Below are 112,075 nucleotides of genomic sequence, written 5' to 3' on the forward strand. Positions count from 1 at the left end.
GGGCGGTACGATCGGCGCGTTTGTCGTCCTCTCATATTATTCGGTCATCGGCGGCTGGGCGCTGAAATACACGACGCTTGCCGTCTCCAATGCTTTTGCCGGCGTCGACGGGGAAGGCTCGGGCGCGCTCTTTGCCGATTTCACCGCCTCGCCCCTGACGCTCTTCTTCTGGCATACGCTTTTCATGGGCATCAATATCGTCATCGTCATTGGCGGCCTGCATAAAGGCATCGAGCGGGCGGTGACGACGCTCATGCCGCTACTCTTCCTCCTGTTGCTCGGCATGGTGGTTTATGCCGCCCAGACGCCCGGCTTCGATCAGGCGCTCGGCTTTCTCTTTAAGGCCGATTTTTCCAAAGTCACGGCCATGACGTTCCTCACCGCCGTGGGGCAGGGCTTCTTCTCCGTTTCCGTCGCTCTTGGCGCGATGATGACTTATGGGGCCTATCTCGATCAGTCGATTTCCATCCCTCGCTCCGCCTTCATTATCGCGCTCGCCGATACGGGCGTTGCGCTCTTGGCGGGGCTTGCGATCTTTCCGCTGGTCTTTACCTATGCGCTCGCGCCAGGCGCCGGGCCCGGCCTTGTCTTCGTGACGGTGCCCATCGCTTTCGGGCAGATGGACAACGGCGTCCTGGTGGGCACCGCTTTCTTCGTGCTTCTCTCGGTTGCCGCCATCACCTCGGCCATTTCGCTTTTGGAGCCGGCGGTTTCCTGGGCGGAGGAGAAATTTTCCGGCGGCCGGCGCACGGCAACGCTGGTGGTCGGCGGAGCCTGCTGGTTGCTCGGGCTTGCCTCGGTCCTCTCCTTCAACGATTGGTCGGAATTCTATCCGTTGGCGAGCCTTGGTTTTCTGGATGGCAAGACCGTTTTCGATATATTCGATTTCACGGTCACGAGCTGGGTGCAGCCGACGGTCGGCATTCTGATGGCGCTTTTTGCCGGCTGGGCGCTCTCGCGCGAGGAGGTAATGGCGGCGCTGGGCGTCACCCGCGCAGGCGCACTTTGGTTCCGCCTCTGGCTCTTCGCCATCCGCATCCTTTGCCCGCTTGCAATCCTGCTGGTTTTCGCCTCTGCCGTCTGGCCGGATTTCGTGGCCTCCATGGTCCAGCCTGCGGGCTAACCCGGGCGCCCCGGTCCGGGCGATAAAGCGCGATATTTGGCGCGGGAAAGCGCAATCAGCCCCTTGCTTTGGCGGGGGAGGCGAATTATGGTCCGCCCGACCGGCGCAAGGGGGCCTGCCCCTCTGCCGTTTGGCGGATTTTGCCGGTTTTCCTATGGTGTGCAGCCGTAGCTCAGTAGGTTAGAGCGCCTGATTGTGGATCAGGAGGTCCCCCGTTCGAGCCGGGGCGGCTGTACCATTTTTCCCGCTTGCATTTAAGTCTGACGCGCCGGCGCGTCCTGCGGCGCTATGGCGCGGCATAGACATTGAATTAACCATCTCTTTTCCCGGCTTTTTAACCGGCAGAGCCCCAGCATAAAGAAGCGCCGCAAGAGGCTTCGGCCGAGGCGCTGCGTATATTTGCCGGGAGTAAGTTCAAGTGAACGAGTTTGCAAAGGTCGAGCGTCAGGAAGGCACGAACAGTGCGCCGGAAAGCCTGCATCCTTTTTCCGGCACGGCGCCCCGCTTTTTCGTTTTCGGGCCGGCACCCCACGGCTTTGACAGGGAGCAATTACAAGCCTCCCTCCATGCGCCATACGACGCTATTATTCTGAACCGGCCTGTCGGTGCTGCGGAGTTCGAGGATGCTGTGGCTGCCGCCGCCGACCCCGCGCTGCCTGTGGCGGACCTGGCAGGCAACACCCACCTGCGCCGGGATTTTACCGGCGATGCGCTTGATCCGGGCTGCCCTGACGCTGTCCTCAAGCATTTCTCGCCGATCTGGAAGCGTCTTGCGGCCTTTCCCTACCGCTCGCCGGATATGGGGGCGGAGGAAATGCTCATCCTGCGCCTTGCTTATTCGCGCGCGGCGCCCATTTCCGCGGTGCTCGATCCGGCCGCACGCGGTCTTGTGCGCTATCCTCTCCTGGGCGCGCGGGCGGACTTGCGCGGTGAGCTGGAAAACCTTGCCGAATACGGCCTGCTCCGCCGCAGTCATTTCATGCGCACCCATGGCTGCCGTAAATGCGACAGCGCCCGCCTTCATGCTTATGAAGCTTGTCCTTCCTGCGGGAGCAGTGATTTGCAGGATGAGGCAATCGTGCACCATTACCGCTGCGGTGGGCAGGAAGCTGAATCCCATTTCACGAGCGGGCACCGGCTAATCTGCCCGAAGTGCCATGAAGAGCTGCGTCATTACGGCGTGGATTATGACAAGCCCGGTCATGTCGTTTCCTGCCGGGCGTGCGGCGCGGCCAATAGCGAGCCGGACCCCGCCTTTATCTGTCTCGACTGCGCGGCGGTTACCGCCAGCGGCGATCTCAGCCAGAAGGACTGGTATCACTACGATCTGACGGAAGAGGGGCTGCAGGCGCTGCAAACTAACCATTTGCCGCTGCTCGACATTGCCGCTTATGTGAACGGGCGTTCCCGCGTCTTCTCGCTGCGCGACTTTCTGCTGCTGGTGAGCGAAGGCATGCGCATCATGCGCCGCTTCGAGCGCCCCTTTGCGCTCGGCCGCATCGCCATTTCCAATCTGGAGGAGCTGCGCGAGACCCGTTCGGTGACCGAAATCAGTCTCGCCTTCCGCCAGGCGGTCGATACGATCTTGGACGGCATGCATGATTGCGATTTCGTCGGAGCGGATGGCGCTGCCGCGATCCTGATCGGTTTTCCGGAAACCACCGCCGCCCAGGCCGAGATCGCGCTGGCCCGCTTGCGCGCCAAGGTGGCCGAGGCGGTGCCGCTGTCATTCGCCATCGAAACGAGCGCCGATGAAGGCGAGAATATTCTGGATTTCCTCGTCCGGAAGGAAAATGAGCTTGCCGATGAGTAACGCGTTTTCCTTCATAAGCTCGCTCGATGCGCTCAGCCTGATCGAGCTCTTCTGGTTCGCGGTGCTTTTCGAAGTGCCGCGTTACGGGCTCGGCGCGCTGGTCATCATTCTTGCGGGCACAGGCGCGCGGCGGCAAACCTGCGCGCGGCGCGACGTCTCGCTCAGCATTCTGCTTGCCGGGCATAACGAGGCTGCGAGCCTGCGCCGCTGCATCGAGGCGCTGGGCGAGCAAACACTGGCGCAAGGCAGGAATCCCGATTGGCAGATCGTGGTTGTGGATGACGGCTCGACGGACAATATGAGCGATATCGCCCGCACGTTGCAGAAGGAAGGCCGTGTCGATGAGGTCTTGAAGCTTTCTCAGCGCGGCGGCAAAAGCGCGGCGATCAATCTTGCCTTTTCCGTCTGCACCGGTGACATCATCGTCATTTCCGATATCGATACGACGCTCGACCGGGACGCGTTCGAAAAGCTGATTCCCTATTTTGACGATCCGCGTGTCGGCGCGGTGGGCGGCACGCTGGAAGTGCGCAATGCCGAGGCAAGCCTCGTCACCCGGCATCAGGCCATCGAATACGCGCTCTCGATCGGCCTTGGCCGCCGGCTATCCGATCTTTTCGGCACGCTCTCCATTGTCTCGGGCGCCTTCGGCGCTTTCCGCCGCAGCGCGGTTGAGGCGGTGGGCGGCCAGGATGTGGAGGTGGGCGAGGATGCGGATCTCACCATGAAGCTCCGGCGCGCGGGCTGGCGGGTGAAGTTCGCGCCCGAAGCGCGTGCGCTCACCAATGTGCCTGAAACGATCATCGACCTGATCGCGCAGCGCCTGCGCTGGGACCGGGGACTGATTACCATCTGGTCGCGCAAGTTCCGCGGCGAGCTCAATCCATCTTCGTCCTCCTTCAGATTGTCGAACGTGGTGGCGCTTACCGACATTCTTTTCTTCCAGATTGTGCTGACGCTGGTATTCCCTGCTTATCTTGTTTGGCTTTGGCTCAACCTCGGGACGATGGCGCTGCCTGTCTTCGCGGCGACGCTGATCGGCTATGCGCTGATGGATGGGCTGCTTTTCATGGGCGCGGCCTTTGCCGGCATTGGCGGGGCGGGCCGGCTCATCGCCTATCTGCCTTTCTATTCGCTGATGCAGGTCACGGTGATGCGGGCTGTCCGGCTGTTCTCGATTATCCAGGAACTGGTGTTCCGGTCTTCCTACCGCGACCCTTATGTGCCCGGCCGCGTCATGGACCAGGTGGAGAGAATATGATGAGGCGTTTGAAGCGGCGTAAAGAAGCCGCCCCTTTGGAAAACCAGCCGCGCGCGCGGCGCCAGACGGTCATCAAATGGGTCTATCTGACCAGCATTGCCTTGCTCTTCGTCTGGCTGGCAGACACATTCGTCGGCGATCTCTTCTTCCTGCGCAGCGGCGGCATCGTGATCGGCGAACAGGCGGCGGTGGCAACGGAGTTTCCCGTCACTGTGCGCGATGTGCATGTGCGCACGGGCGATGAGGTGAAAGCGGGCAGTGTGGTCGTTGTTGCTTCTTCGCAGGCCGTGACCGAAAGCATCGCGCGCCTCACCGCTCAGCTTGGTAATTTGGAAGCCCAGCGCGCCGAGCTCTCTGTACGCGGCCAGAGCGTGGAAGCGCTGATCGCCATGGCAAGCGAGCGCAGCGACATTGCCGCCGGCGCGCGCAAGGAAATCGAAAAGCTCTGGAAGCAAGGCTATCTGCCGCTCGATAAACGCACGGCCGCCGCCGAGAGCGAGTTCCGCGGGCGTCAGGATCTCGAAAGTCTTCTCGCCGAACGGCAGATCGTTTCTTCGGAAATGGCAAGTCTCACCGCAGCGCTGTCGGATGCTGAGGCTGCCATCGAGGAACTGAAAGCGCTTTACGATGGCGGCAGATTCCGTGCGCCCATAGACGGGGTCGTCTCCGCCATTGCCCTCCATAAAGGTGCGGTGGCAAATGTCGGCGAGCCGATGGCGCAGATTTACAGCCAGAACCGTTATGTACTGGCCTATGTGCCGACCGGCGCGCTTTATTCCGTTGCCGCCGGTGACAGCGTGCATCTTCTGACCGGTCTTGATAGCTATGAGGGCGTGATCAGCAGCATCGAGCCTTATGCCGCCGCGCTGCCAAGCGAGTTCCAGCGCGCCTTCGCTCCCGTGGAGCGTCAACAGGTCATCCGCATCAGCTTCAGGGAAGGCGAGGCGCCGCCGCCGCTCTTCACCAAGGTCGAAGTGCATGGTGAAACCTGCATCAGGATGATGCTGGGCAATGCCTGGCGGCAGGTCTGGTCGCTTTTCTAGGCGCTCTGAAGCAAGAGCTGCCCGGCCATTCCCTCTCCTTGACGCAGCGTTCCCCTGCGGCGCTTGCGCGCTTGTCCGAAGTGCTTTGGAAAGCTGCCTTTCTCATGCCAAAATCCGCGCCAGGAGTGGAGGAGAGAGCATCATGGACAAACTGAAAACTTATCTTGGCTGGACGGTGGACTTCACGGTACCGGCAGGCGCGCCCGCTTATTGCGAGCCGGATTCGGTGCGCTGGAAAGTTTTCAAAAACCCGGTGACGAGTGTCATTGCAGGTGTCTGTGCCGTGCTTCTGGAATTTGCCGATGACCGTATCCGGTCCGGCGTCTGGGATCATTCGGTTTTTCCGACCGACCCTATCGGGCGCGGCCAGCGCACGGGCACGGCGGCCATGGTCGGCATCTATGGGCCTCAGGCCGCCGCCCAGCGCGTTATCCGCGGTATCACCAACATGCATGCCAAGGTGGAAGGGACGACGCCGAACGGGCGCGCCTATAAGGCCCTCGATACGGAGCTTTTGAACTGGGTCAGTGCCACGGCGACCTATGGCTGGTTCACCGCTTATGACCGTTTCGCCAAGAAACTGAGCAAGGAAGACGAGCGGCGCTTTTTCTCCGAAGGCGAGGAAGTCTCAAAGCTCTATGGCGTCACGTATTCGCCCAAGAGCCTCGATGATTTTTACGCGATGATGGCGCATCTGGAAGGCGACTTCGAAGCCCATCCCATCAATGGCGAGTTTCTGGACATCATGCGCTCGGGCCGGGCGGCGCGCGGCTTGCCGGTCTGGATTCAGCGGGCGCTTGCCCATGCCGCCATCGACATTCTGCCGCCCTCGGTGCGCCGGGTGCTCGGGCTCGGCAAGGAATACGATCTCACCTTCTTCGAGCGTGCGGCGGTGAAAGCGGCGGCTTGGGCGGCGGAAACCGTTCCAGCAAAAAACAGCCCGCCGGCGGAAGCTTGCGAGCGGCTCGGCCTGCCGCGCGATTTTCTCTGGAAATCCGAGGCGGCGCAGGCCCGGCTCTTAAAGGACTGGCGCGCGGCCCAGGCACCGACCGGTGAAACGGCGGCGGCGGTGAGCTGAAGACTAGCGCCCGCCAGCCGCGGCAATGGCGATTTCCGTATCGCGCACCAGCTCGTCCGCTAGTTCTTTGACGGAAATCTTGTGGATTTTAGGCGGGAGAATGCCTTCTTCCGCCAGCATGACGATGCCGTGCAGCGAGGTCCAGAATTTCAGGGCAAAGCGGCGGCGCGCCATTTCATCGAGCGCCGGATCGATGGCGGCGAGAATGAGATCGAAGCCTTCATCCGCCGCCCGGTAAAGCTCGCTCGTCGCCGGTGAGCGCCCCAGAATATGCGAGGCATACATTAGCCGGTAAAGCGCTTTGCGCGTCAGTCCGAGCTCGAGATATGTATGGGCGATGAGCGCAAGCGGACTCTTTTTCGTGCGCCGGCGCAGTTTCTGGCGCAGCTCTTCTCCCGTCTCACGGAAGGCCTTGGTGGCAACCGCCGCCAGCAATTCTTCCCGGTCTTTGAAATGCCGGTAGGGCGCGGCTTGCGAAACACCGAGCCTTTTGGCAAGCGCGCTGAAGGTGACGGCGTCCACCCCCTCGCGCTCCGTCATCGCAAATCCCGCCTCGACCAGTGCCTCCCGTAAGTCGCCATGGTGATAGCGATGAGGTTTTTTCCGGGCTGGGGTGCTGCTTTGGGGCATGGTGCGGTTCGCTGTGACGGGCGGGATCAGTTTTCAATGTAAAGGCTTACAACATTCGCCTTGACCTGGAAACGCTCTCGTGAAATGTAATAGATTATAACATGAGGAGGAGCGTTATGAGCCGGTTCTTCGGGCCCGTTCGCCAGAACGGATATGTAGTGCGCGACATCCGCGCGGCCATGGACCATTGGATCAATGTCATGGGTGTCGGTCCCTGGTTCTATGTGGACCGGGTGAAGACGGACTATTTCCGCTACAAGGGACAGGATTCGGCGGTGGAAATGAGCATCGCGCTTGCCAATGCAGGCGACCTGCAGATCGAGCTTATTCAGCAGCGCAATGATGCGCCCTCCATGTACAAGGATTTTTTGGATGCGGGCCTGGAAGGTCTGCAGCATGTCGCTTTCTGGAGCACGTCTTATCAGGCGCTTTATGAGGACTGCCGCGCGCGCGGCCTGAAAGTCGGCCATGAAGGGCAGATCGGCGGGCCGCAGGGGCGCTTTTGTTATTTTGAAAACACCGGCCATCCCGGCGCAGTAATTGAGATTTCCGACATTAGCGGTGCCAAGGGCGCTTTCTTTGAACATATCCGCAAAGCGGCAGTGGATTGGGACGGCACGGATCCCATCCGCACGGTTGGGTGACAAATGGGGAATAAACGATGAGCGATCTTGCCGAGCGGCGCCTTCAAACGGTGCGCGATCATATGGCGCTGGAATGCGTGGCCGACTGGGACGGCGTCATCGCCACCTTCGCGCATCCGCGCTATGAAATGTATGGCTCCGGCGTGGTCTTCGATGGCGAGGAAGAAGTGCGCCATTACTTCGCCGCCTCGCGCACGCCCTTTCCCGATCAGTCGAATGAGATCATCGCGCTTGCCCATGGGGGCGATACGGTGCTTGTCGAGTTCTGGCTGATGGGCACGCATCTCGGCCCGCTCAAACTGCCGGGAGGAACCGCCCAGCCGACGGGCAAGACCTTCCGTGTGCGCATGGCCGCGTCGTTCGAGTTTGCGCCGGGCAGCGACAAGATCATCTGCGAGCGGCCCTATTTCGATCAGCTCGCCGTGCCGCGCGCGCTCGGCCTCATGTAGTGCACCCTCAAGGACCGTGCGGCGGGGCGAAATAAGCATCGAGCCAATGGACAAGGTCCCAGAGCGGCTCCTGCAAGAAAAACGCGATCATCAATCCGATGAGGACCCAGAGCGCCACGCCGCCGGCAATCCCTGCAAAGCCCGAAGGCCGGCTCTCCGCGAGCCGGTAGAGCAGAAAGAGGGTGAGCCCCATGGCGATCACCCCGAAAAGCTCTTCTTCCACCGGCAAGCCGATCCACTCGGCGCCGAGCGCCCCGGCGACCAGCGCGAGGAAGAGAAGCGGCAGCGCCAAAAAGCAAAGCGCGGTATCTTTCATGAATGTGCTCATAGGTCCCCCGTCCGGCACTGTGCGGCGCTTATTTTAGCCGCCAGGCGGGGGCGGCCTACCTGCACACATGTCCTAGCGGCAGGGGGGGAGCGGCTTCAGGGTCTGTGCAAAATGCAACGAAAAATCCGCAGGGTCCCGCCGGTCCGGTCCCTCGCAGGCTTTGTTAACTTCCTATTAACCCTCCACTCCTTAGCCTTGGTAAACGCGGTGTTTTGATCGGCGCGGGCCATGTGTTATTCTCACGGCCTGCCCGCTTAAGGCGCGGCGGTTCCACGCGCTGCTTTAAATTTTGTGGAAACGTGAAAATTCGAGGGTCTCCGGGAACCAGAGGACGCATTCAGCGTTTGATTTGGGATTGAGTAACCCGGGTATTCAAAGACATCTCTTCTGCATCGGCAGAAGGGTCACGTGAGTTACCCCATGGAGTGGTCATCATGACACTGACTTCCACTAGGGGGGCAAAGACAGGGGGCGTATTGATCGTCGGGGATGATTCCTCGGTTTTCGGTACATTGACGGCCTGGCTCGATAGCCAGGATATTTCTTCACAAACGGTTGGCTGGAACGGTTTGCAAGGCCGCCAGATGCTGGCACAGGCCTATGACCTGATCCTTGTGGATATGCGCACGCCTACGCCCGATTGGCTGATGCGGCTCGGGCGTGTCGAACCTGAAGCCACGGTTCTGATGGTGAATTGCGAAACCGATCAGGTCTCGACCGGCGGCCATCCGCCCGAGGCATTTCAATATGTGGCCATGCCGTGCAGCCGGGCGCGCTTTCTTTCCGTCATGGAGCATTCGTTGCAACTCCGGCGCATTGCGCAGGAGATGAACGAAGCGCAAGTCTGTCTGGACGGGCGCCCGCTTTGGGAGCTCGAGCGCGAGGTGGTGGAAAAGACCATCCGCCAATGCTCCGGTTCCATTCCCTCTGCGGCGCGGCGTTTGGGGGTCAGTCCTTCGACGCTCTACCGCAAGCGGGAATCCTGGGCGCGCAAGCTGCGCCCGCAGCGCAAAGTGGCTTACTGAAGCCAGCCGGAAAGCGCGACACCGATAAAGGTGGCAATGGCATAGCCCAGAACGCCCAGCATAACGGCGGGTGTTACCAGGGCATGCCAGCGCTGGCCGGCGGCTTGCGCCGCTGCCGTTGCCGGGCCAAGCGCCACGGCATTGGAAACGAGCATGGCTTCGGCCAGATCGATCTTGAAAAGCTTGGCGGCGGCAAGCACGACCGCCAGATGCACGCTTGCCATAATGCCCACAAAGGCAAAGACGGGCAGCGCGGTTTCGATCATCAAAACCACATTGGCACCTGCGCCCATCACCCCGAAAAACACATACATGAAGAACATGCCGAGATCGAAATCGCCGTGCAGCTTTTCGATCTGCCGGGGAAAGAGATTGGCAACGGCAAGCGCATAAAGCGTCAAAAAGAGCACGCCGTAGCGGGAGAAATCCGCAAGCCAGCCGATTCCGGCGGCCGCGCCCCAGCCGCCGACAAGAGCTGCCGTCTCATAACCTAGAAAACAGCAGACTGCTGAAATGGCAAGCAGCAGCGCAAGCTTACTCACCTGTATGGGCGGAAGGGCGCCTTTGCGTTCAGCCTCTTCTTCCGCGCTTTCTTCGGCTGCTGCCGCCTCGACGATGGGCGAGGGGATGAAACGGCGGATCGCGGCCCGGCCTGGAATGAGCACGAGCAACACCAGAAAAAGCGTGCCGCCCACATTGTCCGCCGCCGCCATGGCCGAAAGCAGCGTGCCGTCCTCCATGCCGAGCGCCTGGCTGGTCGCGGCGAAGTTCATCGAGCCGCCGATCCAGCTTGCCCCGATGGTGGAGACGATATTGGCCGAGGAGGGGCCGAGATCGACCAGCGCATGGCCGGCAAGAACGCCTGCGACCGTGCCGAGCGCAGCAATAACGAAGGTCAGCAGCATCGGGCCGGCAACGGGAAAAAGCTCGCGTAAGTTAGCGCGCATCAGCAGGAGCGGAATGGCGAGCGAGACCGCATAGGTCCAGACCGCATCATAGAAAGGCGCGGAAAACGGCACGATGCGCAGGTTGGAAAGAACGATCCCGGCCAGAATGACGAGAATGACGCCGGAGAGAAACTTCCCGAGCCTTGTGTGTTCGGACCAGAAGCCGAATGCGGCGAGCGCCACAAAGACCATGATGAGGCCGAAAATGTTTTCTGCGCCGATGAGCGGCATAGGCTCCCTCCCCGAATCTTTCCCGCGATCCGGTTAATCTGGAAGGAGAGCCCCTCACCTGCAAGGCTTAAGTGCCGCTTAGAGCGCCCAGCCCAGCGTGATCGAGCCGAATTGGTCCGGCTTGTCCTGCCCGTGAAACTCGCGGGTGCGGTAAAGATGGGTGAAGCTGATGCGCGTGCGCCCGATCACCGTGACGAGGCCGAGCTTGGCATCGGCGACGAAATGCTTCTTGTTGACGCTATGGCTGTCGCGGAACGTATTGCCGTCGAGAAAAATGTCCCGGGCAACGGCGCGCCCTTCAAGACCGGCAAAGACATACCAGTCGAAGGAACTGTCGGCATGGAACCATTCCGAACCGCCAATACCGGGATAGATGCGCGGCGGGCCGAAATCATCCGGCAGCGAAGGCCCGAGCCGCAGCGTGCCGCCAAGCCCGCCATAGGTCTGCACGTTGCCGACCGACAAGACACCGTAAGGAATGAAATCGGTTTCGAAACCCAGCACCTCCGGCGTTGCGAAAATATCGCTCCGCCAGGCCCGCTCCAGCGTCAGATTGACGCCGAGCTCGTTGCGTAGCTGATTGTCCCAACCTTCCGCTTCCTCCGCGCCGATCAGTACATGCCAATTATTCTGCACTTCCTCACCGAGCGCGGCGGGGCCTACGACACCGACATCGAGCTTCCATTGATCCTGAATGGCCAGATTGGAATCGGACTTATAAACCGACTGCAGCGAGAAAGTGAGATGCAGCCAGGCGGCATAGGGCCGGTCATCGGCCACCAGGGCGCGCGTGTCCGTATCGTCCGGTGTAAAAATCACATGACCGAGCGCCGCGCCGGCGCGGTGGTGGCTTGTGTAAAGATTGGAGGAGCGGCCGGGAATGGGAAGTTCGGTCAAAAAACCCATCCAGCCGGGAAATTGCCGGGGCTCCGAAAGCCAGGAAGCTTGCAGACCGTTCGTATAATGCCTGTCCGTATTGGCGAAATTGGCAAAAAGATCGTTCTCGACTTGCAGCGTCACAAAGCCGTTGTCCTGCGGTATTTCATGACCCGCTGGCGGTTGCGCCAGGGCAGGAGAGGCGGCAAGAGCGAAGGCGCATCCCACCGCCCATGTGCGCCAAGCGGTGATTCTTTCTTTCATGGTTTCCCCCGCAAGAAGCAATGCCGGCAGATAAGACGCATGGCTGAACAACGCGAATGTCTTGACCTGGTTCCCTGATTGACGGTCCAATATTGCCTAATTGCGGTGACAATACGGCAAATAAAATGCGCCGCTGCGATCTGCGCCGGAAAAACGCGGCCAGGGACGCGATCTGGGGAGGAAGCGAATGGCAAAGAGCGGCAGTGAAGAAGAAAGCGCGCTGACACCGGAAGAAGCGGCGGCAAGCGGCATGGTGCTCGCGCTTCACGCGCAGCTTGCGCCGGAGCGGATCGCCGTTACAAGCGCGGCGGGCACGCACAGCTTCGGTGAGCTGAATGCGAGAGCCAACCAGCTTGTGCGGGCGCTGAGAGCGCGCGGTGTGGTGCCGGGCGCGGGCGTTGCGCTTTTATGTTCCAACCGGCCCGAATTCGTGGAGGCCATGGCCGCCTGTCAGCGCGGCGGGTATCGCATCACCCCGATCAATTGGCACCTGACGGGAAAAGAAGTGGGCTACATCGTCGATAATTGCGAGGCCGAAGCCTTTCTCGCCGATACCCGCTTTAGCGTGAATGCAATCGAGGCGGCAGCCCTTGCTCCCGGCGCCAAAGTAAAGCTCGCCATTGGCGGCGCAATCGATGGTTTCGAGCCTTATGAAGCAGCGGTGGAGGAGCAAGCAGGCGGCGACCTTTCCGACCCGCAGCTTGGCTCGCAGATGCTTTATACCTCGGGCACGACCGGCCATCCGAAAGGCGTTTACCGGCGCACGCCGCCCGGCCCCTCGCCGCTGCTTGAAAAACTGCGCGAGACGGCGGCGTTCAAGCCGGGCGAGGATGTAGCGCTTGTCACCGGCCCGCTTTATCACGCAGCGCCCCTGGCGCTTAATCTTCTCTTTCCCCTTGCAAGCGGTGTCGGCACCGTTCTCATGGATAAATGGGACGCGGAAGAAACATTGGCGCTTATCGAAAAACACCGCATCACCCACACCCATGTCGTGCCCACCATGATGCACCGCATGGCGGGCCTGCCGCGCGCCGTGCGGGAGAAATACGATCTTTCATCCTTGCGCTGGATGCTGCATGGGGCAGCGCCTTGCCCTGTCCATGTCAAAGAAGAAACGATCACCTGGCTCGGCCCTGTCGTCTTCGAATATTACGCGGCAACGGAAGGGGGCGGCGTTTTCATCGGCCCGGAAGAATGGCTTGATAAGAAAGGAAGCGTCGGGCGCGCGCTGCCGGGCGTCACCGTCTCTATTCAGGATGAAGAAGGCAGGGAACTGCCTGCGGGAGAAACCGGCACCGTCTATTTCAAGGCGCCGGATGTGGGCCGCTTTGAATATTTCAAAGCGCCGGAGAAAACCGAAGGCGCGTACCGCGGCCACTACTTCACCATGGGCGATATGGGCTATATCGATGAGGACGGGTTCATCTTCCTCACCGGGCGCAGCGCCGAGCTTATCATTTCCGGCGGGGTCAATATTTATCCCGCCGAGATCGATCAGGAGCTTTTGCAGCACCCTGCCGTCGCGGATGTCGCGACCATCGGCGTGCCCAACGAGGAATGGGGCGAGGAGGTCAAGGCGGTGGTGCAGGTAAAAGACGGTGTGCACGCGGGCCCTGAGCTGGCGCAAGAGCTTCTGGAATTCGCCGCCAGCCGCCTTCCGGGGTTCAAGCGCCCGCGCAGCATCGACTTCGCCGAGGATCTGCCGCGTCTGCCGACGGGCAAGATCGTCCGCCGCCAGGTGCGCGCGCCTTATTGGCCCGAGGGGGGAAAGTCCATCTAGCGGCCCCGCGCTACAGCCCCAGCACCGCTTTGGCCAGCACCCCGCGCTGAATCTCGTTCGAGCCGCCATAGATTGTCGTGGCCCGCCCGAAGGCGTAATTGGAAAAGACTGTCACGGCGTGATCCGGCCCGACCGGCGCCTGCGAGACAAGGCCGAGCAATTGATCCCGGTGAAAGGGCTGCGCATAAAAAGCGATAAGCTCCACGGCAAGCGTTTGCAGTTTCTGCGCAAGCTCCGAGCCGATGACTTTCAGGATCGATGTTTCCGCGCCGAGCGTCTTTCCTGCGGCGGCTTCCGCCAGCTTGCGCAGGTTCGTGAATTCAAGGCTTGAAAGCTCGATCTCAAGTTCGGCAAGACGGCGGCAAAAACCCTCATCCTCGATCAGTGTCTTGCCGTCGCCGTCCCGTTCCTCGCCCGCCATTTTCTTCAACTGGGCAATGCGGCGTTTGGATTCGGGCACGCCGGCAATCCCCGTGCGCTCGTTCGCCAGCAGGAACTTCGCATAGGTCCAACCCTTGTTTTCCTCGCCGACGAGATTTTCCACCGGCACTTTCACATCCGAGAAGAAAACCTCATTCAGGTGATGCAGCCCGTCGATCGTCACGATGGGGCGCACCTCGATGCCGGGGCTTTTCATATCGATCAGCAAAAAGGAAATACCTTCCTGCTGTTTGACATTTTCATCGGTGCGCACCAGGCAGAAAATCCAGTCCGCTTCATGGGCGTATGACGTCCAGATCTTCTGGCCGTTGACGATGTAATGATCGCCCTCGCGAACGGCTTTCGTTTTCAACGAGGCAAGGTCGGAGCCTGCGCCCGGTTCCGAATAGCCCTGGCACCACCACACATCGCCGGAAAGAATGCCGGGCAGGTGCCGGGCTTTCTGCGCGTCATTGCCGAATGTGTAGATGACGGGGCCGACCATGGTCAGGCCAAATGCCATGAGGCGCGGGGCGTTCGCCCGCGCGCATTCTTCCTGGAAGATATGTTTTTGTGTGACGTCCCAGCCCGTGCCGCCATGTTCTTCCGGCCAGCTAGGCGCCACCCAGCCTTTTTCATAAAGCGCGCGGTGCCATTTTTTCAGAAGCGGTTTTTCGATGCTCACCCCGACGGTGGGCGCATTGGCAATCTCCTCGGGCAGCGCTTCTTCGATAAAACGGCGTACCTCGGCGCGGAACTGCTGCGCGGCCTCGCTTTCCTTCAACTGCATGGGCGTCCCCTCCTTGCTTCTTTTACCCATTATTAACCCAGAAATCTTCCGTCTGCCCAGCGCGGGATGAGGACAAGGGTTTGGAAAGCAAGCTTTCCTAGAGTGGGGCTCTATGCGCGGAACAGGGGATATGTCTTGCAGCGGCCGGCCGGAATTTTGAAGAAAATCAGCAATTTGATACACGTGCCGGCGCGCGCCGCCACGGCGCTGCATTCGTCCGTTTTGGCCGTGTCGGTCAGCCTGACCATGCTGGCCTTGCTGCTTGCAGCGCTTTGGTGGAACCAGCTGCGTAATGAAGAAACTATTCGCCAGCATACGGGCCAGATGCTCACTGCCTCTGGCAACATGAACGCGCGCACCATCGATGCCTGGTTCGAGCGCCAGCGTGGCACGGTGCAAGGCTGGGCCCGGCTTGACGTGGTGGAAGGGCGCATCCGGAAAATGCTCACCGCGCCGCCCGCCGAGCGTGCAAAGCTTGAAAGCGAGCTGCGCGAATTGCTGGACGCGTTTTTGCCGCGCACGGGTTATACGGGCTATGCCTTTCTCGATGCCGAAGGGGGCGTTCTTCTCGCCTCCAACAATGAATGCGGCGCCCGCCTTTCCCGTATTCCCGCCGAAAGCCGGGAGCGCGTACTGACCGGCAAGCCCGTGGTCGGCTTTCCCCAGTCGGGGCTCGTGCGGGTGGAGGGACAAAAATCGGCGCTCTTCTCCGCTGCGCCTATTTTGGGTGAAAGCGGTAAAACTATCGGTCTTCTAGCGCTTGCCATCGACCCGGCAGGTGATTTTACGCGCATGCTCCGCAACAGCCATTTCGGCGATAGCGGGGAGACCTACGCCGTCAATGCGCAAGGGGTCATCGTCAGCGAAAGCCGTTTCGGCGCGCAGATCGGGCTGCGTGCGACGGCCGGCAAGCCGGTCAAGAGCAATGCCGCCGCCCTGCCGCTCAGCGCCCTCGCCGGGCGCATGGTAAGTGAGCGCCGGAACAGCGAAGAATTTACGCCCTATACCGATTACCGGGGGGTGGCAGTGATCGGGGTGGCCCGTTGGCTGGAGGAATCCGGCGTTGGTATTCTGACCGAGGTCGATGCCAAGGAGGCCTATAAGGCGATTGACTACACCCGCTGGCAGGCCGTGCTGCAAAGCGTGGTTCTCATTCAATTATACTGCATCCTGGCTGCGGTGATCTGGGGCGCGCGGCGCTTGATCGCACTGCGCGAGGAAAAGGCGCGTCAGTCCGAAAGCCGGATGAAAGATGCAATCGACGCCATGCCCGCCCCATTGCTGCTCTATGATGATGGGGACTGCCTGCTGGCCTTTAACAAGGCAGCGGAAATAGCGTTCGAACCGATCCCCGATTATCTGCGCTTCGGTAAGCCGCTTCAGGAAATGGTCTGGGAATCCTTTTCCACTGGCCGCCTCAGCGCGGGCGAGGGGCTCGATGCCGCCGCCTCCTATATCAAGGTTCAGGACTTCATCATGGGCCGGCTGGAGCAGGGCGGCGCCGTCGATCTTACCGCCTCGGATGGGCGGAACTTCGAGGTTCAACGGGTTGCAACGCAAGGCGGTACGGCCTTCATCTTCTTCGATGTGACGGACCGGATGCGCGCGCAGGAAGAAATCCGCTCCATCAACACGGCGCTTGAAAAGCGGGTGCAGGAACGCACCTTGAAGCTGGAACGGGCGAATGAAGAACTGCAGGAGGCGAATGAGGAACTGCAGGACGCCCAGGCGCGCCTGGTGCAGCATGAGACTATGGCCTCGCTCGGCAGCATGGTGGCCGGCATCGCCCATGAGATCAACACGCCGCTCGGCGTCTGCGTGACGGCAGCCTCTCACTTCCGCGAAAGCGTGAACAAGCTTTACGGCCTTTTCGATGAAGGCATCATGACGCGCTCGGATTTTGCGAAGTTCCAGGAGCTCTCGCTGCGGACGATGGAAATTCTGGAGCGCAACCTTCACCGCGCTTCCCAGCTCGTGCGCTCCTTCAAATCCGTTTCCGCCGACCAGATCCATGAAGAAATCCGCACCATCGATCTCGGCACTTACGTCGAGGAAGTGGCAACGACCCTCGAGCCCATGATGAAAAAGGGCGGCCACACGCTCAAAGTTTCGATCGAGGAAAGCGCGGAGCTTGAAACCTATCCCGGCGTCATCGCGCAAATCATTTCCAATCTGGTCGCCAATGCCGTTACCCATGGGTTCGATGAGCGCGGCGGCCTTATCCGCATGTCCTTGAAAAATGGCGGGATCAATTCCCTGCGTCTCACGGTGGAAGATTCCGGCAAAGGCATTCCCCCCGACGTCGAAAAACGCATGTTCGAGCCTTTCTTCACCACCAAGCGTAAATCGGGCGGTACGGGGCTCGGCCTCAGCACGGTCTTCAATCTGGTGGTCAAGCAGCTCGGCGGGCGCATCGATTTCCGCCGTTCGGAACTGGGCGGCGCGCGGTTCGATATTTCCGTGCCGCTCGGCGCGCCGGGAGCGGTGGAAATTCACGGGCTTGAAGACAGTGCGTAACCGGGCCGTTCAAGGGGATGCCCTGACGAGCCGGAAGCCGGTATAGCTGTTTCTGAAATTCGGCGGATCGCCCTGCCGGGCGGCAAGGCGCACGGGCCCCGGTATATCCGTCCAGGAACCGCCGCGCCGCGTCCTGAGCCTGCAATCGGCTTCGGCATCCGCAAGGCTTTCCCGCCAGCAATCGCTTGTCCATTCCCAGACATTGCCCTGCATATCGTAAAGCCCGAACCCGTTCGGGCGGAACGCGCCGGCGGGTGAGGTGTAGAGGTATCCATCAGTGCAGCGCTCGGCGACTTTCGCGGTTTTGTTCTTGGCGGTGAGGTCGTTGACATTGGCGTAAAGGCAGGCGCGGGCAGGATCATCCCCCCAGCTATTGAGGCCTTCCGCGCCGCCGCGCGCGGCATATTCCCATTCCGCCTCGCTCGGCAGGCGGTACCGCGCGCCCGTTTTCCGGCCAAGCCAGGCGGCATAAGCCTGCGCATCTTCCGCCGAGACGCAGACGGCGGGGTGGCTGTCCTTTTGCGCAAAACCCGGTGCCCGCCAGCTCGCCGCCGCATCCATGCGCCAGCCTTCTTCCGTCAGCGTCCAGCAGCCGGGCGCGGGGGCATAGCCGCTCTCCCTGACAAAGACGGCATAAGCGCCGCGCGTCACCGGTATTTTAGCAAGCGCGAATGCCTCCACTTGGATCTCGCGCTGCGGGAACTCGCTTGGATCGGCGGCAGGATCGGCCGCCGCCGCGCCCATCTGAAAATACCCGCCGGGAAGTTCGGCAAAAGCGAAGGGTTCCGCCGCAAGTGCAGGCCCGGCGCTGAGGCAACCGCAGAAAAGCGCGCCTAGAAAGCGTGCCCGCCAGAGGGCCGCGTCTCGCAAAAACAGTAACAAAAAATATGACATTATTTGTGTCATTATGCTTGCCTCGCTCCTCCTTCCGGTGTTGAGTCGGAGAAATCATAAAGCCGGAATAAAGGGAGGGGATAACTCCATGAGCTTTGAGGGATACCGTATCATTGGCGGGCTGGGCTCGCCTTATTCCATGAAAATGCGCGCCATTTTCCGCTACCGGCGCATTCCTCACGTCTGGATCCAGCAAACTCCCGAAACGCGGGAAGAGACCGCAGGCATCCGCCCGCCCGTCATTCCCATCATCCAATATCCGGACGGCACGTATCACAATGATTCAACGCCCATGATCTACGATCTGGAAGCGCGCCATGCGGGCCGCTCCGTCGTGCCGGAGGAGGAAGGCCAGGCCTTTCTCGCCCATCTGCTGGAAGACATGGCCGATGAATGGGCGACGAAAATGATGTTCCATTACCGCTGGTTCCGCGAGCGTGACCAGCGCCAGATGAGCGAATGGCTGGCTTACGATTCGCTGATGGGTAAGGGGCTCGACGGCATACGCGAATTCGCGGCCCTTTTCCGCGACCGCCAGGTGGGCCGCATGGCGCTTGTCGGCTGCACCGATGCGAACCGGCCTTTGATCGAGGCGACCTGCACGGAAATTTTCTCTTTGCTGGATGCTCATGTCACTGAGGAAGCGTTTCTTTTCGGCGGGCGGCCCTCGCTTGCCGATTTCAGCTTCATGGGCCAGTTCTCTCAGCTCGCCGTCGATCCAACCCCGTGCGAGAAGATGCGGGCCGAGGCGCCTTATCTCTTCCGCTGGCTGATGCAGATGGACGATTTGAGCGGTTTTGAAGGCGGGCCCTGGCGCGCGCCGGAAAAACGCCTCTCTCATGCGGTGCTCGAATTGCTGCGCATGGCAGGCAGCGTTTATTTCCCCTTCTTGGAAGCCAATGCCAAGGCGGCGGAAGCGGGCGAGGAAACCTTCCGCTTCGAGGCGCTGGGCATGAGCTACGAGCAGGGCACCTTCCGCTATCAGGTCAAATGCCTGAGCGAACTGCGCCGGCGCTATGCGGGCCTCAGCGAAGGCACCCGCGAGGTGCTCAAACCAGTGCTGGAGGAAACGGGCTGCCTTGCCCCGCTCACCCGCGCCTGAACCGCCGTTCAGCCCAAAGAGACGCGCCATGAACACACGGCTGTGAGTATTTGAGCCTTGCCGGGGCCTTCCCCGCGGGCTTAACTCCCGCCATCGCTATTCAAAAAACGAAAAGGGGAGGGTTCAGATGAACCGTGTTCTTGCGCATCTGGGAACGAAATATCCGATCATTCAGGCACCCATGGGCTGGATCGCCCGCTCGCAGCTTGCCTCCGCCGTTTGCGAGGCGGGCGCGCTCGGGGTGATCGAAACCTCGTCCGGCGAGACCGAGGCCTGCAAGGCCGAGATCGAGAAGATGAAGGAGCTGACGGACAAGCCCTTCGGCGTCAATCTGCCGATCCTTTTTCTCAAAGACCGCGCGATGCTGGATTATGTCTGCAATTCCGGCATCAAATTCGTCACGACCTCGGCCGGCAGCCCGGCAAAGTTCGTCGGTCCGCTGAAGGAGGCCGGCATCACCGTCTATCACGCGGTGCCGACGGTCGAGGCGGCAGTGAAATGCGCCGAGGCCGGTGTCGACGGGCTCGTTGTGGAAGGGGCCGAAGGCGGCGGCTTCAAGAACCCGGAAGAAGTCTCGACGCTTGTCCTTTTGCAGGCGGTGCGCCGCGCCGTCGATCTGCCGCTTGTCGCAGCGGGGGGTATTTGCGACGGCAAAGGCATGGCAGCGGCCTTCGCGCTTGGTGCAGAAGCGGTACAAATGGGCACGCGGTTCGTCAGCGCGGCGGAAAGCCCGGTGCATGAGAACTACAAGAATGCCATCGTCGATGCGGCAACGACCGGCACGTATGTCCTGAACAAAAAAGCAAGCCCCTGCATCCGCGCATTGAAGACTGAAAACACCGCCAAGATCTACGAAGAAGGGCTGATGCCGCCCGATACGTTCGCGCGCATTCTCGATCTTTATTTCGGCGGGGATATGGAGGCGAGCGTCGGCCTTGCCGGGCAGACATCCGGCCTCATCGACAGCGTGAAGCCCGCCCGCCAGATCATCGAGGAAACGGTGTCGGAGTTTTTCGAAATCACCGGCCGTCTCGGTCAGTGCGCTTCGGCGAAAGCCTTCGGCTAGGCCGTATCGCTCCGCAGACCGTCAAGCACCGCACGCACTGCCTGGTGCTTGACGGTCTGCGCATCGCCCCAGGGATATTCGGGAATGGTGATGAGGTTGAGCGCCACACCCTGGAGCATGCAGAACAGCACATTGTGAACGTCTTCGGCAGGCCGCGCAGGCAGGCGGCCTGCTTTCTGATCTTCCTCGATCAGCGTGCGCAAAATGTCGAAGCCGCGCAGCGCCTGTGACGTTTCCACGAAATAGCGGTCGCCCTCGCCCTGCAATTTATCCTCAATCAGAAAGATCGCGCGGTAATCATCCGCATGGGCAAGCCAGAAATCGACAAAGCCGAGCGAGACCGCCTCGAGCTTTTCTTCCGGTGCTGCGCCGCCCGCGCAAGCGGCCAGATGCGCGCCCAGCGCCTGGAAAGTTTCTTCCCAGATGTGGCGCAGGAGCGCCCGCTTGCTGGCAAAGAGCGTGTAAAGCGCGGCGGGCGAGCAGCCGGCCAGCTCGGCGATCTTGCGCATGGAAACGCCGCCATAGCCTTCACGGGCAAAAAGCCCGCGTGCCGCCTCGATCACCCGCTGCCGGTCGGCGGCCAGCGCGTCGCTCGGGCGCTTCGGGCGCCCCCTCCCTGGCTTCATTTGGCCCGATTTTGCCTCAGTTGCCGCCACGTCAGATTTTCCTTGATTTAAATAAACGCGTTCATAAAAATACCGGTAACGAGACCCGAACGCAAAGAAAAAGGATGCCGGCATGAGCGTGGAAAGCGGCGCGAAAGTGGATGTCATTATCGTGGGTGCCGGCCTTGCCGGGCTGAAAGCGGCAAGGGAGCTGCAGGCTGCCGGCAAGTCCTTCGTTATTTTGGAAGCGCGCGACCGGGTGGGCGGGCGTTCCAAGCCTGGTGAGATTGCCGGCCAGCCGATCGACCTTGGCGGCCAATGGGTCGGCCCTCAGCAAAAGCTGCTTTTGAAAGAAGCCGCCGAGCTCGGCGTCGAGACTTATCCGCAATATGTCAAAGGCAAGAGCCTTGTCGGCATGGACGGCAAGGTGGAGGCTTATGCAGGCTCCGTTCCCAAACTGCCGCTCTTTGCGCTGCTCGAACTTGCGCGCATCGAAAAGCGCTGGGGCAGGGAGGCGGCTGCCCTGCCGCCCGGTGCGCCCTGGGAAGCGCCGCGGGCCCATGAATGGGACAGCCAGACGCTCGAAACCTGGATCCGCAAAAACATCCGCACCCATGGTGCTCAGGAATTCGCCCGCATCGTGGCGCGGGCCGTCTTCTGCGCCGAGCCCAATCAGCTCTCCTATCTCTTCTTCCTTGAATATCTGCGCCAGGGCCATGGGCTGGAAGTGCTGATCGGCACGGAAGGCGGCGCCCAGGAAGCTAAGTTCCGCGGCGGCGCCTGGCAGGTGCCGAAGCGCATGGCCGACCGGCTTGAGGACCGCATCGTTTACGAAGCGCCCGTGCGCGCCATCGAGCAGGATGAAAGCGGCATTAAGGCCCATACGGATAAAGGCAGCTTTGAAGGGGCCTTCCTCATTATGGCCGCTCCGCCGGTTCTGGCCGGGCGCATTCAGTACAACGCCCCGCTGCCCGCCAAGCGCGACGCGCTTCTTCAGCGCATGCCCATGGGCTCGGTCATCAAGATTCATGTCGCCTATGAAAAGCCCTTTTGGCGCGCGCGCGGCCTTAGCGGGTCGGTTGCCAGCAACGACCGTATGTTCAATGTCGTCTTCGACCAGAGCCCGGAGGATGAAAGCCTTGGCATTCTTGTCGGCTTCATGGACGGGGATCATGCGGTGGAAATGAGCCAGCGGGGCGACAATGCCCGCCGCGAGCAGGCGATTACGGACCTCGTGCATTATTTCGGCAAGGAGGCGGGCGATCCCATTGCCTATATCGACCAGGACTGGACGGCGGAAGAATGGAGTCGGGGCTGCTATGTCGCCCACATGGCGCCGGGCGTCATGACGGTCTTCGGCGATATCATCCGCGAGCCTGCCGGGCGCATCCATTGGGCGGGCACGGAAACGGCAACCGAATGGGCGGGTTATCTCGATGGCGCTCTGCAATCGGGCATCCGGGCGGCGGGCGAGGTGAAGGCAAGGCTGGGTTAACCGTCGCCCCGTCGCCCCGTCACCAAGTGTTGCCGACCGGCATTCACGGCAAAAACTTGCCCCTCGGGCCCCTCATTTGCAGAACGGCAATTGACACAGGCTGCGCGGGGTCTTAAACGTCCCCCCGAACGCAATCGCACGTGCCCCTTGCCGCTATCGGTTACGTAACGACGTACGCGTCTCACTCAGCAATTTCTGGTTCCGCACAGGCGGGCTGGGTTCCGAGGGAGAATGCATATGCTTTATTTGAACGGTAGGGGCTAACGCCCCCGATTACGCCGCTAAAGCCCCTACACCTTCATGGAAAAGGGCGCACGTGACGCGGAGCGCACGCGAACGGCAAGCAAATCACCTTAATCGTGAATTTACGGCGGTCCCGACCGTGGTCCTTTGGCCCGGCGGCCCCGCGTCATCTACTGGTTGTGGAGAAGCCCATGTCTTTGAACAATGGCCTCTTCCAATTGGGGATCGACTTGCAGCGTGGCTCAAGCAACACCCAAGCGGAAGTAATCGAATTCAAACCCTCTGTCGCCGAAGCCCCGCTTCAGGATGAAGAGCGCAAGGATTTTTTCATCGAGCGCGACGGCGAACGCTTCGCCGGCACGCATCTGATCATCGAGCTGGTGGGGGCGAAGTTCCTCGACAGTCTCGAAAAGATCGAAGCGGCGATGCGCGAATGCGTGGAGCGGGCAGGGGCGACGCTGCTGCATATCCACCTGCATCATTTCACGCCGAATGGCGGCGTCTCCGGCGTGGCAGTGCTGGCCGAAAGTCACATCTCCATCCACACCTGGCCGGAAGCGGACTATGCCGCGCTGGACGTTTTCATGTGCGGCGATGCACGTCCGCATGAATGTGTCGAGGTGCTGCGCACGCATTTTGCCCCCTCCGATGTGGTGGTGGATGAACTGCGGCGCGGTAAGGGTCTGGTCTGAGCCGGAGGGCGGTTCATGAGCGATGAACGCTGGGTAACAGAAAATCTCCATGATGGGGTGCGCACGGGCTTTCGCGCCGACAAGGTGCTTTTCGAAGAAGGCACCGGCCACCAGCATCTGGTGATTTTCGAGAACGCGAAGTTCGGCCGGATGATGTCGCTCGACGGCATCACCCAAGTCACCGAGCGGGACGAGTTCGTCTATCATGAAATGATGAGCCATGTGCCGATCCTGGCTCATGGCGCGGCGCGCAAAGTGCTGATCATCGGCGGCGGCGACGGCGGCGTGCTGCGCGAGGTTCTGCGGCACAAGGGCGTCGAGAAAGTGACGATGGTCGAAATCGACCGTTCCGTGGTCGATATGTGCGTGGAGCACCTTCCGATGATTTCGGCGGGCGCGTTCGATGATCCGCGCACCAATCTCGTCATTGCGGACGGAGCGGCTTTCGCGGCAAATCCCGATGACCGCTATGACGTCATGATCGTGGATTCGACCGATCCGGTCGGCCCCGGCGCGGTGCTTTTCAGCCCTGAGTTTTACGCCAATGCCAAGAACTGCCTGAGCGAAGGCGGCGTCATCGTCACGCAGAACGGCGTTCCCTTCGTGCAGGGCGATGAGCTGCAAGGCACGATGGGCGAGTTTAAAAAGCTCTTCCGCTCCTATGGCTGCTACCTCGCCACCATCCCGACCTACGTTCTGGGCTCCATGGCGCTTGGTTGGGGGAGCGATAATTCCGAGCTATTGAACGTGCCGCTTGAGGTGCTGGAAGAACGGTTTGCCGCGCTTGAGGGTGAGACGAAATATTACGCGCCGGATGTGCATAAGGCGGCCTTTGCCTTGCCGCCTTATGTGAAGAAATTCGTCGTTTGATATTTGCTCAAGCCGGCAGGGAAAGTTCCTTGGCGGCGACGATGATCCCGTCCCGGTCCGCGTAAAGATAATCGCCGGGCGAAATCGTCACGCCCGCAAATGTTACCGGCACATCGAAATCCCCAAGCCCGCGCTTGACGCTTTTCTTCGGGTGGGCGCCCAAGGCTTTAACGCCGACGGCTTCCGCCTCAAGCTCGCCCCGGTCGCGCACGCAGCCATTGACCACCACACCCGCCCAGCCGTTCTTTGCGGCAAGCTGGGCAAGATTGCCGCCGAAAAGGGCGCAGCGTTTGGAGCCGCCCCCGTCGACCACGAGCACCCGGCCCGCGCCTTCGCTTTCCACGGCCTCGCGCACTTTCGTATTGTCCTCGAAGGTGGCGAGCGTCACCACCGGCCCGTGAAAGACGCCCTTGCCGCCGAAATCGGAAAAGACCGGATCCAGATGGCGCAGCCCTGCGTCCGGGGCGTCGGCATAAGCGTCGGAGAGATCCGTGGTTGCAAAGTCGGTCATTCGCGGGCCTCGTTTCTATGTGTATCGCTCTAAAATATTTCCCGATAAATAGCAGCCACGCTCCCTTTTGTCCTGCCAAAGACGGGGGGAGAAACTAAGAAGCGGCGGATGACGCGGCGTCCGCGCGGCGGGCCGCATCGCCTTAACGCCGTTCTAGGGTGACATGTCGCGCCCTCTCCATCTTGGCCGTGAAACGCGTTAAACTGGGCTCAGGGAATTGGAACCGTTTGGGGAGAGACGGCGCCAGGCTGCCGCCGAAAACCCCAAGCAGAGGAGGACTTGGAATGGCTATGACCGAAGCCCGTGAAAAGCAGCGCTCCGTCGCCATTATCGGCGCGGGCATGTCCGGCATTTGTACGGCGATCAAGCTGAAGGAAGCCGGGATTACCGATTTCACGATCTATGAAAAAGCATCAGAGATCGGCGGCACCTGGCGCGAGAACACCTATCCCGGCTGTTCCTGCGACGTGCCGCTGCATATGTATCAATTCTCTTTCGACATGCGGCCCGACTGGGAGCGCAAATTCGTCTTCTCCGCCGACATCAAGGCTTACCTTGAAAGCGTCGTCGACAAATACGGGCTGCGGAACCATATCCGGTTCAACTCCGAGATCGAGTCCTGCCGCTTCGATGAACGCTCCGGGCGCTGGCATATCGGCTGCGCCGACGGCAGCGCCCATGAAGCCGATGTCGTTGCGGCGGGCACCGGCCAATTGCACCGCCCGCGCTGGCCGGGCATCAAGGGCGAGGAAAGTTTTGAAGGCGCGCATTGGCACTCGGCCGAGTGGAACCACGAGTATGATTTGAAAGGCAAACGCGTCGCCGTCATTGGCAATGGCGCCAGCGCCATTCAATTCGTGCCGGAAGTGGCGAAAGAGGCGGGCGAGGTCACGATCTTCCAGCGTTCGGCAAGCTGGGTGTTGCCCCGCCCGCAGCGCGAATTCTATGGTTGGGAGCGCGCGCTCTATAAAACCTTCCCCTGGCTCATCAATGTGCAGCGCTGGAAGATTTACTGGTTCGGCGAGCTGCTCTTCCGTGCCTTCCACACGTCCGGCGACAAGATCAAGGACATGGCCATCGAGGAGATGGAACTTTACGTCTCCGACCCGGAAAAGAAGGCCAAGCTGACGCCGGATTATGAGCCGGGCTGCAAGCGCGTGCTCTTTGCCAATGACTGGTGGCCGGCCATGGGCAAGGATCACCTCCATGTCATCACCGAAGGGATCGAGGAAATCTGCCCCACAGGCGTTAAAACGAAAGACGGCACGCTGCACGAAGTCGATGCGATCATTTACGGCACCGGTTTCGACACGACGAATTTCCTAGGCCCCATGGACGTGACGGGCCTTGCCGGGCGCGAGCTGAAGAAAGAATGGAAAGACGGTGCGGAAGCCCATTACGGGATGACGGTGACGGGTTTTCCGAATTTCTTCCTGCTTTACGGGCCGAACACCAATCTCGGCCACAACTCGATTATCTTCATGATCGAATGCCAGGCAAATTACATCCGCCAATGTGTGGAGAAGCTGCGCGATGACGACCTTCTTTATATGGATGTGAAGCCGGAAGCTCAGGCGCGCTGGAACGAGAAGGTGCAAAGCGACAATGCCAATTCCGTTTTCGCGAGCGGCTGCACGAGCTGGTATAAGACGGATGCGGGCAAAGTGACCAATAACTGGGCGAATTACACGTTCAAATATTGGTGGTGGACCCGCCGGCCTGATTTTGCCGACTTCACGCTGCGCGGACGGCCGGGCAAAGAGGAAGGCGGGCGCGAACCCGCGGGCCGCACCGTCGCCGCCCAATAGGTTTGGCCGGATAGGCAAAAGAAAGCGGCCCCGCAGGAGGGGCCGCTTTTTGTTGCGTGTTTGTTAGAGGCAGGGCGCCACACCGTTTTGCAGCACCGTGCCATCTACGAAGCTGAACGTGCCGCTGAAACCGCCGCTGGATACATCGCAAATGTCGGCGGCGATCGCTGCCCCATCGTTTACATTGCCGGTGCTGCCGGTGAAGACGTTACCCGGCCCTTCAAAGTCGAAGAGATCGTCGCCCACGGTGCCGGAAATCGTCGTGCCGGAAATGCTGAGCGCGTTATTCGCGCCGATATCGAAGGTATCGTCCCCGATATCGCGCATGCGGGTGTCCGCCATTGTGAAGCTGTTGCCGTCATCCATGTAGATGCCGTCGGTTGGCGTCGTGCTGAAGTCTGCCCTTGAGAGCGCAACGCTGTTGCCGTTCTCCATATAGACAAACCCGAACCCTGCTTCTCTCACGGTAAGGCCGGTGAAACCGACCTGGTTGTCATCGACGAGCGCGATGGCAGGCCCGCCCGTGCGGGTAAGGGTGACGTTCCTGCCGCTGATGGTGTTGTTGTCAAAGGCATCGATGCCCGGCCCGAAGAACGTATCGTCGATGAACACATTCTCCAGCACGAGGTTGTTGCCCGTGTCGATCTCGATGCCCGACAAAGTCACGCCGGTCATCGATGTGTTGCGGACCGTGATCTTGTTGTCATTGACCGCCAAAATGCCGATGAAGTCGTTCCGCAGGACCGAGAGCCCGTCGATGCTCACCTCATTGCCATCCGTCATGGCAACGCCCGGCCCGCCAAGGTCGAGCGCGGCAATATCGGTCAGGTGCAGATTGCGCTGGTCGCTGTCGATCACGATACCCGCGCCGGCCGCGCCCATGTCGCCGTCGAGCGTCATGCCCGAGACATGAAGATTGCTGCCCCCGTCAAGCGTGAGCACATCGCCGCAAAAACAGCCGCTCGTCATCAAAGTGGGGCGCGTGCCGGGCAGGGTGAAGGTGGTTATGGCGCCGCTTTGTGCCCCGCGTACCATCAGCGCCGTACCGCCGCCGGCCAGCGTCTGATTGCTGGCGGTCACGGTATTCGTGCCCACCAGCGCGCCTGCGCCCCCATCGACAATGAGCAGCGTGTTCGCGCCGGCACTGGCTGAGGCCGTGGTCAAGTCGCCGCTGCCATCGACCGTGGCCACGTTGTTGAGGGCGACGCCGCTGCGCGCGTCGAGCACCGCTTCGCGTTTCGTGCCAGCGGTTACGATATCGGTGTCCCGTTCGATGGCTTCCATCATCCGCCGTTCTTGCGGATTGAGCGCGGGAGCTTGCGATGAACCGAAAAGCGGAATGCGCAGGCGCACCCCGGCCTCGATCTGGCCGTCCCGGTAATCGTCATGTTGGATTTCGGTCTCGAAGGTAAGGCGCATGCCCGGCACCTCTTCGACGAAATCCATCAGCCGCCATTCGGCGCGCAGGCGCGGCCCGGCAAGCGCGCGGTCGATCTTGTCATCGTCGAAATAGAACCCGCCGGCATAAAGGCGCAGCTCATGGTGCTCCGTGTCATCGAGAAACGTCTCGATCGGTACGCGCCAGCCCGCTTCCCCGTCGAACCCGGCAAGCGCGACTTCCTGCCCGCCGGTGATGAAAATCTGTGAGCCGCTGAGTTCCACGCGGGCAAGCCCGTTCGCGGTTTTGTCATCGGAGAGCGGGACATAGCCGTTGAGGCGGAAATCGTAATCGGCGGACAGCGCTTCGATACCGAAACTTGCCTGCGAAAACTGATTGCCGAATTCGCTGCGGCGGATGTCGTATCCGGCCCAGGCGCCGAGGTTCCAGCCTCCTTCCGTCATTTGCCGGTAACCGAGCGCAAAATTGCCTTCCTTGACGCTTTCGGTGAAAAGCTTGCCTTTGATGTCGGCAAAAACGAGGCGCGTGCCGTCCTGATAAAGCGGGGCAAAGCCGCTGACCTCGCCGCGGTCGCGTTCGGAAGAAAGGAAGCCCGCGGCTTCGAGCCAGGGGGACCATTTGTTCGGAGACGGAGCATCGCTCGCCATGGCGGATGCCGCAGGCAGCATGAACCCTGCGCATAGCAAGATTGCGTGTCTCGCAGATATGGTGCGGTAAACGCCTCCGGTCGCGCTCATGGCTCAAGCCCCCCAGCCTGTCTGTCAGCTTGGGCAAGATAGCGGCAGGGCGCGCATGTTTCACCAAAAAAGGCACCCTTTTTCATCCTACGGATTTCTGCGCGTGCGGCGAACAAGAGGATTCCCGGCGCGTTTACCAAAAGAATGCCGGAGTTCCGGCGCTTTTGGGGCGTGGGGGCGGATATGCGGGGAGGCTTCCCGCTTAGAACACGTCCTGGAGGATGGAATGAAAGCTCTTTTGAACTGGCGCATGGGCGCCGCCATTTTTGCTCTGACGCTCTTGGCGGGCTGCGGCAGCACCCAAACGACAACGGCCACGACGGGTGAGCAGCTGACCGATCTCAATCAGGCGCTCGAAAGCGGCGCCATCACCTGGGAAGAATATAGCGAGCAGAAGGAAGCGATCCTCGACAGGAACGACTGACCGCGTATGCGCCCGCGCAAAGAAAAACCCCGGCGGTTGCCCGCCGGGGTTTTCCGTTTCTGCGAGAAACGGGCTGCTTATTCGGCAGCGCCTTTCTTGAACTGGGCGGCTTCCGTCGAGTCGCCGAGGGCGGTCGTGGAAGATTCGCCGCCGCCTGCCGCGATGGAGACGAGGTCGAAGTAACCCGTGCCAACTTCGCGCTGGTGGCGGGTTGCCGTGTAGCCGGCATCTTCAGCGGCGAACTCGGCCTGCTGCAGTTCGGAGTATGCGCCCATGCCGCGGTCCCGGTAACCGGAAGCGAGCTGGAACATGCCGTAGTTGAGCTGGTGGAAACCGGCCAGCGTCACGAACTGGTACTTGTAGCCCATGGCTGCGATTTCGCGCTGGAACTTCTCGATCGTGTCTTTGTCGAGGTTCGCTTCCCAGTTGAAGGACGGCGAGCAGTTATAGGCCAGCATCTGGTCCGGGTATTCCTTCTTCACCGCTTCGGCGAAGCGCTTGGCATCGTCGAGGTTCGGCTTGGAAGTTTCCCACCACAGAAGGTCGGCGTAAGGCGCGAAGGCCAGGCCGCGCTTGATGCAGTGGTCGACACCCGTGCCCGGCTTCAGACGGTAGAAACCTTCAACCGTACGGCCGGCGTCGAAATCGATGAACTCGTGGTCGCGCTCGTCGATGTCGGAGGTGATGAGGTTGGCCGATTCAGCGTCCGTACGGGCCATGATCAGCGTGGGCGTGCCCATCACGTCGGCACCGAGGCGGGCGGCGTTCAGGTTGCGCTCATGGGCGCGGGTCGGGATCAGCACTTTACCGCCGAGGTGGCCGCACTTCTTCTCGGAAGCCAGCTGGTCTTCGTAGTGCACGCCAGCTGCGCCTGCTTCGATGTAAGCTTTCATGATTTCGAAGCAGTTGAGCGGGCCGCCGAAACCGGCTTCGGCGTCGGCAACGATCGGCAGGAACCAGTCGCGCTTGGCGCCGCCTTCGGAATGCTCGATCTCGTCAGCGCGCTTCAGCGTGCGGTTGATCTTCTTGGCCAGTTCCGGGCCGGAGTTGGCCGGGTAAAGCGACTGGTCCGGGTAGGTGGTGCCGGCGGTGTTCGCATCGGCAGCAACCTGCCAGCCCGACAGGTAGATGGCCTTCAGGCCGGCGCGGGCCATCTGCATGGCCTGGTTGCCGGAAAGCGCGCCGAGGGAGTGCACGTAATCTTCGGTGTGCAGCAGGTCCCAGAGCTTGTTCGCGCCGCGGTTGGCCAGCGTGTATTCGATCGGGAAAGAACCGCGAAGTTTTTCAACGTCTTCCACGGAATAGTTGCGCTTCACATTGTCGAAACGGCCTTTCGGGGCGCTCGGAATGATGTCGTAAAAAGTCTTGCTCATCGTTTTACGTCCTTGGGTCAGCAGGGGAGGCCTCACTCACGAGGGCCGCTTATTTCTCGTTTTCAACGAGAAGCTTGTATGCCGGAAGCGTGAGGAATTCCTCGCACTCTTCGGCTGTTGCCATATCGTCGAAGATTTTGATGGCTTCGTCGAAACGGCCGGATGTCCAACGCTCGTCGCCGAGCGTTTCGCGGAGCTGTTTCATTTCGTCGTCCAGCACTTCCCGGAAAAGCTCCGGGGTTACCTTGCGTCCGTCCGAAAGATCGGCTCCGTGATAGAGCCACTGCCAGATCTGCGTACGGCTGATCTCGGCCGTGGCTGCATCTTCCATGAGATTGTAGAGCGGAACGGCGCCGCGCCCGGAAAGCCAGGCTTCGATATATTGCACGCCGACGCGGCAGCATTCGCGCATGCCGCTTTCCGTACGCTCGCCCTTATGCGGCTCCAGCATTTCTTTCTGGCCGACATGCACGTCCTGGCGCTGACGGGCGAGCTGGTTTTTCTCCGGCAGCTTGCCGAAAACTTCCGCGGCCACGGCAACGAGGTCCGGGTGCGCCACCCAGGTGCCGTCATGGCCGTTATTGGCTTCGCGTTCCTTGTCGGCGAGCACTTTGGCGAAAGCGGCTTTGTTGGCCTCTTCATCGCCCTTCACCGGGATCTGGGCCGCCATGCCGCCCATCGCAAAAGCGCCGCGCTTGTGGCAGGTCTTGATGAGAAGCAGCGAATAGGCGTTGAGGAACGCATCGCCCATCACCACCTGCGAGCGGTCGGGCAGAATGTAGTTCGGGTTTTTGCCGAGGCGCTTGATGTAGGAGAAGATGTAATCCCAGCGCCCGCAATTCAGGCCCACAATGTGGTCGCGCATCTCATAAAGGATTTCGTCCATCTCGAAGGCCGCCGGCAGCGTCTCGATCAGGATCGTGCAGCGCGCGGTGCCGACCGGAATGCCGAGCGCCTTTTCCGCATGGGTGAAGATGTCGTTCCACAGGCGCGCTTCAAGATGGCTTTCCATCTTCGGCAGATAGAAGTAGGGCCCCGAGCCCGTCTTCTTCAGGTTGGCGTGATTGTGGAAGAGATACATGCCGAAATCGAACATGCCGCCGGACATCGGCCGGCCGTCGACTTCCACATGGGCTTCATCCAGATGCCAGCCGCGCGGGCGCACGATCAAGGTGGCGCGCTCGCCGAGCGGCTTGACGTCATAAGTCTTGCCGTTGGCCGGGTCCGTGAAGCCGATCGTGCCGGCCCACAGGTCCATGAGGTTGAGCTGGCCGCCGATCATGTTTTCCCAGGTCGGGGCCGCCGCGTCCTCGAAGTCGGTCATGTAGGAGTTGGCGCCGGAGTTCAGCGCATTGATGACCATCTTGCGGTTATCGACCGGGCCGGTGATTTCCACACGGCGGTCGAGCAGGTCTTCGGGGATCGGCGAGACTTTCCAGTCGCCTTCGCGGATCTCTTTCGTCTCGGGCAGGAAGTCGGGCAACTCACCGGCATCGAACTTCTTCTGGCGCTCGGCGCGCTTGGCCAGAAGCTCAAGCCGGCGCTCGCCGAATTTGCGTTCGAGGTCCGCGACGAATTCAATCGCTTCGGGGGTCAGAACGCGTTCGTATTCCGGTTTGATCTCGCCGAGAATACGCACGCCTTCCACGCTGGCGCTTTTTGCTGCCTGGCTCATGGCTTCTTGCCTCCGCTTTCTGGGTGCTGTTGCGGGCGTCATACAGCCCTGACAGGTAAATGTCCAACGATTCCCGAAAACTTCTAAGTCATTGAAATCATTCAAGTAAAAATCTTGACAAGATTCCGGTGAGATTCTGGTATAGATGTAAATCTTGTAAAGAAATCTGTGCTGGAACAGGACGCGACCGATGGCGGCAGACAGGAAAGTATTCGCAGGTCCGCGCGTGCGCCGCATGCGCCGGGACCGCAACCTGACCCAAGCGAAAATGGCTGAAGCGCTTGGCATTTCAGCCAGTTATCTCAATCTCATTGAGCGTAACCAACGCCCGATCTCGGCGCAAATCCTCCTCAAGCTCGCCGATGTCTTCGACATGGACGTGAAAACGCTGGCGGGCGACGAAGAGGCGCGGGCATTAACCACGCTCAAGGAAATTTTCTCCGACGCCGTCTTCAAGGATGCGGGAATCGGCAATCAGGATCTGCAGGATGTGGCCTCGGCCAGCCCCGGCATTGTCGATGCCATCGCCCATCTTTACCGCGCCTATGAAGAAGCGGTGACGGCAAGCTCGTTTCTCGCCGAGCGTCTGGCCGATAGGGACATGGTGGAGCCCGGCGAAACGCAGGGCCTGCCGCTCGAAGAAGTGCGCGACTTCATCAATTCGCGCGGCAATCACTTTCCCCAGCTCGATGACGCCGCCGAGGCGCTTTACGTCAAAGCCGAACTTGCGAAAGACGAGCCTTACGTCTCGCTGCGCAATTATCTGCGCGATGAACACGGGGTGACGACGCGCGTCGTGCCGCATGATGTGATGTCCGGCGATCTCAGGCGCTATGACCGGCACCGCCAGACGCTCTTTCTTTCCGAATTGCTCGACCAGCCGGGGCGCTGTTTTCAGCTTGCCTATCAGGTGGGCTATTTCGAGCTTTCCCGCACGATGGAAGACATCGTTACCTCGTCCGGTTTTGCCAGCGAGGAGCCGAAACGGCTCTTGCGCATTGCGCTCGCCAATTATTTCGCCGCTGCGCTTCTCATGCCCTATGCGGCGTTTTTCCGCACGGCGGAGGAAACGCGCTACGACATCCGCCTGCTCGGCCGCCGCTTCGGCACCAGCTTCGAGCAGGTTTGCCACCGGCTGACGACCTTGCAGCGGGCAGGGGCCCGGGGCATCCCGTTCTTTCTCATCCGTGTCGATAATGCGGGCAATGTCTCCAAGCGCTTTTCGGCGGCCGGCTTTCACTTTGCCCGCTTCGGCGGCACCTGTCCGCGCTGGAACGTCCATGATGCCTTCCGCGTGCCGGGCCAGATCTATAGCCAAGTCGTGCAGATGGAGGACGGTATCCGTTATTTCTCCATTGCCCGCACGGTCAGCCGGGCGGGGTCGGGCATGGGCGTGCCAGGGGACCAATATGTGGTGGGCCTTGGCTGTGAAATCTCTCATGCCAAAAAATTGATTTATTCTGCGGGCTATGATCTGGAAGATGAGCGCGGTGCGACGCCCATCGGCGTCAATTGCCGCCTTTGCGAGCGGATGGATTGCTCGCAGCGTGCCTTCCCCCCGCTCAAGAAGCGGCTTGAGGTGGACGAGCATGTGCGCGGAATTTCGCCTTTCGGTCACGCGGTAGACAAGGTATGAGGGGCGGGCTCACTTAATATCGGCTCGCAACAGGAGTAACGCGTGGACGCGCAGGCGCCGGGCACAATCTGGAAAGCCATAGGCATCGCGGCGGCGCTGCATGTGATCGGCTATGCGCTGTTCCTCTGGTCGCCCTATGGCGAGGTGCCGGAACCGGCGGGCTCGGCGGGTATCCAGCTTTCTTTGGCCGATCTGAGCGCGCCGCCTGCCCCTGAAACCGCGCTGCCGCCCGAGCCCGATGTGGAGCCCGTGCCGGAAATCGCGGAGCCCGAGCCGGAAGAGCCGGTGGAAGAGGAGGTGGTGGAGGACGTGCCGCCGCCCACGCCTGACATTCCGCTGCGCAAGGCCGAAAGCCGCCCGCCCAAACCTGAGGCGCAGCCGAAACCGGCAGCCCCCGCCCAAAAAGCCGGGGGGCCGCAAGGCCAGGCCGCCCAGCAAAGCGCGCCGTCCCCCTTTCTCGGCAATGCCGATGCCCAGGCAAGCTATGTCGCCCGCCTGCAGGCCTGGCTTGCCCGTCACAAGCGCTATCCGCGCACCGCCCGCCGGCGCGGGGTGGAAGGGGATGCGGTGCTGCGTTTCGTCGTGGACCGGGCAGGTTCGGTGCGCAGTTTCGGCCTCGATAAGGGCACGGGCTCGGGCCTTCTTGACCGGGAAGTGCGCGAAATGCTGGAACGAGCGAGCCCCCTGCCGCCGGTTCCCGCCGATTTCGGCGCGGAAACGGTCGAAGTGGTCATCACCGTCCGCTTCAATCTCGACTGACGAAAACTCCACCCCGTGCCGGAACGGCACAGATTTCGACACATTTTGTGCCGCAATTTGTCCTACCCGAAACAGCTTGTTAGCGAATTGCCGATAGGCTTTGCCCGACCGAAGATGATCAACGTCTTAGGCAACGTCTTGGGGAAGCTGAGAGGGCGTCGTGGCTGGCAGTAAGCGCTTTCGTATTGAGCAGAATATGGCGGGGCAGCCCATGCCCGAACCCGTTCCGGTAAAACCGGCAGATGACGGCGAGACCCGGCACCGGGAATTGCTCGATGCGATCGGCAGGCTGGAAGCCCGCCTTTCCGAACCCGGCCTGAACGCCTTCACGCAGGCCGCCCCAGTTTCCAGCGACATTCTCGATCAGTATAAATCCGAGCTGAAAGAAGCCGCGAAACTGAAAAGTCAGGTCGAACGGCTGCAGGATGCGGTGCGCGATACGCAGGCCGAAATCAAGGCCATGCAATATGAGCAGCCGGATGTGCAGCGCCTTTCCCATGCCAGCGACGAGCTGGAAGAAGTGATCTCGCATAACGAGCTTGCCGCCGACACCATTCTCTCTGCCGCCGAGGCGATCGATGAAAGCGCGACGCGCCTTGCCGATCAGCTAAAAGGCAGCGATGCCGCCGCCGTCTATGATATTCGCGAGCAGTCCATCGCCATTCTTCAGGCTTGTAACTTCCACGACATCACGAGCCAGCGCATCACCAAGGTGCTGCGCTCCATCAAGAACCTGGAAGAGCGGCTGGAAAGCATTCACGGCATCTGGGGCGACGGCGCCTTTGACGACATTGCCGTGCCGGTCGAGGAAAAAGACGAATATCAGGCGCTGCTGCACGGGCCGGCTCTGCCGACCGAAGAGCATTGCAGTCAGGAAGATATCGACGCGCTTTTCGACTGACCTTCGTTCCTAGCAAAGCCGCGCGGCCGGAAAGCTCAGATGCACCTGGGGCAGCCGGCCTGACTTGGCTTGCGCGACGGCCAGCGTGCCGCCATGCATCTCCACCACACGCCGCGTTAAGGTGAGTGCCAGCCCGTCCTGGCGAGGATGGCCGCTTGCTTCCGCCGAAAGGAAGGAGCGCTCCGGGCTGTCGATGCCGCTCTGGTTGCCTGTGCTCGCGTCCTGCAGGAGATCGGGATGCAGCGCATCGAACTCGTCTTTCTCCGAAACATGGATGGTGAGGCCCGTTTCCTCGCGCCGCGCCTTGATGACGAGCACCGCGCCGGGCGGGGTAGAGTGAATGATTTCGCTGAGCAGGCGGAAGAAGCCCTGGCGCAGGCGGCGCGCATCGCCCTGAAACCCGGGGAGGTTTTCAGGGCAGTCGATTTCCACTTTGATACCGGCCCGCTCGCAGGCGGCCTGTTGGCTCGTGACCGCGATATTGACGAGCTGCGCCAGATTGCAGATTTCCTCATGCAGCGTCGTATCGCCTTTTTCCGCTTCCGCGATGCCTAGAAGATCCTCGATCATTTCCAGAAGCATCGTGCCGCTTGAGTGAATGTCGGCGGCATAGTCGCGGTAATTGCTGTTGCCCATCGGGCCGAAGCGCTCGTCGCGCATAATTTCCGAAAACCCGATGATATGGGTCAGCGGCGTGCGCAGGTCGTGATTGACGTTGGAAAAGAACGTGCGGCTGCGCCGGGAGGCTTCCTCGCGCTGATAGCGGGAAAGGCGGATCGTGTCTTCAAGCTGGCGGCGCACGGTCACGTCGGTCAACGTGGCGATCTTGGCGGGCACCGGCCCTTCATTGGTTTCGATGACGCGCGCCTCGACGAAACGGGTGGTGCCGTCGTCACCGGGCAGTGTGAGGGATTGGGGTGCGTCGCTTGCCATATCGAGCGGCAGATGCAGCGGCTGGCCTTCCAGGCTTTCCGCCTCGCGCCCGAGAAGGGCGGCGGCTTCCTCATTGGCGAATTTCACCCGCCCGTCCTGATCGATGATCAGCATGGCTTCGGGCGATTCCTGAATGAGGGTGAAGGACTTTTCAACCGCGGCGGGTGCGCACGGGGCAGGCCGCGCCTCCTCGCGCCGCTGGCGGCGCTGATGGGCAAGCCGGGCGATCCAAAGCGCTTCGCCCGCATCGATCTTGTCGAGGCCGAGCACTTCTTCGGCGCCCGCTTCCAGCGTCTCGAGCGCATATTTGCGGCTGCCGTTCAAGGAAGCGGCAAAGGCGATGACGGGCGCGTCGGGCCCCAGCGTCGTGATCCGCCGGATCAGCGCGTCGATGTCGCCGGGCAGGGAAAGGTCCACAAGCACCGCGTCGATGCCTGGTTCCAGAAGCGGCCCGAGGCCCGCATCGGCGGAGATGGGCAGAATGTCGTAGTGGAAATCGGGATCTGCCTTCGAGACCGCTTCGAAAGAGGCGGTAAGCGCGCGGTCGTTCGAGAGAAGGGCGATCGTCAGCGTGCCGGGGCGGCCGCGTTCGTCGATCTGTTTCAGAGCTTCGGCCATGCGGGATATCTCCTCTGACGCATGATCCCCAAAATCCCCGACGCTGAACGGCACGTGCCTCGTGTTTGTTTCCGCTGTTGTGGTGGCGGGCTGGGCGTGCCGCATGCCGTAATCCCTTTTGCCTTAACGGTTTGGGGCCCGAATCACCTCTCCGGCCCATGCCCAATTATTGATGCGCAAAGTAAACATCCTCTTAATATTATCATTCAAATGTGGACAACTTCCGTGCCGGGATTTCTGCCCCAAGGGGGAAAAGCTCAAAGCCGGCAACCGCTTGCACTTTTAAGCTTATCTAAAACGCTCTGTAAGCTGAGGAAGTCGTCCGGTTAAAAAACGATTAAATTTTGAGGCAAATGTCCCCGGAGGTTAACGCGCGCCCCCGCCGGGCGCAGAGGCGAAAGGTTAAGAGCCGCCGGCGCGGCGGGGAGGGTCCCCGTAAAGGACGGCTGGCGAGCCCCGCTTTCCCGCGCGATTCCAGCAGATTGGAACATATCGGCAACACATGGCCGGGGCGAGACGCGCGCCGGGGGCAGGGCCGCTTGCCGCGCCGGGGCTTCTGCGCTAGGACTGCGCGCGACCGGCAAACCCCAGCGATTTCAGGCACATGGGCAAGAAGCAGAAAATATTCCGACCGAAGGCGCGGATCCCGAAAGGACTGCGTGACATTCCCGCCGCCGCCGTGCGGGCGGAAGCGGCCATGCTCGCGCGCATCCGGGAGGTTTATGAGGCCTACGGCTTCGAGCCTCTGGAAACCTCGGCCTTTGAATATGCCGATGCGCTGGGCAAATTCCTGCCCGATGCGGACCGCCCGAATGAAGGCGTCTTCTCGCTCCAGGACGATGACGAGCAATGGCTCTCGCTGCGCTATGACCTGACGGCGCCGCTCGCGCGCTATGTTGCCGAACATTATGACGGGCTGCCCAAGCCCTTCCGCCGCTATCAGACGGGCCCCGTCTGGCGGAACGAGAAACCGGGGCCGGGCCGGTTCCGTCAATTCACACAGTTCGATGCGGACACGGTGGGTGCGCCTTCCGTCGCCGCCGATGCCGAGCTGTGCATGATGGCGGCCGACTGCCTGGAAGCGCTCGGTATTCCGCGCGGTTCTTATGTGATGCGCGTCAACAACCGCAAAGTGTTGGACGGCGTCTTTGAAAATGCCGGTATTGCGGGCGAGGGCGCGGAGTTTGAAGCGCAGCACCTCACCGTCATGCGCGCCATCGACAAGCTCGACCGGCTGGGCCCGGAAGGGGTGCGCCTGCTGCTGGGCAAAGGGCGCAAGGACGAGTCCGGCGACTTCACCGAAGGCGCGCATCTTTCAGATGAACAGATCGACCGCATCATGGCCTTCACGGATGCAGGCGGCGATGACCGCGCCGCCGTTTGCGCGCGCATGGAAGAGCTGGTGGGGGAGAGCGCGCGCGGGCTGGAAGGCGTGGCGGAAATGCGCCTCATCGATGAACTCTTGAATGCGGGCGGCTATGGCGCAGGCCGCGTTGCCTTCGATCCTTCCGTGGTGCGCGGCCTTGGCTATTACACCGGCCCCGTCTTCGAAGCCGAACTTACCTTCGAGGCGGAAACTGAAGAAGGGCGCATGCGCTTCGGCTCCGTCGGCGGAGGCGGGCGCTATGACGATCTCGTCGAGCGCTTCAAAGGCGTGAAAGTCCCGGCGACGGGCTTTTCCATTGGCGTCAGCCGCCTTTATGCCGCGCTCGAGGCGCTGGGCAAGCTGGAAACGGAAACCGTGCTGCCCCCCGTCATCGTGCTTACCATGGATAATGACCGCCTTGCCGATTATCAGCGCATGGTCATGGAGCTGCGCGCTGCGGGTATCCGCGCGGAAATGTATCTCGGCGGCTCGGGCATGCGCGCGCAGGTCAAATATGCCGATAAGCGCGGCGCGCCCTGCGTCGTCATTGAAGGGGAAGATGAGCGCGCCGCCGGTGAGGTCACGATCAAGGACCTCATTCTCGGCGCGCAAAAGGCTGAAGAGATCACCGATAATACCGAATGGCGTGAAAGCGCCCATGCGCAGATTTCCGCCCCCCGCGCGGATCTCGTGAGCGCCGTGAAGGATGTGCTCGCCCGACATACCGCCGCCCGCTGAGCCGGCGCGATATGTGCCGGGCCCGGCGGGCTGCGCGCCTGCCCCCGTTTGGGGGCGAAACAGTCATCTTTTCCATGCTAGAAGAGGTCCGCTTTTGAAAACCTGACGCTTTCTCCTTCTTAAGGAAGCGCCACGGCCAACCGGGCGGAACGAGAAAATGAGCAATTCCGATATGGACGCTGGGAGCCTGGCAAGCGCGGCTGAAAGCCGCGCGCTGGCGGACCGGCTGCAAACTCTGTTCGGCGAGGCGGGCTTTCAGCCCGTCGATCCGCCCGTGCTTCAGCCCGCCGATGTCTTTCTGGACCGCTCGGGCGAGGATATCCGCCGGCGCATGTATGTCTTTTCCGATCCAGGCGGCGCCGAGCTTTGCCTGCGCCCGGACCTGACCATTCCGACCTGCCGGCAATATCTCGAAGAGTACCCGAAAGCCGACAAGCCGGTGAAGCTGACCTACCGGGGTCTTGCCTTCCGCTATCAGTCGAGCGCGCCCTGGCCGATGCGCGAGTTCACGCAAGTGGGCGTCGAGCAGATAGGCGAGTGCGATGCGGGTAAAAGCTGCGAGGAAGCGGATGCCGCCATTCTGGAACTGGCACTGCGGGCGGTGGAAACTTCGGGCCTTGCCTCTTACCGCCTTGAAATGGGCGATCTGGCGCTTTTCGGCGCGCTGGTCGACGGGCTCGATATTCCAGCCACCTGGGCGGAGCGGCTGAAGCGGCATTTCTGGCGGCCGGATTATTTCCGCGAGCTTTTACTGCGCCTTGCCGATCAAAATGCGCTGGCCGCGTCCGGGCCGGATCTGCCGGGGCTCTTTTCCGCGCTCGGCGCGCTGGACGGGGTGCAGGCCAAAGCGCTGATCGAAGAAGTGCTGACCCTTGCCGGGATTTCGCCGGTGGGCGGACGCTCGACGCGTGAGATTGCCGAGCGCTTGCTGGAACAGGCAGCGGATGCAGGCGCTCAGGCACTGCCCAAGGATATTGTGGAACTTATTGACGGGTTCCTTGCCATTTCGGGCGCGCCCAATGACGCGCTTACCAAAATCCGTGAGCTGACGAAGGCCGCCGGTCTTTCCGGCGGCACGCTCGGTGAGGCCATGACGCGGCTCGAGCGGCGTTTCGAGCGGCTGGAAGCGGCAGCGCCCGATTTTTCCAAAGCCCATTTCGCCACGAGCTTCGGGCGCAACATGGAATATTACACGGGCTTCGTTTTCGAATTCCGCACCCAGCTTGCCGGCAAGACGGTCAATGTCGCCGGCGGCGGGCGCTATGACACGCTGCTCGAAACCCTGGGCGCGCCCGGGCCGGTGCCCGCCATCGGCTGCGCCATCGGGGTGGAGCGGCTTGCCCGCGCGGCAGCCGAAAACGCGAAAGGAGCGGGGCGATGAGCGAGAAACTGATTATCGGCCTGCCTTCCAAGGGGCGGCTGCAGGAAAACGCTAATGCGTTTTTTGCCAGCGCCGGGCTGAAAGTGAAGCAGAAGGACGGGCGCGGTTATACCGGCGTTCTGAAAGGCGTCGGCAATGTCGATATCGCCTTTCTCTCGGCCTCTGAAATTGCGGGCAATCTGGAAAGCGGCGCCATCCACTTTGGTGTGACGGGCGAAGATCTCATCCGCGAGAAAATCGTGAACCCGGAAGAAAAGGTGGAGCTTTTGCTGCCGCTCGGCTTCGGTCACGCCGATGTCGTGGTGGCGGTGCCGCAAAGCTGGATCGATGTGCGCGCCATGGCGGATCTTGATGATGTGGCGCGCGGCTTTCACATCCGCCATAAGCGCCGTCTGCGCGTTGCCACGAAATATCTCACCCTGACGCGGCTCTTCTTCGCCGAGCACGGGATTTCCGATTACCGCATCGTGGAAAGCCTCGGGGCGACGGAAGGCGCGCCGGCGGCAGGCTCCGCCGAGGCGATTGTCGACATTACTTCGACGGGCGCAACGCTGGCGGCCAATAATCTGAAAGTGCTCGATGACGGGGTGATGCTGAAAAGCCAGGCGAACCTCGTTGCCTCGCTCACCGCCACCTGGTGCGATACCGCGCTGCAGGCGGCAACTCATGTGCTCGACATGATCACCGCGCGCACCGAAGCGCAGCGGATGAAAGAAATCCGCTTTGCCGCGCCCGCGCTCGATCAGACATTGGTGGATGAGCTGCTTGCCCGCTTCGACGTGCGCGTGCCGCAGGAAGCGCGCGCCGCTTTGCCAGGCAGCGGCGAGCTTGCCGCCTATTGTCCCTCGGCAAAGCTCTATGACGTTGTCAGCTATCTGCGCGAGAACGGTATCACCACCGTCACGGCGCGGGACGTGGATTATCTTTTCGAGCCGGAAAACGCGCTCCTGGCGCGGCTCAAGACCCGGCTCGGGAAATAACGCCTTTACAAGAATTACAGAACTCCTGTTCCTTTACAGAAGTTCTGTAATTTCTCTCACTTTAATAAGTCGTTGCCTCTATTGATTTTTCTCCGCCGCGCGCGCAAATTTGCGCCGCCTTGTAAAGGAGGAAAGCATGAGCGCGCTGCTTGTTATTGCATTGGGCCTGGTCGTCGTGGCCACCGCTATCCTGTCGGGCATATTCGGCATGGCGGGCGGCATCGTGCTGATGGGTTTCCTCGTTTCCGTCCTGCCGGTGGGCGCGGCGATGATGCTGCACGGGGTGACGCAAGCCGCCTCCAACGGTTACCGCGCCTGGCTGAACCGGGCCCATATCCGCTGGGAAATTTTAGGCGTTTATGGCGCGGGCGCCGCAGTAGCGCTCACAGGTCTCACCGCGCTTTCCTTCGTGCCGGACAGAGAGATCGTCTTTCTGGCGCTCGGCGCCGTGCCTTTCATCGCTGCAGCATTGCCCGAGCGTCTTGCCCTCGACATCACGAAAAGGGGCATGGCGGCAGCGGCGGGGTTTATCATTACCCTGATCAACCTTGTGGCAGGGGTGGCTGGCCCGCTTCTCGATGTGTTTTTCGTGCGCACCAGCCTCACCCGTCATGAGGTCGTCGCCTCCAAGGCGGTGACGCAGACGGTCAGCCATTTGCTCAAACTCGTCTATTTCGGTCTTCTCGTCCGCGAGACGGTGAGGATGGAAAGCGAGGGCGCGTCCGTTCCCTGGTGGGTTTTTCTCATGGTCGTGCCCCTTGCCATGCTCGGGACGACGCTCGGCAAGAAAGTGCTCGACCGGATGAGCGACACGAATTTCCGCAAATGGAGCCAATGGGTGGTGCTGACCATCGGCGCCGTCTTCATCGCGCGCGGGCTTTGGACGCTTTACGCAGCTTAGTTACGGGCAATGCCGAGCGAGGCGAGATAAGCTTTCTGCTTTTTAAGCCCCTGTTTTTCGAGATAGCGGAAGACGGGGGCAAGCAGCGGCGGCCAGGTCATGACGAGACCGGCCATGATGCCGTCGCTCACCGGCAGCCAGGTTTCCAGCTTGCCGTTTTTGAGCGCCTTCATCACATGACGTGCCGTTTCTTCCGGGCTCAGCGGTTTGGCATTGCCCGCGAAATTGAGCGGCGAGCCTTCCGGGTGCGCCATTTCCGCCTGCAGCATCGGTGTGTCGATCGCATTGGGATAGAGAGCGCCGACCTTGATGCCGTGAGGGGCAAGTTCGAGATGGAGCGCGGCCATGAAACCGCGCAGCCCGAATTTCGAGGCGCTGTAAGCGGCGCTGTCTTTCAGAGGAAAAAGCCCGGCAAGGGAGGCGATGGAAAAGATCTGCCCTTTGCCCCGTTTCAGCATGGCGCGGGCAGCGGCCTGGGAAAGGTGCATGGGCGCGCGCAAATTGATATCGAGATGTTTATCGAGAAGGGTGCTCTCTAAGGCTGCAACGGAGCCCGGCAGGCCGATCCCGGCATTGTTGATCAGAAGCTCAATGCCGGGCGCCGCTTCAAGCCGTGCGCAGAGCGCTTGGAGGCCCTCCGCTGCGCAAAGATCGGCGGTGATGAGCTCCGGGGCGCTCTCCAGCGCGCCAGCCGTCTTTTCCAGCGCCCCTTCGGAAATATCGGTGAGGACGAGGCCGTAGCCTGCTTTTTCAAGTTCGAGCGCAAGCGCGCGGCCAAGGCCGCCGCCTGCGCCCGTGATCAGGGCAAGGGGCCGGCTCATGCCGCCGCCTTCGCCTGCAGGCTTTCATAATGGCCCTCCGGAATCTCCGGCCAGTGCATAGTCTTGCGCAGGCCCTTCATGGCCTTCTGGTAGGCATCGATATTGACGTAAGTCGCATGGCGGTCGGAACCGACATATTTCACGCCGCCGGAAAGATCGGGCCGCAATGTCGTGAGCGCCTTTTCCCAGCGCGCCGCTTCCTTGCCGCCTTGGGCCTCGGCCAGGATCGCCCGGGCGATGAGATCGGCCATATTGTCGAAGAGCTTATAGGCTCCGCCATTCGTTTCCATGAAGCCGATGGCAAAGAGCTGCGGGTTCTCGCGGGAGAAAAGGTTCATGAAAAGATCAGGCCGCCCGCCTCTCCAGGAAAACTCTTTTTCTTCCACATAAGGAATGTTCCAGCGGTAGCCCGTCGCGCAGAGGATAAGGTCGACGGTCTCGCGGCTCCCATCCTTGAAGACGACGTCGGGCCCGTCGAGCCGCGCGATATCGCCCTTGGCTTTGATATCGCCGTGGGAGAGGTAATGGAGAAGCTGCGTGTTGACGATCGGGTGGCTTGCAAAAACCTTGTGATCGGGGGCGGGCAGGCCGAGCCGCGTCAGATCGCCATTGAGGAGCCGCAACATCGCGCCGAAGATGATCTGCGTCAGCCACATGGGCATATGCGGGCCTTCATGGGCAAAGACATCCGCCGGCTTGCCGAAAATATGTTTGGGAATGAAGTGATAGCCGCGCCGCAGGCTGATAAAGGCGGCATCGGCCGATTGCGCGGCATCGCAGGCAATGTCGCAGCCGGAATTGCCCGCGCCGATGACGAGCACGCGCTTGCCTTTGAACTCGTCCGGCGAGCGGAACGTGTTCGCATGGCGGATCTCGCCATCGAAGTGGCCTTCGAACTGCGGAAGGCTCGGATGCCAATTCGTGCCGTTCGCGCAGATGAGCCAGCGGTAGCGCCGCTTTTCACCAGTGCCGAGCGTGACGGTCCAGCCGCCATCCTCAAAGCGCGTTTCCTTTACTTCCGTATTGAACGTGATGTCGCCGTAAAGGCCGAATTCGCGGGCAAAGCCGCGCATGTAAGACAGGATCTGCCGGCCCGAGGGGTAGTCGGGATAATCGGCCGGCATCGGAAAGCCGAGATAGTGAGACTGGGTTTTGGAAGAAATGAAATGCGCCGAATCGTACATGGGCGAGCCCGGATTATCCGCATCCCAGATGCCGCCCACATCGCTGTGCCGCTCGAAGCAGTCGAAATCGATGCCCAGCAATTTGAAGGTGCGCGCCAGTGCCAGCCCGCCGGGCCCCGCGCCCACGATGCAGGCTTTGTCGTTTACCGTCATTCCCATCTCCCGTAACATGAGGGTTCCTCAGATTTGAATAATTTGATAAACCCTCATATTTTCCGGCGCAAGCAAAAATTGGAAACCGCCCCCATGACCGACAGCGCTCTTCGCAAAAAACCGGCCCAGGCCCGCTCCCGCGCCCGCTATGAGGCCATTCTTGCCGCCGCCAAGGCGCTGATCGCGGAAAAGGGCTCGGATACGGTGAAAATGAGCGAGGTGGCGGAGCAGGCGGGCGTGCCTATCGGCTCCGTCTATCAGTTCTTCCCGGACAAGGGCGCCATCATCCAGACGCTGGCTGAAGACTATATGGAGCAGGTGCGCGCGGGCCTGCGCGAGGAGGTGAAATCCATCACCGACAAGGAAAGCGCAGGCGCGCTCATCGCCCGGCTGATGGATAGCTATTACGCCTTCTTTTTGATGGAGCCCGTCGCGCGGGATATCTGGTGCGGCACCCAGGCCGACAAGCGCATGCAGGATATCGATATCGAGGATAGCCGCCTCAATGGCGAGATTTTCTTTGCCGCTTTAAAGCCGCTTACCCCCCGCGCCGCCTGGAAAAGCCTCAAGACCGATTGCTTTTTGATGATGCAGCTCACGGGCGCCGCCGTCCGCCTTGCGGTCGCGCTGGACCGCAAGGAGGGCGACAGGATCATCGATGCCTATAAGGGCATGCTGCTTTCCAAGCTCATGCAGAACTTGGGAAGCTGAACCGCTTAAAGCCCCGGCACGGGAAAGCGCGCGCAAAGCGCCTCGGCTTCCGCGGCAAGGGCGGGCAAGATTTCCGCGCGCTTCCCCGCATCGGCGCTAAGGGCGGTTGCAATCATCGCGGCAATGCTTTCCATCTCGCTTTTCCCCATGCCCCGCGCGGTGGGCGCGGGCGTGCCGAGGCGGATGCCGGAAGGGCGCACCGGCGGGCGCGGATCGTCGGGGATCACCTGCTTGTTCGTCGTCAGGCCGATCTCATCGAGAAGGCGCTGCGCCTCATCGCCGCTCATGCCGAAACTTGCCTCGGTGTCGATGACCATGAGGTGGTTTTCCGTGCCCCCGGTCACGAGTTTGATCTGCCGGGAGGCGAGGGCATTGGCGAGCGCCTTGGCGTTCTCCAGCACCTGGCGGGCATAGGCTTTGAAGGCGCCCTCGCCCACAAGCTTCAGCGTTGTCGCGGTAGCCGCCACCTGGTTCATATGCGGGCCGCCCTGAAGGCCGGGAAAGACCGAGGCATCGAGCTTCTTGGCATGGGCTTTCTGCGTCAGGATCAGCCCGCCGCGCGGCCCCCGCATGGATTTATGCGTGGTCGTCGTCATGAAATCGAAACCGGCTTCCATGGGGTTGTTGAGCAGCCCCGCTGCGATGAAGCCTGCCGTATGGCTGACATCGGCCATGGTGAGCGCGCCCACCTCATCGGCAATTTCCTTGAAGGCGCGGTAATCGATGTCGCGCGGATAGGAAGAATGCCCGCAAACGATCATTTTGGGCCGGGTGCGCAAGGCTGCCTCCCGCACCGCGCCGAAATCGATATGGCCCTCTGCATCCGTCTTGTAGCGGGTGAAATCGAACAGCTTGCCCATATGGCTGACCGGCGCGCCATGCGTCAGGTGCCCGCCATGGGAAAGGTTCATGGCAAGGATCGGGTCCCCAAGTTCCAGAAAACCGAGATAGACGGCCTGGTTCATGGGCGAGCCGGATAGCGGCTGCACGTTGGCGTGTTCCGCACCGAAAAGCGCCTTGGCCCGCTCCCGAGCCAGCTCTTCGACAATGTCGGTGTTTTCCTGCCCGCCATAATAGCGCCGGCCCGGATAGCCTTCCGAATATTTATTGGTGAAGACCGAGCCGAGCAGCGCCAGCACTTCCGGGAAGGCATAGTTCTCCGACGGGATAAGTTCGAGCCCGCGCCGCTGGCGTTCTTCCTCGCGCAAAAGTGCAGCGGCGATATCGGGGTCGGATTGCGCAAGGCCCTCCCGCAGCGCATTCATGTCGGCCGCGCTTTGCGTTTCCTCGGGAAAACGGGCGGTGGGGGCGGAAGAAGAAAAAGAGGGTGTGATCGTCATGAGGCAAGCTCCTGTTCAAAACAAAACCCGGCCAGCTTTTTCAAAGCTGCCCAGGCGAACGGCTTGGCCCTATGGCCCGATATGGTTCCGCGCTCCCTCGTGGTTCCCCACGCCCCGGCAAGACGATTGCCGGGTTTTCGCCAGTCACGCGGAATGCGACCGGTTTGATCACCATAAGAGATAGGGCGCGGCAAGAGGGCCGTCAACCCGCCTTTTCTGCCGCCCCTCTTGCCGGTCACGCCGTGCACGGAACATGGGAGGCCGTCTCTCGTTCGTTACCCGAGTGAGTAAAACGCGTGAAACCAACCAAGAAGGAGGAAGACATGCGTATCAAATCTCTGACAGCCACGCTGGCCGCCTCCGCCTTTGCTCTGGCCGCGGGCGCCGCACAGGCCGAGGACATGGAAACCGGCGCCTCCTGGAGCCCGAAGGACCAGGAAGGCCTTTATGAAAAGCATATGGAGCTGACGCGCAAGGCGAACAGCAAGTGCGAAGACCTTGGCGGGTCCGCCTCCGCCAAGGCGCAGACGGATGACCGTCTTGCCGACCGCCGCGATGCCTGCGTGCGCCAGACGCTCGACAGCATGGCCGTGCAGACCGGTAATACCGGCGTCGTACTTGTCCACATGGCTCTGCCCGCGGACGTGCGTTACAACGAAAGCCGCACGGAAGCCTGGAAAAAACGGGCGATGGAAGGCACGCTCGTGACCATCCGCGAGGAAAGCGAAAGCTAAGCGCGTCTGAGCCGCGCACATAAAAGAAGGACCGGCCTTCCGCATTGGGAGGCCGGTCTTTTCATGTCTCTTTGGTGGTTTCAATCGCCCCGATTCTCATTAAGCTGCCGGGCGGCTTTAGGCAAAGGCGAGTGACAAGGTGATGGCAGTCAGGTCGGCGTTCGAAATGGGCGGGGTGGATGTAGCACCGGGCACCCGGCAGACCGTGCAATTGCCGCTTGGCGTCCTGTCCAATCACACGCCCATGACGCTGCCCGTTCAGGTCGTGCATGGAAGGCGGGAGGGCCCGGTGCTTTTCGTCAGCGCGGCGGTGCACGGCGATGAGATTATCGGCGTCGAAATCGTCCGCCGGCTTCTGCGCCAGCCTGCCTTGAAGCAGCTGCGCGGCACGCTCATCGCCGTTCCCATCGTCAATGCTTTCGGCTTCATCAATCATTCGCGCTACCTGCCGGACCGGCGCGATCTCAACCGCTGCTTTCCCGGCAGCGGCGACGGCTCCTTTGCCGGGCGCCTGGCGCATCTTTTCCTGAGCGAAGTGGTGGCGCGCGCCGATCTCGGCATCGATCTTCATTCGGCCGCCATTCACCGCACGAACCTGCCGCAGATCCGGGTCTCTCCTTCGAAGCCGGAAACCATGGACCTCGCGCTTGCCTTCGGCGCGCCGGTCGTCATCACCTCGAAACTGCGCGAGGGATCCTTGCGCGAGGCGGCAAAGGAAAAGGGCGTCGATGTGCTTCTCTATGAAGCGGGCGAGGGGCTGCGCTTCGATGAAATGGCGATCCGCACCGGCGTTGCGGGCATTTTGCGCATCATGCACGGCCTCGGCATGGTGGCGCGCCGGGCCATTGCGCCGGCCCGTGTCACCTCCATCCTCTCCGCCAAAAGCAGCTGGCTGCGCGCGCCTGAGGGCGGCATTCTGCGCGCTTATAAAGGCATCGGCGCCATGGCGGAAAAGGGCGAGGTCGTCGGCGTCATTTCCGATCCTTTCGGGGAAACGGATATAGAGATCGAAGCGGGCGAGCCCGGCCTTGTCATCGGCCGCACCAATCTGCCCATCGTCAATCAGGGCGATGCGCTCTTTCATATCGCCCGGGTGCGCAAGCCCGACACGGCGGAAGCCCGGATCGGCGCCCTGGCCGAGCAGCTCGGCGAGGCGGCGATCTTCGATGAAGACGAGATCATCTGAGGGCGGATTGTCCAACGCAGACTGAAACGTCACGTTTTTGCAACAAATGCGTGCAAAGCGCCCCTTTTGGCGCCTTCCTGGCCGCGCAGGCCATTTGAATCCGCCTTATCGCCGCCTAGACTGTCCCGAACCGGTACACAATAAACCTGCCGGGGTCTGGGGAGAGACATATGAAAAAGCAGCTTTTGAAAACGGCGGCGCTGTCCGCCTTGTTGGCAACCGGCATGAGCGGCGGCGCGCTCGCCGAAGCGGCAACGCCGGGCCTTTATGTGAGCCTTGGCGCGGGCATGAACTGGCTGGACGATGTTGAAAGCGGTGGCCAAACCACCTCCTTCGATGAAGGGTTCATCATCAACGGCGCGCTCGGCTATGACAGCGGCGATATCTCGAAAATGGGTAAATACCGCCTCGAAGCGGAAATCTCTTGGAGCGAGAACGACACCGATACGGTCACTGCAGGCGGCGTGACGGGTAATGCCGGCGGCGAGGTCGAGCAGTTCGGCTTTATGGTCAACGGCTATTGGGACTTCCTGCCGGGTGAACGGCTGCGTCCTTATGTCGGCATCGGCCTCGGTCTGACGGATCTCGACCAGACCCTCACCGTGGGCGGTCTGACGGCGAGCGCGGACGGCACGGAATTCACCTATCGCGGGGCGCTGGGCGCGAGCTACGCGCTCGATGCCAATTGGGCGATCGATCTCGGCTACCGCTACACGGTCGTCAATGCCGACAATGACGACGCGGAAAACCATTCGGTGCTGACGAGCTTGCGCTACAAGTTCTAAACGGCACGCTTCTGTTCCGGCAAAAAGGGCGCGGAAAACTCCGCGCCCTTTTTGTTATTCGACTACTTGAATAAGTTTGGTTTCAAGCTTGGAAACGAGATCAGGAGCGTGTTGTTCGAGCGCCGATTTGGCTGCTGGAGTCCGGTCGATGATTTCGTATTTGACCCTGTCGTTCCGCCCGGTTACAGCGCTCCCGCCCAATCCTGAAACCAGGATGCGGCCCGCGTGAATAACGTCCCCGGCTTTCACATCGAGAGGTGAAAGAGGAATACCTGTGGCCGGGTCGTAAGGCTTGACCGGGAGAGGTTCGCGCGGTTGAGCGAGGATGTCGCGGGAGACGATAATAAATTTGTACCGGCCGGGCGGGAGCCTGACGAAAAACTCTTTGTCGGCGGCCTTCTCGGAAAAGATGTAATAGTGATTGGCGGTGGAACTTTCGTTTTGAAGATAGATTTTCACCAAATCGAGATCAGCTCCGTCCTTGGCGAAGGCGCTCATCAGAATGACGGCTTCGCGCGTTGGATCGATTTGTCCAGTAGGCTCTTTGATGGGATGTTTAGGGGCGCTGCTGCCGCATGCTGCCAAGAATGCAAGTAGTGCAAAAGCGAAGCCCGTCTTGAGAAGGCTTAAAGGCATTTGATCGTCTCTCTTATATAAAACAAACCATTCATTATATTAATTCGAGCCTTTAAGGGTGCAAGCAAAGAAAAACCCGGCCCTCTTGCGAAGGCCGGGTTCTTTGTTCCGTGAGCTTTAGGCTCAGGGAGCATGACGGGGCATGATTACATCATGCCGCCCATGCCGCCCATTCCGCCCATGCCGCCCATATCGGGCATGCCGCCGCCGGCGCCTTCTTTCTTCGGCTTCTCGGCGATCATGGCTTCCGTGGTGATCAGAAGCGCGGCAACGGAGGCTGCGTCCTGAAGCGCGGTGCGCACGACCTTGGTCGGGTCGATAATGCCTTCTTCGACCATATCGACATATTCTTCGGTCTGTGCGTTGAAGCCGAAGGTCACCTTTTTGCTTTCCAGCACTTTGGCGACGACGATGGAGGCTTCCACGCCCGCATTTTCCACGATCTGACGGATCGGGGCTTCGAGCGCGCGGCGCACGATGTTGATGCCGGCCTGAATGTCGGCATTGTCATCGCTGAGCGCGGCAACGGCTTTCGTTGCCTGCAGAAGCGCGGTGCCGCCGCCCGGTACGATGCCTTCTTCAACGGCAGCGCGGGTGGCGTTCAGCGCGTCGTCCACGCGGTCTTTACGCTCTTTCACTTCGACTTCCGTCGCACCGCCGACCTTGATCACCGCAACGCCGCCGGCGAGTTTCGCCAGGCGTTCTTGCAGTTTTTCGCGGTCGTAATCGGAGGTGGTTTCTTCGATCTGACGGCGGATCTGCTCGGTGCGTGCTTCGATGTCTTTCTTCTTGCCCGCGCCGTCGACGATCGTCGTGTCGTCTTTCGTGATGTTGACGCGCTTGGCCTGGCCGAGCATGTCGATCGTCACGTTTTCCAGCTTGATGCCCAGATCTTCCGAGATCACCTGGCCGCCCGTCAGGATCGCGATGTCCTCGAGCATGGCCTTGCGGCGGTCGCCGAAGCCCGGCGCTTTCACGGCAGCGATCTTCAGGCCGCCGCGCAGCTTGTTGACCACGAGGGTCGCCAGCGCTTCGCCTTCGATGTCTTCTGCAATGATGAGCAGCGGACGGCCCGACTGCACGACCGATTCCAGGATCGGGATCATCGCCTGCATGGAGGAGAGTTTCTTCTCATGCAGCAGAATGTAGGGATCGTCGAGTTCGGCGATCATCTTTTCCGCATTGGTGATGAAGTAAGGCGAGAGATAGCCGCGGTCGAACTGCATGCCTTCCACGACTTCCAGTTCGCTTTCCAGGCTCTTGGCTTCTTCGACCGTGATCACGCCTTCATTGCCGACTTTCGACATGGCATCGGCGATCATCTGACCGATTTCGCGTTCGCCGTTTGCCGAGATTGTGCCGACCTGAGCGATTTCCGAGTTGTCTTTGACTTTCTTGGAGCGCTTTTTCAGGTCTGCGACGGCGGCGAGAACCGCTTTGTCGACACCGCGCTTCAGGTCCATCGGGTTCATGCCGGCGGTCACGGCCTTAGCGCCTTCGCGCACGATCGCCTGGGTCAGAACCGTTGCGGTGGTGGTGCCGTCGCCAGCCGTGTCATTGGTCTTGGAGGCGACTTCGCGCACCATCTGCGCGCCCATGTTTTCGAACTTGTCTTCAAGCTCGATTTCCTTGGCGACCGACACGCCGTCTTTCGTGGTGCGCGGAGCGCCGAAAGACTTTTCGATCACCACGTTGCGGCCTTTCGGGCCGAGCGTGACTTTTACTGCATCGGCCAGAATGTCCACGCCTTTGAGCATACGCTGGCGGGCGTCGTTGCCGAATTTGATTTCCTTAGCCATAGTCCTCAGATCCTTCTCTCAAGGTCTAGTCTTGAGCGTTATCCTTAAAAGCGGTGCGCGGCAGGCGGCATGAAAAAAGCCGTCCTGCGAAAGCAGCACAGCTTCTTATTCGATGATGCCGAGAATGTCGGATTCCTTCATGATCAGCAGGTCTTCGCCGCCGACCTTCACTTCCGTGCCGGACCATTTGCCGAAGAGCACCTTGTCGCCCTTTTTGACGTCAAGTTTCACGGTCTTGCCGGATTCGTCTTTGGCGCCCGGGCCAACGGCCACGACTTCGCCCTGGGACGGCTTTTCCTGAGCCGTTTCGGGAATGATGATGCCGCCAGAGGTCTTGGTGTCCTCTTCAACCCGGCGAACGAGCACGCGATCGTGCAAAGGACGGAACTTCATCTGAATGTCTCCCTTGAACCCCGTCTAAGAGATTGGAATTCATGAATTTTTCAAGATTGTTAGCACTCCCCTCATGTGAGTGCTAACAAAGGTCGCCGCACAAATAGGCACATGCCCGGCCCCTGTCAAGAGACCCTGGGAAGCGGCGGGGTGATTCTTTTAAGACGCCTGCGCAGCCGGATTTTGCCGGGAGCGCGCCGCACCTGCGGCAGGCTGGGCGAAGGCGAGAACCGGCGCGCCTTCGCTCCCATTGCTCCCTTGTCTGGCCAAGTGGTCGCAAAGCGCACCGGTGAAAAGGGCAAGGCCCAGCATTTCGAGGGTTTCTTCGCATATCGCGAGGAGCGCGACGAGCGGCGCCTCTTCACCTTGAGCCGTAATGACATAGCCGGAAGCCATTTCAAGCCCGAGTGCCCCGCCGACGAAAAGCGTGCCCGAGGCGATGAAAAGCGCCGCGCTGCGCCGGGGCAGAGAAAGAAGGAAAGGCACCATGGCAAGGCCGAAGCCGCCCACAAGCACGAGGGCGGGCAGTACCCAGGCCCAGTAGAAGATGCCGCTCAGCCCGAACGCACTGCGCAAGGGCTCGATAAAGACTTCATGGATGCCCGTTGCCTCATCGAGCGAGAGATAGGCAAAGGCCGCAGCCAGCGCGAGCCAGGAGCGGGTATGCCCGCGGCCTTGGCTTTCGGCCTGGCGGGCGGCCTGGCGGGCGGTAAGAAAAAGCAGACCTGCCGAAGCCATCATCATGAGAGAGGAATACCAGGCGCCGAAATTCATCTCCGAGTCGAGATTGAGGTGGCGCAGGTCTTTCAGCGCCGTGTCATAGCCGATCGCGCCGAGCGCTGCTTCGCGCACCAGGGCAAGCCCGGCCAGCACCGCCGTGCCGGTAAAAAGCAGCCGCCACACGGCCCGCGCATTTATCCTCAGCATCCGTCATCCCCGTTTGAGCAAATCATCTGGTCCCGCCCTTGCAAGACTTGGCTCAATTATCGGCCTGCAACCAAAGAGGGGGATAAGTGGTCATGATTACGGGAGATTTCAGGCAAATACGCACGGGCGCCTTGCGGCGGCTCGGGCGTGAATTGTCCCAAAGCGGGAAGTTTGGGCGCAGCAAAAGCCTTGCCCTGTTTCAAAACGGGCTAAGAAAGCTCCTCATCCTGCTGCTTTCGATGCGTGATGACGGCCCGCTCGGGCTGTTGGGGTTCGCGCGCATGGGAGCGGAAAAAGCGCTGATGGCACCGCAGGGCTTTTTCCAGCGCCGCCCGGAAAACGCTTATGCGCATCCCGACGGGCTGGTGGATCTCGGCGGCTCGATGAATGCGGCCCGCCTGATCGGGGCTTATGCGCAAGGGGTCTATCCCTGGAACCACGCAAGCCCCGTGAAATGGTGGTCGCCGTCGAAACGCGCCGTGCTTTTCTTCGGTGATCTGCGCATCGAAAAGAATCTGCGCCGCCTTCTGCGCCAGAAGCGCTACAGCGTTACTTTCGATGTGGATTTTGAAAGCGTGATGCGCGGCTGCGCCCGCCCGCGCCCCGGCCGTCTGCCGATCACCTGGATCGACGAGGATATGGTGAGGGCTTACCGCCGGCTCTTTGCGCTCGGCCGCGCCCATTCCGTGGAGGTCTGGGACCGGGACGGCACGCTGGTCGGCGGCCTTTACGGCGTGGTGCAAGGCGGCGTCTTCGTCATCGAATCGCAATTCGCCGAGATGCGCGACGCGTCCAAAGTCGGCTTCGTCACCCTGATGCGCCATTTGAAGGAATGGGGGTTCGTTGCCGCCGATGGCAAGGTGATGACGGGGCATCTGAAGAATTTCGGTATGACCGACATTTCCCGTTCCGCCTATCTCGGCCTGTTGCATGCAAGCCGTGAGCACCAGGCGCCGCAGATATGGCTTGCCGATCCGGCGCTCGACCCGGCGGGATGGAAACCGGAAGACGATTATCTGACGGTTTAAGGCTCCTCCCTCTTTGGCAAACGCCCCGGCTCATCCGCCGGGGCGTTTTTCGTTTCCGGCCCGAGCGTCTATAGTCCCGGCCAAGAAAACGGGAAGGGGAGAGAGATGACAGGTTCATTCGTCAATGAAGCGCTGATCGGCAAGAAAGAGGGGGCAAGGGAGCTGGCAACACCGGCGCTCGTCATCGACCTGCCGGCCTTCGAGCGCAATGTCAAAACCATGGCCGAGCATTGCGCGCGCGCCGGCCTCACGCTTCGCCCCCATGCCAAGACCCATAAATGCGCCGAGATCGCCCGGCGCCAGATTGCGGCAGGGGCCGTGGGTATTTGCTGCGCCAAACTCGGCGAAGCTGAGGTCATGGCTAAGGCCGGCATCGAAAACATTCTCCTAACCTCGCCGGTCGTGCTGCCGCGCGCGGTGGAAAGGCTCATGGCGCTGAATGCCCGCATTCCCGATCTGCATGTCGTGATCGATAGCGAGGAAAACGCCCGCACTCTGGAAGCGGCGGCGGAAAAGGCGGGCCGCCCGCTCAACGTGCTTGTCGATCTCGATATCGGGCTGCACCGTACGGGCATCGCCCCGGAGGCAGCCCCTGCGCTTGCCCGCTTCGCCGATGGCGCTAAGCACCTACGCTTTAAAGGGCTGCAGGCCTATGGCGGCCATCTCATGCATATCGAAGGTTTTGCCGAGCGGCGGGAAAAGTCTTTGGCCGCCATGAGCGTGATGAAAAGCGTGAAAGACGCGCTGGAGAAAGAAGGTATCGCCTGCCCCATCATGACCGGCGGCGGCACCGGCACGTTCGATATCGACCCAGAGGCAAATGTCCTCACAGAGCTGCAGGGCGGTTCCTATATCTTCATGGACAAGCAATATAACGACGTGGAAGGGGCGAACGGCAACGTGCCTTTTGAGACCGCGCTTTACGTGCAGATGTCCGTCATCTCCAACAACACCCCGCGCCTTGCGACAACGGATGCGGGCTTCAAATCCTTCGCCACCGACGCCGAGCCGCCCCTCCTGCGCTCCGGCGCGCCGGAGGGGGCGAGCTATTTTTTCTTCGGGGACGAGCAGGGCGGCATCCTTTTGCCGAAGGGCGAGAGCCTGCCGCTCGGCGCCGCACTGACCGCCGTCACCCCCCACTGCGACCCGACTGTCAATCTCTACGACGCCTATCACGTCGTGGAAGAAGGCGTCCTCACCGCCATCTGGCCCATCGAAGCGCGCGGGCGAAGTGCGTGACGCCCGCGCTCAAGGTGCCGGGAAGAGCGTGTCCGTTTTGCCGGTGAGGTAATAGGCAGCCAGCCCGAGCCATTCCTTGACGGCGAAATCGGTGAAGGCGATGCCGTCGGACGAAAAATAGAAGAAGGAGAAGGCATGCTCGCCGCCGGTTTGATAATCCACGGGGTAGGGCAGAACGTCGAAGCCTGCCGCGCGGAAGGCGCCGAGCGCGCGGGGCATGTGATAGGCGGAGGTGACAAGGAGCCAGGGCGCTGCCTCGCTTGCGCCGAGCCCGGCGGCCATCGCCTTGGCATTCACCGCGTTCTCATGGGTGTTGCGCGAGTGCTTTTCGAGGAAGAGCCTTTCCGGCGCAACGCCGATCCCGGTTAAAATCTCCGCCATGATTTCCGCTTCCGAGGCGATGGCCTCATCGCCCGGCAAGAGCGCGTTGTTGCCGCCGGAAAGAAGAAGCGGAACACCCGGATAGCGTTCGGCAAGCTGGTGCGCGGCCAGCAGCCGTTCGCCGCCGGAAAGAATGGCAGGCTCGCCCCGCGCCGCGCTCACTTCCATATGAACCGCGCCGCCGAGCACGATGATACCGGCGGGTGCGCCCGTTATCTCGGCCCGCGGGATGCGGTCTTCCAGCCCCGCCATCAGAACCCGGCCAAGCGGCGAAAAGGAAATCAGAAAAAGCCCGCAGAGCCCCGCGGCGAGAAAAGCGCGCCCCAGCTGCCGGAACCTGGTGAGCGACAGCGCAAAGCCGCCCGTGCTTAAAAACAGAAAAGCGGCGGAAGGCTGCAAAAAGAACCAGACGATCTTGGACAGCGCGAAAAACATGAAGCTCCTTTAAGCGGTCTTTGCGCAGAATAATGCCAAGCCCTCGCCAAACTCTTAAGCGCGGCCGAGCGCCGCGTGAAGCCGCTGCCAGAGCGGGGCGCAATCGACGATCGTGCCCTCCCGCATCGCCTGGTCCGCGGCCATAACGGTAAGCCCCGCCACCATCGCGTCATAGACCTGCACGGGAAAGGGCGCGCCCTCCAGCAAGTGGGCGGCAAGGTCCTTGCCCATTTGCGGGTCCGAGCCGTAATGCTCATGAAGATTACCGCCTACGGTCTCTTCCTCGCGCGGGCGGCGCCCGAAGGCTTCTGAATAGGCGAGCGTGTTCGTCACAAGATCGGCCTCGAGCGCGCCTTTCGTACCGGCAAAATACCAGCGCCGCTGCAGGATGCCTGCATGGGTGTTGGTGTGAAAGGCAAGCTGTACGCCGTTTTCATAATGGATGAGCGCGGTTTGATGATCCACGGCATCGCCCTTTGAGCGGAAGACATCGCTTGCCCCGTTCCAGCCGCCGGGCCAAAGCGAATAAGCGGCCTCACCGCCCGGATATTTTTCTTGCTTAAGCGCTTCATGCTCGGGCGTGAAAATGCGCCTTCCGCCGAAACTTGCAATCCGCGCGGGCAGCGCTCCGGCGAACAGCCGGTAAAGATCGAAATCATGGCAGCATTTATCGAGCAGGTAAGAGCCGCCATGGGCGCTGTCCCGCCGCCAGTCCCGCATCAAAAAGCCGCCATGTTCGGGATGAAGATGCTCGTTGCCTTCGAAGCTTATGAGCGCGCCGAGCTTTCCTTCATCGAAATAACGGCGCACTTCACGCACAAGCGGAGAGGAGCGCAGCACGAGGCCGACCAGCACCGAGGCTTCGCCATGTTGGCGCAGGAGTTCGGCAAGCTCGAAGGTTTCTTCCGCCGTGCGCACCACCGGCTTTTCGGTGAAGACCCGCACGCCCGCTTCAAGCCCCGCCTTGATATGGGCAAGGTGAAGGTGATTGGGCGAGCCGACCATCAAAAGATCGGGCTTGGTTGCAGCGATGAGCGCCTCGACGCTCTCGAAGGGCGCGCCCGCCTCAATCCCGTGCTGCTTAAGCGAGGCAAGGCCTGCAGGCGCTGGGTCGGCATAACCGGCGATTTTCATGGAAGGGGCCGCGGCCAGCACATGGCGCAGCACGGTGGCGATGCGGTGGCCGAGCCCGGCCACGGCGATGCGGAATTCTTTTTGGGTTTTGCTCATGAGTGATGCGGGCGGGTCATAGTCTTGCAGATTATTTGTTCTATGCTTTCATGGAGCATATCAGAGCAGCTTCAGGCGGAGTAGCGCATGCGGATCGGAATTTTAACGGGCGGCGGCGATGTGCCGGGCCTTAATCCATGCATCAAGGCGGTAACGCGGCGGGCGGCGGAGCTCGGCTGGGAGGTCGTCGGCTTCCGGCGCGGCTGGGCGGGGCCCTTGAATGTGGACCCGGACGATCCTGAAAGCCTTGAGAAGTGGACCCTGCCGCTCACACCCAACGCCGTGCGCACGATCGACCGGACGGGCGGCACCATCCTCCATACCTCCCGCACCAAGCCGAGCAAGGTGAAGCCTGCCGATCTGCCCGAACGCTTGCAGGGAAAGCTGCAGCCCGGCAAAGACGGCACGGTGGACTGCACGGCGCCCATTTTGGCGGCGCTGGAAAAAATGAAAATCGATGTGCTCATTCCCATTGGCGGCGATGACACGCTCTCGTACGGCGCGCGCCTCCACCAGGAAGGCATGAAGGTCATGTCCATTCCAAAGACGATGGATAATGACGTTTACGGCACCGATTATTGCATCGGTTTTTCGACGGCGGTCTCCCGCTCGGTCGAGCATATTCATGCGCTGCGCACCTCCACGGGCAGTCATGAACGCATTGCGGTGATCGAGCTTTTCGGGCGTAATTCCGGCGAGACCGCGCTCATTGCAGGGTATCTTGCCGATGTCGACCGCGTGCTTATCGCCGAAGAACCGTTCGATGTGCAGCATCTAAGCGAACTTGCGGCGAAAGACCGGGCGGACAATCCCGCCAATTATTCCATGGTCGTCGTCTCCGAAGGCGCGCAGATGCAGGGCGGGGAGATCATGGAGCGGGGCGAGGCGGATGCTTACGGGCACCGCAAGCTCGGCGGGATCGGCCAGGTGCTGGGCGAGGAGATCAAGCAGCGCACCGGCATCAACATTATCTCCCAGTCGCTGGGCTATATGATGCGGGCCGGCGCGCCCGACGCGCTCGATGTCATGGTCGCCAAAAGCTACGGCACTATGGCCGTGCAGCTGATCGAAGAAGGCAAGTCCGGTTTGATGATGGCCCTGCGCGACGGCAATTATACCGCTATGCCCGGAGATACCTGCATCAAGGGCGAGCGGCGGGTGGATGTCGCCGCTTTTTATGACAAGGAAAATTACCGCCCGCGCATCACCCGCGTCTCGGGCCTGCCCATGTTCCTCTATTGAGCGGTTTTGATCCGGGCCTTCACCAAGGCTTTAAGAGGCAGAGGCAGGCGGCGCCGCTTTGAAGCGAATGGCGGGCTCGCCATCGGCATCTTTGAAAAGCAGGACGCCGTCCTTCACTTCCCAGCTCTTGGTAGCGGCGAGCGCGGCGATAACCGCCTGCTCCTGCGCCATGAAGGGCTCGGGGCAGGCCATCTTGGTCATGGGGCCGGGATCGAGCTGTACCTCGGCGCCGTCGAAACGCACCTTCCCGCTCAGCGAATTACAGCCCGCATTGCCGCCGTAGCGCCCGCTTTCGGTGAAAGTGAATGCGGCCTCGCTTTCTTCGCTTACCGGTTTGCCGTTCACATCCGTGACGAGCCATTTTTTCTCGTAAAGCGCCGCAGGATCTGCGCCATTCGCGTCGGAAGCGGAGGGCTCGCACGCGGCGAGCATGAAAAGGGCGGCAATAAGCGGAGCGTATTTCATATCGGGTCTTTCCGTCAGGGGCATCGGGCGTTTGAGCGCAAACGTTCAAGGCGCGCTTTTGTTCCCTTCGGAAATGATATCAAGCGGAAAGCAGACGTTCCACGGCGCGTGCTTTCAGCACCAGCTTGCCTTCGTCATTCGTGAAGGTGGCTTCCACATAAGCCTGGCTCTTGCTCATATTGAGGACACGGCCCTCGCAGCGGACCGTGCCTTTCGTGACCGGGCGGAAGAAATGCATCTGGAGATCGGAAGTGGTGAAATTCTTGTCGTCCGCAAGCTGCGTCATCAGCGCGAAGGAGCAGGTTTGATCGGCAAGCGTTGCGAGATACCCGCCGAACACCGCCACAGGGTTCATATAGTCGGGATTGACGTCCCATTCATAAACGATATGCCCGTCGCCCACTTCCGTCAGCCGGCCCGCATAAAGATTGAGCGCTGCGACATGGGGCGGCGCTTTTTCCAAATTCTGTTCCTGAATACGGGTGAGAATGTTCTTCCAGCTCGGCATCGCGCCCATCGGCTCCTTTACTCGGTCTTGAACTTTGCGGCATCGGCCAGCATTTCGGGCAGGCCGACGATTTCGTTATAGCGCTGGAAGGTGACCCGTTCCTGGGTCTCTGGCAAGCGGCCTTCTTTTAAAAGCCCGCCATAGACGTTTTCAAGAAGCCGGGCGGCGGAGAGGAGCGCGGAGACCGGAAAGAGCGCAAGCTTGTAGCCCATCGCCTCGAGCGTGCCGGTATCGAGATAAGGCGTCTTGCCGTCCTCGACCATATTCGCCGTAAGCGCCGCGCCTTTGAAGGTGGCGGCGATCTTTTCCATCTCTTCAAGGCTTTGCGGCGCCTCGATGAAAAGAATATCGGCGCCAGCTTCCAGAAAAGCCTCGCCTCGCCGCAACGCTTCATCGAGGCCGAGCGGGGCGCGCGCATCCGTGCGCGCCATGATCTTGAAGGCGGGGGAGCGGCGCGCTTCCACCGCCGCGCGGATTTTCGCCGCCGCCGCTTCCTTGCCGATGACTTCTTTGTTTTCCATATGCCCGCAGCGTTTGGGTAGCGCTTGGTCTTCCAATTGAATGGCGGCTGCCCCGGCCTGTTCATAGGCTGCCGTCAGCCGCGCGGTCTGCAAGGGTCCGCCATGGCCGTTGTCCCCGTCCGCAATGAGCGGGGCAGGGCCAGCAGCCTCTGCCATGGCGCGCACGCGCTCGGTCATTTCCGCGGCGCTCATCAGCCCGATATCGGGCAGGCCGAGGGCGGAGCCTGCCACCGAAAAGCCGGAAAGATAAACCGCCTTTGCCCCGGCCTGCCGGGCGATGCGCGCGGAAAGCGCGTCATAAGCGCCGGGCGCAAGGATGAGGCCGTCTTCTTTTAAAAGGGCGTCCAGTGTTTTGGTCATGTCATCTCTCCCCAGCGCGGGCCTTGGCGCGTGGCTCACCCCAATCGGCATTCAATATGAAGCGCAGCTCGCTGAGCGCCGCGGCACCCAGATTCTCTTCCAGTCTTTTTTCAAGCCCGCTCAAAATGGAAGCGGCTTCCTCGCGCATCGGCGCGCCCTCCGGGGCAAATTCCACGATCTTGCAGCGCTTGTCTTCCGGGTCGGGCACCAGGCGGATGAGCTTTTTTTCTTCCAGCTCCTTCAGCGCCGTGTGCATGGACTGGCGCGTCACGCCAATGAGCCGGGCAAGGGCGCTCGGGCGCTGCACGCCCGATTGCACATAGATCATGGTCATGGATTCAAGCCGCCGCACACCGCCCCAGCCGCGCGCCTCCAGGCTCTCCTGCAAGGCGCCGTCGAACCACATGAAGCGGGCAAGCAGCAGCGCCATCAGCATCCCAGGCTGTCTTTCTTCCGGCTCGGCCTGCACCATAAATTTCTCCGCTTGAGTCATTCGTCAGTTTATCTTACGTTTTTCGTGTGGATGCAATGGTCCCGCATAGAAAGCGGGGCGGGGAGGAAGAATGCCGCGTCTCAGGCAAGTGGCAAAGGCGGATGCAGATCCCCTTGCCCAAAAACTCTATGAGGTTCTGTTCGGCAAGCGCGACCCGGTGAAGGAGCCGGGCACTGCCACGGGCACGCCCGGCAATTGGTGGACCGTCTTCGCGCTGGTGCCCGATGCTTTCAAGCACACGCTGGAAGGGTTTCAGTTCTACCGGAGCCCGGAGCGCAAGATCGATCCGAAGCTGCGCGAGCTCGGGCAGATCCGGGCGGGCTTTGCCCGGGGCTCGCAATTCGTTTTCTCGCAGCATTGCAAAGCTTGCCGCGATGTGGGGCTGACGGAAGCGCAGATCGAGGCGATCCCCCATTGGCAGATCGCTGAGGTCTTCAGCCCGCTCGAGCGGGCGGTGCTCGCCTATACGGACTGCCTTGTCCTGCAAAGCGGGCGCGTGCCGGAGGCGGTGTTCGCAGCGCTGAAAGCGCATCTTTCCGATGAGGAAATTCTGGAGCTGACCTACATCACCGCGACCTATGACATGCATGCCACCATGTCCCGCGCGCTGCGCCTGGAATATGACGACGTGGACGAGCGCGTAGTGGAGATCGCCGCGCCCGAAGGCGCCTCCAACGATGTGATGAGCATGGCCGATCAGGGCAAGAAGGAGTGAGGAAATGGGATATCACCATCTGGCGCTTGCCGCCCGCGACATGAAAGCCGTTCACGCTTTTTACGAAGGGGTGATGGAATTCGAGCTGGTGAAAGTCGAAATCGGCCCGGCGCCCGAAGGCGGCTGGGCAAAGCACTTCTTCTACCGGATGGACGATGACAGCAAGTTCATCGCCTTCTGGGAGCTGCATGATGTGCCGGGAACGGAAGACTTCGAAACGAACCTGTCGAAAGCCGCCGGTGTTCCAGACCACATCAACCACATCTCCTTCGATGTGAAGGACAGGGCGGAGCTTGAGCGGCGGCGGGAGAAATGGCGCGCTGCCGGGCTTGACGTTCTGGAGATCGACCATAATTGGTGCCACTCGATCTATACCAAAGACCCGAACGGCAATTTCGTCGAGTTCTGCCTGACCACCGGCGCCTTCAGCAAGGCGGATAGGGAAGAAGCGCTTGCCGCGCTCAGCGCCGACGAGCCTGCTTTCTCAAAACCGCCCGCTTCCGTGAAGGTGCATCAGGCAAAAGCGGCTTCTGCCTAACCCTTCTAAGGGTCAGAAGCTCGGCGGCGTGCAGGCGGAAATGATCACGCATTCGGCCTGGCCGAGATTGCGGAAGCGGTGGGGCAGGCGGCTATCGAAATAATAGGCCTCGCCGGGTCCGAGCACGCGGGTTTCCCCGCCCACCGTCAGCACGATTTCGCCGGAAACGACGATCCCGGTTTCCTCGCCCATATGCGAGAGCATTTCCTCGCCCGTATCCGCGCCCGGCTCATAGCGCTCATGCATCATCTGGATCGAGCGGTCGCTTGTGTCTTTGCCCACGAGCTTGAAGGAAATCGGCGCGCCGCCGGCAATCTCTTTCAGGTCTTTGCGCTCGTAAAAGACCGGGCGCTTGGGCTGAAGATCGACGGTCAGAAAATCGGTGAAGGAAATCGGGAAGCCGTCCAGCACCCGCTTCAAGGAGCCGATGGACGGACTGATGCGCTCCTGCTCGATCAGCGAGATCGTGCCGTTCGTCACCCCGGCCCGTTTCGCAAGCTCGCGCTGGGAAAAGCCGTACATTTTTCTCAAAGCCCTGAGGCGGGGCCCCACTTCGGGAAGGGAAATGTCTTCCCGGGCTTGCTGTGCGCCATGCGCGATACGGTGGTCTTTCTTCATGCCGGTTAATATACTAAGCGATAGAAAGAAATATCCAGTCCCTTTTCCTTGCGGGGAGGGAGGCTGGGGCGTTCAATTGTTTAGGTTAATCTACCGATCTAGGGAGCCTGCCCCATGTCTCAAACGGAGGCCGCGGCCACGCACGCCAAAGCGCCGAACGATCTTGAATCGCTCTGGCTGCCATTCACCCCGAACCGTCATTTCAAGCGCGACCCGCGCCTCGTCGCCCGCGCCAAGGACATGCATTACTTCAAGCCGGACGGCACGCCGGTGCTGGACGGCACCGCAGGGCTTTGGTGCGCCAATGCCGGCCATTGCCGGGACAAGATCGTCTCCGCCATTCAGGCCCAGGCCGCCGAGCTCGATTTCGCGCCCTCCTTCCAGTTCTCCCACCCGAAAGCCTTCGAGGTGGCGAACCAGCTCGTCGCGATGACACCGGAAGGGCTCGATTACGCCTTCTTCTGCAATTCAGGTTCTGAGGCCGCCGATACGGCGTTGAAAATGGCGATCGCCTATCACCGGGCGAATGGCGAGGCCTCGCGCACGCGCCTTATTGGCCGGGAGCGCGGCTATCACGGCGTCGGCTTCGGCGGCATTTCGGTGGGCGGTATGTCGCCCAACCGCAAATTCTACGGCTCGCTTCTGCCGGGCGTCGATCATCTGTCTCATACCTATAACCGTGCCGAACAGGCCTTCACGCGGGGCGAGCCGGAATGGGGCGCGCATCTGGCCGACGAGCTGCAGCGGCTTGTCGATCTGCATGATGCCTCCACCATTGCCGCCGTCATCGTCGAGCCCATGGCGGGCTCCACCGGCGCGCTGCCGCCGCCGCAGGGCTATCTGAAGCGCCTGCGCGAGCTTTGCGACAAGCACGGGATTCTGCTGATCTTCGATGAGGTGATCACCGGCTTCGGCCGCCTCGGCCATGCCACGGCGGCGGAGCGCTTCGGCGTGACGCCCGACATCATGACCTTTGCCAAAGGCGTCACGAGCGCGGCCGTGCCCATGGGCGGGGCGATGGTGGGCCGCCATGTCTATGAGGCGTTCCAGTCCGGCCCCGATCACATGATCGATCTCTTCCACGGCTATACCTATTCCGGCCACCCGCTGGCCATGGCCGCGGCGCTTGCCACGTTCGAGCTTTACCGCGAAGAGGGCCTTTTCGAGCGGGCACGGGCGAATGAGGCCGCCTTTGCCGATGCCGCCTTCACACTCAAAGGCCATCCGCTGGTGCTCGATATCCGCACCATCGGCATGGTTGCCGCCTTCGATCTTGCGCCTGTCGAAGGGCTGATGGGCAAGCGCGGCTATGATGCGATGTGCAACGCCTTCCATGAGCAGAACATCATGGTGCGCGTTTCCGGCGACACGATCGCCTTCTCGCCGCCGCTCATCATCGAAGAAGCCCAGATGGGCGAGCTGTTCGAGCGCTTCAAAAAGGCGCTCGACGCGGTGGCGTAACGCCAAGAACCTGGCCGCGCGGGCTGCGTCAACTTGTCATAGCCCGCGCGGTTTCAGCCGCTTGTAACGGCAGTGAGAGACACCATATCGGAGGTGTTCCCGGAGACGGGGACAGACCGCAAAGATGCAGGCCCCCCTCCCTGCATATTCCCTCCCCCTCGATGCGCGGTCTTAAAAAGTCTTGAGCCCCCGGTCATCTCCCCCCGCCGGGGGTTCTTTTTTGCCCGATTGGCCCTTCACCCCGCAAAGACGTATAAAACCGGCCATAAACCGGCAGCTAACGGCCTCTTAGGCATGGGGCCCTATGCTGACCGGCAGGCATCGGGGGAAGCGCAATGAGGATCGGGCAGAGACGTTTCAAAGCGGCAAGGGTCTTACTTGGCCTTTTAACCGCAGGGGCTTTTTGCGCCGGCGCAGAGGCGCGCGCTGAAGCGCCCGTGCCGCTTGGCGGCATTGCCGTGGAAGAGCCGGGCCCGGTGCATCTTTCCCGTCTCGATCTCATTCTCACCCCCGCCATCATCGAAGCGCGCTATCAGTTCCAGAATATGAGCGGCGAGGCGGTGGAAAAGGAGGTGCGCTTTTCCCTGCCGCCGCAGCCTGTGGCGGGCGCACAAGAAAACGCGCTCAGCCGGAAGGCGATCGACTTCACGCTGTCGGCGGACCGGCGCTTTCCCGAACTTGAAGCGCGCCCGAGGGCCATTTTGAAGGACATTGACGGGACGTTGCTTGATGTGACGGGTCAGCTGCGCCGCGCGGATATTCCGTTGACCGCAGACCTGGGCGAAATAAAAAAGTCTCTCGGCAGGCTGGACCCGCTGCAGCGCAAATCTCTTGTCTCGAGCGGTATTCTCGGGCGGGAAGGGACGGCGGATGAAGGCCCGCGCTGGTCGCTTGCGCGCCACTACGTTTACCGTCAGCGCTTTCCGCTCAATGACATCGTCAAGATCGAGCACAGCTACCGGCCCCTCAACGCGCAGGACTATTTTCAGGTGAGCGGGCTTCTGGCGGAAAAATACTGCATCGATGATGAAAGCATGGGGATGCTGGAGGGCAAGAACACGCGCTCGCTGCGCAAGCGCCGCCGCCCGCTCTTTGCTCAGGAAATCGAATACGACCTGGAAACGGTGAATGCCCCCATCGCCATGTTCAATCTGGTGATGAACCCGGCCGACAATGAGGCGGCGCTTTTCACCTGCATGAAAGGCGTGAAAGACAACGGCAAAGGCACTTATGCCGCCGCATATGAAAATTTCACGCCCTCAGGCCCGCTGAAAGTGCTGGTGGTTTATTGACGCCTCAGGATTTGGCGGCAGGTGTGAGGCCCAGCTGCTTGGCGATCAGCTTGTCGAGCGCCCGGCGCGGCAACAGCGCGGTGACGAGTTTTTCCACGAAACGGCCTTTCACCGCCGCATAGCGGGTTTTGGGCTTGGGCGTGGTCAGCGCTTCATGAATGAGTTCGCCGAGTTTTTCCGCGCTCAAACCCGAGCGTCCCTGGCCGATGAACATTTTCTGGAATTTCTGCAGGATCGGCAAATAGGGCGAGTTGCCGTAGGGCGTGATGTCGATCTCCTCGGCCTTGTCCCAGATCGCGGTTTTGACCGGCCCCGGCCCGATAATGACGACATCGATGCCGAAGAGCATCATCTCCCGGCGCAGCGCTTCTGAATAGCCCTCAATGGCGAATTTCGAGGCCGAGTAAGGCCCGAGAAACGGCATGGCGCGCACGCCCGCCGCCGAGCTGATATTGACGATGCGCCCCGGCTCGCCTTTCAGCGAAGGATCGGCGCCGAGCAGCGGCGCGAAAGCCTGGGTGACGAGAAAGGGGCCGGTGACGTTGATTTCCATCTGCCGGCGCATCTCTTCCACATCGAGCTCCAGAAGCGGCCCGGAGACGGCAATGCCCGCATTGTTGACGAGCCCGGCAAGGGTTTCGCCTTTGAGCGCCGCGCGCACCTGATCGGCTGCCTTGCGGATGGCCGCTTCATCGCAGACATCGAAAATGAGCGGCGTCACCTTGTCGCCGAACTCCGCCTTCAGCGCCTCGGCATCGGCCTCTTTGCGCACCGAGCCGAAGACGTGAAAGCCCTTTTGGGTGAGAACCCGCGTTGCCCCGCGGCCAATGCCGGTGGAGACACCGGTGATAACGACAGATTTCATCTCTCTTATCCTTGCTTTAGTTGCGCAAGCCGCGGCGCGGCGGGAGGTGCGGGTGGCGTCAGGAAATCATGACCCCGCCATCGATCACCATTTGCTGGCCGGTCATGAAGGCCCCGGCTTTCGAGGCAAGGAAAACGGCGGCGCCGGCAATCTCGTCCGGCTGGCCGATGCGCTTCAAGGGTGCGGAGGCGGTGGATTGTTTCAGGATATCCGGATCGTCCCAGAGCGCCTTGGCGAAATAGGTCTGGATCAGGCCCGGCGCGATGCAATTGACGCGGACATTGTCCTTGCCGAATTCCACCGAGAGATTGCGTGCGAGCTGGAAGTCGGCGGCCTTGGAAATGCAATAAGCGCCGATGATGGAAGAACCGTGCAGCCCGCCGATCGACGAGATGATGATGATCGAGCCGTCTTTGCGCTCCTGCATTTGCGGCAGCACCATGTGGCAGAGCCAGTGATTGCTTTTCACATTGGACGACATGATCCGGTCGAAGGCTTCATCGGGAATGTCTTTCGAGGGACCGAAATAAGGGTTCACCGCGGCGTTGCACACCAGCACATCGATCTTGCCGAAGGCTTCGTTGGTTTTATCGACGAGGTTCTGCAGCTGCGCCTTGTCGGCGATGTTGCAGGGGATGGCGATGGCCTGGCCCGGATATTTGGCGTTGATTTCGGCGGCCACCTCATCGCAGGCATCGGCCTTGCGGCTGGAGACGACGACCTTCGCGCCATGTTCGGCCATGCGCGTGACGATGGCTTTGCCGATGCCCTTGGTCGAGCCGGTGACGAGCGCGACCTTGCCCTTCAAATCGAAAAGTTCCATGAGATATCCTCCCTATCCGTTGCTTATTCCGTTCCCCGCGCTTGCCTTCCTTGGCGTCAAGTCCATGGAGAAAGCGCTGTTCTCCTGCCAGAACTTATCTGCTAGGCTTTACGCAGGGTACGTGTTTGGGCTGTTTGTACACCAGAATTGCCGCCGCTGACAGATTTTGCGTGGGCTGGATGGGGATGAGCGGCCCGGTTTTCAAAAAAACCTGAGAGGGAAACAATGAAGCGTTTGTCCATTATGCTGGTTGCGGCGGCTTTCGCCCTTACCGCGTGCACGTCCCAGGATCCATATACCGGGGAACAAGGCGTCAACAACACGACGATCGGCGCAGGCATCGGCGCGGTGGCAGGCGCCCTCGGCGGCTATCTCATCGGCAAAGGCAGTTCCGATGACCGGCGTAAACGCGCGCTTATCGGCGCAGGCGTCGGCGCGCTGGGCGGCGGGGCGATCGGCTATTACATGGACCAGCAGGAAGCGGCGCTGCGCCAGCGGCTGCGCGCCTCCGGCGTCTCCGTCACGCGGGTGGGTGAGAACATCATTCTCAACATGCCCGGTAACGTCACCTTCGCCACCGATTCTTCGGATGTGAATGCGCGCTTCTATGAAGTGCTGAATTCCGTCGCGCTGGTGCTGCAGGAATATGACCGCACACTGGTCGATATTTACGGTCACACGGACAGCACCGGATCGGCGCAATATAACCAGCAGCTCTCCCAGCGCCGCGCGCAATCGGTTGCGCAATATCTCGTCGGCCAGGGTGTGAACGGCCAGCGCCTGCTCGTGCAGGGCATGGGCGAGAGCCAGCCCATCGCCACCAACGACACGGCGGCGGGCCGCGAGCAGAACCGCCGCGTGGAAATCAAGATCTCTCCGCTGACGGCGTAACGCCTCACGGGAAGAGCAGTTAAGGAAACCGGTGCCGCGTTTGCGGGGCCGGTTTCTTGCTTTTCGTTCATCTTTCTCACGGATTTTTCACCGAGGCTTGAACCGGTGTTAGCTGATCTTTCGGGCAAGAGGTTTATCTCAAGGGGGTCTTGAGAAAACCCATGGTGCCCCGATGCAACGATCCGCCTTTGCGATCCTCCGCCCGAAACTTCTGGCCGCGCTCCCCTGGACGGAGCGGAATGGCAAACTGTCGCTCCTTAAGCTGACGGTTTTTCTCGGCCTCTGCGCGCCGGGGCTTTGGCTTGCCTTCGGGTTCTCGCAGGATCTTCTTGGCACGAAGCCGCTGACCCATATGCTCCATGAAACCGGGCTCTGGACAATCCGTTTTCTTTTCCTCTCGCTTCTCATCACGCCCGCCCGGCGCATCTTCCATTATTCCAAGCTGATCAATCTGCGCCGCATGCTCGGCCTTGCCGCCTTGGCTTACGGTCTCGCCCATCTCGGGCTCTATGTTGCCGATCAGGCATTCGATCTGGGAAAGGTCGCAAGCGAGGTCGTGCTGCGCGTCTATCTGACTATCGGTTTTCTGGCGCTGCTTGCCATGGGCGCGCTGGGGCTCACCTCGACCGATGCCATGATCAAGCGCATGGGCCCCAATTGGAACCGGCTTCACAAGCTCACTTACGCCATTGCCATTCTGGGCGGGCTGCATTTCTTCATGCAGGCAAAGTCGGATGTATCCGAAGCCGTGCTCATGGCCGGGTTCTTCGTGCTGCTCATGAGCTACCGCCAGGCGCAGAAATGGAAATTCGATCTGACCTCGCCGCTCGTCCTTGCCGCGATTGCGCTTATCGGCGGGCTCGGCGCGGCGGCGCTGGAATTTGCCTGGTACGCGCTGGCAACGGGCATTCCGCCGCTGCGCGTACTGGAGGCCAATCTCGACTTCACCTATTCGGTGCGCCCGGCCTGGTGGGTGGCGGCGGTGGGGCTCGGGTTTGCCGCGGTGCCGCTTCTCCGCAAGCTTTGGGCGGGCGCTGCCTTCGCGCGGCTGCGCGCCCGGCCCGCCGCTTAAAGCCTGCGGCCTGAAAATCTATTTTAGCAGCGCCTCGATTTCCTGGATCAGCGCCTCGCTGAGCGGGTTCACCTTGCTTGGGTAGGACTGGGCCAAGCTGCCATCCGGCGCGATCAAATATTTGTGGAAGTTCCATTTCGGCAGCGCGTCCTCGCCGGCCTGCTCACGCACCCAATTGTAAAAGGGATGGGCATCGGCGCCGATAATGCTTTCCTTGGCGGTGAGCGGAAAGGTGACGGAATAATTCACTTCGCAAAAGCTGGCGATCTCCCGCTCATTGCCCGGTTCCTGCCCGCCGAAATCATTGCAGGGCACGCCGATCACCGTCAGCCCGCGCCCCTGATAGCGCGACCAGAGCCCTTCCAGATCCTTATATTGCGGGGTGAAGCCGCACTGGCTTGCCGTGTTCACGATGAGGAGCACATTGTCCGCATAATCGGAAAGGGGCAGGGCAGCGCCTTGGATGGTGCGGAATTCAAACTGATGGGCACTCATGGAAAGCCTCCTGTTAGTTTGGTTGACCCAAGTCTAACAGGCGCGCGCCGGGAGAAAAGAGGCTCAGAAGGAAGCGGCAAGGCGCGCTAAAAGCGCATGGGCATCGGTGCGCCCATAGCCCTTGGAGGCAAGCTGGCGGGCCGTCTCTTCGATATAGAACCGCGTGCTCCCAAGCGTGCCTTCCCCGGTCAAATAGCGCTCACGGGTTTCCTCAGGCGGCAGGTCGGGCAGAAAGGCGCCGGAACTCGGATGGGCAATGTAAGTGAGTGCCCGGTAAAGCCGCCCGTCCTGCCCGTGCAGCGTTACCCAGCGGCGCAGGTAATGGCGCTCGCGGTAATCGAGCGCGGCTTCCGCTTCCGGCCAGTCCTTCGCCGCGATCTTGATGCCGAAGCCGGTCGTATAGCCGCCCGGATGCAGGCCGGCGGCAAGGCCCGGCCTTTCCGGCGAGCCCCAGGTCGTGGTTTTGACCATGGAAAAGCGCCGGTGCCAGCCTTGCACGGTGCCGGCCAGCATTTTCTGCACCGGCACGCGCGGGTCCCACATCAAGGAACCGTAACCGAAGACCCAGTAGCTGCCGCCCTTTTCCGGCGGGCTCGCTTCTGCGCTATCTTCATTGTGTTGTCTCATGGCTTGCTCTTTGGCTCGTCCTGCAGTCTATCTATCCGGGGCAAGGGAGGATCTTATGTGTGACACGATGGTAGCGCGCCCGCCAGTCACGAAAAACGGCACGCTGATATTCGCAAAAAACTCGGATAGGGAGGCGAACGAGGCGCAATATCTCTTTCATGCGCCCGCGCAAACACACGCGCCGGGCAGCGAGCTTGCCTGCACTTATATTTCCATTCCCCAGGCAGAGCGCACAAACGCGGTGCTGCTCTCCCGGCCCTATTGGATGTGGGGCGCGGAAATGGGCGTCAACGAGCATGGGGTCCTGATCGGCAACGAGGCGGTCTTTTCCAAACTGAAGCCGCAAAAAGAACCGGCGCTGATCGGCATGGATTTGCTGCGCCTTGGCCTCGAACGGGCGGCGAGCGCGGAAGAAGCAGTGGAAGTGATCACCTCACTCCTTGCGCAATACGGTCAGGGCGGCAATTGCGGCCATAACGGTCATTTCGAATATCATAACGCGTTTTTGATCGCCGATGCGGGCGGCACTGCCTTTGTGCTGGAAACGGTGGGCCGTGACTTTGTGCTGGAGCGGGCGGGGGATGTGCGCACCATCTCCAATGCCTATACGGTGGGCACCGAATACGAGCGGATGAGCGACGGGCTGATCGCGCAGGCCCGCGCCAAGGGCTGGGCCGGGGACAAGACCCCCTTCGATTTTGCCGAGGCTTACGGCGACCGGCTGCGCTCGCGTTTCGCGACAGGCTATGAACGCGGCTGCCGCACGCGCGATCTCCTCGGCCCCAAAGCGCCCCATGTCGAGGCCCGCCATGTGATGGGCGTGCTGCGCGATCATGGCCCCCGCGCCGCCCGCCAGCGCCATTGGCAGCCGGACGGGCTCTTGGGCGGCAGCGTTTGCGCCCATGCCTCTTTCGGGCCGGTGCGCAAATTCGGCCAGACCACTTCGTCCTGGATCACGGAAATCCGGAACGGGCGCATGCTGCACTGGGTGACGGGTACTTCCGCCCCCGATACCGGGATTTTCAAGCCGGTCTTTTTCGGTCCGGGCTCTGAGGGGATCGGCCTGCCCGATTTCGGCCCGGTGCCGGGCGGGCGCTATGAAGAAGCGGCGCTTTGGTGGCGGCATGAAAAGCTCCACCGGGCGGTTCTGGAAAATTACGGGCCTCGCCTTGCCGCTTACGCCGGGGAGCGGGACCGGCTGGAAGAAAATTTCATGGATGAGGTGGCCGGCGCGCTCGAGCGGGGCGCGGATGAGGGTGCCCTTGAAGCGTTAACGGCCCGGCACTGGCGCCGCGCGGAAGAGGCGGAAAAAGCCTGGCTGAAAGCGGCTCTCGCCGTGCCCGCAAATGCCCGCCAGATGGCGCCTCCGTCGCATTTTTACCGTTTTCATTGGAAGCGCCTCAACCGGCTCGCCCATATGCCGGAAATCTCTTAACCCGGCTTTAGGGTTAACTCTTTGTCAACCGGGTGCTGGCATCTTAGCTACAAGCGAAGTCCTTCTTGCCGCGACCCGTCTAACAGAGAGCCACACGCCCATGCCCAGGTTTGTCGATGTGCTTTTGATCGCCATTTACGCGCTTGTTGCCGCAGCGTCTTCTGCCGCCCTTATTCAATATGGCGGGCTCCAGGGGCCGTTTGCCTGGCTGGCGGGTTTTCAGGTGTTTTTGGTGATGGGGCTCATCCAGACCATGACCGCGCGCCGGGTGGAGCAGCGCCGGATGGACGAGCTGATCGCCTATACGAACAGCATCAGCCGCGATCTTGAAATCACCGAAGAAAAACTTGCCGAACTTCTGGAAGCAGGCGCCCATTCGGAAGAAGGCGAGGACGAAGCCATCAGCCTGAATGTGCGCGGGCTCCAGGAGCGTGTCGCCCAGCTTGCCGAAGAGCTTGAGCGCCGCCCCGCCGCGCAGAAGGAAGAGCGCGTGGAAGCGGACGTTGAAGATATGGCTGCCGGCGCAGCGCAGGAAAATAGTGCCGCCGATTTCTCGAAGCTCGTGCCGGGTAAGCCGGAGGCGGGCCTGGATGCAGGCGAAACCCATTTCGATCTCGGCGCCAAACTGCAAGGGCGCGAGCGTCCCTCGCTGCAGCTTGTGAGCAACGACACGCAGCCCCCGCTTTATACCGATGCCGAACTGCTCGATGTCATCAAGGAAGCGCTGGAGAAAAACCGGCTCGACCTTTACCTCCAGCCCGTCGTCAATCTGCCTCAGCGCCAGACCTGCTATTATGAAGGCTTGACGCGCCTGCGCGGCCCGCGGGGCGAAGTGATCATGCCGGCCGATTATATCCGCGTGGCAGCGCCTGCCGGGCTGATGCCGATCATCGACAATATGCAGCTTCTGCGCTCCGTGCAGGTGGTGCGGCAAATGTCGAAGCGCGGCAAGGACACGCCGATCTTCTGCAACATTTCCTCCGACACGCTGTCGGATACGGAATTCTTCCCGCAATTCATCGACTATCTGCGCAGCACGCAGGAGTTGACCGGCAAGCTGGTCTTCGAGATTGCCCAGGAAACGATGCTGAATGCCGGTGTCATGGAAATGGAAAATCTGCGCGATCTGGCGAGCGCCGGGTTCCACCTTTCCATGGACAAGATCGACCATCTGCGCATGGATTTCCACGAGCTGCACGGCCTCGGTTTCCGCTTCGTGAAAGTGGGCGCGGACTTGCTCTTCAACGCCTCCATGAGCGAGACGGAACTTCTGGGCGACATTCACCCGGAAGACCTGAAAGAGCTGCTGCGCCGCAACGGTATCTCGCTCATCGCCGAGCGCATCGAGGACGAGCGCACGGTGATCGACCTGCTCGATTTCGATATCGACTACGGTCAGGGCTATCTCTTCTCCCGCCCGCGCCCCGTGCGCCGGGACATGATCGCCGCCTAAGCGCCGGCGTCCTAAAGGTTTCGGGAAAAGGGCGGGGACATCCCGCCCTTTCTCTTTGGGCCTTTTCGGTTGACCTTTGGCCGCGGGCCGCTTAACTCCGGCGCCATGAGCACAGAGCACGCATCTTTATCCCTTATCCCCGGACTTTCCGCGCTGGCCGGGCGCTACAGCGCCCTTCTCTGCGATGTCTGGGGTGTCCTTCATAATGGCCGCGCGCCTTATCCAGGCGTCTGCGAGGCGCTGGAGGCCTACCGGAAAGCGGGCGGCATCGTGCTTTTTCTCTCCAACGCCCCGCGCCCGCATGGGCCGGTCGTCAAGATGTTCGAGGCGATGGGCGTGCCGGGTGCGGCCTATGACGGCATTTTGACCTCGGGGGATGCGACGCGCGAGGCGATGGCGAGCGGCGATCTCGGCAAGCGCTTTTTCCATGTGGGCCCGGACCGCGACCACCCGCTTTTCGACGGGCTGGCGTTGGAAAAGACCGTGCTGGAAGAGGCCGATTTCGTGCTGATGACGGGGCTCTGGGACGATGAGACGGAAACCCCTGAGGATTACGCGGAGCTTATCGGCGAGATGAAGGCCCGCGGCCTTAAAGTCATCTGTGCCAATCCGGACATTATCGTCGATAGGGGCGAAAAGCAGATCTACTGCGCAGGCGCGGTGGCGGAAAAGTACTGCGAGGCGGGCGGCGAGGTGCTTTATTTCGGCAAGCCCCATCCGCCGATCTATGAGGCCGCTTTCCGGCATCTGGAAGAACTGGCAGGCCGGCCGCTCGATAAAAGCGAGGTTCTGGCGGTGGGCGACGGCATTCATACCGATGTCGCCGGCGCCAACAAGGCAGGGGTGGATGTGATTTACGTGACGGGCGGCATTGCCGCCTCGCGCTTCGGTGATGTCATGGAGCCGGAGCTTGCCCGCATCGCCGAATACATGGAAGAAGAGGGCACGCACGCCATTGGCGCCATGCCCCGCCTCATCTGGTAAACCCGCAAAATGCGCTCAGTCGAAGAGCGAGTCGATATCTTCCTGGCTGACGCCGCCTTCACTGAGGAGTTCGTCGACCGAGGATTGGTCGATGCCTTCGCCCTCAAGCGCCGGGCCGTTGAGCAGCAATTCGCGTTTGCGCCGCTCCGCTGCCGTTTCTTCATGGGGCTCGCCCTCGCTCATGGCAGAGCCGAGCGTGGTGGAAAGCGCGCCGATCTTTTCTTCGATGATATTGAGCGTTTCCACGACCTTGCTGATGCGCTGGCCCGTAATGTCCTGGAATGAGCAGGACTGGATGATTTCCATCATCGCATTGGTCACGGTCTCCGAATAGGCATCGGCGTCCGACGGGTCGGCGGCAAGCACGGCCTCGGCATTTTCCATGATGGAATTCGTGGCGTCTTCCGTGGCGCGCACGATCGCCTCGAGCTCGCGTCCGGCCTGCGGGATGTGCGTGCTTTGCAGATGCGCAGGCTGCAGCCGGCTGATCTCGGTCTTGGCATTGTCGATGAAGGAGGCAATGTCCTTCAGCTCGCGGTAGATCGCCGTGTCGAGATGGGCGAAAAAGCCCTGCATCGACCCGACCATGATTTCTGCAAGCTTGATAACGTCGGTAAGTCCGGCCGTATCGGGCCGGACGCGTTTGATCTCTTCGACGAGCCTGTCGAAGGTTTCATCCGCAAGGCCTGCGGTCTTCGCCATAACGAAGCCCCTTCCTTTATGTAAGCAACTACTCCCCTCCCAAACCTTTCGGCCCGGAAGCCCGGGCCGTTCAAGGTTTAGAAGTCGCCCAGAACAGCGGCGATTTTCGTCTTCAGCGTGGCCGCGTTGAACGGCTTGACGATGTAGTTGTTCACACCGGCCTTTTTGGCCGCGATCACGTTTTCCGTCTTGGATTCGGCGGTGATCATGATGAAAGGCACGGCGGACAGATCGCCGTCTGCGCGCACTTCCTTCAGAAGCTCATAGCCGGTCATGGGTTCCATGTTCCAGTCGGAAATCACGAGCCCGTATTTCTTGGAGCGCAGCTTGGCGAGCGCTTCGGAGCCGTCGGCAGCATCGTCCACATTTGTGAAGCCCAGCTGCTTGAGCAGGTTGCGAATGATGCGGATCATGGTCTTGTAATCGTCGACCACGAGAACAGGCATCGACAGGTCCACGGCCATGTCTGTACTCCGTTAGTTCGGGGCAGACCCATTCTAAGCCCCGCAATAATCCCTCAGGAAAGCGCCCGGCCCCAGGGCCTGCCGTTTCCTCTCTTGAGCCTGAAAGTAGAGAAGGCCCCCTAAAACTTGGTTAAGTGGCGGGGCTCTCCTGGCCGGTGCAGTGCCGCGGCGCGGGCGCTCGGGCGAATTTGCGACAAGTTTTGCGCAAAAACCCTTGTTTGCGGCCCTTGACGGGTGCGGCGGGATGGGTAACACCCATGACGAGCCGTTTGAGTTTATAGTTGATCACGGGTTAAAAGGCGCCGCTCCGATGCAGATCCTCCGCCATTTCGATGACATTGCGCCCGCCTTGAAAGGCGCGGTCTATGCCATCGGCAATTTCGACGGGGTGCATATCGGCCACCAGCAGGTAATCGCGCGCACCGCCGCGATCGCCAAGGAGCTGGGCGCGCCGACTGGCGTTCTGATGTTCGAGCCGCATCCGAGGCAGTATTTCTTCCCCGATCAGCCCTTCTTCCGCCTCATGTCCTTCCGGGCGAAGACCCGCACGCTGGGCGAGATCGGCGTCGACCAGATCGCGGCGCTCCCCTTCGACACGCGCATGGCGACGATGGAAGCCGAAGATTTCGTCCGCAACGTGCTGGTGGAGGGGTTGGGGGCCGCCCATATCGTGGTCGGCTATGATTTCTGCTTCGGCAAGGGAAGGCGCGGGGACGGGGCGCTTTTGCGCCGGATGGGCGAGGAACTCGGCTTTGGGGTGACGATCGTGGAAGAAGTCAAAAAAGGCGGCGATACCTATTCCTCCACCCGCATCCGCGAATTGCTGGCGAAGGGCGATCCGCGCGGCGCGGCGGACCTGCTCGGCCATTGGTGGACCATCGAGACCCATGTGATCAAGGGCGACCAGCGCGGGCGCACCATCGGCTTTCCGACCGCCAATCTGTCGCTGGAAGGGCATCTGGAGCCCGCCTTCGGGGTCTATGCGGTGAAGGTGGAAATCGAGGACGGGCCCCATAAGGGCACCTATGACGGGGTGGCGAATGTCGGCCGCCGCCCGACCTTCGACAAAGAAGACGTGTTGCTCGAGGTGCATATTTTCGACTTCGAAGGGGATATTTACGGTGCCCATCTGGCCGTCTCCTTCATCGATTTCCTGCGCCCGGAGCAGAAATTCGACGGGCTGGAGAGCCTGAAGGCCCAGATCGCCGCCGATAGCGGCAAGGCGCGCACGCTGCTGGCCGCTCTCTGAGGGGCGCAAAAAGCGCGGCATGTGCGCCCCAGGCGAACTGGACGGCGCTTTAAGCCCCTGATATGAAACGCCCATGAAACGGACGCATTCCATACGCATCGCCAGTGTGAGCAGCGGGCGGCTTATAGGCGGGCGAATTACCGGCCCGGCTTGCCGTTAGCGCCGGCCCTGAGATAAGGGGCCGAACGGTAAGAACCGGGTAAGAACACCGCCGGGAGCTCCCGAAAGGGCTTTTTCAGAGGCCGGTCCAGAGGCCGGAAAGCGCAGCTCCCACCGTTAAAAGAGACGTCCGAGGACCCTTAGATCATGTCCAGCGATAGCAACAGCAATACCTCCGCCCCCAGCGATGCACAGGATGCAGGCGCGCGCGATTACCGCGAGACCCTGTTCCTGCCTGAAACCGACTTTCCCATGCGCGCGGGTCTTCCCCAGCGCGAGCCGGAATGGCTGGAGCGCTGGAACAAGATGGACCTTTACGCCCGCCTGCGGGAGGAAGCGAAGGACCGGCCCGCTTTCACGCTGCATGACGGCCCGCCTTACGCCAATGGCGATATTCATATCGGCCATGCGCTCAACAAGACGCTGAAGGACCTCGTCGTCAAATCCCAGCAGATGATGGGCAAGAACGCCGCTTACGTGCCCGGCTGGGACTGTCACGGCCTGCCGATCGAATGGAAGATCGAGGAAAAATACCGCAAGAAGGGCAAGAACAAGGACGAGGTGCCGCCGCTCGACTTCCGCCGCGAGTGCCGCGAGTTTGCGCAGCACTGGGTGGATGTGCAGCGCGAGCAGTTCAAGCGTCTCGGCATCATGGGCGACTGGGACAATCCCTACCTCACCATGTCTTACGACGCGGAGGCGGGCATCGTGCGCGAGTTCCAGAAGTTCCTGATGAACGGCTCGCTTTACAGAGGCTCGAAGCCGGTCATGTGGTCGGTGGTGGAAAAGACCGCGCTCGCCGAAGCCGAGGTCGAATATCAGGATCATACCTCGCCGACGATCTGGGTGAAGTTTCCGGTGCGCAAGGGACCGGCGGCTCTTGAAGGCGCGTTCATCGTTATCTGGACGACGACGCCCTGGACCATTCCGGGCAACCGCGCCGTCGCATTTTCCAAAGACATCGCCTACGGGCTTTATGAAGTCACCGACGCAGGCGAGGCGCATGGCGCGAAAGCGGGCGACAAGCTTGTGCTCGCCGATGCGCTGGCCGAAAGCGTCTTTGCCTCCGCCAAGGTCGCTTCTTTCGCGCGCAAAGCCGATGTGGCCCCAGGCGATCTTGAAGGGCTTGTCTGCGCCCACCCCTTTGCGGGTCAGGGCTATGAGTTCGACGTGCCGGTGCTGGCGGGTGATTTCGTCACCGACGATACGGGCACGGGCTTCGTGCATATCGCGCCCGGCCACGGCCAGGACGACTATATGCTCTGGGTGCAGAATTTCGGCTATAAGGGCATTCCCGAAACGGTGAACGAAGAAGGCACTTATTATGACGACGTGCCGCTTTTCGCCGGCTGTTTCGTGCTCAACCGCCAGGGCAAGGACGGCAATGCCAATAAGCGCGTCATCGAAGAGCTGATGAATGCGGGCCGTCTTCTGGCGCGCGGCAAGCTCAACCACTCCTATCCCCATTCCTGGCGCTCGAAAGCGCCGCTCATCTTCCGCAATACCGCGCAGTGGTTCGTCTCCATGGATGCGGAAATCGAGGCGGCGGGCGGCAAAAAGCTGCGCGAGGTGGCGCTTGCCGAAATCGACAAGACGCGCTTTGTGCCCGCCCGCGGGCGCAACCGTATCTATTCCATGGTCGAAGGACGCCCGGACTGGGTGCTCTCGCGCCAGCGCGCCTGGGGCGTGCCGCTTACACTTTTCGTGAAAAAGGACGACGGCTCGCTTCTGCGCGATGAAAAGGTGAATGAGCGCATTACCCTCGCGGTGGAAAAAGAAGGCGCGGATGCCTGGTTCGAACGCCCGTCCGAAGATTTTCTCGGCAATGATTACAAGGCCGAGGATTATGAAAAGGTGACGGACATTCTCGATGTCTGGTTCGATTCAGGCTCGACCCACGCTTTCGTGCTGGAGGCGCGCGGCATGCCCGTGCCCGCCGATCTTTATCTTGAAGGCTCCGACCAGCACCGCGGCTGGTTCCAGTCCTCGCTTTTGGAAAGCTGCGCAACGCGCGGCCATGCGCCTTACAAACAAGTGCTCACCCACGGCATGACCTTGACCGAGCAGGGGCACAAAATGTCCAAATCGCTCGGCAATGCGGTGGAGCCGGAGAAAATCTTCAAGCAGAACGGCGCCGACATTCTGCGCCTCTGGGTGGCGAGCACCGATTATTGGGACGATCACGGCATCGGCGACACGATCATCAAGTCGAATGTCGAAGCCTACCGCAAGCTGCGCAACACGTTCCGCTATCTGCTCGGCAATCTCTCCGGCTTCAGCGAGGAAGAACGCGTTGCGCCGGGCGATATGCCCGAGCTTGAGCGGGTAATCCTGCACCGCCTGGCCGAACTCGATGAACTGGTGCGCCGCGCTTATAATGATTACGACTTCAAGCGTGTCGTTCATCAGCTCACGAACTTCATGAATGTGGAACTTTCCGCCTTCTATTTCGATATCCGCAAAGACACGCTTTATTGCGATGCGCCCTCCTCGCTGCGCCGGCGTGCCTGCCGCACGGTGCTGGATGCGCTCTTCATGCGCCTGACGGTCTGGCTGGCGCCGGTGCTTTGCTTTACGGCGGAGGAAGTCTGGCTCTCGCGCTTCCCCTCCGACACGGACTCCGTGCATTTGCAGCTCTTCCCCGAAACGCCGGAAGGCTGGCGCGATGAGGCCTTGGCGGAGAAGTGGAAAAAGATCCGCGAACTGCGCCGCGCGGTGACGGGCGCGCTCGAGGTCGAGCGGCGCGAGAAGCGTATCGGCGCGAGCCTGGAAGCGGCCCCGGACGTCTATGTCTCCCGCCCCGAGCTGATCGAGGCGATGAAGGGTATCGATCTGGCCGAAATCTCCATCACCTCCCAGGCGCAGCTTCTGGAAGGCGAAGGCCCGGCGGAGGCGTTCCGGCTTGAGGACGTGCCCGGCGTTGCCGTGGTGCCGAAACGGGCGGAAGGGCAAAAATGCCAGCGCTCCTGGAAGATCCTGCCGGAAGTCGGCTCCGTGCCGGACTATCCGGGTCTCAGCCCCCGCGATGCGGAAGCCGTGCGCGAATATGATGCGCGGGCGCAAGGCAAGAAGGTCGAGGCATGAAGCTGCCGCAAATCAGGCCCCTCTGGGGCCGGCTCTCCGCCCTCGGCTTTGCCGTGGCTATTGCCGGGTTTTTGAGCGACCGGCTCTCCAAATGGTGGCTGCTCGATATTTACGGCATTGCCGAGCGCGGCGCCGTCGAGATAACGCCCTTTTTCAATCTGGTCATGGCCTGGAACAAGGGCGTGAGCTATGGGCTTTTTACGGCGGAGACGGCGGCGGGGCGGGCGATTCTCATCGGCTTTGCGCTGCTCGTCACGGTGCTGCTCGGCCTATGGCTTGCCCGCGTCACCAAGCCTTATATGGCCGTGGCGCTCGGCCTCATCATCGGCGGGGCGGTCGGCAACGTCTATGACCGGGTGAAATTCGGCGCGGTGGCGGATTTCTTCAGTTTTCACATCGATGACGTTTTCTACTGGTATATTTTCAATATTGCCGATGTCTGGATTGTCGCCGGTGTCGGGCTTATGCTTGTGGACGCCGTTTTTCCGGGCAAAGAGCCGGATTCGGCGGAAAAATAGCCGCGACATGTGGCGCGTTGCCGTAAAGCCGCCACTCTTATAGGGTTAGGCTGTTTTGAGGGGGAACCGGCGGACCTAACGGGCCTGCCGGCAATAATTGGAAGACAGTGATGATGCTTATCTCGAAATCCCGTCTTTTCAGCTTGAGCCTGGTGGGCGGCTTGGCGCTTGCGCTTGGCGGCTGCGGCGGCTCCTCGATCACCGAGGCGCTCGGCTATTCCAAAGACGCGCCGGATGAATTTTCCATCGTCACGAAAGCCCCGCTTTCCATCCCGCCGGATTTCTCGCTGCGTCCGCCGCGCCCGGGCGCCCAGCGCCCGCAGGAACTGCGCCCGACGGAAGCGGCCGAGCGGGCCGTCTTCGGGCGGACCACGGTGTCCGCCGATGAGCTGAGCGGCGGGCTGCGCTCCACGGGCGAGCAGGCGCTCCTCCAGCGCGCCGATGCGGTGGATGCAAGCTCCGATGTGCGCCAGCTGATTGCCGAGGAAGGCCGCGCACTGGTCGCCAAGAACGAAACTTTCGTCGATGAAGTGGTCTTCTGGCAGGAAAAGACGGCGCCCGACGAGCGCCTGGTCGATGCCGCCGAAGAAAGTCGCCGCCTGCAGCAGAACGAAGCGCTGGGCAAGCCGGTGACGGAGGGTGAGACCGCCGATATCGAACCGCGCAAAAAGGGTTGGCTGGAAGGCATTTTCTAAGCTGCCACGTCTTCAAAGCCGCGTGTCCCTCTCTTCCCGATATGGGCCTCAGAGCGGGCCGCGGCTTTTTCGTGCCCGCTTTTATGGCCCAAGATTTTGGCATCGGGCCGCGGCAGCTTATCTTTCCTAATGTTCATTTGCTGTGAGGGGCAGAATCCGGGCATCCTCACGGGCATGCTAGGAAATGGAGTTTTCCAATGACAAACGGGGCCTCGACGCCCGCGCGCGCCGCACGGTTTTTAACGGCCCCTGCCTTTAGACATGCAGGCGCGGCGCTTCTTCTCGCCTTTGCGCTGAGCGCATGTGACGAGGCGCCGGAAGAAAAGGCTGAAGCCCCGGCGCAAAGCGAGGAAGCGGGCGCTGCCGGAAGCGCGGCGCAGCCGCTGCCGGCCAGCACCGAACCCCGCCGGGCCGGGGAAGGCCCGCTTGCCCCGGAAGTCTTCACCCTTGCCAATGGGCTCGATGTGGTCGTCATTACCGACACGCGCGCCCCCGTCGTCACGCATATGGTCTGGTACCGGGTGGGCGCGGCGGATGAAGCGCCGGGTAAATCCGGCATCGCGCATTTCCTCGAGCATCTGATGTTCAAGGGCACGGACGAATTGCAGCCGGGCGAGTTCTCTCAGATCGTCGCGCGCAATGGCGGCCAGGAAAACGCTTTTACCTCTTCCGATTACACCGCTTATTACCAGCGTGTCGCCAAGGACCGCCTGCCCATCGTCATGAAGATGGAAGCGGACCGGATGAGCGATCTGCAGCTTTCCGACAATGTGGTGATGCCCGAGCGGCGCGTCATTTTGGAAGAGCGCCGGGCGCGGATCGAAAACAACCCGCAAAGCATTCTGGCCGAGCAGATGGAAGCGGCGCTTTACCAGTCCCATCCTTATGGCATTCCGGTGATCGGCTGGCGGCATGAAATCGCCAAACTGACGACGGAAGACGCGATCGATTTTTACAATCAATATTACAGCCCCGATAACGCCATTCTGATCGTCGCGGGCGACATCACGGCGGAAGAACTGCGCCCGCTTGCCGAAGAATATTATGGCGCGGTCGCCTCGCGCGGCTTGCGGGCCGAGCGTGTGCGCCCCGGCGAGCCGCAGCCTGTCGCCGCGCGCCGTGTCGATCTGGTGGATGAGCGCGCGAGCCAGCCGGTGCTGCAGCGCTATTATCTCGCCCCTTCCTATGCGCGGGCGGAAAAGCGCACGGGGCCTGCCATCGAATTGCTGAGCACCTTGCTTGGCGGCGGAACGACGAGCCGGCTTTATAAAAATCTCGTGGTCGAGCAGGGCGTTGCCGCTTCCGCAGGCGCCTGGTATGTGGGCTCGACCCTCGATGACGGGCGCTTCGGCCTTTATGTTTCCCCGCGCCCCGGCACCTCGCTGGAAGATGCCGAAGCCGCGCTCGATGCCGAAATCGAACGGCTCTTTGCCGAGGGCTTTAGCGATGAGGAACTGGAGCGGGCGCGCACCTTGCTGCTTGCGGAGGCGACCTATGCCCGTGACAGCCAGGAAGACATGGCCCGTATTTTCGGCACGACGCTGACCACCGGCGGCACGGTGGAAGACGTCATCGACTGGCCGGAACGTGTGCGCGGCGTCACGAAGGAAGACGTCATGGCGGCAGCCCGTCTCATTTTCGATAAACGCCGGTCCGTCACGGGCACGTTGCGGCCGGGGAGTGATACATGATCCAGGTTTTTTCCCGGCTGCTGCCGGCGCTTGGCGCGCTGGCGCTGCTTCTTGCCTATGCGGTTCCTGCCTCCGCCCTCGATATTCAGCGCGTCGTCAGCGATAAGGGCATCGAGGCCTGGCTCGTGGAAGAACATGCGGTACCGCTCATCGTCATGGAAGCGGCCTGGGATGCTGGCTCTGCCCAGGACCCGGAAGGCAAGGAAGGCCTGTCGGTCATGCTTGCCTCGCTCATGGATGAAGGGGCGGGCGAGCTTGACAGTCAGGCCTATCAGCGCGCTCTGGCCGAGCTTGCCGTGCAGCTTGGCTTCAATGCCAACCGCGACACGCTGGATGTGAAGCTGAAAACGCTGAGCGAGAACCGGGACGCGGCTTTCGCCTTGCTCAAAAAAGCGCTGGAAGAACCGCGCTTCGATGAAGAAGCGGTGGCGCGCATCCGCGATCAGCTGAAAGTCGCGGTCGCCCGCGACCTCGATAATCCCGGCGATATTGCCTCGCGCGCCTGGTATGAGGCAGCGCTGGGCGGTCATCCTTATGCCCGGCCCACCAAGGGCACGGAAGAAACGCTTTCCGCCATTACCCGCGCGGATATTGCCGATGCCCATAAAAGGCTCATCGCGCGCGGTAATCTGCATGTCGCGGTCGTGGGCGATATCGATGCCGGGACGCTGAAAAAACTGCTCGATGACACGTTCGGGAACCTGCCGGAAAAGCGTGACGGGCGCGAGATTGCCGATGTGAAAGTGAATGCGGAAGGGCGCACGGAGGTCATCCGCCGCGACATTCCCCAAAGCGTGGCGATTTTCGGCCATGGCGGGATCAAGCGGGACGACCCGGATTTTATTCCCGCCTTCATCATGAACCACATTCTGGGCGGCGGCAGCTTTACCTCCCGGCTGATGTCGGAAGTGCGTGAGAAACGCGGCCTTGCCTATTCCGTGGTCAGTTATTTCTATCCGCTCGACCATACCGGCCTCTATGTCGGGCAGGTGGCGACGGAAAACGCCCGCGTTGCCGAATCTTTGGACATTATCCGCGCAGAAATCGCGCGGATGGCCGAAGAAGGCGTCAGCGAAGCGGAGCTGGAAGATGCCAAGACCTATCTGACGGGCTCTTATCCCTTGCGGTTCGATTCGAACGAAAAGATCGCCGCGCAGCTTATCGGCCTGCAGCTCGGCGGCCTGCCCATCACCTATGTCGATGAGCGCAACGAGATGATCAACGCGGTGACGAAAGAGGATATCGCCCGCGTCGCGGAGCGTCTGCTGCACCCGGAAGAGCTTATCGTCACGGTGGTCGGCCAGCCGGAAGGCATCGAGCCCGCGGCCGCAAGCAGCGCCCCCGCTGAGGAAACATCCGCAGCCGAGTAAAGCGCGCGTTCCGGGCTGGCTGCGCGCGGGTCTTTTGGGTAGGATTTTTGAGGAACGGTGTCTGGGGCCGTTCTTCAAGATCATACCGGGATGAGTTTTTTGCCATACCACCATGAGATCACCCGCTGCCTTGAAAGCGCAGGCTTGCCGGAAATCGTTTTCAAGGATCATCTGGCGCGGGCGAGCGAAGCTGCCAAGCGGCTGCGCGCCGAGGTGAAGCAGGGCGGCCTTGCCATGCTGACCATCGCGCGCGAAAGCGCCGATATCGCCGCGATGGAAGAGGTGGCGGCGCATCTTTTGAAAAACACCTCCGACCTTGTGGTGCTCGGCACCGGCGGCTCCAGCCTCGGGGCGCAGGCGCTCGCGCAGCTGACGGGCTGGAATGTTGCAGGCCACCTGCCTGCGGCAGGTGAGGGGCAAGCCTCCCCGCGCTTTCATTTTCCCGACAATCTCGATGCGGGGTCCATGGAGGCGGTGCTTAGCGGGCTCGATTTGCGCAGCACGCGGTTTCTCGTCGTCTCCAAATCGGGCGGCACCGCCGAAACGCTGATGCAGATGCTTGCCGCCATGAGCGCCATTGAAGCGGCAGGCGGCGGTAAATATATGAGCCAGCATTTCGCCGTGCTGACGGAACCGGCAAAACCCGGCAAGGAAAACCCGCTGCGCCAGATCGCCGAAGCGCGGGGCTTTCCGCTTCTGGATCATCACACCGGCATTGGCGGGCGCTTTTCGGTTCTCTCCAATGTCGGGCTGCTGCCCGCGCGGCTGATGGGCCTTGACGCGGGCAAGGTGCGCGAAGGGGCGCTTGGCGTGCTGGACGGCGTGCTTGAAAGCAATGACGCCGCGCCCGTTCAAGGCGCCGCGCTTTGCGATGCGCAGGTCTCCTTTCAGAAAACCGCGATCCATATTCTCTGGCCCTATATTTCCCGGCTTGAAAAATTCGGCCTCTGGTACCGCCAGCTTTGGGGGGAGAGCCTGGGCAAAGAAAGCTGCGGCACCTTGCCGGCCTTCGGCCTCGGCCCGGTCGATCAGCACAGCCAGCTGCAGCTTTATCTGGCAGGCCCGAAAGACAAGGCCTTCACGATTATCACCGCCCCGGCGGCAGGCACGGGGCCTGAAGTTTCAGTCGCCCTCGCCAAAGAATGCGGGCTTGAGCTTTTTGCCGGGCGCCGGATCGGCGATCTCGTGGAGGCCGAGCAGCGCGCGACCATAGAAACCCTGTCGCGGGCAGGGTGTCCGGTGCGCGAAATCGCGCTTTCGGCCCTCGATGAGCGCGGGCTTGGCGCGCTTTTCATGCATTTCATGATCGAGACGATCCTGACCGGCTATATGTGGGGCATCGATCCCTTCGATCAGCCGGCTGTGGAAGAAGGAAAGGTTCTGGCGCGCGAATATCTGGCTACAATGGCCACATGAGTCGCATCCGCAAGCTTTCAGAAGGGACGATCAACCGCATCGCCGCGGGGGAGGTCGTCGAGCGTCCGGCCAGCGCCGTCAAGGAGTTGACCGAAAACGCCATCGATGCCGGGGCACGCCATATCGACATTACGATTTCGGCAGGCGGTAAAAACCTCATCCAGATCAGCGATGATGGCTGCGGCATGGACGCGGAGGAGCTCACGCTTGCCGTGCAGCGCCACGCAACCTCCAAGCTGAAACTGGACGGGGCGGGCCGCGAGGATTTGCTCAATATCGCAAGCCTCGGGTTCAGAGGCGAGGCGCTGCCTTCCATCGGCGCGGTGGCCCGGCTTGCCATCACCTCGCGCCCGAGCGCGGATCAAACCGCCTGCCGCATCGAGGTGGAAGGCGGCAGGGTGGGGGCAGCCGAACCGGCTGCAGGGCCCATCGGCACGCGGGTGGAAGTGCGCGATCTTTTCTTTGCCACGCCCGCCCGGCTGAAATTCCTGAAGTCGGACAGGGCCGAGACCCAGGCCGTTTCCGACGTCGTGAAACGCCTTGCCATGGCGCATCCGGAAATCGGCTTCACCCTCGTCAGCGAAGGGCGCCATCTACTGCGCCTGCCTGCCGAAGCGCCGGGCAAGGAGGGCTGGCTGGCGCGGCTTGCCGGGATCATGGGCGAGGAATTTCGTCTCAACGCCCTGCCCATCGAGGCGGTGCGCGAAGGGGTACGGCTGGAAGGCTTTGCGGGCTTGCCGACATTCAACCGCGGCACCGCCCAGCACCAATATCTCTTCGTCAATGGCCGCCCGGTGCGCGACAAGCTGCTTGTCGGCGCGGTGCGCGGCGCTTACGCAGATTTTCTCGCCCGCCAGCGCCATCCCGTCGTTGCGCTTTTTGTCGATATCGACACGGCGGAAGTGGATGTGAACGTCCATCCGGCCAAGACCGAAGTCCGCTTCCGCGATGCGGGCCTCGTGCGCGGGCTGATTGTGGGCGCGCTGCGCCTGGCGCTTACCGAAGCCGGGCACAGGGCCTCGACCACCGTCGCCGAAACGGCGCTCTCGTCGCTCCGCCCGGAACCCCTTGGCTCGGAACTGAGGGGGCAGGAGGCAGGCTTCAATGCGCCGGGGGCAGCGCCCTGGCAGGGCCATCCGCTTTCATCCACGCCGCCTGCCTCTTATGCCTATGCCGCCCGCCCCGGCACCGAGGCGCAGGCCGGTTTTGCCGGGCTCGGCCAGAGCGCCCAGGTGGAGCCCGCCCTGGCGCAAGAACAGCGGCAAGTGCCCGGCAGCGCAGATTATCCGCTTGGGGTGGCACGCGGCCAGCTCCACGCCACTTACGTGATTTCCCAGACGGCGGACGGTATCGTCATTGTCGATCAGCACGCCGCCCATGAACGCCTTGTCTATGAGCGGATGAAAAAGGCCATGGCGGCGCGGGGCATTCCGCGCCAATTGCTGCTCATTCCCGAAGTCGTCGATCTCGACGGGAACGGCGCCGAGCGCCTTTGCGCGCGGGCCGGGGAACTGGCCGAGCTCGGCTTCGTGCTTGAGCCGTTCGGTGAGGGCGCGGTGGTGGTGCGCGAGGTGCCGGGCATTCTCGGCAAGCTCGATGTGCAGGCTCTGGTGCGCGATCTTGCCGACGATCTGACCGAACTCGACGAGGCGCTTTCGCTGAAAGAGCGGCTGGAAGATGTTTGCGGCACCATCGCCTGTCATGGTTCGGTGCGCGCCGGGCGGCGGCTGAGCGGGGAAGAGATGAACGCGCTCCTGCGTGAAATGGAGGAAACACCCCATTCCGGTCAGTGCAATCATGGCAGACCGACCTATGTCGAACTTAAACTATCCGATATTGAACGGCTTTTCGGGCGTCGCTAAACGCAAAGCCCGGCAAGGATTTCCTATCGATCCGTAATCGGATCACATCTTTGTTATGCCCTCCTAAAATTTACGAAAGCACAAGGTTCCCCGGCGGAAGCTGGCGGCCAAGGGATTTGCCTTGCCGTCTTTCCCGACACGCAAGGCCAATGGGTGGGGGTTTTGATGCCAGGAAAATTTCTGACACGTCTTTTTGTGGCGGCGGCCATGGTCTGCGCTGGCGCGGGTGCGCTTCAGGCGCAAGAGGCAGCCGTGCCGGAGGCGCTCAAGGCGCAATATAAGCGTCCCGAGGCCATTCCTTTTCCGGCCCGCGCGCCTTACAGCCCGCAGCTCGCAACGCTTGGCAAGATGCTGTTCTTCGATCCGCGTTTGTCCGGCGCGAAGAACATGAACTGCGCGACCTGCCACAACCCTTCTTTCGGCTATGAAGCGCCGGTGGACCTGTCGGTCGGGGCGCTGCGCACGAAACTGCCGCGCCATTCCCCGACGATTTTGAACGCCGCCTGGGTGAGCCCTAATTTCTGGGACGGGCGCGCCGCCAGCCTTGAAGAACAGGCCGCCGGGCCCATCAGCACGCCGGCGGAAATGGACGGCAAGTTCCACGACATCGTGCCGGATCTTGAAGCGGTGCCTGAATATGAGCACTGGTTCGGCGTGCTTTTCCCGGATGAGGGTGTGACCCGCGAGAATATTTTGACCGCCATCGCCACCTATGAGCGCACGGTTGTTTCCGGCTGGGCGCCTTTCGACCGTTGGGTGGACGGCGAGGAAAATGCCATCAGCGAAGAGGCGAAGCGCGGCTTCCTGCTTTTCACCGGCAAAGCCAATTGCGCGGCCTGCCATACGGGCTGGAATTTTACCGACAACAAGTTCCACGATATCGGCCTTGCGACGGAAGATGAAGGCCGGGCGGCGCTTGAGCCATCAAACCTGAAAGCAAAGCATGCCTTCAAGACGCCGGGCCTGCGCAACCTGACTTACCGCGCCCCCTTCATGCATAACGGCTCCGTGCCGGACCTGGAAAGCGTCATCGTTCATTACATGTCCGGCGGCATTCCCCGGCCTTCGCTTGCCAATGAAATGCAGCCTGTTGACCTAAGCGAGGACGAACAAAAAGAGCTCATTGCTTTTCTGCTCTCGCTCACCGCCGACCGTACGGTCAACACAACCCCGCTTCTGCCGAATTGAGGCCCGTCATGCTGGATATGAAATCCGTTCGATTTAAAATTCTGATGCCCGTTCTCGCGGTCATCGCGCTGGCGGTCGTCTCTGCCGCTGCCCTTGTCTGGACGGCGCAAAGCGGCTTTTCGAGCCTCGCTGAAACGGCGGAGAAGGGGCTTTCAAGCTCCCGCCAGAGCCTTTCCCTGCTCGGCCAGTTCGAACGCGCGGATGCGGCGGTCGCCGATGTGCTGGCCATGAATACGATCCAGAGCGCGGAGACGATCCGGCAGAATTATGAAACGAAAATCGCGCCCTTGAGCGGCGCCATAGACGCCTTGAAAGCGCTGACCGTTTCGGATGAGGCACAGGCGAAGGCCGACGAACTGGCGGCGCTTGTTTCTGCTTGGCGGGCCAATGTACGCATTGTGCTGGGGCTCGATCAGAGCGGACAGGTGCCGACCTCGCATCTGATCGACCGGCAGCGCGGTGAGATTCATACTGCCATTGAAGAGTTCCGCCAGTTGATTGCCGCCGACGTGACGAGCGAAATGAGTGCGGCGGAAAGCGCCTTTACCCGCTCGATTCTGATCGCATTGGGTCTTGGCGGGCTCCTTTCGCTGGGCTGCGGCGTCATGGCCTGGCGCACGGCGCATAATATTTCCTCGCCCCTTATCGCGCTTGGCCGGGACGCCGACGCGCTTTCCAAGGGTGATCTTAATGTAGCGGTAGGCACGCTGGAGCGTGACGACGAGATCGGGCTTCTCGACGGGGCGATGGGCCGCTTCAAGGCGGCGCTTGTCGAGCAGCGCGGAATGCGGGAGGAAGCCGACCGCGAGCGCGCGCAAAAAGAAAAACGTGCCAATCAAATGGACGCGCTTATCAAGGATTTCCATGGGCAGATTGCCGATGTCCTGAAATCGCTGTCCGCCGCCGTTCATGAAATGGAGGCAACGGCGCAGGACATGTCCCATTCGGTGGGCGACGCGAAAGGGCGTTCGGAAGAGGTTGTCTCTGCAGCGCGCGCGGCGGGCGACAATGTGCGGGAGATTTCGAGCTCCTCGGACGAGCTGCTCGCTTCCATCACCAATATCGGCAATCTGATGCGCGGCACCAACGAGACCGTGCGCAAGGCCGATGCCCGCACCCGCGAAATGGAAGAGCAGGTCGAAGAGCTGACCCGCGCCGTGGACCGGATCTCCGAGGCGATGGGGCTTATCACCGAAATCGCCAATCAGACGAACCTTCTGGCACTCAATGCCACGATCGAGGCGGCGCGGGCGGGCGAGCTCGGCAAGGGTTTTGCCGTTGTCGCCTCCGAGGTCAAAGCGCTTTCGACGCAGACGCAGAACGCCTCCGATGAAGTGCGCTCCGTGATCGACCAATTGCAGAAGGTGCTCGGTTCTTCTGTCACCAAGATTACCGAAAGCCGCGAAGCGATGCAGGAACTTGGTAAGGTCTCGACGGAGGTCGAAGCCGCCATCGAGCAGCAATCGACTTTCACGAGCCATATCACAAGCTCGGTGCATGATGTGGCGCGCGGCACGGAGCAGGTTGTCGGTGATCTTACCCAGGTGAATGATAGCGCTTCGAAGGCGACGGAGCTTGCCGGGCGCACCCATGAAAGCACGCGCCAGCTCATGGTTCGCTCCGAGGAGATCGACCAGTTCGTGAAAGTCTTCCTGGATGAAATCCGCGCGGCTTAACGGCTAGTCGCCGCTGCCGAGATCGAGCGGCGCACGCAGGAAGAAGAGCGACGTGTCGCCATAATCGCGCCGGTCGAGAAGCGTAAAGGCAGCGGGCGGGGTAAAATCCGCCCGCTTGGCTTCTTCCAGAACGACAAGCGCGCCGGGGGCGAGCCAGTCCCCTTCAAGGGCGCCGATAAGCGCTTTCTCGCCAAGCCCCTGACCGTAAGGCGGATCGGCGAAAACGATATGAAAGGCCGGGCCGACACTGCCGGGCCGGGGCCCGAGCTTTGTGGCATCGCGCCGGTAAATCTTCGAGCAGCCCATCAGGCCGAGCGTGTCCGCATTCTCGCGGATGAGGCCGCGCGAGGCGGGATGGTCGTCCACGAAAAGCGCAAAAGCCGCGCCGCGCGAGAGCGCCTCGAAACCGAGTGCGCCGGTGCCGGCGAAAAGATCGAGCACCCGCAATTCTTCGAAATCGGTTTCGATTGCCTCGGCATGGGCGAGGATGTTGAAAAGAGATTCGCGGGTGCGGTCCGTGGTCGGGCGGATACGCGTGTCTTTCGGCGCCGCCAGGGACCGGCCCTTAAGGGCGCCGCCGACGATGCGCATCCGGGCGTCCTTTCTTATCGCTGCCGCCTTGCCCGGTTTTGGATCCGGCCGGGGCTCTGGCGGGGCGTTTGGCTTGCGGTTTGCCTTGAGATTTCGGGCGGGACGGGGACTTGCCGCGCGGGGTCTCTTCCAAAAGCGCGTCCATTACATGGGAGGGCTTGGAAGCGCGGCGCGGGCGTCCTTGCCCCGCCGGTTTGCCAGCCTCTTTGCCGGGGCTTTTCCCTGCAGCCGCCGGGTTCTTGCCCTTATAGCCGCTGCGGTAGGGCTTGCCTTTGGAAGGCGCGCGGGCGGGCGTGCCGGGACGGGAGGCGGCGCGCGTGGCGGCAGGCTCATCGTCCTGGATCATGGAGACATCCGCCCCTTCCGCGCCCATCTGCTCGCGCAGAACCTTGGCGGGGATTTGGCGCACTGTGCCTTCTTCCAGATCGCCGAGCTGGAAAGGCCCGTAGGAAAGGCGGATCAGCCGGTTCACGGTAAGCCCGAGGGCGCCGAGAACGTTTTTCACTTCCCGGTTCTTGCCCTCTTTCAGCTTCATGGTGATCCAGACGTTGGAACCTTTTTGCCTGTCGAGCACCGCTTCGATGGCGCCGTAGCGCACGCCTTCCACCTCGATGCCGTCTTTCAGCGCATCGAGAGCAGCTTGATCGATCTTGCCGAAGGCGCGCACACGGTAGCGCCGTGTCCAGCCGGTCGAGGGCAGTTCCAGATGGCGGGCAAGCTCACCGTCATTCGTCAGGAGCAGAAGGCCCTCGGTGTTCACATCGAGCCGGCCGACAGAGATGACGCGCGGCAGCGTTTTGGGCAGCGCGTCGAAAACGGTGGGCCGTCCTTGCGGGTCCTTATGGGTTGTCACCAGGCCGCGGGGCTTGTGATAGCGCCAGACCTTGGTGGGCTCGGCGCCCGCAATGGGTTTGCCGTCCACCTCGATGTTATCGCGCGGGGTGACATTGATCGCGGGGCTTGTCAGCTTCTGCCCGTTCAAGGACACTCGCCCTGCCTCGATCAGCCGTTCCGCTTCCCGGCGCGAGGCAATGCCGGCGCGGGCCAGCACCTTGGCGATGCGCTCACTTTTCGGCGCGCCTTTTGCCGCGCCGGAGGCGGCGGCAGGCGCGCCTTTGGCCGAAGCCGCTTTGGGCGCGGCCTTGAACGCAGCTTTAGGCGCAGCTGGACGACTGGAGAATGTGCGGGGGCTGCCCCGGGAAAGGCGCTTCTTGTCTGTCATGGGCTCTTCATAGCAGGAAGCTTGACGCCAGACGAGAGAGGACGGCAGGGTCTTTGAATGTTTCGTATCGTGAAAAAGAGGGCGGGCCAGTGAGTGTGGAAGCGAGCCCCCCCGTGAGCCCCATGCAAAGGGCCCTGGAAGAGGCAAGAGCGGCGGCAGAGCGCGGTGAGGTTCCGGTCGGCGCGGTTATCCTTGGGCCGGAGGGCGAGGTTCTGGCGGCGGCAGGTAACCGCACGCTGGAAGAGAAAGACCCGACCGCTCATGCCGAAATTCTGGCCATCCGGGCGGCGGCCCGCGCGCTCGGCTCGGAGCGGCTGATCGGCTGCGATCTTTACGTGACGCTGGAGCCCTGCGCTATGTGCGCGGGCGCGATTTCCTTCGCCCGTATCCGCCGGCTCTATTACGGCGCCGAGGACCCCAAGGGCGGCGGCGTCGATCACGGGCCCCGGTTTTTCAACCAAGCGACCTGCCATCACCGCCCGGATGTTTACGGCGGGATCGGCGAGCGGGAGGCGGCGGAGCTCCTTAAGGCGTTTTTTGCGGATAAACGGGGCTGAAATCCGCCTTTTTTGCCCTTTTCCACAAGGATTGAATCCGCCTTTTGCGTGATTTGGCCGGGCAGAAGGAGTATGGTCGGCCATCGACATTAGCAACAGGGCGGGTAACGCCCGCCATAACCAAAAGGGGAGACGGAATGGAATTCGCTTATTCCGATAAAACCAAAGAACTTCAGGACCGGCTGAACCGGTTCATGGACCAATATGTCTATCCGAACGAGAAGACATATAACGAGCAGATGGAAGCCTTCGGCCAGGACCGCTGGCAGGTGCCGCAGATCATCGAAGATCTGAAGGTCAAGGCGAAGGAAGAGGGCCTGTGGAACCTGTTCCTGCCCGAATCCGAGCGTGGCGGCGGGCTGACGAACCTTGAATACGCGCCGCTCTGCGAAATCATGGGCCGTGTCGGCTGGGCGTCCGAAGTTTTCAACTGCGCCGCGCCTGACACCGGCAACATGGAAGTGATCGAGCGCTACGGCAACGACCGCCACAAGAAAGAATGGCTGGAGCCGCTGCTGGAAGGCAAGATCCGCTCCGCCTTCTTGATGACGGAACCGGCTGTGGCTTCTTCCGACGCCACCAACATCGAAACCCGCATCGAGCGGGACGGCGATGAATACGTCATCAACGGCCGCAAATGGTGGTCCTCGGGCGTCGGCGATCCGCGCTGCAAAATCGCCATCGTGATGGGCAAGACCGACCCGAATGCCGAAAAGCATCGCCAGCAGTCGCAGATTCTGGTGCCGCTCGACACGCCGGGCATCAAGATCGTTCGTATGCTGCCGGTCTTCGGCTATGACGATGCCCCGCACGGCCATGCCGAAGTGATCCTGGAAAATGTCCGCGTCCCCGCCGAGAACCTGCTTTTGGGTGAAGGCCGCGGCTTCGAGATCGCGCAAGGCCGCCTTGGACCAGGCCGTATTCACCACTGCATGCGCACCATCGGCGTTGCCGAGCGCGCGCTGGAAAAAATGTGCCAGCGCCTTCTCACCCGTACCGCGTTCGGCAAGAAGATCGCCGATCACTCGGTTTGGGAGCAACGCGTTGCCGAAGCCCGCATCGACATCGAAATGGCCCGCCTTCTGACGCTGAAAGCGGCCTATATGATGGACACGGTGGGCAATAAGGTGGCCCGTGCCGAGATCGCCATGATCAAAGTGGCCGCGCCCCGCGTGGCGCTGAAAGTCATCGACGATGCGATCCAGGCCCATGGCGGCGGCGGTGTCACTTCTGACTTCGGCCTTGCAAAAATGTATGCGGGCATGCGCACGCTGCGTCTGGCCGACGGTCCGGATGAAGTGCACAACCGGACGATCGCACAGCTTGAATTCAAGAAATTCCGTGAGCAGCTGAAAGCCGCTGCCGAGTGAGTGCGGATTGCTATTGAATGACAGGACGGCCGGGCCCACATAAGCCCGGCCGTTTTGGCGTCAGGCTGTATTCGGGGATGATACAGCGCTCTTGCAGAACTGGCCGGCAGAAGCAGCTGCCCCGCCGTTCAGGAGGACCGGATGATCCTGAAGCTTTATAACGCCCAGCTTTCTCCCTATGCCGCGCGCTGCCGCATGCAGATTTACGCGAAGAATCTCGATGTGGAATTGCTGGAAATGCCGGGCACCATCTCGCCCGAAGAATTTGCCAAGCTGACGCCGATCCACAAGGTGCCGACGCTCGATGCGGGTGGAAAGATCATCCCGGAAAGCCAGATCATATGCGAATATCTGGAAGGCAAGTTTCCCGAACCCCCGCTTATGCCGGCCGGTCTCGACGAGCGGGTGGAAGTGAGCCTCCTCTGCCGCCTTGCCGATCTTTATGTCATGACGCCGATGGGACATCTCTTCGGTCAGATCAACCCGCAGGCGCGTGATGAATGCGTGTGCGATCAATTTTGCGGCGATCTGGAAGCCGGCCTTAGCTGGCTGAATGCTTATCTCGACGGCAGCGCCTATGCGGTGGGCGACACGCTGACGCTTGCCGATTGTGCGCTCGTGCCTGTGCTGTTTTTCGCTGAGCGCATCAGTCCGATGTTCGGTTATGAAGATATTCTGGCGCGCGGGCCGAACATCAAAGCCTATTACCAGGCGATGCAGAAAGACCCGATTGCCGCCCGTGTCATCGATGAGCTCGACAAAGCGCTCAATCAGATGCAGGGACGCTGATCCCCAACTCGTCCAGAAGATCAAGCTGACCCGTCGGTGCCAAAGGCAGGGTCACGCGCACTTTCGTGCCTTCGCCTTCCTCGCTTTCGATGGAAAGTTTCCCGCCATGCAGGTCGGTCAGCGCTTTAACGAGCGCAAGGCCGAGGCCTGAGCCTTCATGACTGATATGGGATTCAGAAGCCACTTGCTCGAAGGGGCGTGTCAGGCGCGGTAATTGTTCCTGCGGAATGCCGATACCGCTATCGGCGACTTCAATGGCGATGAACGAGCCTTCGCGCACGATCTCGACGCCGACACTCCCGCCCTCCGGCGTGAATTTCACCGCGTTGGAGAGAAGATTGAGCAGGATCTGCTTCACCGCGCGCTCATCGCAGACAAGCGGTGTTTTCTCGACGGAAGGATGAATGGCAAGCGACACATTCTGCCGTTTTTCTTCCGCCCGCGCGCCGATGATGCGCACCGAGGCTTCGGCAAGCTCGCTGATCGAGGTGGGCTGCATGTGAAGCTGCATCTTACCCGCTTCGATTTTCGACATATCGAGAATGTCGCTGATCAGTTCCAAAAGCAGCGAGCCGCTATCGTGAATGAGATCGATATATTCGCGGTATTTCTCGTTCTCGATGGGGCCGAAAAGCTGCTGACGGATAATATCCGAAAAGCCGATAATAGCGTTGAGCGGTGTGCGCAGCTCATGGCTCATATTGGCAAGGAACTGGGATTTGGTGCGGCTCGCCGCTTCCGCCCGCTCGCGGGCGCGCAGAAGTTCGCTTTCATAACGCTTGCGTTCGCTCACATCGCGGGAAATGGCAAGCACTTCTTCCAGCCGCCCGCTCCGCCTGTTGCGCAAGGGCTGTAGCGTCGTTTCCAGCCAAACATAATGCCCCGCCTTATGGGGCAGGCGGAAGGTCACGGTGACGCTCTTGTCGGACTTCGTCATTTCCTCGAGCCCGGCAAAGAAAGAAGCCTGATCGTCGGGATGCACATTGGCGAGAATGTCGTGCTGGATGGCTTCTTCCGGCGTATAGCCGAGTGTGCGCTCGACGGAGGGAGAGATGAAATTGAGCGCACCGGACGGGGCGTGCCGGGCGATCATGTCGATGGCGTGCTGGGCGATGAGCTGATTCTGCTGTTCGTTCCGCAGCAGCGCTTCTTCCTTGCCTACCATGTCCGTGGCATCGGTGATGACGCCGGCGGCGGCTATGACCTCGCCGGAAAGGTCGCTTTCATAATAGGTATGGATGTCGAAATAGCGGTAGGTGCCGTCCGCGCAAAGCATGCGCTGGCGCACGAACCAGGCACGCTTGGCGTCTGCTGCTTCCTGATATTGCGCGAGCGAGCTTTCCCGGTCTTCCGGATGAATGAGATGGATGTTCCAGCGCCCATCCTCGAAATAGGGCGGCTTTTCATAACCGAACATGCGCGCCAGGGTCGGCGTCCAGAAGGGGGCGGGATTGCCTTTCTCCCAGCGCCATAGTGCGATTTGCGCTTCCGACTCGATATGTTCGATGTGATCGCGCAGCCGCACGAGCTCGTTGATATCGCGCGAAACGATCAAAAGGCCCTCGATATTGGGCTCGTGCATCAGGTTGCGTGCGCGCCCTTCCAGCCAGTGCCACTGGCCATTGGCATGGCGCAGGCGGAACCGTTCAATGAAAGTACTGTGCGGCGTGGCGAGGCATTCTGCGATCCGGGCGCTGATCTTTTCCTTGTCGTCCTTGTGAACGATGTCGGTAACGCGCAGGCCGACCCCTGCTGTTTGCGGATAGCCCAGAATTTCCGCGATGCCGGGGCTGTGATAGCGGATGACGCCGTCCTCATCGAGAATGGTGCACACGTCCCCGCTATTCGCCACGAGTGTCTCGTGGAAACCGGTCCGCGCCCGGCGCTCCTTTCCGCCCGGCGGTATGGGAAAATTCCTCCGCGACACGCGATTGCCCCTTTCCGCGCGATGCCCGAATAATTCCGGGTCTCATAGAAGCTTACGGAAAGAGCGGTAAAGGAACCTTGAAAACTTCGTGAGCAGTCTTAACCGCTCTTTAATGCTTATCTTTTGCGCTTGCGCGCCTTTTAACGTTTGGCCAAATCCCAGGCCGTGCGGGCAAGATAACCGGCCACTTCGCCATATTGGGTGGCTTTGTCCGAGCTCGCATTGCCATCGAGGCCGCGCTTGTAAACCCCCTGGACGATGGAGGCGAGGCGGAAAATCGAGAAGGAAAGGTAGAAGTTCCAGTTCTCGATACCGTCCCGGCCGGTGCGCCGGCAATAATCGGCGACATAGTCTTTCTCCGCCGGAATGCCGCTTGTGGCGAAATCCACATTCATCAGCGTTCCTTGAGAGAAGGTCTCCATGTGATAGAGCATGCAATTATAGGCCAGATCCGCCAGGGGGTGGCCGATGGTTGCCAATTCCCAGTCGAGAACGGCAATCATTTTGGGCTCGCTCTTGTGGAACATGGTGTTTTCCAGCCGGTAATCGCCATGGGCGATACTGACACTGTCATCGGCGGGAATGTTTTCGGGCAGCCACTCGATGAGATGTTCCATCTCCTCGATATTATCGGTCTGGGCGGCGCGGTACTGTTTCGTCCAGCGCCCGATCTGCCGTTCGAAATAATTGCCGGGCTTGCCGAAATCCTCAAGGCCCGCTGCCTTCAGATCGACGCTATGAAGGCGCGCCAGCACATCGTTCATCTGGTCGTAAATGGCGGCCCGTTCCGCCGGGCTCATGCCGGGCAGGGTGGGGTCGCGCAGCACGCGCCCGTCGAGATGTTCCATGATGTAGAAGTCGGTGCCGATCACCTCTGCATCCTGGCAGAGCGCATACATTTTCGGCACCGGCACATCGGTGGCGGCGAGCGCTTTCATGACTTTATATTCCCGGTCCACCTGGTGTGCGCTGGCGAGCAGCTTGCCCGGCGGTTTTTTCCGCAGCACATATTTTACGCCGCCGCCGGGGCCGGTGGTCTCCAAAAGGAAGGTCGGGTTGGATTGACCGCCCTGGAACTGGCGCACGCTCAGCTCGCCGCCAAAACCTTCCACATTCTCCCGGCAGAAGGCTTCCAGTTTCTTCTCATCGAAGCGATGCGCCTCGCGCACTTCGACAATCTCACCGGCGGCTGCCGTCTGGCTCTGCTCCGTCATATCCCATCTCCAAGGCTGCAATATTGTTAGGGGACAATTAGCACGCGCGAAGACGGGGCGAAAGCCGTTCGCCGGAACCGGCTTTGCGCTTTTGGGAGAATCAAGGGCGCCCTTGCGGCAGAAGGAGCCGGCCCGGTGCCGGTGAAGGGCTCGACAGCGCCTTTTTCTCATGCTCGACTAGGCACATGGAGAATATCGATCAGGAAACCATAAGCGAGTTCGCCGGGACGGCGGAGACTTGGCTCGAACGTCTTCTGGTTTGGGGACGGGAGGAATTTCTCAGTCTCGATATGGCCGCCGCGCTTGGCGCCATCGCCCTGGCCGCAGCTATCTTCTGGGCGGCCCGCAAATGGGCGCTGCCGCCGCTGGAAGCCGCCGTCGGCAAGATCAGGGCAGGGTACTGGGTGCATCTGCGTTTGCAGCGTCTGGCCGAACTTGTGCCGGCGCTTGCCGCCTTGCTGGTGCTCGGCACAGTAAATGCCGGGCTTCAGCAGACCGGTTTCTCGCCGGATATTTCCCGCATCGCGGCCAAGCTCCTGACCGCTTGGATCATCATCAAGATCGTTGTCCTGATTCTGAAAGACTCTGCCTGGACCCCGGTGCTTGCCGGGTTCGTCTGGGGCGTGACGGCGCTTGCCATCGTCGGCTGGCTCGACCCCTTGATGGGGGTGATGGATCAGGTGGGTTTTTCCATCGGTGAATTCCGCTTGTCGCTGCTCGGCATCGTGCAGGCCGCGCTGCTCTTCGCGGTGCTGATGTGGGTGGCCGCGCTTATTGCCAGAGTATTGGAAAACCGGCTGGGGCGGCTCGCCGGTATCACGCCCTCGGCGCGCGTGCTTGTCGGCAAGATTATTCATATTCTCTTTCTCGTCTTTGCCGGGATGGTGGCGCTGACGAGTGTCGGCATCGATTTCACAGCTATTGCCGTCTTTTCCGGGGCGGTGGGCGTTGGCATCGGCTTCGGTTTGCAAAAAGTCGTCTCCAATCTCATTAGCGGGATCATTCTTCTGCTCGACCGCTCTATCAAGCCGGGCGATGTGATCGAGATCGGTGACGCCTATGGCTGGATCGAAAAGCTGGGCGCGCGCTATGTCGCCATCATCACCCGGGACGGCAAGGAATTTCTCATTCCCAATGAAGACCTGATCACGCAGCAGGTGATCAACTGGTCTTACACGGACAAGGTGGTGCGCTTTAAAATCGGAGTGGGTATTTCCTACCGCTCCGATGTACGCAAAGCCATGGACCTGATGCTGGAGGCGGCGAACGGGATCGACCGTATTCTGAAGGACCCGCCGCCTGCCGTGCGCCTTGTGGGGTTCGGCGACAGCTCCGTCGATCTGGAGCTGCGCATCTGGCTGAAAGACCCGGAAAGCGGCACGGTCAATGCGATGAGTGATGCGCGGCTGCGCATCTGGGATCTCTTCCACGAAAACGGGATCGAATTCCCGTTCCCGCAGCGCGATCTGCATATCGTTTCGGCAGAGGGGCTCGAAACGATCATGCAGCGCGCCAGGCAAGGCGGTGCCGAAACGCCTTAAGTGTTGAAATTCCAGCTCAGGCGGATATTGATCCGCCCGTCGCGCGAGCCGGTTTCGATATCGGCATCTCCCAGCGGATAGGCATATTCGATCCCAAGCCGGTAATGCTTCGTGTCGGATATATCGAAACCGATAACGGCCGATGTCAGATCGTGCTCGATCGAAATGTCGTTGAAGCGGGTATGGGCCGTATCGGCGAGCACATAAGGCTCGAACGTTTGCAGCCAGGCAATGCCGAGCGGCTGTATATAGCGCAGCTCGACATCGCCGGCATAACCGTAATCCCCTTCCGCCTGACCGTCCGGATAGGCGCGGCCGAAACGGGCGCCGCCGTAATTGCCCCGTTCCGGGCTCGGCAGCCTGTCATTCGACCAGAAGCCGGCTGCCCGCGCCGTCACGCGCCAGCGCTCGGCAATTTGCTCGGCCCAGCGGCTGTTCGCGGCAAGGCGCGTGAACTCCGTGTCCTCTGCCTGCTGGCTGGTGACGCCACCCAGGGAGACCGTGTTGCGGTTTTCGCCGAGATCGACGCCCTGGCGGATTTCCCCGCTAAGCTCCACCAGCCGCTCCCGGCTGATGAGGCGCAGCGCGCTGTTGAGTTCCGCGGCGGTATACCGCAACTCCTGCTGCGCGCGCACCGATGGCTGGCCGGGAAGCGAGAACGTGTAATTCGATTCTTCATCGTAATAGTCGATACCGCCCGCGACATTCCACGTCTTTTCCCGCCGGAGGATCAGAGGATAGGCAAGGCCGATATGATATTTGTTGCGAACCTTATCTTCATTGACATTGATCGCTTGTCCCAGCACGAAGACCTGATCGTCGTCCTCGCCTTCGAAACGGTTGGCGTTGAGCGTGATGCGCAATCCGTCCGTTCCGATCTCCTGCTGATACTCGGCGGCATAATATTCTTCATCCTCGATCGGCGCGAGCGCGGCAAGAGAGAGCTGCTCACCGAAAGGCGTGTGCCCTTGCGTGCTGACATTGGCGAGCAGCAGGAAATCGTCTTCATCCCCGCCATCGAGCGAGCCGCCGAAACCGAAGCGCTTGATCTCTTTTTCCTCCACGCGCAAGGTCGTTGCGCCATTGGCGGTGCGCGGCACCGGCGCGCGCATGGTCAGCTTGGCGCCGGGGATACGTTCCATAAGCTGGGTATAGCGCTCGAAGGTCGCGCGGGTGAGCGGCACTTCTCCGATCAGCCGGTCCGCAAGGTCGGCAACGCGCTCCGCCACCGCTTCGTTCTCGATCTCGATTTCCGTGCGCACGATATGGCCTTCGACAATGACGATCGTGACGACACCGTCCGCAAAATTATTTTCAGGCAGATAAGCGTAGGAAAGCGGATAGCCGGCCTCCTGATAGCGCTGCGTGATCTTGCGCGCGGCAAGGGCGAGATCTGCGAGCCGGGCTTCCTTGCCCACCAGGTGCTTGAGGTCCTGGGCAAGCAATTCGAGGTCGAACACGCTGCCACCCAGAAACTTGATATGAGAAACGGGGATCACCGTCTCCGCATCGAGCCCTTCTTGGGCATCCGGCAGATTGACTTCGGCTCCCTCGCGGTCGAGCGGAATGTCAAGTGCATCGCGCAATTGCGGCGATGTTGTCGGCTGTTTGTCGTCGATGACGGCGGGCAGGTCGTCGGCAAGAACGGGCGTGTTCAACCCACCGAGCAGCAATCCTGCAATGACGGTGCGCGCGCTTGCATTGACTGCGCTGCGCAGTTTCATGGGCCTATTTGGCATACCGGTCCCCCCTCCCAAGGTCGCCGCGTCCAGACCATTGTGCCGGTTATGGCTGGATTTACAACAATACAGATTTTATGAAAGGGGCGCCGGCTCTGCATGCAAAGCCGGCGCCTTCAGGATGTGTCATGTGGAGAGCATCACGCGCTTAAAGCCCGCCGGTAAGACCGCCCAGCAGGCCGCCAAGCAACCCGCCAACGGCGCCGCCGTCTTCACCGTCTCCTGTGCCGGTGTCGCCGCCAAGGCCGCCATCGAGACCGCCGCCCAGCAGGCCGCCGCTCTCACCGCCGCTGCCGCCGGTCAGTGTGCCGGTGAGCCCGCCGGTAAGACCGCCAAGCAGTTGCGTGCCGCCATCAAGGCCTGTACCGCCGTCTGAATCGCCGCCGGATAGGCCACCAGTCAGGCCGCTCGTCAGATTGCCGGCCAGATCACCCGAAAGTCCATCGGAGAGCCCGCCGGAGAGTAGGCCGCCGCCGCTCTCGCCGCTGCTCAGCAAGCCGCCGGTTGCCGAGACGAGCCCGCCGCTGCTTTCGAGCGTGGTCCCCAGACCTGAAAGCGCTGCATGTTGATTGCCGAGTTGGCCGCTCAATTCACCGCCAAGGGCAACCACCGCGCCGCCGCTTTTGTCGAGAAGGCCGCCAAGCGCGGGGCCGATGACCAAAGCGGCGCCGACCGACTGCGTGGTATCTTCTGTTTTGATGACAAGCGGGCGAACGACGCCGGTCAGCTCGGTTGTCAGGCCGGTAAGCTGTGCATCTTCGGCGGTGAACTCAAGCGCGAGACCATTGCTGGTTTGCGTAATTTTCCCGCCAAGATCGCCGACCGTGCCGCCGAGTTTGGTAAGCGCGCCGGTTGTCTCATCGACCTGCATGAAGACGGGCAGAGTGTTGAGCGCGGTAACCGTGTTGCCTGCCTCCGTGACCGCTTCACCGGTTTCAGCGGCGGTACCCGCCGCGCCGGCAAGCGTGGTGCCGAGCGCATTGTCGTTTTCGCTCAGATTTCCAAGGCCGTCATTGAGGCCCGTGCTCAGTGCATTGATGCCTTCGCCAAGCTCGATAATGATACCGCCTGTACCGCTCGTCACTGCACCGATAAGCGGCACTTCCTGCTGGCTGATGCCTTCGCCGATCACTGTGACCGTATCGCCGATGCTGCCCGTCGTGTCGCCTGCGGACTGGATAAGGTTTTCGGTGGCAAGCGTCGCCGCTTCGCCGCCGCCGGATCCGCCGCCTGAGCCGCTTCCTGGCAGCCCGCCGGACCCGCCATCGCCGGAACCATTATTATTGTTGGAGCTGCTGCTATCCGTGCCCGATCCGCCAAGGGCATGGGTCGAATCGGTGCTGCCCGCGCAGCCTGCAAGAAGAAGAGGCAGGCCGCATAAAGCGGCAAGAAAGGGGGAAGATCGGAAAACTTGCTTTCGTTCAATCATGGCCGACTCCTGCATCACTAATGATCAGAACAATCAGCATCCGGAGCAGAACGCCCGCTTTCCGGTGCTGACCCCTAACCGCCTCTACAGAAGCAGCCGAACCCGGAAAAATGGTGCCGTGATAAATCGCGAAGATCAATCTCTTTAATAAATCACCGGTTTCATTTTTTGCAATTGGCAAAACCGGTATGTTTAACGCGCGGTTTTGGAATAACGCTTTTCACTGATTTACAATCGGGCACAACGAATAGGGGCCGGCAGGCGGTGCGGGCGGCGTATCGTTGCCGCCCGCGCTATTTCTTACTATTGATCGCTGCCGCTAAGGCCGCCGGTCAGCCCGCTGATGAGGCGGGTCACTGGATCGGCTTCTTCGCCGTCTTCGCTGCCGCCGCTGAGGCCGCCCGTCAGTCCGCCGACAAGGCCGGTAACGGGATCGGCGCCTTCACCGCCGACAAGGCCGGTAAGCTGATCGGTGGGAAGACCGCCTTCCGTCAAACCGCCCAAGAGATCGTCCGTCGGCAAACCGCTATCCGTGAGCTGACCGAGCACGGCATCCGTTGGAAGGCCCGCGCCTTCCCCGCCGCTCAGCGCGGCCAGCAGCGTGTCGGTCGGCAAACCGCCGCCCGCCAGGCCGCCGCCTGACCCTTCGCCGGAGGAGATGAAGCCGCCTGTGTCACGGACCAGCGCGCCGACACCTCCGACGGACTTACCAACGCCCGCGAATGCGATGTTCTGAGCGGTGAGTTCATCGCCAGCCATGATGATGGCACCGCCGGCCTCGCCCAATGCTTCGCTTCCCATGGGGCCGATGACAAGTGCATCACCGACCTTCCTTGTGGTGCCCTCCACGTTAGCCACAACGGGCCGGATCGCTGCGGTCAGCTGAACGCCTGCGCTGCCGAGGGGGCTGTTCGGATCTTCGAACTGAAGGGCCAATCCTTCCGCTTCTTCGGAAAACGTGAGGCCAACAGCGCTCACGTTCTCGCCGATCATGGTGAGGGCGCCGGAATTTTCTTCAACTTGCATAAAGACCGGCAAGGTATCGAGTGCACTAATCAACTCACCGGTTGCCGTAACGGCGCCTCCGGTTTCCGCAACCGCGCGGGTTCCGCGATAGGCGGTAGTCCCAACCGCGTTGTCATTGGTGCCGAGTTCTCCAAGCCCCTGGTCAAGCGCGAAGGTAGCCTGATAAAGGCTCGTCCCGCCGGACCTCGCTACATCCAACACAGGGTCTCTCAACTCATCTTCGATGGGCAAGTCTTCCTGGCTGACGGCGAAGCTAGCCAACAAAAGGGTCTGACCAACACCTTCAGTAACAGTAGCTGCATCTTGGAAGATATTTTCCGTCGCTTGCGTTTCGGCCGCAGGCGATGCACCGCCGCCGCCGCTACCACCGCTATCTCCGACGCTGGCGCCAGGGCCGTCGGAGCTGCTGCCGCAAGCGGCAAGCGTAAATGAAATTGCAAGGGCCAATGGCGCTGCGCGCCACAAAGAATGCCCAAAGAGGGTAAAGGTCGTGCGCATGGTAATCTCCTCCGCTTCGTACCGTGAGTGTTGCCGCGCCTAATGGCACGGCGGTCCCGTACGCCTCACGTTCGGCTTCCATCTCTGGAAGCTTTTCCATGCCCCAGCTGCACCATGCAGCTCCCCTCATGGAAGATTCTTTAGCAGGAAAAATTTGTTGGCTACAAGATTGTAGGCGGCGAAAAAATTCCCTGTGCGGAAGGTCTGGAACTTTCGCGGATTTGCGGCGTTTGTTGCGTCTTGCGAATTTTCAGATCGCAAACTAAATGTCTGATTTTTATTACAGATTCAGAATCTGTTAATCTTTATAAAGACAAAAAATTGCCCCCGAAACAGACGCTCCGGGGGCAAATTTTTTGCGATCTGCGATTTTCAATTCTACTTTGCGCCGGCCCGCTGTGCGTAATGCCAGCCGAGTTCGGCAAGCGGGCGCACCTGCGCCGCATTCTGCGCAGCGTTTTCATTCGAGGCCGTGCCGTCGCGCACGCGCCCGACAATGCCCTGTAGGATGCCGGCAAGGCGGAAGAAGTTATACGCGAAGTAATAATCGATATTCTCGATGCTCTTACGGCCTGTGCGTTCGCAATACATCTGCGTATATTCCTCGCGCGTCGGAATGCCGAGCGCGGGCAAGTCGGCATTGGAAAGGCTCTGTGTGCCGGGGCTATTACCGCCGCCCGGCATTACCCATTGCATCAGGTGGTAGGTGAAGTCACCCAGTGGATGGCCGAGCGTCGAAAGCTCCCAGTCCAGAACGGCGATCACTTTCGGCTCGGTCGGATGCAGGATCATGTTGTCGAGCCGGTAATCGCCATGGACGATACTTGTCGCATCGTCATTGGGGATGTTCTCCGGCAGCCATTCCATCAGCTTGTTCATCTCCGTCACCGTTTCGGTTTCCGAGGCAACATACTGTTTGGACCAGCGGGAAATCTGCCGGGCGAAATAATTGCCGGGCTTGCCGAAATCGCCAAGGCCGATCGCTTCGTAGTCGATCATGTGCAGCTTGGCGAGTGTGTCGATCTTGGCTTCGTAAATGGCGCGGCGTTCGGCAGGCTCATAGCCCGGCAGGAGCGGTTCCCATAGGATGCGCCCTTCCACCATGTCCATAATATAGAACATCGTGCCGATGACGCTTTCATCTTCACAAAGGCAATAGGTGCGCGCGACGGGAAAGCCTGCGCCGTAAAGCGCGCTGATAACTTTGTATTCCCGGTCCACGGCATGGGCGGAGGGGAGCAGTTTGCCCGGCGGCTTGCGGCGCAGCACATATTTCTTTTTCGGTGTGACGAGCTGATAGGTCGGGTTTGATTGCCCGCCCTTGAATTGGCGCACCTCGAGCGGTCCTTCATAGCCCTCCACATGGGCTTCCATGTAATCGGCCAGGCGCTTTTCGTCGAACTTGTGTTTATCCAGCACTTCCTTCGTGCCGGAAAACATTTCCTGGCGGCTTGCTTCCCCTTGCTCGCTCATGTCTCTCTCCCTGATGTAAGCGTTGCGTATTCTTATTTATTGGATGCTTTTTCCCGTTCGACGGCGCGCCAGCCGATGTCGCGCCGGCAAAAACCGCCCGGCCAATCGATCTTGCGGGTGGCTTCATACGCCTTGTCCCGCGCCTGCAAGACGCTTTGCCCGCGCGCGGTGACATTAAGCACGCGCCCGCCGCTCGCCAGGATCGTTCCGTCCTTCAGCTGCGTCCCCGCATGGAAAATCTCGACATCGCCGTCGCTGCCCGCCTCGCTGAGCCCGCGTATTTCCGTCCCTTTGGCATAATCGCCCGGATAGCCCTTAGCCGCCATCACCACGGTTAGCGCCGCCTCATCATGCCAGTCGAGCGAAACGCCGCCGAGCGTGCCATCATGCGTGGCGATAAGTGCGGGTAGAATGTCGGATTTGAGACGCAGCATCAGCACTTGGCATTCCGGGTCGCCGAAGCGGGTATTATATTCCACAAGCTTCGGCCCCTGATCGGTCAGCATCAGGCCGGCGAAAAGAACGCCTTTGAAGGGGGTGCCGCGCTTTGCCATCGCATCGAGGGTCGGCTGCACGATCTCGCGCATTACCCGCTCGCACATCTCAGGCGTCATGATGGCGGCAGGCGAATAAGCGCCCATGCCGCCCGTATTGGGGCCGGTGTCGCCATCGCCGACGCGCTTGTGGTCCTGAGCGGTGGCCAGCGGTAGCGCCACGGTCCCGTCCGCGAGGACAAAAAAGCTCGCCTCCTCGCCGGTCATGAATTCCTCGATCACGACCTGCGCGCCCGCGTCGCCGAACTTGCCGCCGAAAATTTCTTCCAGCGCCTGTTCCGCCTCTTCCATGGTCTCGGGAATGATGACGCCTTTGCCCGCGGCCAGGCCGTCCGCCTTAATGACGATGGGAAGGCCTTGGTCTTTAAGATAAGCACGCGCCGGTTCCAGCGCCTCGAAGCGCGCATAGGCGGCGGTGGGAATGCCGAATTCCGCGCAAAGATCCTTCGTATAGCCTTTCGAGGCTTCAAGCTGGGCTGCCGCCTTGCTGGGGCCGAAGCTCTTGATCCCGGCCTCGTTCAGAACATCCACCAGCCCGCCGGCAAGCGGATCTTCCGGGCCCACCACCACGAAGTCGATCGCCTCTGCCCGGCAGAAATCCACGATGGCGGTAAAATCCATCGGCTTGAGGTCCACGCATTCGCCGACCCCGGCCATGCCGCCATTGCCCGGCGCGCAATAAAGTTTGGTCAGGAGGGGGCTTTTGGCAATCGCCCAGCTAAGCGCGTGCTCCCGCCCGCCGGAACCGATAACGAGGACCTTCATCTAAGGGACCTTTTCTTCTTGAAAGAAGGCGCGGAGCCTCTTCTTTTTGGCTTCTGTGGGCTTCCTTGTAACATGGGGTGCGATTCCGGCAAACAAACCTGCCTGGATCATGTAAGTATCTGACAATATTAGGATTTTCCGTGTCTCAAGCCTCCGGCCCGCCGCCCGCCAGCAACCTGCTCGAATTGACGATCTCCGAGCTTTCGGCCGCCATCAAGCGGACGGTGGAGGACACGTTTGGCCATGTGCGCGTGCGCGGCGAGGTGGGCCGGGTCAGCCGGCCGGGCTCTGGTCATGTTTATCTGGACCTGAAAGACGACCGGGCGGTGCTTTCCGCCGTCATCTGGAAGGGCGTGGTGCCGGGGCTCAAGATCAAGCCGGAGCAGGGACTGGAAGTGATCGTCACAGGGCGGCTCACCACCTTCCCCGGCCAGTCGCGCTATCAGATCGTGATCGAGCAGATGGAGCCTGCCGGTGTCGGCGCGCTCATGGCGCTGCTGGAAGAGCGCAAGAAAAAGCTCGGCGCCGAAGGGCTCTTTGCGCCGGAACGTAAAAAGCCGCTGCCCTTTTTGCCGGATGTGATCGGCGTGGTGACGAGCCCGTCGGGCGCGGTGATCCGGGACATTCTCCACCGGCTGAACGACCGCTTTCCCCGCCATGTGCTGATCTGGCCGGTGCGCGTACAGGGCGAGCAATCGGCTGGCGAGGTGGCGGCGGCCATCGAAGGCTTCAACAAGTTGGAGCCGGGCGGACCTGTGCCACGGCCCGATCTTTTGATCGTGGCGCGCGGCGGCGGCTCGATCGAAGACCTTTGGTCGTTTAACGAGGAAAACGTGGTGCGCGCGGCAGCGGCGAGCCGTATCCCTCTGATTTCCGCTGTCGGCCATGAGACGGATACGACGCTGATCGATTATGCCGCCGACCGGCGCGCCCCGACCCCGACGGCGGCAGCGGAAATGGCTGTGCCGGTGCGCGCGGAGCTTCAGGCGCAGGTGATGGAACGGGCGCAGCGGCTGTTTCGCGCGCAGACGCGCATTCTCGAGCAGGGCCGGGCGCAGGTGGAAGGGCTTGCCCGCGGGCTGCCCCGCCTGCAGGACCTTTTTGCATTGCCCGAACAGCGCCTCGATCATGCAAGCGAGCGCCTGACCCGCAGCCTGATGAATGCGGTGGCCGCAAAAGAGGCGCTGTTTCACAAGACCGAAGGACGGCTCACGGGCAAGCTCATCGAGATGCGGCTTCTGGAAGGCACGCGCCGCACGGCAGACATGAGCCAGCGGCTGCAAAATGCCGAGACGCGGCGGCTGGAAGACCTGCGCCGCAAGCTGGATCAGACGGGGCGGCTGCTTGAGTCCTTTAGCTACAAGAATGTGCTCGGCCGCGGCTTTGCGCTGGTGCGCGACGGGGAGGGTAAGCCCGTACGCGGCTCCGCCGGATTGGCGGGCGGCGCGCCGCTCGAGCTTGAATTTGCAGGTGATGACCGTCTCGGCGTGGTCGTGGCGGGGGAGGGGGCAGCGCCGAAACCGGAAAAGGCAGCTGCCCGGAAGAAATCCCCGCCCAAAAAGCCCGATGCCAAAAAGCCGGAACAGGGCTCATTGCTTTGATGGTGCCTCTCATGGGATAGAGGTTTGAGTTACACTAAAGAGTGCGTATGACCGGCGCGCCGGACAGGAGAAAAGACATGGACACGCAAGGCGAAGCGGAACTGGTTTACGGCGACGGTGAATTCCGGATCGTGCGGCGCGGTGCATTCGTTACCTGTAAGGTGACGGGCCGGAAAATTCCCTTGGCCGAACTGAAGTACTGGAGCGTGGCGCTGCAGGAACCTTATGCCGATGCGGAAGCCTCGCTGAAGCGGCACCTGGAAGTGGCGGGCGCTGATAAATGACCCGCGCCCCGCTCTTGCCCAAAGGTCTGCTTGCCGCGCTATGCGCGCTCGCCGGCATGGGCCCGGCAGCCATGGCGGGGGAGCTGATTTTACGCGGTGAGCGGGTGCAGGGCGGGCTCATCGTCGGGGAGGCGCCGGCAGGCACCGTGCTGCGCCTCGACGGGAAAACGCTGCCGGTAACGCCGGAGGGCAAATTCGTTTTCGGTTTCGACCGGGACCGCAAAGAGCCTGCATTGCTGGAAGCCACGTTTGCCGACGGGACCGCCGCGCGCGAGGAAATTGCCGTTGCCGCGCGCGACTACGATATCCAGCATGTAAACGGCGTGGCGCGCAAATATGTGAGCCCGCCGCCTGAAACGCTCGCCCGTATCCGCGCCGATGCCGTGAAGAAGCGCAAGGCGCGGGTCGAAGACAGCCCGCTCGATTATTTTGCCGGGGATTTCATCTGGCCGGTGACCGGGCCCATTAGCGGGGTCTATGGCAGCCAGCGCTTTTATAACGGCGAGCCGCGCCGTCCCCATTACGGGCTCGACATTGCGGCGGGCGAGGGGGCGCTGGTGCGCGCGCCGCAGGCCGGTACCGTGCGCCTTGCCGAACCCGATATGTATTTTGAAGGCGGGCTCATCTTCATCGACCATGGCCATTCGCTCATCTCCGTGCTCATGCATTTAAGCAGCGTCGATGTGAAGGCGGGCATGGAAGTGAAACAGGGAGATGTCGTCGGCAAGGTCGGCGCGACGGGACGCGTGACGGGCCCGCATCTTGATTGGCGCATGTATTGGCGCGATGCCCATGTGGACCCGCAGCTGCTTTTGGGGCCGCAGCCAGAAGAATAAACGCCTTAAGGTTTGGCGTGTTTCGGCCAGCGGTTGTGCAGCCAGAACCATTGCTCGGGGTGGGCGCGGATTTCCCCTTCCAGAAAATCGTTCATGGCCTGCGTGATGCGGGCGATCTCCTCGAACGTGTCGGCATTTTCATCGGCCAGGATCGGCGGGTTGACCTTCATGGCAAAGCCCGTGCTCTCCCCCAGCCGGCGGAAAGAGATGGGATAGATCGGCACGCCGTAGCGCACGGCAAGCCCGGCCGGCGCGGCGGTGGTCATGGCCTTGTGCCCGAAAAAAGTCGTCTCCAAGCCTTCGTTCATTTTCTGATCGACGAGCATATAGAGCGATTTTTTTTCCTTCAGCACTTTCAGGATTTCCCGCGCGCCTTTCGAGCCTTTGGGAATTTGCAGCGGCGTAACGGCGCGGGCTCTTAAACCGACCATCCATTCATCGACATAAGGGTTGTTGGCATGGCGGTAGATCTCCGCCCCTTCCAGCCCGTAAAGCCTGCCGATCAGCGGCGCGATTTCCCAATTGCCGAAATGGCCGGAAATGAAGATCGCGCCTTTATCGCGCTCTTCCATGACGGAAAGATTTTCCGTGCCCGAAAGGCCGAGCTTGTCGCGGTGGGCGGGCAGTTGAAACTCATGCAGATGCGCATATTCGCCGATCGTGCGCCCGAGATTGCGCCACATCTTTTTGATGATCGCCTCGCGTTCGGCAGGTGCAAGCTCGGGCATGGCGCGGGCCATATTGGCGCGGGCGCGGTTCGTCACGCCAAGCCTCGGGCCGAGCGTACCGGCGATGAAAGCACCGAAAGCCGAGGCGCGTTCCAGCGGCAAGGCGCCGAAAAGCCCGAGCGCTGCTTTCAGCGCCACGGCTTCGAACTTATGTCTGAGTGCCTTGCCTGCCACCCGGCTCTTGCTCCTTCTTGCGCAGTGGTTGTGAGCTTATAGCAAGTTCGAAGGGGGAAGGCGATTGCCCTGGCTCAGGTCGAACCCTCCGGCGCGGCGAAAGGCACGTAAGTGTGATCGGCGCGCGCGCGTCTAAGAGCTTCTTCCAGCAATGCGTCGATGCCGCCTTCACCTTCCACGTCCAACCGGACGGGCAGTGTCACAAGGCGGGGGAGGGAAAGGCCGCGGCAGCGCATGGCATCTTTCTCCGTCGTCACCAGCACGGCCTCGCGGCGGGCCGCTTCCTTGGCAAGCCCGTCCAGGTCTTTCTGGCTGTAAGGGGCGTGATCGGGAAAACCGTGCCGGCTTTGAATGTCGGCGCCGATTTCCTCCAGGGTGCGGAAGAATTTTTCCGGCCGCCCGATCCCGGCAAAGGCGACGGTTTTTTGGCCCCGAAGCGCGGCGGCTTCTGCCTCGCCGGGCGTGAGCCTTGCGCTGAAGACGGCGAGCCCTGTGCGCTCCGCCAGTTCGGCCGGGCCTCTGCCTGGCTCGCCCGCGCCGATGACGATGACGGCTTCGGCGCGTGACAGTGCGGCCTCATAAGTTTCGCGTAAGGGCCCAGCGGGCATCACCTTGCCATTGCCAAGGCCCGCGTCCCCATCGATGACGAGAAAGGAAAGGTCTTTCTGAAGGGAAGGGTTCTGAAAGCCGTCATCCATGATGAGGACGCTTGCGCCTTGTTCTTCGGCGGCGCGCGCGCCTTTCACCCTGTCAGCGGAGATCCAGCAGGGCGCTTCGCCTGCAAGAAGAAGCGGTTCGTCGCCCACCTCCGCCGCGCTGTGGCGGGCGGGATCGACGCGGAGTGGGCCTTCAAGCGTGCCGCCATAGCCCCGGCTGAGAAAATGCGGGTGCTCGCCCATGGCTTTCAGCCGTTCGGCGAGAAAAAGCGCGGTCGGTGTTTTTCCCGCCCCGCCCGCCGTGACATTGCCGACGCAAATAACCGGAATGCCGATCCGCTCGCCTGCACTGAAACGCTGTTTGAAAAAAGCGGCGCGTCCATAAAGCCAGCCGAGCGGGGAAAGAAGTCGGGCGGCAAGAGGTGTAGCGCCCTTCGGCGGATACCAGAAGGAGGGGCTACGCATGTGGCCGCTCCCGCGCCGACCCCTCCGGCATCAGGGCAAGCAATTGGTGCGCGACCCGCATACTCGCCCCGCCCAGAAGTGAGGCGGCATTATGCGCCTGCTCGGCCCGCGCGCCGACTTCATCCGGCGCGTTCAAAAGATTTTTGAGCGTCTCTGTCAGCGCCGCGCGGTCTTTGACTTCGAGCGCGCCGCCTTGTGCCAGCAAATGCCCGGCAGGAACGGTAAAGTTGAACATATGCGGCCCGAAAAGCAGCGCCGCGCCAAGGCGCGCCGGCTCCAGCGGGTTGTGTCCACCATGGGGGATCAAAGAGCCGCCCATGAAGACGAGCGGGCAGAGCCGGTAAAACAGCCCAAGCTCGCCCATCGTATCGGCAAGATAAATATCCGTTTCCTCGC

At 61.3% G+C, this 112,075-nt stretch carries 101 protein-coding genes, 1 tRNA gene and 1 riboswitch (2 of these 103 only partly in view); of the genes, 58 read left to right on the top strand and 44 right to left on the bottom strand.

Going from position 1 to position 112,075, the window contains the following annotated elements:
* The 6 genes from ACOQOT_RS03170 to ACOQOT_RS03195 all read left to right on the top strand — a co-directional run.
* Positions 1-1,123, top strand: the 3' portion of a protein-coding gene (locus ACOQOT_RS03170) for a sodium-dependent transporter (RefSeq protein ID WP_420560930.1). The gene continues 287 nt to the left of window position 1, outside the view; 1,123 of the gene's 1,410 nt are visible here — the last part of the coding sequence; its start codon lies beyond the left edge, outside the window; it ends in the stop codon at positions 1,121-1,123.
* A gap of 161 nt (positions 1,124-1,284) precedes the next feature.
* Positions 1,285-1,361, top strand: a tRNA-His gene (locus ACOQOT_RS03175).
* A gap of 180 nt (positions 1,362-1,541) precedes the next feature.
* A complete protein-coding gene (locus ACOQOT_RS03180; RefSeq protein WP_420560931.1) occupies positions 1,542-2,936 on the top strand; it encodes a hypothetical protein in 1,395 nt (464 codons plus the stop codon).
* Positions 2,929-4,197 (top strand): glycosyltransferase, encoded by a 1,269-nt coding sequence (locus ACOQOT_RS03185; RefSeq protein WP_420560932.1) that lies wholly within the window; start codon positions 2,929-2,931, stop codon positions 4,195-4,197. Before ACOQOT_RS03180 ends, ACOQOT_RS03185 begins: the two co-directional genes overlap by 8 nt.
* On the top strand, positions 4,194-5,240 hold the full coding sequence (locus ACOQOT_RS03190) for an HlyD family secretion protein (RefSeq protein ID WP_420560933.1): 1,047 nt from the start codon (positions 4,194-4,196) through the stop codon (positions 5,238-5,240). The genes ACOQOT_RS03185 and ACOQOT_RS03190 overlap by 4 nt, the downstream gene beginning before the upstream one ends.
* 142 nt (positions 5,241-5,382) lie before the next feature.
* Positions 5,383-6,318 carry an oxygenase MpaB family protein gene (locus ACOQOT_RS03195; protein ID WP_420560934.1) on the top strand — a complete coding sequence of 312 codons (936 nt, stop codon included), beginning with the start codon at positions 5,383-5,385 and terminating at the stop codon, positions 6,316-6,318.
* A gap of 3 nt (positions 6,319-6,321) precedes the next feature.
* Here ACOQOT_RS03195 and ACOQOT_RS03200 read toward each other — a convergent pair whose 3' ends face one another.
* The gene (locus ACOQOT_RS03200) at positions 6,322-6,858 is read right to left on the bottom strand and encodes a TetR/AcrR family transcriptional regulator (protein ID WP_420560935.1); all 537 of its coding nucleotides are present in this window, start codon (positions 6,856-6,858) and stop codon (positions 6,322-6,324) included.
* 206 nt (positions 6,859-7,064) lie between these two features.
* Between ACOQOT_RS03200 and ACOQOT_RS03205 the strand changes: the two genes are divergently transcribed.
* Complete coding sequence (locus ACOQOT_RS03205; RefSeq protein ID WP_420560936.1) at positions 7,065-7,592, top strand: VOC family protein; 528 nt, start codon at positions 7,065-7,067, stop codon at positions 7,590-7,592.
* Between the two features lie 17 nt (positions 7,593-7,609).
* Positions 7,610-8,041: an ester cyclase gene (locus tag ACOQOT_RS03210; RefSeq protein WP_420560937.1), complete on the top strand. Its 432-nt coding sequence runs from the start codon at positions 7,610-7,612 to the stop codon at positions 8,039-8,041.
* Positions 8,042-8,048: 7 nt separating this feature from the next.
* On the opposite strand, the gene ACOQOT_RS03215 is transcribed toward ACOQOT_RS03210, so the two are convergent.
* Positions 8,049-8,357 (bottom strand): hypothetical protein, encoded by a 309-nt coding sequence (locus ACOQOT_RS03215; RefSeq protein ID WP_420560938.1) that lies wholly within the window; start codon positions 8,355-8,357, stop codon positions 8,049-8,051.
* Positions 8,358-8,803: 446 nt separating this feature from the next.
* On the opposite strand from ACOQOT_RS03215, the gene ACOQOT_RS03220 reads away from it, so the two are divergent.
* Positions 8,804-9,394 (top strand): helix-turn-helix domain-containing protein, encoded by a 591-nt coding sequence (locus tag ACOQOT_RS03220; protein ID WP_420560939.1) that lies wholly within the window; start codon positions 8,804-8,806, stop codon positions 9,392-9,394.
* On the opposite strand, the gene ACOQOT_RS03225 is transcribed toward ACOQOT_RS03220, so the two are convergent.
* A complete protein-coding gene (locus ACOQOT_RS03225) occupies positions 9,388-10,572 on the bottom strand; it encodes a DUF819 domain-containing protein (RefSeq protein ID WP_420560940.1) in 1,185 nt (394 codons plus the stop codon). The genes ACOQOT_RS03220 and ACOQOT_RS03225 overlap by 7 nt on opposite strands.
* 78 nt (positions 10,573-10,650) lie before the next feature.
* Complete coding sequence (locus tag ACOQOT_RS03230; protein ID WP_420560941.1) at positions 10,651-11,712, bottom strand: lipid A deacylase LpxR family protein; 1,062 nt, start codon at positions 11,710-11,712, stop codon at positions 10,651-10,653.
* Between the two features lie 187 nt (positions 11,713-11,899).
* On the opposite strand from ACOQOT_RS03230, the gene ACOQOT_RS03235 reads away from it, so the two are divergent.
* A complete protein-coding gene (locus ACOQOT_RS03235) occupies positions 11,900-13,492 on the top strand; it encodes an AMP-binding protein (protein ID WP_420560942.1) in 1,593 nt (530 codons plus the stop codon).
* A gap of 10 nt (positions 13,493-13,502) precedes the next feature.
* Here ACOQOT_RS03235 and ACOQOT_RS03240 read toward each other — a convergent pair whose 3' ends face one another.
* Complete coding sequence (locus tag ACOQOT_RS03240; RefSeq protein ID WP_420560943.1) at positions 13,503-14,702, bottom strand: acyl-CoA dehydrogenase family protein; 1,200 nt, start codon at positions 14,700-14,702, stop codon at positions 13,503-13,505.
* A gap of 183 nt (positions 14,703-14,885) precedes the next feature.
* Between ACOQOT_RS03240 and ACOQOT_RS03245 the strand changes: the two genes are divergently transcribed.
* On the top strand, positions 14,886-17,219 hold the full coding sequence (locus tag ACOQOT_RS03245) for a sensor histidine kinase (RefSeq protein ID WP_420561900.1): 2,334 nt from the start codon (positions 14,886-14,888) through the stop codon (positions 17,217-17,219).
* A 9-nt stretch (positions 17,220-17,228) separates the two neighbouring features.
* Here ACOQOT_RS03245 and ACOQOT_RS03250 read toward each other — a convergent pair whose 3' ends face one another.
* Positions 17,229-17,963, bottom strand: a complete 735-nt coding sequence (locus ACOQOT_RS03250; protein ID WP_420560944.1) for a formylglycine-generating enzyme family protein — start codon at positions 17,961-17,963, stop codon at positions 17,229-17,231.
* A 238-nt stretch (positions 17,964-18,201) separates the two neighbouring features.
* Between ACOQOT_RS03250 and ACOQOT_RS03255 the strand changes: the two genes are divergently transcribed.
* Together ACOQOT_RS03255 and ACOQOT_RS03260 are read left to right on the top strand one after the other, a co-directional pair.
* Positions 18,202-19,215: a glutathione S-transferase N-terminal domain-containing protein gene (locus ACOQOT_RS03255; RefSeq protein ID WP_420560945.1), complete on the top strand. Its 1,014-nt coding sequence runs from the start codon at positions 18,202-18,204 to the stop codon at positions 19,213-19,215.
* A gap of 127 nt (positions 19,216-19,342) precedes the next feature.
* On the top strand, positions 19,343-20,281 hold the full coding sequence (locus tag ACOQOT_RS03260) for an NAD(P)H-dependent flavin oxidoreductase (RefSeq protein WP_420560946.1): 939 nt from the start codon (positions 19,343-19,345) through the stop codon (positions 20,279-20,281).
* On the opposite strand, the gene ACOQOT_RS03265 is transcribed toward ACOQOT_RS03260, so the two are convergent.
* Positions 20,278-20,907, bottom strand: coding sequence for a TetR/AcrR family transcriptional regulator (locus ACOQOT_RS03265; RefSeq protein WP_420560947.1), 630 nt, complete (start codon positions 20,905-20,907; stop codon positions 20,278-20,280). The genes ACOQOT_RS03260 and ACOQOT_RS03265 overlap by 4 nt on opposite strands.
* 112 nt (positions 20,908-21,019) lie before the next feature.
* Here ACOQOT_RS03265 and ACOQOT_RS03270 point away from each other — a divergent pair, with 112 nt between their 5' ends.
* The 3 genes from ACOQOT_RS03270 (at position 21,020) to speE (ending at position 24,186) form a co-directional block, all read left to right on the top strand.
* Positions 21,020-22,381 carry a flavin monoamine oxidase family protein gene (locus ACOQOT_RS03270; protein ID WP_420560948.1) on the top strand — a complete coding sequence of 454 codons (1,362 nt, stop codon included), beginning with the start codon at positions 21,020-21,022 and terminating at the stop codon, positions 22,379-22,381.
* Between the two features lie 434 nt (positions 22,382-22,815).
* Positions 22,816-23,316 (top strand): adenosylmethionine decarboxylase, encoded by a 501-nt coding sequence (gene speD / locus ACOQOT_RS03275; RefSeq protein ID WP_420560949.1) that lies wholly within the window; start codon positions 22,816-22,818, stop codon positions 23,314-23,316.
* Between the two features lie 15 nt (positions 23,317-23,331).
* Complete coding sequence (gene speE, locus ACOQOT_RS03280; RefSeq protein ID WP_420560950.1) at positions 23,332-24,186, top strand: polyamine aminopropyltransferase; 855 nt, start codon at positions 23,332-23,334, stop codon at positions 24,184-24,186.
* 7 nt (positions 24,187-24,193) lie between these two features.
* Here the strand turns inward: speE and rraA are convergent, their stop codons facing one another.
* Complete coding sequence (gene rraA / locus ACOQOT_RS03285; protein ID WP_420560951.1) at positions 24,194-24,697, bottom strand: ribonuclease E activity regulator RraA; 504 nt, start codon at positions 24,695-24,697, stop codon at positions 24,194-24,196.
* A gap of 284 nt (positions 24,698-24,981) precedes the next feature.
* Between rraA and ACOQOT_RS03290 the strand changes: the two genes are divergently transcribed.
* Complete coding sequence (locus ACOQOT_RS03290) at positions 24,982-26,505, top strand: flavin-containing monooxygenase (protein ID WP_420560952.1); 1,524 nt, start codon at positions 24,982-24,984, stop codon at positions 26,503-26,505.
* A 63-nt stretch (positions 26,506-26,568) separates the two neighbouring features.
* On the opposite strand, the gene ACOQOT_RS03295 is transcribed toward ACOQOT_RS03290, so the two are convergent.
* Positions 26,569-28,572, bottom strand: coding sequence for a right-handed parallel beta-helix repeat-containing protein (locus ACOQOT_RS03295; protein WP_420560953.1), 2,004 nt, complete (start codon positions 28,570-28,572; stop codon positions 26,569-26,571).
* Positions 28,573-28,867: 295 nt separating this feature from the next.
* Between ACOQOT_RS03295 and ACOQOT_RS03300 the strand changes: the two genes are divergently transcribed.
* Entirely contained in the window at positions 28,868-29,065 is a 198-nt protein-coding gene (locus ACOQOT_RS03300) for a hypothetical protein (RefSeq protein ID WP_420560954.1), read from the top strand.
* A gap of 77 nt (positions 29,066-29,142) precedes the next feature.
* On the opposite strand, the gene aceA is transcribed toward ACOQOT_RS03300, so the two are convergent.
* Both aceA and aceB read right to left on the bottom strand, forming a co-directional pair.
* The gene (gene aceA / locus ACOQOT_RS03305; protein ID WP_420560955.1) at positions 29,143-30,438 is read right to left on the bottom strand and encodes an isocitrate lyase; all 1,296 of its coding nucleotides are present in this window, start codon (positions 30,436-30,438) and stop codon (positions 29,143-29,145) included.
* A gap of 49 nt (positions 30,439-30,487) precedes the next feature.
* Positions 30,488-32,113, bottom strand: coding sequence for a malate synthase A (gene aceB, locus ACOQOT_RS03310; protein ID WP_420560956.1), 1,626 nt, complete (start codon positions 32,111-32,113; stop codon positions 30,488-30,490).
* Positions 32,114-32,303: 190 nt separating this feature from the next.
* On the opposite strand from aceB, the gene ACOQOT_RS03315 reads away from it, so the two are divergent.
* The 3 genes from ACOQOT_RS03315 (at position 32,304) to ACOQOT_RS03325 (ending at position 35,409) form a co-directional block, all read left to right on the top strand.
* Complete coding sequence (locus ACOQOT_RS03315; RefSeq protein ID WP_420560957.1) at positions 32,304-33,749, top strand: helix-turn-helix domain-containing protein; 1,446 nt, start codon at positions 32,304-32,306, stop codon at positions 33,747-33,749.
* A gap of 42 nt (positions 33,750-33,791) precedes the next feature.
* Positions 33,792-34,508: an energy transducer TonB family protein gene (locus tag ACOQOT_RS03320; protein ID WP_420560958.1), complete on the top strand. Its 717-nt coding sequence runs from the start codon at positions 33,792-33,794 to the stop codon at positions 34,506-34,508.
* A gap of 211 nt (positions 34,509-34,719) precedes the next feature.
* The gene (locus ACOQOT_RS03325; RefSeq protein ID WP_420560959.1) at positions 34,720-35,409 is read left to right on the top strand and encodes a protein phosphatase CheZ; all 690 of its coding nucleotides are present in this window, start codon (positions 34,720-34,722) and stop codon (positions 35,407-35,409) included.
* 9 nt (positions 35,410-35,418) lie between these two features.
* Here ACOQOT_RS03325 and ACOQOT_RS03330 read toward each other — a convergent pair whose 3' ends face one another.
* Positions 35,419-36,960 (bottom strand): histidine kinase dimerization/phospho-acceptor domain-containing protein, encoded by a 1,542-nt coding sequence (locus tag ACOQOT_RS03330; protein ID WP_420560960.1) that lies wholly within the window; start codon positions 36,958-36,960, stop codon positions 35,419-35,421.
* A 604-nt stretch (positions 36,961-37,564) separates the two neighbouring features.
* Here ACOQOT_RS03330 and hisS point away from each other — a divergent pair.
* From hisS to ACOQOT_RS03350, 4 genes are all read left to right on the top strand, one after another.
* Positions 37,565-39,064 carry a histidine--tRNA ligase gene (gene hisS, locus ACOQOT_RS03335; protein WP_420560961.1) on the top strand — a complete coding sequence of 500 codons (1,500 nt, stop codon included), beginning with the start codon at positions 37,565-37,567 and terminating at the stop codon, positions 39,062-39,064.
* A 157-nt stretch (positions 39,065-39,221) separates the two neighbouring features.
* Positions 39,222-40,445, top strand: a complete 1,224-nt coding sequence (locus ACOQOT_RS03340; RefSeq protein ID WP_420560962.1) for an ATP phosphoribosyltransferase regulatory subunit — start codon at positions 39,222-39,224, stop codon at positions 40,443-40,445.
* On the top strand, positions 40,442-41,425 hold the full coding sequence (hisG, locus tag ACOQOT_RS03345; protein WP_420560963.1) for an ATP phosphoribosyltransferase: 984 nt from the start codon (positions 40,442-40,444) through the stop codon (positions 41,423-41,425). Before ACOQOT_RS03340 ends, hisG begins: the two co-directional genes overlap by 4 nt.
* A 136-nt stretch (positions 41,426-41,561) precedes the next feature.
* On the top strand, positions 41,562-42,326 hold the full coding sequence (locus tag ACOQOT_RS03350) for a TSUP family transporter (protein WP_420560964.1): 765 nt from the start codon (positions 41,562-41,564) through the stop codon (positions 42,324-42,326).
* On the opposite strand, the gene ACOQOT_RS03355 is transcribed toward ACOQOT_RS03350, so the two are convergent.
* On the bottom strand, positions 42,323-43,147 hold the full coding sequence (locus tag ACOQOT_RS03355) for an SDR family NAD(P)-dependent oxidoreductase (protein WP_420560965.1): 825 nt from the start codon (positions 43,145-43,147) through the stop codon (positions 42,323-42,325). The two genes, ACOQOT_RS03350 and ACOQOT_RS03355, sit on opposite strands and share 4 nt — an antisense overlap.
* Entirely contained in the window at positions 43,144-44,484 is a 1,341-nt protein-coding gene (locus ACOQOT_RS03360) for a flavin-containing monooxygenase (RefSeq protein ID WP_420560966.1), read from the bottom strand. Before ACOQOT_RS03360 ends, ACOQOT_RS03355 begins: the two co-directional genes overlap by 4 nt.
* A gap of 93 nt (positions 44,485-44,577) precedes the next feature.
* On the opposite strand from ACOQOT_RS03360, the gene ACOQOT_RS03365 reads away from it, so the two are divergent.
* Positions 44,578-45,195, top strand: coding sequence for a TetR/AcrR family transcriptional regulator (locus ACOQOT_RS03365; protein WP_420560967.1), 618 nt, complete (start codon positions 44,578-44,580; stop codon positions 45,193-45,195).
* 5 nt (positions 45,196-45,200) lie between these two features.
* On the opposite strand, the gene glyA is transcribed toward ACOQOT_RS03365, so the two are convergent.
* On the bottom strand, positions 45,201-46,460 hold the full coding sequence (gene glyA / locus ACOQOT_RS03370; protein ID WP_420561901.1) for a serine hydroxymethyltransferase: 1,260 nt from the start codon (positions 46,458-46,460) through the stop codon (positions 45,201-45,203).
* 116 nt (positions 46,461-46,576) lie between these two features.
* Positions 46,577-46,693, bottom strand: a riboswitch (ZMP/ZTP riboswitch).
* A gap of 165 nt (positions 46,694-46,858) precedes the next feature.
* On the opposite strand from glyA, the gene ACOQOT_RS03375 reads away from it, so the two are divergent.
* The 3 genes from ACOQOT_RS03375 to ACOQOT_RS03385 all read left to right on the top strand — a co-directional run bounded on the left by ACOQOT_RS03375 (position 46,859) and on the right by ACOQOT_RS03385 (position 49,240).
* On the top strand, positions 46,859-47,269 hold the full coding sequence (locus tag ACOQOT_RS03375; RefSeq protein WP_420560968.1) for a hypothetical protein: 411 nt from the start codon (positions 46,859-46,861) through the stop codon (positions 47,267-47,269).
* A 142-nt stretch (positions 47,270-47,411) separates the two neighbouring features.
* Positions 47,412-48,455, top strand: coding sequence for a succinylglutamate desuccinylase/aspartoacylase family protein (locus tag ACOQOT_RS03380; RefSeq protein WP_420560969.1), 1,044 nt, complete (start codon positions 47,412-47,414; stop codon positions 48,453-48,455).
* 170 nt (positions 48,456-48,625) lie between these two features.
* Positions 48,626-49,240, top strand: a complete 615-nt coding sequence (locus ACOQOT_RS03385; RefSeq protein ID WP_420560970.1) for a porin family protein — start codon at positions 48,626-48,628, stop codon at positions 49,238-49,240.
* Positions 49,241-49,294: 54 nt separating this feature from the next.
* On the opposite strand, the gene ACOQOT_RS03390 is transcribed toward ACOQOT_RS03385, so the two are convergent.
* From ACOQOT_RS03390 to ACOQOT_RS03405, 4 genes are all read right to left on the bottom strand, one after another.
* On the bottom strand, positions 49,295-49,876 hold the full coding sequence (locus ACOQOT_RS03390) for a hypothetical protein (RefSeq protein ID WP_420560971.1): 582 nt from the start codon (positions 49,874-49,876) through the stop codon (positions 49,295-49,297).
* 146 nt (positions 49,877-50,022) lie between these two features.
* Positions 50,023-51,675: a chaperonin GroEL gene (gene groL / locus ACOQOT_RS03395; protein WP_420560972.1), complete on the bottom strand. Its 1,653-nt coding sequence runs from the start codon at positions 51,673-51,675 to the stop codon at positions 50,023-50,025.
* Positions 51,676-51,780: 105 nt separating this feature from the next.
* Positions 51,781-52,068 carry a co-chaperone GroES gene (locus ACOQOT_RS03400; protein ID WP_420560973.1) on the bottom strand — a complete coding sequence of 96 codons (288 nt, stop codon included), beginning with the start codon at positions 52,066-52,068 and terminating at the stop codon, positions 51,781-51,783.
* Positions 52,069-52,227: 159 nt separating this feature from the next.
* Positions 52,228-52,995 (bottom strand): hypothetical protein, encoded by a 768-nt coding sequence (locus tag ACOQOT_RS03405; protein ID WP_420560974.1) that lies wholly within the window; start codon positions 52,993-52,995, stop codon positions 52,228-52,230.
* Positions 52,996-53,234: 239 nt separating this feature from the next.
* Here ACOQOT_RS03405 and aat point away from each other — a divergent pair, with 239 nt between their 5' ends.
* Positions 53,235-54,023, top strand: coding sequence for a leucyl/phenylalanyl-tRNA--protein transferase (gene aat, locus ACOQOT_RS03410; protein ID WP_420560975.1), 789 nt, complete (start codon positions 53,235-53,237; stop codon positions 54,021-54,023).
* Positions 54,024-54,128: 105 nt separating this feature from the next.
* Positions 54,129-55,262, top strand: a complete 1,134-nt coding sequence (locus tag ACOQOT_RS03415) for a DSD1 family PLP-dependent enzyme (protein ID WP_420560976.1) — start codon at positions 54,129-54,131, stop codon at positions 55,260-55,262.
* Positions 55,263-55,271: 9 nt separating this feature from the next.
* On the opposite strand, the gene ACOQOT_RS03420 is transcribed toward ACOQOT_RS03415, so the two are convergent.
* Both ACOQOT_RS03420 and ACOQOT_RS03425 read right to left on the bottom strand, forming a co-directional pair.
* On the bottom strand, positions 55,272-56,078 hold the full coding sequence (locus ACOQOT_RS03420; protein WP_420560977.1) for a YdcF family protein: 807 nt from the start codon (positions 56,076-56,078) through the stop codon (positions 55,272-55,274).
* Between the two features lie 54 nt (positions 56,079-56,132).
* Positions 56,133-57,308, bottom strand: coding sequence for a Gfo/Idh/MocA family protein (locus ACOQOT_RS03425; protein WP_420560978.1), 1,176 nt, complete (start codon positions 57,306-57,308; stop codon positions 56,133-56,135).
* An 87-nt stretch (positions 57,309-57,395) separates the two neighbouring features.
* Here ACOQOT_RS03425 and ACOQOT_RS03430 point away from each other — a divergent pair, with 87 nt between their 5' ends.
* Complete coding sequence (locus ACOQOT_RS03430; RefSeq protein WP_420560979.1) at positions 57,396-58,550, top strand: 6-phosphofructokinase; 1,155 nt, start codon at positions 57,396-57,398, stop codon at positions 58,548-58,550.
* A 30-nt stretch (positions 58,551-58,580) separates the two neighbouring features.
* Here ACOQOT_RS03430 and ACOQOT_RS03435 read toward each other — a convergent pair whose 3' ends face one another.
* From ACOQOT_RS03435 to ACOQOT_RS03450, 4 genes are all read right to left on the bottom strand, one after another.
* Entirely contained in the window at positions 58,581-59,015 is a 435-nt protein-coding gene (locus ACOQOT_RS03435) for an META domain-containing protein (protein ID WP_420560980.1), read from the bottom strand.
* A gap of 79 nt (positions 59,016-59,094) precedes the next feature.
* On the bottom strand, positions 59,095-59,532 hold the full coding sequence (locus ACOQOT_RS03440; RefSeq protein WP_420560981.1) for a PaaI family thioesterase: 438 nt from the start codon (positions 59,530-59,532) through the stop codon (positions 59,095-59,097).
* A gap of 8 nt (positions 59,533-59,540) precedes the next feature.
* Positions 59,541-60,404 (bottom strand): isocitrate lyase/PEP mutase family protein, encoded by an 864-nt coding sequence (locus ACOQOT_RS03445; protein ID WP_420560982.1) that lies wholly within the window; start codon positions 60,402-60,404, stop codon positions 59,541-59,543.
* 1 nt (position 60,405) lies between these two features.
* Positions 60,406-60,897: a MarR family winged helix-turn-helix transcriptional regulator gene (locus ACOQOT_RS03450; protein WP_420560983.1), complete on the bottom strand. Its 492-nt coding sequence runs from the start codon at positions 60,895-60,897 to the stop codon at positions 60,406-60,408.
* A gap of 70 nt (positions 60,898-60,967) precedes the next feature.
* Between ACOQOT_RS03450 and ACOQOT_RS03455 the strand changes: the two genes are divergently transcribed.
* Positions 60,968-61,612 carry a carboxymuconolactone decarboxylase family protein gene (locus tag ACOQOT_RS03455; protein ID WP_420560984.1) on the top strand — a complete coding sequence of 215 codons (645 nt, stop codon included), beginning with the start codon at positions 60,968-60,970 and terminating at the stop codon, positions 61,610-61,612.
* A gap of 4 nt (positions 61,613-61,616) precedes the next feature.
* A complete protein-coding gene (locus ACOQOT_RS03460) occupies positions 61,617-62,150 on the top strand; it encodes a VOC family protein (RefSeq protein ID WP_420560985.1) in 534 nt (177 codons plus the stop codon).
* 12 nt (positions 62,151-62,162) lie between these two features.
* Here the strand turns inward: ACOQOT_RS03460 and ACOQOT_RS03465 are convergent, their stop codons facing one another.
* Positions 62,163-62,672 (bottom strand): cupin domain-containing protein, encoded by a 510-nt coding sequence (locus ACOQOT_RS03465; protein WP_045445422.1) that lies wholly within the window; start codon positions 62,670-62,672, stop codon positions 62,163-62,165.
* 210 nt (positions 62,673-62,882) lie between these two features.
* On the opposite strand from ACOQOT_RS03465, the gene ACOQOT_RS03470 reads away from it, so the two are divergent.
* Together ACOQOT_RS03470 and ACOQOT_RS03475 are read left to right on the top strand one after the other, a co-directional pair.
* Complete coding sequence (locus ACOQOT_RS03470) at positions 62,883-64,229, top strand: aspartate aminotransferase family protein (RefSeq protein ID WP_420560986.1); 1,347 nt, start codon at positions 62,883-62,885, stop codon at positions 64,227-64,229.
* A 335-nt stretch (positions 64,230-64,564) separates the two neighbouring features.
* Positions 64,565-65,521: a DUF4424 family protein gene (locus tag ACOQOT_RS03475; RefSeq protein WP_420560987.1), complete on the top strand. Its 957-nt coding sequence runs from the start codon at positions 64,565-64,567 to the stop codon at positions 65,519-65,521.
* 4 nt (positions 65,522-65,525) lie between these two features.
* On the opposite strand, the gene ACOQOT_RS03480 is transcribed toward ACOQOT_RS03475, so the two are convergent.
* Both ACOQOT_RS03480 and ACOQOT_RS03485 read right to left on the bottom strand, forming a co-directional pair.
* Positions 65,526-66,386 carry an SDR family oxidoreductase gene (locus tag ACOQOT_RS03480; protein WP_420560988.1) on the bottom strand — a complete coding sequence of 287 codons (861 nt, stop codon included), beginning with the start codon at positions 66,384-66,386 and terminating at the stop codon, positions 65,526-65,528.
* A 58-nt stretch (positions 66,387-66,444) separates the two neighbouring features.
* Entirely contained in the window at positions 66,445-67,209 is a 765-nt protein-coding gene (locus ACOQOT_RS03485; protein WP_420560989.1) for an SDR family NAD(P)-dependent oxidoreductase, read from the bottom strand.
* Between the two features lie 225 nt (positions 67,210-67,434).
* On the opposite strand from ACOQOT_RS03485, the gene ACOQOT_RS03490 reads away from it, so the two are divergent.
* Complete coding sequence (locus tag ACOQOT_RS03490; protein ID WP_420560990.1) at positions 67,435-68,100, top strand: OmpA family protein; 666 nt, start codon at positions 67,435-67,437, stop codon at positions 68,098-68,100.
* A gap of 172 nt (positions 68,101-68,272) precedes the next feature.
* Positions 68,273-69,172 carry a sulfite oxidase heme-binding subunit YedZ gene (locus ACOQOT_RS03495; RefSeq protein WP_420560991.1) on the top strand — a complete coding sequence of 300 codons (900 nt, stop codon included), beginning with the start codon at positions 68,273-68,275 and terminating at the stop codon, positions 69,170-69,172.
* Positions 69,173-69,190: 18 nt separating this feature from the next.
* Here ACOQOT_RS03495 and ACOQOT_RS03500 read toward each other — a convergent pair whose 3' ends face one another.
* Together ACOQOT_RS03500 and ACOQOT_RS03505 are read right to left on the bottom strand one after the other, a co-directional pair.
* Positions 69,191-69,667 (bottom strand): glutathione peroxidase, encoded by a 477-nt coding sequence (locus tag ACOQOT_RS03500; RefSeq protein WP_420560992.1) that lies wholly within the window; start codon positions 69,665-69,667, stop codon positions 69,191-69,193.
* A gap of 63 nt (positions 69,668-69,730) precedes the next feature.
* Positions 69,731-70,294, bottom strand: a complete 564-nt coding sequence (locus ACOQOT_RS03505; protein WP_420560993.1) for a gamma-glutamylcyclotransferase — start codon at positions 70,292-70,294, stop codon at positions 69,731-69,733.
* Positions 70,295-70,349: 55 nt separating this feature from the next.
* On the opposite strand from ACOQOT_RS03505, the gene ACOQOT_RS03510 reads away from it, so the two are divergent.
* The 3 genes from ACOQOT_RS03510 to ACOQOT_RS03520 all read left to right on the top strand — a co-directional run bounded on the left by ACOQOT_RS03510 (position 70,350) and on the right by ACOQOT_RS03520 (position 74,166).
* The gene (locus tag ACOQOT_RS03510; RefSeq protein ID WP_420560994.1) at positions 70,350-71,729 is read left to right on the top strand and encodes a hypothetical protein; all 1,380 of its coding nucleotides are present in this window, start codon (positions 70,350-70,352) and stop codon (positions 71,727-71,729) included.
* Positions 71,730-71,829: 100 nt separating this feature from the next.
* Positions 71,830-73,182, top strand: a complete 1,353-nt coding sequence (locus tag ACOQOT_RS03515) for an EAL domain-containing protein (RefSeq protein WP_420560995.1) — start codon at positions 71,830-71,832, stop codon at positions 73,180-73,182.
* 105 nt (positions 73,183-73,287) lie between these two features.
* Complete coding sequence (locus ACOQOT_RS03520; RefSeq protein WP_420560996.1) at positions 73,288-74,166, top strand: TIGR01459 family HAD-type hydrolase; 879 nt, start codon at positions 73,288-73,290, stop codon at positions 74,164-74,166.
* Between the two features lie 15 nt (positions 74,167-74,181).
* Here the strand turns inward: ACOQOT_RS03520 and ACOQOT_RS03525 are convergent, their stop codons facing one another.
* Positions 74,182-74,868 carry a protein phosphatase CheZ gene (locus tag ACOQOT_RS03525; protein ID WP_420560997.1) on the bottom strand — a complete coding sequence of 229 codons (687 nt, stop codon included), beginning with the start codon at positions 74,866-74,868 and terminating at the stop codon, positions 74,182-74,184.
* Positions 74,869-74,945: 77 nt separating this feature from the next.
* Positions 74,946-75,332, bottom strand: a complete 387-nt coding sequence (locus ACOQOT_RS03530; protein ID WP_045445144.1) for a response regulator — start codon at positions 75,330-75,332, stop codon at positions 74,946-74,948.
* A gap of 310 nt (positions 75,333-75,642) precedes the next feature.
* Here ACOQOT_RS03530 and ACOQOT_RS03535 point away from each other — a divergent pair, with 310 nt between their 5' ends.
* From ACOQOT_RS03535 to ACOQOT_RS03580, 10 genes are all read left to right on the top strand, one after another.
* Complete coding sequence (locus ACOQOT_RS03535; protein ID WP_420560998.1) at positions 75,643-76,581, top strand: bifunctional riboflavin kinase/FAD synthetase; 939 nt, start codon at positions 75,643-75,645, stop codon at positions 76,579-76,581.
* A gap of 306 nt (positions 76,582-76,887) precedes the next feature.
* A complete protein-coding gene (gene ileS, locus ACOQOT_RS03540; protein ID WP_420560999.1) occupies positions 76,888-79,824 on the top strand; it encodes an isoleucine--tRNA ligase in 2,937 nt (978 codons plus the stop codon).
* Positions 79,821-80,342, top strand: coding sequence for a signal peptidase II (gene lspA / locus ACOQOT_RS03545; protein WP_420561000.1), 522 nt, complete (start codon positions 79,821-79,823; stop codon positions 80,340-80,342). Before ileS ends, lspA begins: the two co-directional genes overlap by 4 nt.
* A 110-nt stretch (positions 80,343-80,452) precedes the next feature.
* Positions 80,453-81,037 carry a DUF3035 domain-containing protein gene (locus ACOQOT_RS03550; protein WP_420561001.1) on the top strand — a complete coding sequence of 195 codons (585 nt, stop codon included), beginning with the start codon at positions 80,453-80,455 and terminating at the stop codon, positions 81,035-81,037.
* Positions 81,038-81,234: 197 nt separating this feature from the next.
* Positions 81,235-82,728, top strand: coding sequence for a M16 family metallopeptidase (locus ACOQOT_RS03555; RefSeq protein WP_420561002.1), 1,494 nt, complete (start codon positions 81,235-81,237; stop codon positions 82,726-82,728).
* Positions 82,725-84,098: a M16 family metallopeptidase gene (locus tag ACOQOT_RS03560; RefSeq protein ID WP_420561003.1), complete on the top strand. Its 1,374-nt coding sequence runs from the start codon at positions 82,725-82,727 to the stop codon at positions 84,096-84,098. Before ACOQOT_RS03555 ends, ACOQOT_RS03560 begins: the two co-directional genes overlap by 4 nt.
* Positions 84,099-84,188: 90 nt before the next feature.
* Positions 84,189-85,514: a glucose-6-phosphate isomerase gene (locus tag ACOQOT_RS03565; protein ID WP_420561004.1), complete on the top strand. Its 1,326-nt coding sequence runs from the start codon at positions 84,189-84,191 to the stop codon at positions 85,512-85,514.
* Entirely contained in the window at positions 85,511-87,376 is a 1,866-nt protein-coding gene (mutL, locus tag ACOQOT_RS03570) for a DNA mismatch repair endonuclease MutL (protein WP_420561005.1), read from the top strand. The genes ACOQOT_RS03565 and mutL overlap by 4 nt, the downstream gene beginning before the upstream one ends.
* 165 nt (positions 87,377-87,541) lie before the next feature.
* Positions 87,542-88,564 carry a cytochrome-c peroxidase gene (locus tag ACOQOT_RS03575; protein WP_420561006.1) on the top strand — a complete coding sequence of 341 codons (1,023 nt, stop codon included), beginning with the start codon at positions 87,542-87,544 and terminating at the stop codon, positions 88,562-88,564.
* A gap of 8 nt (positions 88,565-88,572) precedes the next feature.
* Positions 88,573-90,240, top strand: a complete 1,668-nt coding sequence (locus ACOQOT_RS03580) for a methyl-accepting chemotaxis protein (protein ID WP_420561007.1) — start codon at positions 88,573-88,575, stop codon at positions 90,238-90,240.
* A 3-nt stretch (positions 90,241-90,243) separates the two neighbouring features.
* Here the strand turns inward: ACOQOT_RS03580 and rsmD are convergent, their stop codons facing one another.
* Together rsmD and ACOQOT_RS03590 are read right to left on the bottom strand one after the other, a co-directional pair.
* The gene (gene rsmD / locus ACOQOT_RS03585; protein ID WP_420561008.1) at positions 90,244-90,831 is read right to left on the bottom strand and encodes a 16S rRNA (guanine(966)-N(2))-methyltransferase RsmD; all 588 of its coding nucleotides are present in this window, start codon (positions 90,829-90,831) and stop codon (positions 90,244-90,246) included.
* Positions 90,806-92,053, bottom strand: coding sequence for a pseudouridine synthase (locus tag ACOQOT_RS03590; protein ID WP_420561009.1), 1,248 nt, complete (start codon positions 92,051-92,053; stop codon positions 90,806-90,808). The genes rsmD and ACOQOT_RS03590 overlap by 26 nt, the downstream gene beginning before the upstream one ends.
* Positions 92,054-92,175: 122 nt before the next feature.
* On the opposite strand from ACOQOT_RS03590, the gene ACOQOT_RS03595 reads away from it, so the two are divergent.
* From ACOQOT_RS03595 to ACOQOT_RS03605, 3 genes are all read left to right on the top strand, one after another.
* Positions 92,176-92,610 carry a nucleoside deaminase gene (locus ACOQOT_RS03595; RefSeq protein ID WP_420561902.1) on the top strand — a complete coding sequence of 145 codons (435 nt, stop codon included), beginning with the start codon at positions 92,176-92,178 and terminating at the stop codon, positions 92,608-92,610.
* Positions 92,611-92,747: 137 nt separating this feature from the next.
* A complete protein-coding gene (locus ACOQOT_RS03600) occupies positions 92,748-93,980 on the top strand; it encodes an acyl-CoA dehydrogenase family protein (RefSeq protein ID WP_420561010.1) in 1,233 nt (410 codons plus the stop codon).
* A 141-nt stretch (positions 93,981-94,121) separates the two neighbouring features.
* On the top strand, positions 94,122-94,769 hold the full coding sequence (locus tag ACOQOT_RS03605) for a glutathione S-transferase family protein (RefSeq protein ID WP_420561011.1): 648 nt from the start codon (positions 94,122-94,124) through the stop codon (positions 94,767-94,769).
* Here the strand turns inward: ACOQOT_RS03605 and ACOQOT_RS03610 are convergent.
* A complete protein-coding gene (locus tag ACOQOT_RS03610) occupies positions 94,747-96,621 on the bottom strand; it encodes a PAS domain-containing protein (RefSeq protein ID WP_420561012.1) in 1,875 nt (624 codons plus the stop codon). The two genes, ACOQOT_RS03605 and ACOQOT_RS03610, sit on opposite strands and share 23 nt — an antisense overlap.
* Before the next feature lie 215 nt (positions 96,622-96,836).
* Positions 96,837-97,910 (bottom strand): phosphotransferase, encoded by a 1,074-nt coding sequence (locus ACOQOT_RS03615; protein ID WP_420561013.1) that lies wholly within the window; start codon positions 97,908-97,910, stop codon positions 96,837-96,839.
* 185 nt (positions 97,911-98,095) lie between these two features.
* Here ACOQOT_RS03615 and ACOQOT_RS03620 point away from each other — a divergent pair, with 185 nt between their 5' ends.
* Complete coding sequence (locus ACOQOT_RS03620) at positions 98,096-99,451, top strand: mechanosensitive ion channel family protein (RefSeq protein WP_420561014.1); 1,356 nt, start codon at positions 98,096-98,098, stop codon at positions 99,449-99,451.
* Here ACOQOT_RS03620 and ACOQOT_RS03625 read toward each other — a convergent pair.
* From ACOQOT_RS03625 to purD, 5 genes are all read right to left on the bottom strand, one after another.
* The gene (locus ACOQOT_RS03625) at positions 99,448-101,175 is read right to left on the bottom strand and encodes a ShlB/FhaC/HecB family hemolysin secretion/activation protein (RefSeq protein ID WP_420561015.1); all 1,728 of its coding nucleotides are present in this window, start codon (positions 101,173-101,175) and stop codon (positions 99,448-99,450) included. The genes ACOQOT_RS03620 and ACOQOT_RS03625 overlap by 4 nt on opposite strands.
* A gap of 163 nt (positions 101,176-101,338) precedes the next feature.
* The gene (locus ACOQOT_RS03630; protein WP_420561016.1) at positions 101,339-102,619 is read right to left on the bottom strand and encodes a collagen-like triple helix repeat-containing protein; all 1,281 of its coding nucleotides are present in this window, start codon (positions 102,617-102,619) and stop codon (positions 101,339-101,341) included.
* Between the two features lie 303 nt (positions 102,620-102,922).
* A complete protein-coding gene (locus ACOQOT_RS03635) occupies positions 102,923-104,143 on the bottom strand; it encodes a collagen-like triple helix repeat-containing protein (RefSeq protein ID WP_420561017.1) in 1,221 nt (406 codons plus the stop codon).
* Between the two features lie 378 nt (positions 104,144-104,521).
* Positions 104,522-105,616: a phosphotransferase family protein gene (locus ACOQOT_RS03640; RefSeq protein WP_420561018.1), complete on the bottom strand. Its 1,095-nt coding sequence runs from the start codon at positions 105,614-105,616 to the stop codon at positions 104,522-104,524.
* Between the two features lie 32 nt (positions 105,617-105,648).
* On the bottom strand, positions 105,649-106,935 hold the full coding sequence (gene purD / locus ACOQOT_RS03645) for a phosphoribosylamine--glycine ligase (RefSeq protein WP_420561019.1): 1,287 nt from the start codon (positions 106,933-106,935) through the stop codon (positions 105,649-105,651).
* Positions 106,936-107,075: 140 nt separating this feature from the next.
* Here purD and xseA point away from each other — a divergent pair, with 140 nt between their 5' ends.
* From xseA to ACOQOT_RS03660, 3 genes are all read left to right on the top strand, one after another.
* The gene (xseA, locus tag ACOQOT_RS03650; RefSeq protein ID WP_420561020.1) at positions 107,076-108,536 is read left to right on the top strand and encodes an exodeoxyribonuclease VII large subunit; all 1,461 of its coding nucleotides are present in this window, start codon (positions 107,076-107,078) and stop codon (positions 108,534-108,536) included.
* A 77-nt stretch (positions 108,537-108,613) separates the two neighbouring features.
* Positions 108,614-108,820, top strand: a complete 207-nt coding sequence (locus ACOQOT_RS03655) for a DUF2093 domain-containing protein (RefSeq protein WP_420561021.1) — start codon at positions 108,614-108,616, stop codon at positions 108,818-108,820.
* Entirely contained in the window at positions 108,817-109,656 is an 840-nt protein-coding gene (locus ACOQOT_RS03660) for a M23 family metallopeptidase (RefSeq protein WP_420561022.1), read from the top strand. The genes ACOQOT_RS03655 and ACOQOT_RS03660 overlap by 4 nt, the downstream gene beginning before the upstream one ends.
* Before the next feature lie 5 nt (positions 109,657-109,661).
* Here ACOQOT_RS03660 and ACOQOT_RS03665 read toward each other — a convergent pair whose 3' ends face one another.
* The 3 genes from ACOQOT_RS03665 to ACOQOT_RS03675 all read right to left on the bottom strand — a co-directional run.
* Positions 109,662-110,558: a lysophospholipid acyltransferase family protein gene (locus ACOQOT_RS03665; protein ID WP_420561023.1), complete on the bottom strand. Its 897-nt coding sequence runs from the start codon at positions 110,556-110,558 to the stop codon at positions 109,662-109,664.
* Between the two features lie 74 nt (positions 110,559-110,632).
* Complete coding sequence (lpxK, locus tag ACOQOT_RS03670; protein ID WP_420561024.1) at positions 110,633-111,679, bottom strand: tetraacyldisaccharide 4'-kinase; 1,047 nt, start codon at positions 111,677-111,679, stop codon at positions 110,633-110,635.
* A protein-coding gene (locus tag ACOQOT_RS03675; RefSeq protein WP_420561025.1) for a 3-deoxy-D-manno-octulosonic acid transferase crosses the window boundary here: on the bottom strand, positions 111,672-112,075 show its 3' end. The gene runs 898 nt beyond the window's last position; the window shows 404 of its 1,302 coding nt (coding positions 899-1,302); its start codon lies beyond the right edge, outside the window — the gene reads right to left on this strand; the stop codon is at positions 111,672-111,674. Before ACOQOT_RS03675 ends, lpxK begins: the two co-directional genes overlap by 8 nt.

Origin of the sequence: Tepidicaulis sp., from assembly GCF_965222285.1 — a bacterium.
Classification (GTDB): Bacteria; Pseudomonadota; Alphaproteobacteria; order Parvibaculales; family Parvibaculaceae; genus Tepidicaulis.

Bases quoted from the DNA above. Each gene is read 5' to 3' on its own strand.
- ACOQOT_RS03465 (WP_045445422.1), bottom strand. From the start codon at position 62,672: ATGTACGGCTTTTCCCAGCGCGAGCTTGCGAAACGGGCCGGGGTGACG.
- ACOQOT_RS03575 (WP_420561006.1), top strand. From the start codon at position 87,542: ATGCCAGGAAAATTTCTGACACGTCTTTTTGTGGCGGCGGCCATGGTC.
- ACOQOT_RS03220 (WP_420560939.1), top strand. From the start codon at position 8,804: ATGACACTGACTTCCACTAGGGGGGCAAAGACAGGGGGCGTATTGATC.
- ACOQOT_RS03530 (WP_045445144.1), bottom strand. From the start codon at position 75,332: ATGGCCGTGGACCTGTCGATGCCTGTTCTCGTGGTCGACGATTACAAG.
- ACOQOT_RS03550 (WP_420561001.1), top strand. From the start codon at position 80,453: ATGATGCTTATCTCGAAATCCCGTCTTTTCAGCTTGAGCCTGGTGGGC.
- ACOQOT_RS03200 (WP_420560935.1), bottom strand. From the start codon at position 6,858: ATGACGGAGCGCGAGGGGGTGGACGCCGTCACCTTCAGCGCGCTTGCC.
- hisG (WP_420560963.1), top strand. From the start codon at position 40,442: ATGAGCGAGAAACTGATTATCGGCCTGCCTTCCAAGGGGCGGCTGCAG.
- ACOQOT_RS03510 (WP_420560994.1), top strand. From the start codon at position 70,350: ATGTGTGACACGATGGTAGCGCGCCCGCCAGTCACGAAAAACGGCACG.
- purD (WP_420561019.1), bottom strand. From the start codon at position 106,935: ATGAAGGTCCTCGTTATCGGTTCCGGCGGGCGGGAGCACGCGCTTAGC.
- ACOQOT_RS03400 (WP_420560973.1), bottom strand. From the start codon at position 52,068: ATGAAGTTCCGTCCTTTGCACGATCGCGTGCTCGTTCGCCGGGTTGAA.
- ACOQOT_RS03435 (WP_420560980.1), bottom strand. From the start codon at position 59,015: ATGAAATACGCTCCGCTTATTGCCGCCCTTTTCATGCTCGCCGCGTGC.
- speD (WP_420560949.1), top strand. From the start codon at position 22,816: ATGTCTTTGAACAATGGCCTCTTCCAATTGGGGATCGACTTGCAGCGT.
- ACOQOT_RS03300 (WP_420560954.1), top strand. From the start codon at position 28,868: ATGAAAGCTCTTTTGAACTGGCGCATGGGCGCCGCCATTTTTGCTCTG.
- ACOQOT_RS03480 (WP_420560988.1), bottom strand. From the start codon at position 66,386: ATGAAATCTGTCGTTATCACCGGTGTCTCCACCGGCATTGGCCGCGGG.
- ACOQOT_RS03490 (WP_420560990.1), top strand. From the start codon at position 67,435: ATGAAGCGTTTGTCCATTATGCTGGTTGCGGCGGCTTTCGCCCTTACC.
- rsmD (WP_420561008.1), bottom strand. From the start codon at position 90,831: ATGCGCATCGTCGGCGGCGCCCTTAAGGGCCGGTCCCTGGCGGCGCCG.
- ACOQOT_RS03430 (WP_420560979.1), top strand. From the start codon at position 57,396: ATGCGGATCGGAATTTTAACGGGCGGCGGCGATGTGCCGGGCCTTAAT.
- ACOQOT_RS03505 (WP_420560993.1), bottom strand. From the start codon at position 70,294: ATGAGACAACACAATGAAGATAGCGCAGAAGCGAGCCCGCCGGAAAAG.
- ACOQOT_RS03595 (WP_420561902.1), top strand. From the start codon at position 92,176: ATGCAAAGGGCCCTGGAAGAGGCAAGAGCGGCGGCAGAGCGCGGTGAG.
- ACOQOT_RS03210 (WP_420560937.1), top strand. From the start codon at position 7,610: ATGAGCGATCTTGCCGAGCGGCGCCTTCAAACGGTGCGCGATCATATG.
- ACOQOT_RS03390 (WP_420560971.1), bottom strand. From the start codon at position 49,876: ATGCCTTTAAGCCTTCTCAAGACGGGCTTCGCTTTTGCACTACTTGCA.
- glyA (WP_420561901.1), bottom strand. From the start codon at position 46,460: ATGAATGCGCTGCGGGAGGGCCTTGCGCAATCCGACCCCGATATCGCC.
- ACOQOT_RS03405 (WP_420560974.1), bottom strand. From the start codon at position 52,995: ATGCTGAGGATAAATGCGCGGGCCGTGTGGCGGCTGCTTTTTACCGGC.
- ACOQOT_RS03195 (WP_420560934.1), top strand. From the start codon at position 5,383: ATGGACAAACTGAAAACTTATCTTGGCTGGACGGTGGACTTCACGGTA.
- ACOQOT_RS03485 (WP_420560989.1), bottom strand. From the start codon at position 67,209: ATGGAACTTTTCGATTTGAAGGGCAAGGTCGCGCTCGTCACCGGCTCG.
- ACOQOT_RS03620 (WP_420561014.1), top strand. From the start codon at position 98,096: ATGGAGAATATCGATCAGGAAACCATAAGCGAGTTCGCCGGGACGGCG.
- ACOQOT_RS03605 (WP_420561011.1), top strand. From the start codon at position 94,122: ATGATCCTGAAGCTTTATAACGCCCAGCTTTCTCCCTATGCCGCGCGC.
- ACOQOT_RS03615 (WP_420561013.1), bottom strand. From the start codon at position 97,910: ATGACGGAGCAGAGCCAGACGGCAGCCGCCGGTGAGATTGTCGAAGTG.
- ACOQOT_RS03360 (WP_420560966.1), bottom strand. From the start codon at position 44,484: ATGACGGTAAACGACAAAGCCTGCATCGTGGGCGCGGGGCCCGGCGGG.
- ACOQOT_RS03265 (WP_420560947.1), bottom strand. From the start codon at position 20,907: ATGAAGCCAGGGAGGGGGCGCCCGAAGCGCCCGAGCGACGCGCTGGCC.
- ACOQOT_RS03350 (WP_420560964.1), top strand. From the start codon at position 41,562: ATGAGCGCGCTGCTTGTTATTGCATTGGGCCTGGTCGTCGTGGCCACC.
- ACOQOT_RS03385 (WP_420560970.1), top strand. From the start codon at position 48,626: ATGAAAAAGCAGCTTTTGAAAACGGCGGCGCTGTCCGCCTTGTTGGCA.
- lspA (WP_420561000.1), top strand. From the start codon at position 79,821: ATGAAGCTGCCGCAAATCAGGCCCCTCTGGGGCCGGCTCTCCGCCCTC.
- ACOQOT_RS03355 (WP_420560965.1), bottom strand. From the start codon at position 43,147: ATGAGCCGGCCCCTTGCCCTGATCACGGGCGCAGGCGGCGGCCTTGGC.
- ACOQOT_RS03495 (WP_420560991.1), top strand. From the start codon at position 68,273: ATGCAACGATCCGCCTTTGCGATCCTCCGCCCGAAACTTCTGGCCGCG.
- aceB (WP_420560956.1), bottom strand. From the start codon at position 32,113: ATGAGCCAGGCAGCAAAAAGCGCCAGCGTGGAAGGCGTGCGTATTCTC.
- ACOQOT_RS03330 (WP_420560960.1), bottom strand. From the start codon at position 36,960: ATGGCCGAAGCTCTGAAACAGATCGACGAACGCGGCCGCCCCGGCACG.
- ACOQOT_RS03250 (WP_420560944.1), bottom strand. From the start codon at position 17,963: ATGGGCGCGGCGGCGGCCGATCCTGCCGCCGATCCAAGCGAGTTCCCG.
- ACOQOT_RS03420 (WP_420560977.1), bottom strand. From the start codon at position 56,078: ATGTTTTTCGCGCTGTCCAAGATCGTCTGGTTCTTTTTGCAGCCTTCC.
- ACOQOT_RS03225 (WP_420560940.1), bottom strand. From the start codon at position 10,572: ATGCCGCTCATCGGCGCAGAAAACATTTTCGGCCTCATCATGGTCTTT.
- ACOQOT_RS03580 (WP_420561007.1), top strand. From the start codon at position 88,573: ATGCTGGATATGAAATCCGTTCGATTTAAAATTCTGATGCCCGTTCTC.
- mutL (WP_420561005.1), top strand. From the start codon at position 85,511: ATGAGTCGCATCCGCAAGCTTTCAGAAGGGACGATCAACCGCATCGCC.
- ACOQOT_RS03450 (WP_420560983.1), bottom strand. From the start codon at position 60,897: ATGACTCAAGCGGAGAAATTTATGGTGCAGGCCGAGCCGGAAGAAAGA.
- ACOQOT_RS03215 (WP_420560938.1), bottom strand. From the start codon at position 8,357: ATGAAAGATACCGCGCTTTGCTTTTTGGCGCTGCCGCTTCTCTTCCTC.
- ACOQOT_RS03625 (WP_420561015.1), bottom strand. From the start codon at position 101,175: ATGAAACTGCGCAGCGCAGTCAATGCAAGCGCGCGCACCGTCATTGCA.
- aceA (WP_420560955.1), bottom strand. From the start codon at position 30,438: ATGAGCAAGACTTTTTACGACATCATTCCGAGCGCCCCGAAAGGCCGT.
- ACOQOT_RS03255 (WP_420560945.1), top strand. From the start codon at position 18,202: ATGAGCTTTGAGGGATACCGTATCATTGGCGGGCTGGGCTCGCCTTAT.
- speE (WP_420560950.1), top strand. From the start codon at position 23,332: ATGAGCGATGAACGCTGGGTAACAGAAAATCTCCATGATGGGGTGCGC.
- rraA (WP_420560951.1), bottom strand. From the start codon at position 24,697: ATGACCGACTTTGCAACCACGGATCTCTCCGACGCTTATGCCGACGCC.
- ACOQOT_RS03555 (WP_420561002.1), top strand. From the start codon at position 81,235: ATGACAAACGGGGCCTCGACGCCCGCGCGCGCCGCACGGTTTTTAACG.
- ACOQOT_RS03470 (WP_420560986.1), top strand. From the start codon at position 62,883: ATGTCTCAAACGGAGGCCGCGGCCACGCACGCCAAAGCGCCGAACGAT.
- ACOQOT_RS03515 (WP_420560995.1), top strand. From the start codon at position 71,830: ATGCCCAGGTTTGTCGATGTGCTTTTGATCGCCATTTACGCGCTTGTT.
- ACOQOT_RS03630 (WP_420561016.1), bottom strand. From the start codon at position 102,619: ATGATTGAACGAAAGCAAGTTTTCCGATCTTCCCCCTTTCTTGCCGCT.
- ACOQOT_RS03230 (WP_420560941.1), bottom strand. From the start codon at position 11,712: ATGAAAGAAAGAATCACCGCTTGGCGCACATGGGCGGTGGGATGCGCC.
- ACOQOT_RS03315 (WP_420560957.1), top strand. From the start codon at position 32,304: ATGGCGGCAGACAGGAAAGTATTCGCAGGTCCGCGCGTGCGCCGCATG.
- ACOQOT_RS03270 (WP_420560948.1), top strand. From the start codon at position 21,020: ATGAGCGTGGAAAGCGGCGCGAAAGTGGATGTCATTATCGTGGGTGCC.
- ACOQOT_RS03325 (WP_420560959.1), top strand. From the start codon at position 34,720: ATGCCCGAACCCGTTCCGGTAAAACCGGCAGATGACGGCGAGACCCGG.
- ACOQOT_RS03520 (WP_420560996.1), top strand. From the start codon at position 73,288: ATGAGCACAGAGCACGCATCTTTATCCCTTATCCCCGGACTTTCCGCG.
- ACOQOT_RS03260 (WP_420560946.1), top strand. From the start codon at position 19,343: ATGAACCGTGTTCTTGCGCATCTGGGAACGAAATATCCGATCATTCAG.
- ACOQOT_RS03235 (WP_420560942.1), top strand. From the start codon at position 11,900: ATGGCAAAGAGCGGCAGTGAAGAAGAAAGCGCGCTGACACCGGAAGAA.
- ACOQOT_RS03640 (WP_420561018.1), bottom strand. From the start codon at position 105,616: ATGAGCGAGCAAGGGGAAGCAAGCCGCCAGGAAATGTTTTCCGGCACG.
- ACOQOT_RS03365 (WP_420560967.1), top strand. From the start codon at position 44,578: ATGACCGACAGCGCTCTTCGCAAAAAACCGGCCCAGGCCCGCTCCCGC.
- ACOQOT_RS03475 (WP_420560987.1), top strand. From the start codon at position 64,565: ATGAGGATCGGGCAGAGACGTTTCAAAGCGGCAAGGGTCTTACTTGGC.
- ACOQOT_RS03500 (WP_420560992.1), bottom strand. From the start codon at position 69,667: ATGAGTGCCCATCAGTTTGAATTCCGCACCATCCAAGGCGCTGCCCTG.
- ACOQOT_RS03375 (WP_420560968.1), top strand. From the start codon at position 46,859: ATGCGTATCAAATCTCTGACAGCCACGCTGGCCGCCTCCGCCTTTGCT.
- ACOQOT_RS03340 (WP_420560962.1), top strand. From the start codon at position 39,222: ATGAGCAATTCCGATATGGACGCTGGGAGCCTGGCAAGCGCGGCTGAA.
- ileS (WP_420560999.1), top strand. From the start codon at position 76,888: ATGTCCAGCGATAGCAACAGCAATACCTCCGCCCCCAGCGATGCACAG.
- ACOQOT_RS03190 (WP_420560933.1), top strand. From the start codon at position 4,194: ATGATGAGGCGTTTGAAGCGGCGTAAAGAAGCCGCCCCTTTGGAAAAC.
- ACOQOT_RS03600 (WP_420561010.1), top strand. From the start codon at position 92,748: ATGGAATTCGCTTATTCCGATAAAACCAAAGAACTTCAGGACCGGCTG.
- ACOQOT_RS03290 (WP_420560952.1), top strand. From the start codon at position 24,982: ATGGCTATGACCGAAGCCCGTGAAAAGCAGCGCTCCGTCGCCATTATC.
- lpxK (WP_420561024.1), bottom strand. From the start codon at position 111,679: ATGCGTAGCCCCTCCTTCTGGTATCCGCCGAAGGGCGCTACACCTCTT.
- ACOQOT_RS03460 (WP_420560985.1), top strand. From the start codon at position 61,617: ATGGGATATCACCATCTGGCGCTTGCCGCCCGCGACATGAAAGCCGTT.
- ACOQOT_RS03455 (WP_420560984.1), top strand. From the start codon at position 60,968: ATGCCGCGTCTCAGGCAAGTGGCAAAGGCGGATGCAGATCCCCTTGCC.
- ACOQOT_RS03660 (WP_420561022.1), top strand. From the start codon at position 108,817: ATGACCCGCGCCCCGCTCTTGCCCAAAGGTCTGCTTGCCGCGCTATGC.
- aat (WP_420560975.1), top strand. From the start codon at position 53,235: ATGCGTGATGACGGCCCGCTCGGGCTGTTGGGGTTCGCGCGCATGGGA.
- ACOQOT_RS03655 (WP_420561021.1), top strand. From the start codon at position 108,614: ATGGACACGCAAGGCGAAGCGGAACTGGTTTACGGCGACGGTGAATTC.
- ACOQOT_RS03635 (WP_420561017.1), bottom strand. From the start codon at position 104,143: ATGCGCACGACCTTTACCCTCTTTGGGCATTCTTTGTGGCGCGCAGCG.
- ACOQOT_RS03380 (WP_420560969.1), top strand. From the start codon at position 47,412: ATGGCAGTCAGGTCGGCGTTCGAAATGGGCGGGGTGGATGTAGCACCG.
- ACOQOT_RS03295 (WP_420560953.1), bottom strand. From the start codon at position 28,572: ATGCTGCCTGCGGCATCCGCCATGGCGAGCGATGCTCCGTCTCCGAAC.
- ACOQOT_RS03590 (WP_420561009.1), bottom strand. From the start codon at position 92,053: ATGACAGACAAGAAGCGCCTTTCCCGGGGCAGCCCCCGCACATTCTCC.
- ACOQOT_RS03535 (WP_420560998.1), top strand. From the start codon at position 75,643: ATGCAGATCCTCCGCCATTTCGATGACATTGCGCCCGCCTTGAAAGGC.
- groL (WP_420560972.1), bottom strand. From the start codon at position 51,675: ATGGCTAAGGAAATCAAATTCGGCAACGACGCCCGCCAGCGTATGCTC.
- ACOQOT_RS03440 (WP_420560981.1), bottom strand. From the start codon at position 59,532: ATGGGCGCGATGCCGAGCTGGAAGAACATTCTCACCCGTATTCAGGAA.
- ACOQOT_RS03425 (WP_420560978.1), bottom strand. From the start codon at position 57,308: ATGAGCAAAACCCAAAAAGAATTCCGCATCGCCGTGGCCGGGCTCGGC.
- ACOQOT_RS03445 (WP_420560982.1), bottom strand. From the start codon at position 60,404: ATGACCAAAACACTGGACGCCCTTTTAAAAGAAGACGGCCTCATCCTT.
- ACOQOT_RS03560 (WP_420561003.1), top strand. From the start codon at position 82,725: ATGATCCAGGTTTTTTCCCGGCTGCTGCCGGCGCTTGGCGCGCTGGCG.
- ACOQOT_RS03185 (WP_420560932.1), top strand. From the start codon at position 2,929: ATGAGTAACGCGTTTTCCTTCATAAGCTCGCTCGATGCGCTCAGCCTG.
- ACOQOT_RS03525 (WP_420560997.1), bottom strand. From the start codon at position 74,868: ATGGCGAAGACCGCAGGCCTTGCGGATGAAACCTTCGACAGGCTCGTC.
- ACOQOT_RS03415 (WP_420560976.1), top strand. From the start codon at position 54,129: ATGACAGGTTCATTCGTCAATGAAGCGCTGATCGGCAAGAAAGAGGGG.
- ACOQOT_RS03240 (WP_420560943.1), bottom strand. From the start codon at position 14,702: ATGCAGTTGAAGGAAAGCGAGGCCGCGCAGCAGTTCCGCGCCGAGGTA.
- hisS (WP_420560961.1), top strand. From the start codon at position 37,565: ATGGGCAAGAAGCAGAAAATATTCCGACCGAAGGCGCGGATCCCGAAA.
- ACOQOT_RS03565 (WP_420561004.1), top strand. From the start codon at position 84,189: ATGAGTTTTTTGCCATACCACCATGAGATCACCCGCTGCCTTGAAAGC.
- ACOQOT_RS03205 (WP_420560936.1), top strand. From the start codon at position 7,065: ATGAGCCGGTTCTTCGGGCCCGTTCGCCAGAACGGATATGTAGTGCGC.